The organism is Mucilaginibacter sp., assembly GCF_028288205.1.
Lineage (GTDB): Bacteria > Bacteroidota > Bacteroidia > Sphingobacteriales > Sphingobacteriaceae > Mucilaginibacter.
This window is the reverse complement of sequence record NZ_JAQBOD010000031.1, coordinates 1-115,343: the sequence shown is the minus strand read 5'-3', so window position 1 is coordinate 115,343 and position 115,343 is coordinate 1. Positions and strand designations below refer to the sequence as shown.

Here is a 115,343-nt window from a genome sequence, read left to right as displayed (position 1 = left end):
AGCTCAGTATCAATAACACTTGCTATTTTGCCGTTTTGCACAACTTTGCGTGAGCCTGCTTCTTCCCACGCGGTGAGATATAAGCTATTTGCGTTTAACATCTGAACTATTTTGCGGTAATAATAGGGCCATAAGTCATCCGTACGTTTTATTGTTGTATCTGCTTTCCTTAACCTGAAAAAAGCCGGCGATCTTTCCCAGGCACCGGCGGGTACTTCGTCACCGCCGAAATGTATGGTTTGGAGCGGGGCTCCAGCCGCTGCATACATTTCCTTTATCTCCCTGGTAACTATTTCCATAAAATCATATGTTGATGGTAAGGAAACATCAATTACATTATCGTTCCAGTACTGTACAGAAATATATTTCGAGCTATCGTTTCTGTCATGCAGTAAGTATTGGTTTGCCTGCTCCATTTTACCCTGCCTGACATAGCGATCATATCGCGCATCCATTGCCTTTATAGCAGCACGTGCATGTCCCGGGCTTTCAATTTCAGGAATGATTTTTATATGTCTTTCGGTAGCGTATTTCAACAGCTCAATAAAATCGGCTCTGGTGTAATACCCGCTACCTGAACGGTTATTGGTGAAAGGACCGGATCCGAATGATGGCTGCAAATTTTGGCTATTATCAAGTGTATGGCCTCTTTTAGCTCCAATGGCTGTCAGCTCCGGCAGGGCGGGTATTTCCAACCTCCAGCCTTCGTCATCCGTAAGGTGAAAGTGGAGCACGTTCAATTTATACAAGCCCATCAGGTCAAGCAGTTTTAATAGTTGTTTTTTAGACTGAAAGTTGCGCGCCACATCTATCATAACGGCCCTGTAACCAAAACGCGGTTGATCAGCAACTTTCACCCCCTGTATACGGATTGCTTTTTGGGCGCTGCGGTAGGCTAACGGCGATATCAATGTTTTAAGTGATTGCAACCCATAAAAAATACCCGCACCTGATGAGGCTGCAATAGTTATGCGGTTATTAGTTATTACCAACTCATAAGCCTCTTCCGGCATTTGTTTTTTTACCAGGTTTATGGTATTTTTTGATGGGGTAACCGCAGGTAACAATAGCCGGGCAAGCTCCTTTTTCAAATACAAGGCTTCTGCTTTAAACCAGGCATCGGCAATCACCTTAACGCCTCTGTCCAACTTGAATTTAACAGCAGTTAGCTGATATGTTTGAGGTGTCGGGAATATTTTTACCAAACTATCGGCGGGTATATGGGGGATAGTTTTGTTTTGTTCAAATACCAATTGGGGTGTGCTTACTTCAATTTTATCTAAAGGCGAACGTGAAAATTGTCCTGCCCCGGTAGATGGTTTTAAAATAACAGGCTTTACAACATAATACCTGGTCGGGGCATTGTCCCATATCAAATAAAACCCTCGTGGGGCATCTGTTTTATTAATTAGCCAGTCGGATGCCACGAACTGAATCTTTAGTGAATCATTTTTATTGATTCCTTTAAAATCCGCTGTAGGCGAGAGGTAAAAAAGATCGCCGTTGACAGGAGTAATACTAACATTGCCAGTTGAAGAATGAGGAACAACCTGCGCTCCAAAATTGAAATACAATTTCCAGCCTTTTGCCGGTAATGTAAATTGATGGCGCGTAATCAGGGTCAGTTCTGAAAGAGATTGTGGCTTATTCCCATAATTATTTTCAATTACCCCCCATTTTAAACGCAGATCCACGGTTCCCGGTTGGGCAAACACGTTAACCGTTAACAGCGTAGTCAGTAAAATTAAAAAGCAGATACGGCCCGCACAACCGGCCCCCACCAGGCGATGCGGCCATACTGCTATAATCATTAGCTTAAAATTCATAACGTACAAAGGCCTCCATCGCCTCATACTCGGCCAGGCCCAGCTGATCATAACAATGCGCTGTTTCCCGGTTCCGGTCCCCTGCCCTGACCCAAAACTCACGGGCATCCTCGCCGGGGAAGACCGGCCTGTCTTTTTGCGACTGGTGCTTGAAAATAGCATTGCGCTTGCTGATTACTTGCTGCGGAGATAGAGGCACGGCCATCTCAATTTCATAGGTAGCAAATTCATGCCACGCGCCTCTATACAGCCATAGCCAGCAATCCCTAACCCAATCTTCGGTTTCTTTTAAACGGTTCAATGCAGCAAGCAGAATGTGAAAACATGCCACATGTGTTCCGTGCGGGTCGGCAAAATCGCCGGCTGCAAATATTTGATGCGGTTTTACCTGCTGTAACAGTTCTATCGTTAATTTTATATCTTCCTCACCTGCTGTATCTTTCCTGGTTTTGCCGGTTTCATAAAAAGGCAGCGCCATAAAATGAATATGATCATCCGGTAAGCCTGCATAACGCGCTGCGGATATAGCTTCGCTTTTGCGAATAAATCCTTTAACCTCACGTATTTCGACAGTGTCAATTTCGTTTGGTAACTTACCTGCAAAGAATTGACGCATATCGTTATAAATACCCGTCAGCTTATTATGATCATCCCCTATACTTTTATTAAAATCGATGGCAAACTCCATATAACGCAGTACATCGTCATCCCAAACCGCTGTGTTTCCCGAGGTTTGATAGGCTACATGCACCTCATGCCCCTGGTCAACCAAACGGATAAATGTGCCGCCCATTGATATAACATCATCATCCGGGTGCGGCGAAAATATGATCACTTTTTTAACCGGAGGCTCAGCCCTTTCCGGACGTTGCGAATCATCGGCATCCGGCTTGCCGCCGGGCCAGCCGGTAATGGTATGCTGCACCCGGTTAAAAATATCAATATTAATATTATAAACGGGGCCCTGCTGTACGGCCAGCTGCGCCATGCCATGATTGTTATAATCCTCTTCGGTAAGCTTTAGTATGGGTTTACCAAGCGTATCAGCCAGCCAAATAATTGCTTTCTTTTTAAGCCTGTTTATCCACTCACAATCTTTAACCAGCCAGGGGGTATCAAAACGGGTAAGTGCAGCTGCCGCGCCCTCATCTAAAACAATCTCTACATGGTCTGATAGCTGCAGATAAGTAGCCGGCACCATGCCGGATATCTCGCCTTCAACTGCCTTTTTAATAATATCAGCTTTCTTTTGGCTCCATGCCATCAAAATAATCTCGCGGGCTTTAAATATGGTGCCAATACCCATAGTGATCGCTTTATCGGGCACGTTCTCTTTACCGCCAAAATCCCGTGAAGCGTCGCTTCGGGTAAGGTCATCCAAAGTAACCAGGCGCGTGCCTGAATTGGGGGCAGAGCCCGGCTCATTAAAGCCGATATGCCCGGTACGGCCAATACCCAAAATTTGGATATCAATACCATCCAGGGCAGTAATTTTCTGCTCATACGCCAGGCAAAATTGGGCTATTTCGTTTTGTGGTAAAGTTCCATCCGGAATATGAATATTATCCTTATCAATATCTATATGGTTAAACAAATTCTCGTTCATAAAGGTCACATAGCTTTGCACGGCTGTCGGCTTCATGGGGTAATACTCGTCCAGGTTAAAGGTGATCACATTTTTAAAGCTTAAACCTTCTTCGCGATGCATACGCACTAACTCCGCATAAACACCAACAGGGGTTACCCCGGTAGCAAGACCAAGTACAGCAGGCTCACTATTTTCTTGTTTATTGATGATGATTTTGGCTATACGTTTAGCTACTTGTATAGATGCTGTATGCTGATCAGGATATACCGTTACGGTTAGTTTTTCGTAACGGGTTTCTTCTAATAGATTTAGTTTGGCCATAGTAATATAAGGCAATTAAAAGTTTAATGGTAAAATAACGGAGTTAAAAAAATCCCTGCCAAACGGCAGGGATCCAATCGATCAATCAACTATTGGGCATCCCACCAAACACGGGATGTCAAAAGATCGCCCCCGACTACAGCATTATGCGCTGCATTATAGTTGGCGGTGTTATTTCCGGCCTCGGTTAGCGGATAAGGGAACCGGCGCGGGATAGTACCACTGGTATTATTACCCGGATAATTTACAGGAGTTAAAACAGGAAAACCCGATCTTCTCCAGTTTGACCATGATTCATAAAAATCAAGCATCGTATTGGTAAGCGCCCAGTACTGGGTATTTATCATTTGTAAACCTGTAGCCGGTACATAAGGGTGAGCGGTTACATAAGCTTCAGCGCTTGCCGCAGTAACTGCTGCGGCGGGATCATATTCGCTTAAATAAGTCATCGCTGCTACTACGCCATCATGATAATGGGTTGCAGCGCTGCCGGCTATACCAAAACGTTCTGCAGCATCGGCCAGCAACAATTCAGACTCGGCATAAGTAAGTACGAAAGTTGGACCGTTTCTTTTTATTAAAGCGGGGCTTGGTGAGGAGTAATCTGTAAATGCCGTGTAGCTTGGGTCCTGGCGCACATCCTGGGCGGCTATACCGCTTAGGTCTTTACCATTAGGCATGCCTTTTTGTATTGCAGCGTTTGAGTTAGCGGCAGGATTTTGATCTTTAGTAACATCGGTTACATATAGATTAGTTACGGCCACTTTTGATAAACGCGGATCATTATTGGTCTTTAAATAATCAATAAAAGTTTTTGACCACCTGGTATAATAGTTTTCCTGGCCGCCATCGCCTAAAAGTATCTGGCTGTTACGGTTAACTGTAGTTCTGCCGCCTGTTGCATCACCCAGTAAGAAGGCATCATCTGCATTACTGGTCATGGTATTGCCAATTGCTTTTGCTACATAAGTTTTAGCCGTAGCCGGATCAACTTTGCTTAAACGCATAGCTACACGTAACAATAGAGTATTACCAAATTTTTTCCATTTGATAATGTCGCCATTATAGTATTTATCACCTGTTGGTTTATCAGCAGCAGGATCCAGTTGCGCGGTAGCATCTGCTATCTCCTTTAACAGGTCAGTATAAATAGCCTGTTGCTTATCATACACCGGGAAATAGGTTTTATTATAATAACCTACACCAGCTTGTGTGTATGGCACATCGCCATATAGGTCTGTAATACGTTCAAAAATAAGCGCCTTCATTATCCGGGCCATATTGTGCAGATTTTTATATTGTGCCTTACCTGTTGTTGATTGTACAACATCAACTATTGGCCTTACCTGTTCAGCATAAGCGCCGTCGCCCCCTGTTGGTGTAGTGCCAGAGAACCCCCAGTAAGCTGCAGTATAACCAGAGTTGAGTATATATTTATCGCCGGCCCAGTAACCAATAACAGTCGATAATCCCTGGATCATGGTGGAGCAATAAATTAAATTTGCCCTCCAGGTATCATAACTAAAATCTGTACTGCCTGAATAACCCAACTGGGCACTGGTTAGCAAATAATTAGGATCAAAAGTAGACTGATTATAGGTGGCCGGGTTCGTATTAATTTTTTCAAAATCCTTTCTGCAGCCCGTTGAAAAAATTATGCCCGCCAAAGCTAATAAAGCGTATTTAAATATCTTTTTCATCTTAATAAGATTAGTAGTGGTTAATATTAGAATTTAACATTAAGGTTCAAACCATAGGTCCTGGTTGCAGGTACACCACCCAGTTCAAGGCCTTGCGCGTTATAACTGTAATCAGATTCCGGATCAATGTTATCCGTTCTTTTTAGCAGGTAAAATAAATTACGTGCTACCAGGCTTATTGATGCTGATTTAACAGCGCCATGGAACAAATTTGCTGGTAAGCTATACCCAAGTGTTGCCTGGCGCAGTTTAATAAAGGTGGCATCCTGAACAAATAAGCCGGATACATTATTTGCAAGTGTTTGATAATAAGTAGCTGCCTGTGTCCCCAGTGCATCACGGTTAACCAATGTAGCCTGGTGCAGACCTAAGAAATAACCATAGTAATCTGTTGCAGAGAATAATTTTCCGCCAAACTTACCGTCGATCAGGAATGACAGGGTGAATTTCTTATAGGAGAATTCGTTGCTCCAGCCCGCAACCCATTTAGCATAGGCAGAGCCATAAGCTCTCAGGTCACCCTGTACCGGTACGTTATTTGCATCCTTAAGAATGTTGCCGCCGGCATCGCGCTTGTAATCAAAGGCCATAACCTGATTCACCGGCAGGCCCACAATATCCTGCGTAAAACCGTTGCCTGTACGTGAGGTAGCACCCGGCAATGAAGTTTGGCCGGCTGCTAAAGCAATAACCTTGTTATTATTGATGGATCCGTTAAGTGAGGTTGTCCAATAGATGCTGGTTGATTTAAGCGGCCTGCCGGATATTAACACCTCAATACCCCTGTTTTGTAATTTACCAATGTTTAGTATAGCACCTCCATAACCTGAAGTAATTGATGCCGGGGCAGCAACAATCTCATCTTTTGAATTTTTGTTATACCAGGTAACATCTAAACTTAAACGATCATTAAAGAAACGTAGTTCGGTACCAATTTCAAGCTCTGTCGCCAACGAGGCTACCAAACTGCTGTTGGGAACATTTACATTGGCAATTACACCAAGCGGGCTGCCGTTTAATGCTGAGTTAAAGTTATAACCCAGCTGGGTCTGATAAGGATTAGTAGCTTGCCCCACTTGTGCGAAGCCTGCACGCAGTTTACCAAAGCTTAACCAATCGTTATGTACAAATTCCGTGAATACAAATGATCCATTTACTGATGGGTAAAATTTATTTAAAGGATTACTTACTCCAGGACTTGCCAGCGTGGAATACCAGTCATTCCGTGCCGATGCGGTTAAGTATAAGTAGTTTTTATAAGCAAGCTCCAGGGTGCCATATAAAGATAGTACTTCCAGATCAGAAGGGGTATAAGCGGTAGGATTTACCTGGCCTATATTTGATATAACGTAAACGCCGGGAACAATAAAGTTATTACCGCCCATAAAAAACGACTCAGATTTTGTACGCCGGTAGCTTCCGCCGATATTAGGAGTTAACGTAAAATCCTGTATTTTGAATGTTTTTCCAAGTAACACATCGGTATTCAGATCAGAAAAATTAGTGGTGGTTTCCCCAAGCGTGCCCAATGGGCGATACGCAGTACCGGTAGGTACAACAGCGGTATAGCGGTCATTATAAGCATCTCTGCCGGCGCGTGCCTGTATAAAATAACCACTATCAAAACTATAACGTAAAGTAGCTGATGATATTAATCTTTCGCGATTAGTATTATTAATGAAGTTATTTGCAGCAAACCATGGGTTTGTTGCAAAAGTATTGCCGGAATAACTATACTCACTGCCATCTGCATTAATTGTTTTTTTCAAAACATTCACATCAACGCTGGTTGGCAATAAGGTAACGTTATAATTAGAGTTACCCGCCCCGTCACTTAAAAACGGCCTGTTATGCGCTTGTTCGAGTATATAATTATTACGCACATCAACCGTTAATTGCTTAGTAATATTATAGTTAGCCGTTAAGTTGAATGTTTGCCGGTTTAAGCCGGAATTAGGCGTAATGGCCCTGTTGGTCAGATCACTGGCCGAAAAACGAATCGATCCGCCGTCAAAACTCCTGTTTAAGGCAATGGTGTTTGTTGCCGTTCCGCCGGTGCGGTAAAAATTCTTTATATTATTTCGTTGTGCAATGTATGGCCGTGAAACGCCGTCAAATTGTATAACATTAGTTCCATCTAACCTTCCGCCCCAGCTTGACTGGCCCGATTGAAACGCTGTAGTAACATCGGCGGGTTTAATATTATTCGCACCCTGGCCATACACATATTGCCAGTTGGTTGAATTAATAACAGACTCGGCAACGTAGTTGGAGTTAAACTCAACGCTGTTGCCTTTACCGCTTTTAGTGGTGATCAAAATCACACCTGCTTTACCGCGATAACCATACAATGCAGAGGCTGCAGCTCCTTTTAATACGGATATGGTTTCAATATCGTCCGGGTTAAGATTACCAATGGCATCACCTAAATCGGGCTGGTTATCATATTGTGTACCCATAGCACTGTTTGGATTATTTTCCATAGGCACGCCATTAATTACATATAATGGCTGCGATGTTTGGGTTAAACTTGACACACCACGAATAATAACGTTTGATGATGACCCCGGACCACCGGCTGTACCGCTGACATTCAATCCGGCGACTTTGCCTTCTAAAGAGTTCATCAGGTTTGGCTCCCGTGCCTGGGTAAGCTCATCGCCTTTAAGTTCTGTGATAGAATAGCCTAATGCTTTTCTTTCTTTTTTAATACCTAAGGCGGTCACCACAACTTCGCTAAGTTGTTTAGAATCCTCATCCAGTAATATGCTCATTGGAGCCGGTGAGGTAATGGTAACTTCCTTTGTTATATAGCCAACATAACTAAATGCCAGGACATCACCAATGTTAGCATCTATGGTAAACTGCCCGTTTACATTAGTTAGCGTACCCATTTGTGTGCCTTTTAATAAAACAGTTACCCCAATAATCGGCTGCCCGCTTGCATCACGCACAGCACCACTTATTTTAATGGTGGCTTTTACTTCAGGGTTTGCTAAACTAAGTACAGGCATACTCCCTAAGCTTTGCGCGACACCTATAAAGTTACCAACCAGCTTAAATTGTAAACGGGTTTTTTCCTGCAGCTCGGTTAAAACTTCGGAAAGGGGTTGTTTGGTAATATGCAGGGTGAGTGCAGGTAATTTATTAATTACCTGGGCATCATAAACGAACGTTACATTCGCCTGTTGCTCAATACGTTTAAACACCTGTTTAACACTTGCATTTTCAACATTCAAGTTCATTTCCTGGGCACGTGTGCCCTTTGCTGCCAACATTGCGGTACAACATACTTGAATTCCAATAATAATTGTAGTAATGCGCATGCATTTTCGAAGTATAGGCAATAATTTGCCGTAAAAATTCTTCATATTTGTAATGGTTTAAAATTTAAATATTAAACTGAGCCTATGCTGTTTATGGGTATCAAACATGTTTACAGCCGGCTAATCTATTCCGGGGGCATTTTATGTTCCCGGTTTTTTCTTTCTTAGCTGCTAAGAAAGAAAATGCCTTATCTAACAACTACTGTACTGTCATTGGCCATTTTATAATTAAAGTGTTTAGTAAAACTTAATATTTCCATTATCGTATCAAGGCGCTGGTTGCCCAGTGTTATTGATATGCGCTCTTTTAAAAGGTCCTTATCCGCTACCGTTATTTTGGTATCATACTTTTTTTCTATCGCTTTAAATACACTGCCCAAATCTTCCTGGTCAAACACCAGCACGTTTTTACACCATAGGTTTACAACCGCTTCCCTGGTAACTGCCTTAACCACATGTTTAGTAGCTTTACTTAAAATAATTTCCTCTTTAGCTATCAGCATAATAGCTGGTTTGGCGGGCTCGCCAGGTATGGTAATACCCACTTTACCGGTAACCACGCTGACTTTGGTTGTCCCTTCGCGTTTATAAGCCCGAACATCAAACGAGGTGCCGATAACCGTTACATTTAAATTATTGGTTTTTAGTACAAAGGGATGATTATCAATATGCTTTATATCGAAAAAAGCACGGCCCTCCACCAATTCTACCTCGCGCACTTTGGCAGTAAAAGCTTTGGGATATTTAAATATAGAACCCGCGTTCAGCCAAACTTTTGATCCGTCTGCAAGTATGATTTGGATAACTTTGTTTGATGGTGCCTTAACAATTTGTTTTTCAACAGGCAAAGTTTGCTTATTATCTAACCGTAAAACAAAAAAACTAATTAATAAAATTGCCGCTACGGAAGCTGCCGGCCATAATAAAATGCGCCTTAGAGGATAATCTGGCTTTATTATTTTTGGCTGTGCTTCTTTATCAAACTGTATCTGTTTTTGCAGGTTTTTAAATATACGCTGCTTTACCTGCTCCTCTGTTTCGGGTAAACCGGTATCAACGATTTCCACCCAGCCCTTGCCGGCAGCGTCGTACCATTGATGAAGCCTTTCTTTTTCTGCTACGGATGCGGTACCTGCAAAATATTTTTGCGCCAGGCGCTTTAATTGGTTTGTGCTCATTTCTGACTTTTATAACCCTTATTTTATATTATAGAGTCAAGCCGGAGCAAAATACCCTCGGTACTAAATGATTTTTTTTGAAATTAAAGGAATGGATTTAGGAAAAAGACAAAATTATAGGGAGGTACTTAGAATAGCAGAGCCATGAAATTACTCAGGCTGGTTCTAATTATTTTTAAGGCTTTTGTCAAATGCGCTTCCGCAGTTTTCCGCGACATATTTAATTGCTCAGCGACATCAGCAAGCGACCTGTCCTGTAATTTATTATATTGAAATACCAGGCGGCATTTCTCGGGCAGTTTATTCGATAATCCGGTAATGATCTCCAGTAATATTTTGTTATCGACATTCATCTCGGATGTAGCCCCCACACCGGACATACCGGCTATATTTTCTTGTTTTTTGAGTTTTTTATCTTTGGAGATTAAACGATAGACCGCGTAGCGGGTCATAGCGGCTAAATAAGCCGCCAAAGATTTAATGGCCAGCGTCTCTCTTTTTTTCCACAAAATAAAAAATACGTCCTGAACTATCTCCTCGGCCGCCGCTGTATCTTTTAATAATTTGTGAGCCAGGTAATATAATTTATCCCAATACCGGTTATAAATCTCGGTAAAAGCCAATTCATTTCCATCCCGCAGCTGCCCTGCCAGTTGATCATCATCAAGTAAATGAAAAGCGCTCACAAGTTGTTAATTTTAAACGAATATAACATAAAATTAACGAACACGTATCACCGCTCTGCAAACTATTGGTATAGAAAGCAACTCTTACAATGTCAGTAAGCAGGTTCTTATCCTTTTTATGCTGCGATACGAATGACCACGGGCCGGCCGGGTAACCGCCTGCTCATATGCAGCTTAGGAATCATTGTTTATTGAACTATCGTGAAACTCTCAGATACATTATTAATTTCTCGAATATTTGATCGCTTAACATTTAAGCTACCATGGGCATCATTAGAGATGTATAGGCCATATCTGCCTTTTACACCAATTCCATAGTTTGAAATATTTATATTTTGCAGGGTAGTATTAGTTAATACACCGATTTGCCCATCACCGTTTTTAGCAATTACACTTAATCCGTTCGACAGGCTGTTATCAATATTTAAATTACGCATGTTAATACCGGCAATGCTGCGCTTGTCAACACATATCTCAACAGCGGCACGCCAGTCCCATTCATGATCAAAGCCGCCACTTGTTTTTATATCGCAGTTTTCAACAACCGTAGTACCGCTGAAATTATTATTGATGCTTTTGTCTTTACTTTCGGTTGGAAAGGTAGTGCTGATCAAAACAGCTGAACCCGGCGAAATATCAACAAATAAACAATTGCTTATTTTATTGCTTTCACCCCCGTAAATAGCTGCCCCATTGGCCAAAAATGGCAACTGAGCTGTACAATTGATTATCAGGTTTTGCCCCGGTGAAAAATTTTGTGCCTTAAATGTAGCAGGCCAGATAGCAAAGCAATCATCTCCTGTACCACGTGTGGTGCAGTTTTTTATAGTAGATTGGCTCATACCAACACAAAAATTTATACCATCGGCCATTGTATTCCGCATACGGCAATCGGTAATTTTTAAGTTTTGTGAATTTTCTACCCACATCCCTACTTTCGTATGTTCGATCCAAATTCGTGAAATAGTGGAGTTTGTTCCATAAGATCCCACAATACCATCATTGGGTTCATTGTCTTTTCTATAATTCAGTTTTCCAACAATAGCAAAGTCAGCCAAATGGATGTTACTGCCATCGCCTGTTAATCTTACCCGCCTGTTCATATTGGTATAAAGTGTTTCATCACCAGCCAGTGTGGAGTACCACATACCCGCACCCTGAATGGTTAAATTTGCCGGTAGAACGATGTCACCAGTAATTTTAAACGTTCCGGCAGGGATCCAGACACTCTTGCCGGTTTCTACAGCCTTAGCTATGCAGTTTTTAAGAGCTTGCGTATAGTCCGTTGTAAGGCCATTTTCCATAAAGGCTTTGTCAGTAATTGACAAGGAATTAACGGGCGCCTTTAATGGTGGTGCAATATCTTCAAGATTAACCAAATCAATTATGCTGTAACCAGCATCGTCTCCTTCCTGATCTTCCCGTTTTATGCTAATAAGGTCGCCTTTGCGAACTTTCAAATCCTTTATCCGGACTTCGTCATAAAAATGCCTGGGCACCCCCGCATCCGGGCTATTTGTAAAAGGATATTTTCCATATAGCCAAGCATAATTCGATCTGATTTTACAATTCTTAATAAGTTTTCCATTAGCGTATAGGCAAAGTGTGGAATTTGTACCGTTTCCATTCTTACTGTCAGGAAGACTGAAACGTATCACCATACTGTTAGCATTTGTATTGGATGTAAATTCAACAAATTGTCCTTTTGCGACCAGTTTTACACATTTTTGTCCTGACGATTCCGTTTCAACCTGGTATGGGCCGTATTTGGGGCCCATGATAGTTCCGGTTGTTTTCATATCTTCTGCCTCGTATGTTGTCCAGGGAATAGTAGCGCCACGCTTTTCCTGTGCCAGGCTTATAAATGTATTAAAAACCAAAATAATGATGATGCAATTAAATCTGTTACTCATAATTTTATTTTTTAAGCCGGGGTTATATACCGTTTCACTGTAATTAAACCTGAAAAAACATGCGCATATAACTGATCAGATTTTTTGATTCAACCTGGCCATTAAACGATCTATCAAAGAAAAGTGATAAATAAGGTAACTACTAATTCCAAAATCAAAATATAAATGGAGGCGAAGGGTTGTTTACTGTAACTATTTATAAAACATGAGTTTATATTTAATTCAATGTTGGTATAATATAAACCAAGTATAACCGGAAGTAAAAAATCAAAGCCATAGAGCCACTTTTATAGGTGGGTTGAATCAAAATTGATCAGTGACTTTTTTAAAAATCATGATCTGATCCCGTTAAATTCAATTAAATATTTTTTGAGCGAAAATATTAAGTACTTCCACAAGGATCAGGATAATGATCACTAATTCGAGCCTGTAACTGTTTCGATATTGCAACAGGTCCCTAAAAAGTTCGTAGTTATCTTTTATAATATTTAATCCTTCCTGTATATTCCTAAACCTTTCCTTCAAGTCAAAGGTCCGTTTAAGATCATTGTGGATTTTATTTAGATTTTCATCTTCCCATGTTTCGGGAGGAGAATCAAAAATATAGAGGTTTTCAGCGATCCGGTTTTTTAATATCAGTGTTCTACCTATATATTTTTTCAGGTTTATACCTGATAGATCAAGACGCCCCCTGGTTTCCAGTATCTGAGTATGGTAATTTGTTTCCTCCATCAGTTTGGTCGTTTGCTCGTGATAATAATCAAGTGCGACTGATTGTGAAACATTCAGCATTATTAAACGCAGCACTTCAATGTCTTCTCCTATAATCTCGATTGAATTGAAACCTATTTTGTTTTTAACTGAGTTCGTTTGTATCTTAAATTCCTCTTCAAAACTTTGATCAAATTTGTTTTTGCAATAAGAAGATATTAACCTTAAAAATTCAGAGATCTTGACTGCATCATAGTTTAAAAAACAAACAACTCCATATTTAAAAACATAAATATATTGGCCTTCATCTATTATGTAAAATAATTCATCGGTATCGCTAAAATACAAATCAGACTTAAAGGCAGATTTGAACATTTTTATATCAATACTGTCAGCTATCTGGTATGATAAAACTTGTTGTAACATATTTGGTTATTCTTGACTCATTTAATTACCACTTACAAATTAATAGCATTGAATAGTAAATGGAAAGGATATATAAGTGTTTTTATATTAAAACTACGCAAATACTTTATGATATAAAATACTTTATGATATAATTGTATAGCGGCTTTTATCAAATATACAATCTCAATCCCGGATCGTTATTAAATTAAAAAACCTCTCCAAATTTCTTTGAAGAGGTTTTCCGATTGGTATCACTGGTGTCGGGATGGCAGGATTCGAACCTGCGGCCTCCACATCCCAAATGTGGCGCGATACCGGGCTACGCTACATCCCGATTGGGATTGCAAAGGTAAGCTTTAAAATTACTGTTGCAAATATTTTTTAAAAGAACTTTGTACATGCTTTTTTGCTTGTTTTAAAGCTGTGAATAAACTTTACAGCCCATAAATCGCAATGCATAACCTAACTCATTGTGCAGCAATTATATGATATTTAAGCAACAATTATATGACATTAAAACATTTATTAAACTTCCATGTAAATTCACAGTCAATAACCAATATCCCAAAAACCTAATTATTAAAATAAAATGAAAAAACATCTTCCCCTGGCCATTTTAATGGTGTTTTGTTTTGCAAAAATATTTGCTCAATCAAAATTAAAAGAAGTACAAACTAACAGTTTATGGGCTGCTACTACTGTTAAAGTTGATGGTAACCTTACCGAATGGAAAAATGATTTCCAGGCCTATAATAAAAGCACCAAACTGTATTACACGCTGGCTAACGATGCAAAATACCTTTACCTGGTAATACAATCATCAGATGCTACTAACAACGCTAAAATTGCAGCAGGCGGTATAACCTTTACTATAAACACTGCTGATAAGAAAAAAGATAAAGATGCATTCACGCTTACTTATCCGGTAATAAACAGGGCAAATGGCCGTGGGCAGCGTGGACAAAGAGGCGGTGGATTTGGTGGTGGCAGAAATGGCGGAGTAGCGCTATCAGACTCGGCCATTAAAGCGGCTGCAGATTTACAGCATCAACAATTTATTGCTGCAAGCAAAGAAATAAAAGTTTTTGGATTTAAAGATATTACAGATTCACTTATTTCTATATATAACGAGTACAGCATAAAAGCTTCCATTGGTTATGATGTCCAGGGAAATTTTACTTACGAAATGGCTGTACCGCTTAAGGCATTAGAACTTTCGGCAGATGCGCCAAAGGAATTTGCTTATAATTTAAAGCTTAATGGTATACAAATAGCAGCAAGAAATAATGATGCTACACTTGGCGGCGACCGGGGCAACGCTGGCGGTAATGCAGCCGGCGGATTTGGTGGCGGTGGCGGTGGATTTGGTGGCGGCGGTGGTCGTGGAGGAAATGGTGGTGGTGGTGGCGGCGGTCGTGGAGGAAATGGCGGCGGCGGTAATGGCGGTGGCGGTAATGGCGGCGGTAGAAACAATATTGATTTCCAGGAGTTATCTGCGCCAACCGATTTTTGGGGGAAGTATACCTTAGCTAAACAATAATACAAGCTCCTGTTTACCTAACCTCGCAACTTACCTAAGCCCGCAACATGAAAAAAATATTTACCCTAACCATTTTGATAGCATTGTCATGCCAAATTTTCGGCCAGTCGGGCCAGGGCCGCAGAGCCGGCGGGGCTGGTACGCCAGCGATAGTGCCCCCGCCTGTAGCTTCACGTGAAGTGAGTGGTATTATTAAAGATGAAAGCGGGCAAATAGTTATTGGCGCATTAGTAACCTTGAAATCAAAAATAGATACCATCCGAACATCTACTAATGAGGATGGGATATTTATTATAAAAAATGTAAAATACAATGTTTTTAATATTACTGTATCAAGCATTGGCTCAATAACTTTTATAAAAAAATACAGTTATAGTGATGCCACAAAAAGAGTGGTTTTAGACCCCATAATACTTAAAACTAAGAGTAACGAGCTTAATGAGGTACAGATTAACGGCACACCAAGCATAACCTATAAAACCGATACCGTTGAATACCGTGCCAGTGATTATAAGGTACGTGAAAATGCAACACTTGATGAATTGTTAAAGAAAATGGAAGGGATGGAGGTTGGATCAGATGGAACATTAACCCACCAGGGCCAGCAGGTAATGCGGGCTAAACTTAATGGTAAAGAGTATGCAGGCGGTAATGTAGCACAAGCTATTCAAAACTTACCGGCTGATATAATTGAGAAGGTACAGATTGTTGACGATTATGGCGATCAGGCTGCCCGCACAGGCATAAAAGATGGCGATCCGCAAAAAATATTAAATATTACAACCAAACCAGACAAGTCTGTAGGTACTACCGGGCGCCTAACCGCACAGGCGGGTAATGATGACCGTTATAACGCGCAGCTTTTTGTACAACGCATAAACGCTAACCAGCAATTAGGTGTAATTGGCAACATAAGGAACACTGTAAATGGTGTAGCTTCAACAGGTGTACAGGGTGGCGCCACTAATGGCGGTGGTGGCGGTACGGGAGTTGGCGCAGGTGCCAGAGGTGGCGGCAGCCCGGGTACAACACAGGCAGGCTCGCCAACATTTAATTACCGCGATCAATGGAGCAAAGACATGCAGGTTAATTCCAGCTATGCTTATAATTTCAATAACAATAATTCTATTAATAATAGCTATGGCCAAAGATATACCACCTATGGCCCCAGCAATTTTATTAACCAAAATACCCGTCAAACTAATAGCAAAGGGCATCAGGTACATTTTGAAATGGAAGTTAACCTGGATAGCGCTAACTTTTTACAAATAACACCAAACTTTGGCTACACTAATTCAACATCTTCTTCCAATTCATTAACAGATAATGTAAACAATTACACCACAGGTTTTGAGCATTTGGTAGATAAAGGCATTAGCACTTCATTAAGTACTAATACTAACTATGGCCTTACTGCTTTTTTCCTGCATGTATTTAAAAAACCAAAAAGGAATTTTTCAATACAAGTAAGTGCATCCAATCAAAACTCTCAGTCAAATGGAGGTAGTAATAAAGATTACCGGCACTATGCTGATAGTACACTAAACGTTCTGACAAAAGATTCACTGGTGAATTTATTAACTGACAGAAGCAATAAAAATTCGACCTACCATACCACTGTAACATATGTTGAACCCATAAGCCTGCTTTCGCAAATTGAGTTTAGGGGTGATTTGAACCGGTCTAACAATAATTCACGGTCTGTACAGGATACCGTATTAGCTAATGGCCAGTTAAAGGAGCTTACCGCGTTGAGTAATATATATAATTATTCAACTACCCAGGAGCGGTTAACACTTAATTACAGGTTTAATGGTACTAAAGTTAACCTAACACTTGGTGCAACTGCCATACCTTATAATTTAAGCGGAACAAAGATTGACAATAGTACCAGTCTGAATACGACAACATCCCGCTCCAGTTTCAGGGTGATACCGGCATTTCGTTTTGCCTACACGTGGTCAAGAACAGAAAGGTTTCAATTAACCTATTCTGGTGCTAACAATGAGCCCAGCTTTAATGAAATTCAGCCATTTACTGATAGGTCATCGCCGCTTAACCCTATAGTTGGTAATCCGAATCTTAAACCTTCTTTTAACAATTCTATTAATGCTTCTTATAATAATTATATAGCAAACTCTAAAATTACCATTGCATTAAATTTAAATGCAACTACCATTGATAATGAAATAACTACAAATACGCTCCAGATACGGCAGCTTATTCAAGATAATACTGACCCCGCGAAAAGAGTTTATCAAAATATAAACGAGGTGCATTATGTTAACCTTAATGGGGCACAATCTGTAGTAGGCCGGTATACATTTGCCAAACAATTGGATGACCGCAGGTATAATCTTTCATTAAACGGAAATATAACCTATAGCTATACTCCTGCTATGAGCAATAATTTATTATACCACTCTACAGATTGGAGATTTGATGAACGTTTTGGCCCGAGGATTAACCCTACAGACAATATTGAGATCAACCCATATGTAGCTTATGATGTTGACAGGACATTTACCACAGCCCTTAATTCAAGGCCAACTTATTACAGAACAACCCAGTTAGCTGTTGATGGCAAGATGTATTTTTTAAAGACCTTCCAGATAAATTACAGTGCCCGAAAAATATTTGTTAGCGGTATAAGCAATAGCACAAATCCGTTAGTAATAAATACAGGTTTTCAAAAAGAATTCTTTAAGAAAAAGAACCTGGTATTTACATTTGATGTGTATGACCTGTTACATCAAAACAATTTTATACAGCAAACGGTAACTGCAACCGGGGTAACCAATACAGTATCAAATTCATTAAGCCGGTATTTCCTGGTTGGCCTAAGGCTTAACCTGCAACAATGGAGCGGCAGGCCTATGCGTAAAGGTAAAGAAATGCAGCGCAGAGGAGATGGTAGTTTTATTTATAACTAATAAACTTTTTTTAGGACGGGTCACAAAAAAAAGTGTTTCACATTAGGTGTTTCACCCTAAATTTGCAAAAATCGGTAAAACAGCATAAATTACTCATTGTAAAGTATTTATACTATTTTACCTAAAGCTTTTGTACTGTTTCAAAGTGTTTCACTCATTTTGTCAAACTATTAAATATCAATAAGTTAACCTAAAAGAGTGTTTCATGTGTTTCATTATTTTGTGAAACACTACATCATCTTTTTTAACGTAATAACCGTTGCTGTAAGAGAGGGGTTGGGTTTGATCGTGACGATGGTCTTTTCTAATTATTTCCCATTTCCTACAAGTGTGTTCCCTGCAACCGTGCTTTCTATCGCTTTGCCAATATCAATTCCTTTTTCGGTATTGTATTGGGCAACATTATTAGTAACTGTTATCTTCCTGAAGGCATCCAATAGCGTATCGAATTTAATACCGTTCTCATCATTACCCTCGGTTAAGTTTCCGGTTACTTTTATATTGTTGCTTTCTGTACACCTGATGCCTGATAGCTTATTCCGGGCAGCTTCATTATTGACGATAGCAACATCATTACAAAAAGACACATCAATGCCACTACCAAAAGTAGAGGTATCAAACCGGCTGCCGCTCACATCGATATTGCTTGAATGGGTAAGATGCAGGTTATGCAATAGCCCGCCACCGGGTATAACATTGGCACCGTTATCATTAAAACTGCAATCCTTTACCACTACACCGGCGGCACCACGTACTGATACACCATTCTTAGTACAATTCTGCACCGTTAAATGTTCGAAACGAATGTTATGCATCTGGTTATCATGATCTGCCTGAAACTCAATTCCTGCCCTTGGCGGCGCGCTCATGTACGATCGGTTCCTGCGGCTGGCGTTAGGATCAAACTCTACACCGGTAATTAACCCGCCCTCAAGTACAAGATCACGGATAGTAACATCATGCATATCTTTATCTAAATTCTCAATGGTTTTGCCATTGGTTTTAGGCGAGAGCATTAATATAGTTTCTCTACCCTCACCTGATAGGGTTACGCCACTTGGTATACGCAGTGATGCTTTTAAAACATGTACCCCTTTTGCCAAAACCACCCATTTACCTTTGCTCATACTTGCATTCAATGCCGCCTGTATTGAGTCGCCAGGGGCAACTATAATAGCTTCGGATATTGGTTGTGCAGTAACTGTGTTTAATGCACCTGCCTGTAATATTACATTATCGGGCACTTGTAGCACTATTAAATGATGTGGGGTTATTGCTTTGGATGGAGCCCGTACACTGGTTAATAAAGCAAATGAAGATTTATCCCGTGTTTTCTCTTTAATGATACGAGCCGTATAGGGCATATCTATTCCTTTAACCTGGTAATGCTGATAGATAGCCTCGTAAATATCTCTGAAATTTTGCCCCCGTTCCCTAACTGATATCAGTCCGTAAACCAGTACATCATCGCCCAACATGTATTTGGAGGAATACTCATACCCTAATGCCAGGCGGTTTCCGGCAGCGCCGTAAAAATCAAGGCCTTGTGTCCACGCTATTTGTGCGGCTTTTTCAAATTCGCCTATACCCAGTTGTACATGCCCCCAATCGCGCACAGTTTCCTGTATCTGCCCGCTTGGATAGATGTACTTGGTGATACCCGAATTATTAGGCCCGTGATAAAACCGTTCAACAGCACGGTTAAATATTTCATGATCATCTAAAAAAACGCCCATGCATAGCATGGAGTTGATCATGGAACCATCCCAGTTGCCGTTAGCTTCGGTGAAAAAGTCTTTTATGGTTGAATAATATGGCCCTATTATCATCCGCTTAAACTGCGCTACATCTTTTGGTTTCCAGCCCGAGTTGGTGTTTTTTAATATCTCGGCAGCATTTAAGAAATAGTAAGAGGTTAGACCCACATTTAGCTTGGCGTTGTTATCATCAAAATCCCATAATACTGGCGACCATGCGTTTAATATTTCAATAGCCTTATCAGCATAAGCCTTGTCACCTGTTATATACCATAACAGCGCGCAATTATAAGATATATCGGCACTGCGCGAAAGCTGCCCTCCGCCCTGGCTGTTAGCCCCATATGACCCAACCGAAATATGAGTAAAAGCCTGTGGTTTAAAACTTAGTGAGGTAGCGCTTTTTAGTCGGTCAAAAGCATCTTTATAAGGCTGTTCACCGGCAAGTACCATCTTCTTCATATAATCCAGGTCCTGGCGATTTTGCGCCATACCCGGATGTATAAAGGGTTTTTGCTGCGCATATAAAGCAACGCTTATAAACAGGCCAGCTAAAACAACTCCAAATGTTTTTTTCATAATTATGGACGATTAGCAGCCGACGTTCCAAAATTATAATTAGGCTTACTACCCATCGTCATAATCATTGTACCACCCTGCATCATTTGTTTATGGGTGATATAGCCGTTTTTATAATTCTTACCGTTAAGGGTAATGCTTTGAATATAAATGTTTTTATCGCTGTTATTTACTGCCTGTACAGTAAATGGCTTACCGGAGGTAGTCTGAATAGTTGCTTTGTTAACCACCGGGCTGCCAATAACATATTCGCCTGATGCCGGGAACACGGGGTAAAGCCCCATTGATGAAAACACATACCATGCAGACATTTGACCGCAATCCTCGTTCCCAATAATTCCATCCGGATTATTGGGATAAAAATTCTTCATGATATAACGGGCTTTCTCGGCAGTTTTCCATTGCTGGCCGCTAAAGCTGTACAGGTAACTGATATGGTGACTTGGTTCGTTACCATGGGCGTATTGACCAATTAAACCGGTTAAGTCTGCCAATTTCCCAGCTTCAGATGCGGGCGTTTTGGTTACAAATAAACTGTCGAGTTTATCATTAAATGCATTTTCGCCGCCTAATAATGTTATCAGGCCTTTTACGTCCTGTGGTACCAGCCAAAGATATTGCCAGCCATTACCCTCTGCATAATAATTCAAAGCTTTTGTAGGTGAATAACTTGCCGGAAATTTCCCATCCGCGGTTCTTCCCTTAAAAAACCCATCAGATGGATCATAATATAGTTTATAGTTTTGCGACCTTTTTAGAAAGTAATCATAATCATCCATTTTACCCATCGCTTTTGCCATCAATGCGGTACTTCCGTCGCCAATAGAATATTCCAATGCTTTACCAACAGAACGACTTTCTGATGAAGGGATAAACTCAAAGTTTTTTACATACTTTAAGCCCAACAGATCTAAATTGGCTGTGCTTTTTATATCATCAAATGCTCTTTGCGCGTCAAAACCTTTAATGCCTTTCAGGTATGCTTCGGCTACTACCTGCATGCTGCTTATACCCACCATGGTGCCTGTTTCGTTTCCATCCAGGTGCCATATAGGCAAGCGTCCCTGCTGATCATAAATGGCCAGCATGGAGTTGATCATATCACCGGTTCTTTTAGGTTGCGTTAAAATGTAAAGAGGATTTGCCGCACGATAAGTGTCCCACAAAGAAAATATGGAATAGTTAGTAAAAGGAACGTTGGTATATACTTTTTTATCGGTACCACGATAGTCGCCATTATGGTCATTAAACATAGCCGGGTCAATCATCGTATGAAATAGGGAAGTATAGAATATGCGCTTATCAGATAAACTCCTGGTTTCAACACTCAGGGTTGATAGTTCTTTGTTCCATTTAGCATTTGCTTGTTTTACTACACTTTCAAAATCCCAGCCGGGTATTTCAGCTTTAATATTATCTAACGCGTTCTCCGGGCTAACAGGCGATATGCCAACCTTTAACATCACTGTTGCAGGCGCCTTTTCAAAGCTAATCAAGCCTTTTATTGCATCAGCTGTACCGTCTGTACCGTCCATTAATTGGGTATCACTATATACATTGAACTTAGTGAGCGGCACTGATGATTTGATGGCAAAAAATATCCACCTATCTTTTGCCCAGCCTTTTGATTTGCGGCGGCCCACTAATGTATATGGATCTAACTGTTTAATGTTACAATCGAAAGATTTAGAGTTAATGCCCGTTTTCAAATCAATTATAATATGCCCTTCTTTTCCTGCCGGGAAATGGTAGCGGTGAAAAGCTACCCTTTCGGTTGCAGTAAGTTCCACATCAACGTCGTAATTAAGTAGTTTTACTGAATAATAACCAGGCTTCACTTTTTCATATTTGTGCGAATAGCGTGATGAATAGGAATCATCAGATACCTGCTCCACGCCTGCCGTTCCGTTTACTACTACCGTATTGGCAGTTGCGGGCGTTTTCACTACGTTTATACCTTCGCTCAGCCGTACGCGACCGGTATAAGGCATGATCAGTATATCAGCCAGGTCGCCAATGCCTGTACCACTAAGGTGGGTTTGGGCAAAGCCTATCATCAGGCTATCGGCATAGTTATAACCCGAACACCAATCCCAGCCCTTATAATGATTATCCGGGCCAACCTGCACAGCGCCAAAAGGCACACTTGCACCAACAAACACATGGCCGTGGCCCCCTGCCCCTATCATTGGGTCAACAAATGAAGTTAAACCTGGAACTGCCTTTGCCTTTTTTTGCGCATTTACAATATTTAAATTGATAAATAGCATTATGCAAATACTTAAAATGCTAAAGGCAATTTGTTTTTTTAAAAGTTTCATGTTTGGTTTATTATAATTGGTTATAGTTAGTTTATTTTTTCGTTTGTTTTTTAAGCCATAATGTTAGCTCCTTTGCTGCAATATCGTTTTGATAGATTGCGGTTAACCGTCCGTTCACGTATTCATTATACAACCAGGGATCGCCAACGGCAAATACTACCCCCTTGCCATATTTTACTGTCGCGGCTATTACAGAAGCTCCATCAGCCGATTTGAAAACGGCTTTTGCTGCCGGATCATTTAAACTAATGCTGCATACATCTTTCAAAAATATTTTCGGATTTGATTTAAATATCGCGTTATCAACATACATGGCTTCGCCATCCTTGAAATGATCATCATCAATAACGTGATTTGGCAAATCGTTATTAAAATGAAGGCCGAACTTTGCGGCCAATGTATTAAAATGCGGTAATTCTACATTGGCACTGTCATTCGCCATTAAAACCAACACGCCGCCTGCTTTTACCCAAAGTGCTATTTGCTCTGCATCATTTGCCTTAATATAATTGGGATTGGCGGTTTCCTTTTTAGTGTCAGGATCAACAATAATATAAACGCTGCTGTTACGCAGGTTTGCCAAAGTGGGTGCTTTATCCAGCGTATCCAATATAAGGCCATTTGCTTTAAACATTGCCCCCCATTTAGAAAAGCCTGTATTTTGCTCATCGTCCCATAAGTAATGGAAGCGTTTTATACCATCTTTGGTTTTGTGAGTTTCATGGTTAAAGTAATAATCAAGCGTTACAATTTGCGCGTGTGCAGCCGGTGTAATTTTTAATAAAATTATTAACGCGCAAACAAAAAATCTATTCATAATAATTTTGATTAACTATTATTTAAACGATTAATAAAAGGTTATAAAAATTGGCTGATAACCATGCCGGTTATCTTATTTATCAAAACTATCAGGATTAGTTCATTTTTTACTATTCCACATGATTTTATTTACGAAATCGTTATCGGATATTACCATCAACCAATAAGTAATAACTTATTGATTATTAATAGATTAAACTAAATATTAACGATTATACTATTTTTTTGCGGTAGAATCCCTTAAAAATAGCTGTGTAGGTAACACAATTGTTTCAAAATCAGTAACAGGGCGCTTAGTTTTAATTAAGCTGATAAGCATTTTAGTGGCTTCCTGCCCCATTTCAAAACCGGGCTGGTAAACGGTAGATAATGAAGGATTTAAAACATCGGCAAGTACGGTATTGGTAAAGCCAAGCAGAGCAATATCCTGCGGAATTTTTATTTTTAGCTGATGCAGCAAACCTAAGGTTACAGTTGTTATCCTGTCAAATGCGGTAAATATTGCATCGGGCTTTACAGGGTTAGTTAACAATTCATTCAGTATACCTTTAATTTCGTTTTGATCTCTGCCGCCAAGCACACAATATTTAATAAGTTGCTCATTTATGGCGATACCATTATCTGTTAATGCCTGCGTGTAACCTGATAATCTTTCGCGGGTAACATAGGTATTGGCTGTACTGGTAATGTGCGCGATATTTTTATAACCTGATCTGATTAAATGAACAGTAGCCTCATATGCGCCTTTAAAATTATCTACAATAACCTTGTGCGTATCCATCTCATCACTCACCCTGTCAAAAAACACAATAGGCAGTCCCTGTTCTTGTAGCTTTTGTAAATGCTCAATATTTTGGGTTTCTGTTGATAAGGATATAAGCAAACCATCAACCGACCGGTGTGCCAGGTGGGTTACATTTTTAACCTCCAGATCATAAGATTCATGGGTTTGAGTAAAAATAACATTGTAGCCTTCCTGGTAAGCAATAGATTCGATGCCGTTTATTACTTGCGAAAAAAAGTGATTATCTATATTAGCAACAACAATACCAATGGAATTACTGTGCCCATGTTTTAAACTTTGGGCAATCAGGTTAGGGCGATAATTGTTTGCCTCCGCGTATTCAAGAACCAGCTTTTTTGTTTTTTCGCTAATCTCATAGCTATTACTTAATGCCTTTGATACTGTAGATGCTGAAAGATTCAGCGCCTTTGCAATATCATTCATTGTAATAGCTTTAAAATTCATAGACGATTTGTATTATGCAGTTAACTCCTGCTAAAATACATATTTTAATTTTGATGAGATAAGCTCCGGTATAATTACATTAATGATATTAGCTCAGTTGTACGGGTTTCATTTTTGGTGTGAGGAAATGCATAATTAGCCATGCCAACAGGTAGGCGCAGCCACAGATGCAGAAAATAATATTATACCCTATGGTTATGTTGCCTGCATTTTTATAAAAATCCAATACAAAACCCACCAATAACGGGAAAAGAATATTCCCAACCGAACCGGCCATGCCGCCTATACCTACTATCGAACTTACGGCACGTTTAGGAAACATATCCGAAGCGGTAGTAAATATGGTAGCGCTCCATGCCTGGTGTGCAGCTGCCGCCAAACTAATAAGCGCTACTGCCTGCCAAATATTAGTTGCAAATTGCGCGGTTACTATGGGCACAGTGCAAAATGCAAATATCAGCATGGATGTTTTACGCGCTTTAAATATTGGCCAACCCTTTTTAATTAACCATGATGATAAGTAACCACCTCCAATACTTCCAAAGGTTGTTGTTGTGTAAACTACTACAAGCGGCAAGCTTGGTTTGGTAAGATCAAGCTTAAATGTACTTGAAAAATAAGGGGGCAGCCAAAATAGGAAGAACCACCAGATGGGGTCTGTTAAAAATTTACCAAAAAAGAAGCTCCAGGTTTGGCGTATTTTAAAAAGCTCGATCCATTTTACTTTTTTGGCTTCATTTGCAATTTCTTCAGCATCTCCAATGTCGCTATGGATATAGTCATATTCGGCAGGGGTTATTTTTTTATGCTTTGACGGCACCTCGTAAAATATCAGCCAAAATATTAACCATATAAAACCTATGGCGCCGGTAATTAAAAATGCCATTTGCCAGCCATACCAACCCAATATTAACGGCACCATGATTGGAGCAACTACTGCGCCTATATTAGCACCCGAATTAAATATACCGGTAGCAAATGACCGCCCTCTTTTTGGAAACCACTCGGCAACTGATTTAATGGCGGCAGGAAAATTTCCTGCCTCACCCATTCCTAAACCTATCCTTACAACACCAAAACCAAACGTACTTTTGACAATAGCGTGAAGCATTGCGAAAATGCTCCAAATAATAATAGAAATGGTATAGCCTAATTTAGTACCAATTTTATCAATAAAATTACCAAACAATAACAACCCTAACGCATAAGCTGCCGAAAATGCCATTACAATATGACTATAATCCTTTTCGGTCCAATGAAACTGAAGCGCTAGTGTAGGTTTTAATAACCCAATGATTTGCCTATCCAAATAGTTTATGGTTGTGGCAAAAAACAGCAGGGCCACTACCACCCATCGGTAGTTGCCGGTTTTGGTTTCGTTCATAATTGGATATATAAAATTGGCAGGCTTAAGGGCCGGCACAATATAAGTTTATATTTATAACAGCTATTATACGCCGCTAAAAATAGAAAAACCGCCATCCACACAGATCATTGATCCGGTTACAAATGCCGATGCATCACTTAATAACCATACCAATGCGCCTATCAGTTCATCAGGATTACCAAAGCGTTTAAATGGTGTATTTCTTATCACTTTTTCGCCCCTATCTGTATAGCCACCATCCGGCTTTGTCAATAAATTACGGTTTTGCTCGGTAAGGAAAAATCCCGGAGCCAACGCGTTCATCCTGATAGCATCACCATACCGGTTAGCCAGCTCGACCGCGAACCATTGATTATAGCAATCAACAGCGGCCTTACCCATGTTATAACCCAATACACGGGTTACAGCACTTTTAGAGTTCATGGATGATATATTGACTATGCTGCCCCTGCCGCTTGTTTTAGCAATAGCTTCACCAAATATTTGGGTAGGTATAACTGTACCCCATAAATTAAGTTCGGTTACTTTCTTCATACCGGCCAGGTTCATTTTAAAAATATCCTGGTCAGGCATTAAAACACCTTCTGGCATGTTACCGCCGGCTGCATTTACCAGGCCATCTATTTTGCCATAGGCAGCTAATAGTTTATCTTTTGCCGCTACAAGCGCGTCTTCATCCAAAGCATCGGCAATTAGGGCAATAGCTTTGCCCCCGTTTTTATTGATAGCATTTGCACGCTCTTCGGCAACATCTTTATTTCTTCCTAATATACCTACTGTGCCGCCTGCCTCAACAATACCATTTACAAATGAGTTACCCAAAATACCGGTACCGCCGGTAACTACAATCACTTTTCCTTCTAACGAAAATTTATTTTCCACTTTTAATTATTTAGCCCACCCCTTTCCGGTAGAAAGGAGCTTTCATTTTTTTCATTTATAAAGTCTCCCCTACCGGGGGAGATTATTCACTTATATTTATTTTTAAGGTGTTCATGAAGGCTTCGCCGTTTAGAGGGGGGCTTATCTTATATCCCCAATATCAAAAACATCCATATCGGTATAATCCAGATTCTCGCCGGCCATGCCCCATATAAAACTATAGCTGGCCGTGCCACTACCCGAGTGTATGCTCCATGGCGGCGATACTACGGCTTCGTAATTATCTACCAGTATGTGCCTTGTTTCCTGCCCCTCGCCCATGTAATGGAATACCCGTTGCCCCTTAGGTACATCAAAGTAAAAATAAGCTTCCATGCGCCTGTCATGCACATGCGCCGGCATGGTATTCCAAACACTTCCTTCAGCTAAAATGGTAAGTCCCATTACCAGCTGGCAGCTTTGTATACCCTCTGAATGTATATATTTATTTATAGTACGACGGTTTGCTGTTGAAGCATCGCCGGCATTTACCTTAACTGCTTTTTCATTGGTTAATAAAGTGGTTGGATAAGTGGCATGAGCCGGGCATGACAGCATATAAAATACCGCCGGATTAGCCTTATCCTTACTTGAAAACTTTACGCTTTTTACACCTTTACCAATATAAAGGCAATCCAGTTTATTTACAGCGTATACTTGTCCGTCAGCAATAACTTCACCATTGCCGGCTACGTTAATAATGCCTATCTCGCGGCGTTGTAAAAAGTACTCGGCTTTTAAATTGGGATAGCTTTCCAGTTCCAGTTGTTTATCAATGGGGTTTGCCGCTCCAACAATCATGCGATCATAATGCGTATAAACGCAATTTATCTGGTTTGGTTTAACTATTCCATCAAGCAAAAACCGCTCGCGTATAGCCGCTGTTTGGTATAATTTAAAATCCTCCGGGTGTACGCTATATATAGATTTCAAAATAAATTTAGTTATTGGTTTTACTGATGACAATTTTACAATTTATCGGTCAATTAAAAAGAGTGCTCAGGTATATTTTTACGCAAACGATGTAAAAATGAGTGAATAAGTAATTGAGTGAATGTTAAATTGAAAGATACGATTACATTCACTCATTCAAAACTCACTCATTCACTCATTAAATTAATTACATCGTTTGCGTAAATTTTAATGCTATTGTTATATTTATATAGCCGAATACTTGTAATATTGAAGTTTGAACCAATTATGCCTTCGCTGCTAAGCTGGCACCAAATTATTTATGATATGAAAAAGATATTCAACTACAAATTGATCCTGTTAGTTATGGTTTGTTTTATCAGTAAAACAACTTTGGCTCAAACAACTGCTAACTGGACCGAAAAATCTGCCAAAGAGTGGGCCGATAAAGGAGAATGGAGAAATGGTTTTAAAACAAAGCTATATGCCGGTATTGATTATGTTGAGTTTGCCAAACAATATCATAAAAATAAAGCAGCGTGGGATAAGGCATTCGCTTATATAAATAATACAAAGCTGGATACCGTATCGCCGGGAAAATATTTAATAGATGGCGATAATGTTTTTTCTACTATAACTGATGCTAATACTAAGGAATATGATAAAACGATGTGGGAATCACATCGGAAGTATATCGACCTGCATTTAATGATACGCGGAAAAGAGCGTATAGCTGTGATGAACCCTGCAACGGCTGTGGTTACCGATCAATATGATGAAAATAAAGACGTTGCACATTACGATGCTAACACCAAAGGCAATTATTATATAGCAGACCAGGAAACTTTGATGATATTTTTTCCGCAAAACGCACATCGTCCGGTTATACATGTTGACGGGTATGACAAGGTAAAAAAATTAGTTATAAAAATTAAAGTTGCACAATAGTTATGCGTATTAAACACCAATTACTGCTTACAATTTTTATAAGTTTATTTACTTTAAAAGTGCGTGCCCAAAGTGACGTTGCCGGCGCCTTTACCTTTGCAACCTCACAAACTTCATTAATGTTAATAGAGGTAGCTAAGGCAAAGGCTCAAACTACAAACAACAGTTTAGTAGTTCCGCGCACGTTAGATAAAAACGGTAATCTTGTATTGATTAACTCAAGAGACTGGTGCAGCGGCTTCTTCCCCGGTGAGCTTTGGTATTTATATGAGCATACTAAAGATGCCAAATGGCTAACAGAAGCAAAAACCTATACGGCTTTTATTGAGCAGGAAAAAACCAACACTACCACCCATGATCTGGGTTTCGAGATCTATTGCAGTTTTGGCAATGCTTATCGCCTTACACAGGACCCTGCTTACAAAGCGGTAATTGTACAGGCAGCACAATCCTTAATTAAACGTTTTAACCCGGTAATTGGCGCAATTAAGTCATGGGACAATGTAAAGATTGGTAAATATCCGGTGATAATTGATAATATGATGAACCTGGAACTGTTATTTGAGGCTACCCGCCTATCCGGTGATTCTACTTTTTATAAAATAGCGGTTACCCATGCCAACACAACACTAAAAAATCATTTCAGGGCCGATAACAGCTCTTACCACGTAATTAATTATGATGCCGAAACCGGAAAGGTTGTTAATAAGATAACCGCACAGGGCTATGCCGATGAGTCTGCCTGGGCCCGTGGTCAGGCATGGGGACTATATGGTTATACGCTATGTTATCGGGAAACTAAGGACAAAAAGTATTTACAACAGGCAGAAAACATTGCCAAATTTATTTTGAATGACCCAAATATGCCTAAGGACCTTATACCTTATTGGGACTATAATGTGCCGGATAAGGCTAATCAACCTCATGATGTTTCGGCGGCGGCAATTACAGCATCGGCTTTATATGAGTTGGGTACTTATAGTGTTAATGGCAAATCATACACTTCAACAGCTAATAAGATAGTGAGCAATCTATCCAACTACAGGGCAAAAGAAGGCGAAAGTAAAGGGTTTTTATTATTGCATAGCACCGGCCACCTTCCTGCCCATAGCGAGATAGATGTGCCGATAATTTATGCGGATTATTATTACCTGGAAGCGTTAACACGCAAGCAGCGCCTGCATGATCATCAACCGGTTATTAAACAGTAACAGATTCTGTAATATATATATCAGCTGATAGTAGATTGTTTTATATTTGGCCACCAATTATAACCAATTTACCATGTTAAAAAAGCTACTTACTCTTTTATTGCTGGCATTTGTTGTGTTTCAAAGCCATGCACAATCTTTTCAAAAAACAGATCTTGGACTGCAAACTATTGTTAACGGAAATAACATCGAAATCCAATTTTATAACCCCGATGTAGTACGGATAATAAAATATCCTGTTGGTGCAAAGTTCTATAAGAACAGCTATAGTGTAGTAGAACATCCTGCAAAAACAGAATTTACTGTAACTAAAACCAATAATAATTTAGTGCTTACAAGCAACGCATTAAAAGTACAGGTTGATGTAAATACCGGTAAAATTCAATACCTCACCCAGGCTAATAAACTATTGCTTGCCGAAAAAGATAACGGCGCACAGTTTACATCGGTTGTTGATACCGGTAAAAATTCATATTCAATTTCGCAGAATTTTACATTAGCTAATAATGAGGCGGTATATGGTTTGGGCCAGCATCAAAAGGGCATAATGAATTACCGTAATAAAACCGTAGTGCTAAGAAACCTTAATATGGATATAGCTGTTCCGTTTTTTCAAACATCGGGCGGTTATGGCGTTTTTTGGGATAACTATTCTACTACTACTTTTAAAGATAATGCCGGCACTACTACGCTTCAGTCTGTATTAGGCGATGGCATTGATTATTATTTTATGAACGGCGGCAATGCCGATGGTGTTATTGCAAAAATGCGCACGCTTACCGGCAACGCTCCTATGTTTCCACGCTGGGTGTTTGGCTTTTTTCAAAGTCGCGAACGTTACAAGAGTCAAACAGAAATAGTAGATATTGTAAAAAAATACAGGGCGCTAAATGTGCCGCTTGATGGTATAGTACAGGACTGGCAATATTGGGGAACCAAGGAAACCTCATGGAACTCGACCGAATTTGGCAACCCGCTGTATCCAGAACCTAAAAAAATGATTGATAGTGTTCATGCCTTAAATGCGCATATTATTATTTCTGTATGGCCATCATTTGGGCCCAATACAGCTATTCTTAAAGCGATGGATAATATTAAAGCGTTATTTGATTTTAAAACCTGGCCAACTACACAAGGCGTAAAGGTTTATGATCCGTTTAACCCTATAGCGCGCAATGTTTATTGGGATTTTATGAACAGGAATATATTCTCGCTGGGCATGGACGGCTGGTGGCTTGACGCAACCGAGCCCGAACAGGCTAATACTAATAATACTGATAAAATTAGAACTTATGCAGGCAGTTTTAAATCAGTAAGTAATGCGTTTCCGTTATTAACTACCGGCGGGGTGTATGAGCATCAGCGCAAAACATCTGCGGATAAAAGAGTTTTTATTCTTACCCGCTCGGCTTTTGCAGGGCAACAGCGTGAGGCTACAGCTACGTGGTCTGGCGATATACAGGGTACCTGGCAATCATTCCGTAACCAAATTTCGGGCGGCTTAAATCTTTCTTTAAGTGCTATCCCCTATTGGAACACGGACATAGGCGGCTTTTTCTCGGCTACAAAATATCCAAAAGGTATAAAGGACCCTGCATTTCATGAACTTTATACCCGCTGGTTTGAATTTGCAACGTTTACTCCGTTAATGCGGTCGCATGGTACCAGTACACCGCGGGAAATTTTTCAATTCGGCGCAAAAGGCTCATGGGCTTATGATGCACAGGAAAAATTCATCAACCTGCGTTATCGCTTGCTCCCTTATAACTACTCAACCTCATGGCAAATTACCGCGCACCAATCTACTATGATGCGTGCCTTGGTAATGGATTTCCCTAAGGATGAAAAGGTGTTTGATATCAACAATGAATATATGTTTGGTAAAGCTTTCCTGGTGGCGCCCGTTACAGATTCTTTATACGTTAGCAGGGCAACAGGCAATGCAGTCACTGATTTCGGCATTGTAAAAACTCAGCATGTATACTTACCAAAAGGCAGTACCTGGACGGATTTCTGGACCGGCGAAACCTATGCCGGTGGTAATACTATAGCGAGTAAAGTACCTATAGACCAGATACCACTATTTGTAAAAGCAGGCTCAATTATACCATTCGGGCCTTTCCAGCAATATACTTCTGAGAAAAAAGCAGATAAGCTGGAAATAAGAATATACCCCGGTGCAAACGGAACTTTTACTTTTTATGAGGATGAAAACGACAATTACAACTATGAAAACGGTGTTTATAGTACTATTGATTTTAAATGGAACAATCAAACAAAAACCCTCACTATAGGCAGCATAAAAGGAACGTTTCCAGGTATGCTAAAAAATAGGGTGTTTGAGTTAATACTGGTAAATAAAGCTAACGGAACAGGATTAAAAGAAGGCAAAACAATAAAAACTGTCCCTTATTCCGGCACACAAATTCAAACTAAATTATAAGTTTATAGAAAATATTATTAGGTTTACCTACATTGAAAACCTTTTATACGTTATAAAAGTTAACAATGACCAATTACCTAATATAAACTAATCAATGATGTACATTATCTATTACTCTTTAAGGGGATGGGTAACTTGTGTCCTATAACTAATAAACCAATTATACATTAATACCTATTTTTATGAAAAAATCAAACTTAATAGTGTTATTAGCTGCTGCCGTTTTTACGGTAAGCTGTTCGAAAGGTTCTGGTGGCGGTGGTAGTAATACACCTGTTACACCTGTTACTCCAACAATACCTATTATTCCAACAACGCCCACAAATCCAACAACTTCAGCCGATGGGGACGTGGTTGGCAAAGTGGTTGTTGGCTACCAGGGATGGTTTTCGGCGAAAGGCGATGGTTCTCCATCAAATTCATGGAACCATCAGAATCTTGAAATGTGGCCGGATACCCGTGAGTATACAAAAACTTATTCGGGAAGCCCTTTTCAGCAAAACGGGGGTGTAACGCAGCCGCCATTCACCGGCAATATGGGTAATGGGCAACCAGCGGTAGTGTTTTCCTCGTATGATCAATCTACCGTAAGTACTCATTTTTTATGGATGCAGCAAAATGGAATAGATTGTGCAGCAGTACAAAGATTTGGTTCTGAGTTAAAAAGCACCACGCTTAAAGCACAGCGTGATGGTATAGCCGAACGGGTTAGGATAGCTGCCGAAGCAACGGGACGAAAATTTTATATTATGTATGATATTTCGGGGTGGACATCTTTCCAAACAGACATAAAAACAGATTGGACCAGCTATATGAAGGCGCTTACCTCATCACCTGCCTATGCTGTGCAAAATGGCAAACCGGTAGTGTGTGTTTGGGGACCTGGTTTTGCTAACCGCCCCGGAGATGTTTTTTCATGGACAGATGTATTATCATGGTTTAAAACCCAGGGCTGTTATGTAATTGTTGGCGCACCATCAGATTTTGCTACTAAGATTGCTTACCAGGGTGCTTATAATACAGCTAATATGATTATGCCGTGGATGGTTGGAAGCAATAATAATTTAAGTTATTATCAGGGATTGGATCAGACTAACATTAATTATTGCAATGCCCGTGGCATTGATTATCAAGCCAATGTATTCCCTGGCTTTGCTTTTTTCAATTCAGATCCAACAAAACCCAAAAATGAAGTACCAAGGATGCATGGTGATTTTATGTGGGCACAGTTTGCAGCTGCCAAAAATGCTGCTGTAAAAAGTATTTATATATCCATGTTTGATGAGTTAAATGAAGGAACCGCTATAATGAAGGTTGCAGAAGATGCCTCTATGGCCCCCGCCGGCCAATACTTCCTTAATTTGGATGCAGACGGAACACATGTTTCTGCTGACTTTTACCTGCGTTTGGTAAATAACGGGCAAAAAATGATAAAAGGGACTATTTCATATACGGCTACCAATCCTACATCATTTCAATAAAAAACATTGTTATTAATAAAAAGCGGTGAGTTTAAATACTCATCGCTTTTTTTATAGTACCAGTTGCGAGTGTAATCTGATCAATGTCTGTAACGGATCAACACATAGCCCCGGATGAACTTTCGAGGCCTGTACTACAGTACTGCGTGTAGCTGTAAGCCAACGAAAACGAGAGGCTTCGTCCAATTCGCCTATTGGCCCGCTTTCCGGTCCGCCATGACATATTTGGTCAAATGCATGTAGATTGGTTTTTATTTCTTCAACAGTATCTCTATTTGTAAAACAGCAAAGCCTATCTTCATCAACAGTAATTATTGCCCGTAAAAAATTCAGTTTTTTACAATATAGAACTACACCAACATTCATAAATTCTTCGCGTTCTACCCTGGGCACAACACGAATTACCGCATATTCAAAAACTTGCTTCCCTGGCATTTTGTACTTCTTTTATAAATATATCAGATGCTGCAATACGCAGCAATAAAAATTGAACATATACCTCCCGGCGTTCTGCGGCTGATGATGTTTCGTCAGTGAGCCATTCATCCGGTATTAACCCTACAATATTGCGTATTACCTCTTCATTTAAAATCGACTTAAACTCCGTATCAACCAACTCCAGCTCTGTAGCGCGGGGTACTAATACATGGTCTTTAACCTGTACAAAAGGACGCGTTGCCTGCTCTTTCCAATTATCCCATGAATGATGGAAGTATAGTGCAGCGCCATGATCTATCAGCCACAATTCTTTGTGCCATATCAACATATTGGTATTACGCGGTGTACGGTCAACATTGGTAAGTAAGCAATCCAACCAAACTATCTGCGATGCCAGTTTTGCATCGGTTACCGTAACCGTAGGATCAAACGTTATAGCGCCTGAAAGATAATGCAGTGCCAGGTTAAGCCCCACGCTTGCTTTCAGCAGGTCCTGTATTTCTTCATCAGGTTCGGTGCGGCCAAAGGCTTCGTCTAAATTAGCAAAAACAATTTCGGGTACTTTTAAGCCTAAATAACGTGCCAGCTCACCGCCAACCAGTTCGGCAATTAAGGCTTTTACACCCTGCCCTGCCCCGCGAAATTTTAGTACATATAAAAAGTCATCATCAGCCTCGGCAATAGCGGGCAATGAGCCGCCTTCGCGCAGGGGCGTTACATAGCGTATTACATTTACAGTGCGTAGTTGCGGGTGGATATTCATATTATTTAGCCTTTAAAACTACTCATTTATCCCAAAATTGATGGAGTAATTTCAGTATAAAATAAGGATTTTGTTTCACGCGAAATGTGAAACAAAATGCAACAAGTGAAACAAGATTTTTACTTAACCTATTGAAAATAAACCAACTACGAAAAAGTGATGAAACAAAATATAACAACTTATTCGTCTGTTTTTTTACGAATAATTTTTAATTATATTATTGATTATCAAATAATTACAAAACAGCAGATTTGGCGGTGGTGAAACAAAATGAAACATGATTTTTTATATAATGATTCCTGTTTTATTTGCCATTTTTCTTAGCCGTACCTAACCATAATAACGCATCAATAATAAATTTATCCTGCTCCCGGCTGGCAAAGCTGGACGATAGCGTAGTGGTAAACTTGTTGTATTGGTGCTCATAATCCATATCATTATGCCCCATGTTTACATACACCATTTTGTAGTTTCTATTACGCCAGGCTACAGGGTAATAACCGCTATGCCATATTTCATGCGGCTTAGGGCCGGTACCTAACGGAAAACTGGTTGAATCAATAGCCAGCAATATATCAATATCCGGGTTTTTAGTCAGATCATTTTCCCACCTATACCATTCGTTTGGCGACGATTTAAATGTTTTAGGCAAATGTTTTGTTGCCGGGTGCTTATTATCTTCAACTCTTAAAATTGCAGCTGTTGGGCGCCATGTGTTACTTTTATACTGGCCAGATCCTAAAAATGTGTTGTGATACCAATTCCAATTTTGCGGGATTGCCGAGGGAGTAAGTGCAAATGCCGCAAAATGAAAACCCATCCATCCGCCACCGTTATCCATATAGGTTTTAAAGGCTTCCCGTTGTTCGGGATCTTCAGGACGTGTATCCAAAAACAAAACCACCTGGTACTTCGTCAGGAACTCCGCATTCAAATTTTTCCAGTTACTGGTCGAATCGTATGCAAAATTATATTGCTTAGCCATTTCAGGGAACCAACGATTGGCTTCATGTACATAGCTTATGTGCGCTTCATCATTCTTTGCAGTGTAAAATGCTATTACATTAAACTTTACAGATTTATTGCTTTGCGCATTAACATACAAAAAGCATAGATTTACTATAAAAAGTATTACTAACTTTTTACTTAATGGTCTTTTTTTGATCATAATTAATACAGGTAAATTTATTCTTTAGCCTAACTAAATCATTACAAAGCAAACAATATTAACTTAAAATCAGCTTTGTTTATTCCCTGTTATTTTGCTTTCTTTACTGCCACCTATTTTTGAGAATGATTTTTCAACAAAACTCCTTGTACCGCAAATTACTATTACTGGGCTTATTAGTACAATTAATATCTGCCTGGTTTAGCCTGGGTTATAACCAATGCGACGAGCATTTTCAGGTGTTGGAGTTTTGCAATTATAAACTTGGCTTTTCGCCGGCAACAGATCTGCCGTGGGAATTTGCTGCGCATTGCCGCTCGGCATTACAGCCCTTTGGTGCTTATATTATATGCAAAGCATTATTAGCACTGGGCTGGTATAATCCGTTTTGGGTAAGCTTTATAATGCGGTTAATTATAGGCGTAACTACCTGGTTGCTAACCTGCCGTATAGTAATACTTATGCTGCCCCAATTTACTACCGAAAAAGGCAAACAGGTGTACGTATGGTGCAGTTTCCTGCTATGGTTCATACCCTATATAGGCGTTCGCTTTTCTGCCGAAAACATTGCCGGTTTATTGTTTTTGACAGCAATTACTTTATTACCGGGCTTGCTTGCAGCAAATTCTTCTAAACGCTATCTCAAAATAATAGTAGCAGGTATTTTACTTGGCTTTGCTTTAATGATACGCCTGCAAATGGCTTTTGCTTTTATAGCGCTAATAATATGGATAATATGTTATGCCAAATGGCCCTTTAAAAACTGGCTTGTTGTTATATTGTCGGGCCTGATGGCAATTGGGTTAGCCGTGCTGGCAGATAGGTGGCTATATGGCGCCTGGGTTTTTTCGCCATATAATTATTACCGGGTAAATATTGTTCAGCATGTTGCTGATAATTATGGTACATCCCCATGGTGGTATTATTTAAAATTGTTTTTTGATTATGCTGTACCGCCCATAAGTTATGTTTTATTGCCGCTATTTTTAATAGGCCTGTGGAAAAATTCTCGACATATATTTAGTTGGATATGTATAGTTTTTATACTGGGCCATAGCATAATAGGACATAAAGAAATTAGATTTTTATTACCACTTATATTTCCTTTAATATTCTTGGCTTGTAAAGGCTTTGACCTGTTGCTAAAACAATATCCCACTAAAAAAATATTTCGTTGGGCGTTACCTTTACTGGCCGGATTTAATATTGCTTTGCTCACTGTAAAAATATTAATGCCTGCTCATGAGGCTTTTGCCTACTATAAATTCATGTACAATTTTGCGCAAAAACAGCCTGTTACTTTGGTGAGCTTTGAAACCTCGCCTTACCATATCCTGGGATTGGAGATAAATTTCTATAAGCCAAAAAACATGAACATTGAAGTTGTGTATAGCACACATGAACTTGATACCATTTTAAAGCGTGCAAATGGGCGGGCCGTTATTTTTCTTGACCCTAAAATAGATCCTACACCTTTTATAGCAGGCTATAAGAAAACAAAAGTGTATTGCCTTGTACCAGACTGGATACATTTGTTTAATGTTAATAACTGGATAAGCAGATCATATATATGGTCTGTGTACCGGTTGAAATAATAGCGTTTTTGCTTTTTAGAACGTATTAATTAATTTAGTCATAAATCATAATTTTCATATATAAAATTTGATTCTATCTATGAATAATATTAGCATCCGCCTAACGCAAGTTACGTTAACTAACCTTAAAGCGCTGCACCAAATCAGCAGGAAAACATTTATAGATTCTTTTGCCCATCTCAACACAAAAGAAAATATGGAAGCCTACCTGACTGACCATCTCACTGAGCAAAAACTAAGTGAAGAACTCGATCATTCGGGCTCAGAATTTTATTTTGCCGAGAATAACGGCGAACCAATAGGTTATATAAAGATCAATACCGGGGCAGCACAAACCGAACTACAGGATGAAGATAGTTTAGAGATTGAACGCATTTACGTTATTAAAGAATATCAGGGCCAAAAAATAGGGCAACTTCTTTTCAACAAGGCACTTGAGCTGGCTAAAAAAGCAAACCGACCCTACATCTGGCTTGGTGTATGGGATAAGAATGAAAAAGCCATACAGTTCTATCAAAAAATGGGGTTTATAGCATTTGATAGCCATCCTTTTAAATTGGGCGATGATATGCAAACTGACATTATGATGAAATTGGAATTGATATAAAAGAAAAATAATTTTCTAAATTGCCCCGATGAAAAATAGCATTATTTTACTTTTCCTGTTTGTAACGGTAGCTGCTGAAGCACAAAACCGCGACTGGCCAAACATTAAACGTTTCGAGCAAGCCAACAGCATAATACCATCGCCAGCCAAAGGCGAAAAACGTGTGGTATATATGGGCGATTCTATTACAGACTTTTGGATAAATAATGATTCGACCTTTTTTGCAGGCAAGCCTTATTATGACCGTGGCATAAGCGGACAGACAACAGGGCAAATGCTGTTGCGTTTCCGGGAAGATGTGATCAACTTAAAACCTGCAGTAGTGGTTATATTGGCGGGCATCAATGATATAGCCGAAAATAACGGTCCGTCAAAACTGGAAGATGTTATGGGTAATATTATATCAATGGCCGAATTGGCTAAAATTAATCATATCAAAGTTGTGCTTTCATCGGTTTTGCCTGCAGCGGCGTTCCCTTGGCGGCCAACTATTGATCCTAAACCAAAAGTGAAGGCTTTAAACGATATGATAAAAGAGTATGCTCAAAAAAACAATTTTGTTTACCTGGATTATTTCACTACAATGGTAGATGAGAACCAGGGCTTACCTAAAAATCTTGCAAAAGATGGTGTTCATCCAACGCTTGAAGGTTATAAGGTTATGGAGCCACTGGCTGAAAAAGCGATAGCAGAAGCTTTGAAAGCGAAACAATAGGGCTCTTTTTCGCTCGTGGTGGGTTTATAAAATAAAGAGAATAAGCTATTATAGTATTTTCTTTATCAGCAATATTTTTTGCCGAAGAATGCAAGTATTAATGTCATAATCACACTTTCAAATTAGTTACCTCATTCATAGAGAATTTGACTTAAACACAAAAGCCTGCAATCAAATGATTACAGGCTTTTGTATTTAGATGTTAATATCAGCAGTGAGAAAGGGTTGTATGCCCTCTAAACCAAATTGAATTTCAATATATTATGTGGCTGTTCAATAAGGGAAAATCAGTTGCGGAACCGTGATAGTCGGCATATGTAATTTAGTATCATAACCACCTAATATTTCTTCGATATGGAAATGATGATTCACAAAAACCAGCATATCATTTTGCATTCCGTTTATCATTACGTCAACAGCTGTTGTAAAATCTTTTTCTTTTATCTTGTTAAAAAAAAGTCGGTCATAATTCACATTTCGGCATATATCTTCGGTAAATATGTTTAATGCATATTCTTCGCTCATATCGGGCAGGCCCTTCGCGGTTAAGTGTGCAACTGACAGGTCGGCCTTGCACACCCGGGCCAATTTGACCAGATAGCGAATTATCTCCATACGGAAATAACGCAGGTCGGATATATATATCATTCGATCAATGATCTTTACCGGACAATGCTCAGGGATGAGTAATAAAGGACAAGCGATCTTGTTCAATACAATATGAACCTTTAGCTTTTGCACCTCATCCGCCTCTGTTACAGGTGCCGATGTACCTTTAACTATCATCCATACTTTATTTCTGTTTATCAGTTCGGCTAACTTACATTCATTTGCATTTGAAATATCTGTCTCTTTAATTCCGGGTCTGAAACCAGATTCGCTCACATTAATTCCTAACAAATGATCAGCTATAATAGAAAATCTTTGCTCTTCTAATATCTCTTCATCATTAAAACTTGCCGGGGATATTGCAACGGCGCTTTCCTTGCTAGCCATTGTATTGGCCAATACAATATTTGCATTAACATTTTGCGCCAGCAAAAAAGCATATTCGGCAGCATGTATAGCTGCTGTCGAATTATCGTTGATAACCAGGATTGTTTTTTTATCATACATAAGCTATTAGCTTTATAAAATTACATTGCAGATAAACAGTTAATGCCTTCTTAATTAGCGTTGCTTTTTCAAACAATTGTAAAGGGTTGTTGCTTATAACGATGATCTTCATGGCCCATCCTTTTTAGTGATATCCTGAAATATGCCGCGTATTTTTTCGCACTTTCCATTAATAAATTCGGGGAAGCCAATAGATCTAACCCTAATAGGGTTGCCTTTTCCGGTTATTATATCTATTTCAATATCAAAAGGGGTACCATTTTCAATTGCGTCTTTGCGTAATTTTATAATCATATCTGAGGGGGCATTGTCTTTAAAAAATACTAAAGTATCATCCAGAGCCGGATCAAAATCTTCCGGAACTTCTAATATTTCTTTCAATATTTTACTCCAGGTACCTGTATTATTTTTAAAATCACGCTCCCATGTCCCTATCCGTGTTATTTTATTCGTTTTGATCACTGTCGATATTTGCTTATACTCTTCTTCTTTAAATTTAGTGTTCGTAAGCTCTTCGGTATATATTAGTAAGCCGCCAATAATGGTATCGCTTTTATACCATGGCCTTATGTCCCAACGTGCCCAGCCAAATGATCCGTCGATTTTTTCTATAAGATCCCCTTCCGAATGATCTATATTTCCTTTTAAACATGCGTTAAGTTTGTGTTGGTATTTTTCTTTTATTCGTGGCCACAGATCATATAAACATTTGCCTATGTAATCTTTATTTTGCAGCTTATATTCGATAACAAATTTCCGGGAAGCAGTTAAAAAACACAAGTCATTATCAACCATAGCGATAGCGAATGGTGCTTGCTCAATGAAAGTTCTGTATCTTCCGTCATTTTCTGATTGAAGCTTATTTATCAGTTTTTTAGCCGATAGATCATCAATATATTTATGATAGCAGGCTGAGAAATTTGAGGGGTTGGAAAAATTAAGAATGAGAGCCATCTGCCCTTTGTTTGCTCTTTTTGAGGTGATATAATCATGAGCCAGTTCCATTTGCAAAGTGCGGTAATACGCAAAAATGGTTTCGCCATACCGTTCTTTAAAATCTCTTTTCAATTTAGATTCGGAGATATAATGTTTTTTGGCAAGTAATTCAATACCGGGAAATCCGTCAAAAAGGTGTGATTTTAAATTTTCTACAACATCATCCAATACATCTTTTATAGGTTTTAAATCTTTGATCCTGTGATCAAAAACGTGCTGTGGATCAGTAATTGGTTTTGGGTTTAAATCACTAACATCCAAAACATTTACATAAAACCCTTTAACTTCGCCGTCTTCAATATCCGGGAAGTAAATTGCCCTGGCTATTTTTGTTTGGCCATTTGGTAAATCAATATGGCGGTCAAAAACACTCATTTTTCCACCTAATGCGGCATTAACATACTCTAAGTTTTGTTGATACAAAGGGCCCAATAATTCCCGTATATGTTTTTTATCGATTGGCCCTTTGTGTTCAATACCAAACCAGTACATATAAGCTTTATTGGCATACTTGCAAACAAGATCCTTGCCCCAATAAGCCAGCATGGTATTTGTGTTTTCGGCCGCATTCAATCTTAACTCAATAAAAGTTTTATCGGTCTCAAATGACATAGTAATCCTTTACGTCTAAAAATTTGGGTATTCTTAAAACTTGTATCGGCTTTCTAAACTTGTATCTGCTTTAACTTAGCAAAGCTGCTAAATTAATATTAAAAAAATGTGATACAAGTCATATTTTTAAAAGGTAAAGAACATATCTCTTATTGCCTGTGTACGAATGAGCAAAATTATCCTCTCATAGCATAGCCAGAACAGCTTTTTGTGGCTGTTAAATTAGCATTATTTTTTATTTAAGCAGTAATTTCGCCACTGTTTTTTTGTTCGTGGCTTAGTAGTTCATTAAATTTTTCCAATAATTTAATGTACCTGTCCATCCAATAATAAATGGGATCTTTAGGTTTATCGCCGGGCTCGAGCAAATCGGCCATGATCTCGCCGCTCAATAGGTTTGTTTTTTTAGCAAACTCTTCCGGAAAGTCCCTGGCAAAATCGTGTCCTATTATAAAGCCTATCTTACAAATGATGTCGAGGCCTAATTCTTTTGTTTCAAACCAGTTGTACAGGGTTCGCCGACTAACATGTAGTCTCCTGGCTATCTCACTAATGCCCATTCGGTCACAGCGTACCACACGCTCCAAAATACGTCCCTGGTGCAATTCCGGTTTTTCTGCGGCATTTTTTGCAGACATTGTTTCAAACGCCGAATAATTTGCAGGATAATCGATATGGTTATGCATATTATTATAAATTAATTTGTGAAACTATTTTAATATTTACTACTAAATTGTTTACTCATTAAAACCAACCCAATAGCTTAAAAATCAACCATTGTTGATTCATTTAACCACAGCCCATAGAAATATGATCAACTTTATAATTTAATGGTCTTAACTATTTTAATATAAATTTCGCTCGTATTACGGCATGAAACAACCTATTAGCGACCAATTAATACCTGAAAAAGGTACTAATTTAACAGATCAGCATCTGTTTTGTTTCTTTTTTTACCAAAAAATTACATAAATATTGTAGAAGTTTGAAGCCAGATTGGAGTAAAATTAACGAATATGGTATTGATTTACACAAGATATTATGTTTATTAATTGAAAGTAAATAATAAGTATATTTTAATAACTTCCTATATCATGAAATACTCCGGATATTTTTTCGCATTTGTCATTTTGAAATTCTGAATAGCAAATTAACCTTATCCGTTTTAAATTTTTCTTAGCTGTAATTAATTCCACCTCTATATCAAAAGACCCTCTTTTTTTGAATACTTTATTTAATGAGCTTTTAACCAGGTCGCGACTTTTACCTTCCTTGTAAAACTTTAACGATGCTTCCAGGTCGGATATAACATAATCATCATCAACCTCTAATATTTCTCTTGTAATTTTACTCCAGGCAGCTGTATTTGTTATTAAATTTTGGTACCATGTACCTATACGTTCAATTTCATTGGTTTTATTTAATATCTCAAAAAACTGTTTATCTTTTTCTTCCATCTGCTTTAAAGCTGTTATGTCCTTTGTAAATATCAATACACCACCAACTTCATCAATATTTTTGTACCATGGCTGTATATCTAATCTTATCCATCCCGGCGTCCCCTCTTTTTGTATAACAGCAAGGTCAGTATAGTTATTAACTATTCCCTTTAACGAGTCGAGCTGAAGCGCTCTAAACTTTTCTTCAATGTTGGGCAAAACCGCGTTAAGACTTTTACCAGCCAATTCTGTATCGCTTAAATTGTACTCCTTAAGCCATTTTTTTGAAGTTGTTATAAAATGCATGTTTATATCAAACATAGCTACTGCAGCAGCGGACTGTTCAACAAAATCCTTATACTTTGCAAGGTTATGATTATTAATCTCAACACTTAGTTGCCTGTGTTTTAAGTACTTTTTATAGCACAATGAAAAGTTTGATGGATTTGAAAAATTGAACATCAAAGCCATTTGGTTTTTGTTGTACTTTTTGGAGCTTAGATACTTGTTTGCCAATTCCATCTGCAAATTGCGATAGTACGCAAATATGGTTACCCCATATTTTTCTTTAAAATCTCTTTTTAGTTTTGATTCTGATACATAATACTTCTTTGCAAGATTTGATATTCCCGGAAATCCTGTCAATACACTTGCTGATAAAGCTTGTTGTATATCTTCAAGACTTTGCTGATTGTGAGGCAAGGTCTTTTTGAGGTTATCATTAAAAGTTGGTTTATCAAGGTGGCTCACATCAGCTACATGCACAAATATTCCTTTAACATCGTTTTCATCAAAGTCGGGCACATAGGTTATTCTCGCATTTAATACCTTACCCGATGGAGTCGGGATCATACTGTTAAAAACCTGTGTTTTACCATCAAATGCGGCTTTTATAAACGGGCGATTTTGTTCATAAACCTGTCCTAAAAAATCACGAAGGTTAATTTTATTTATCATCTGTTCAGGCAGGGTTCCAAACCAATTAAAAACAGCATTATTAACAAAACGACAAACCTGGTCTTTATCCCAATAGGTCAGAATTGTATTTTTATTCATATCAAATACTGACACGGAAGGGCTTTTGTTGCTATTTAATGGCATTGTTTTTTTCATGGGAGAGTATTGGTAAATCCCCGGAAGGCGGCAGTAATGGGTACAAGCTGATCGATTCCGTAAGTTTATACAATCTCTGCAGGAATAGAATTTTTATCCAGTTTTTGATATTGAGAATTGTTGCTGATAAAATCGGGTAGGATGGCTTTCATTTTACCAACCATTCCGTCTACGTTATTAAGGAGGTTAATATCCAGTAACTCTTTAATTACATTATTTATCTCGACATAACAGTTGGGTATGGTTTTAGATATTTTAATATCCTTGTTATAGGTGGGGATAACGGTCTCGTCATCATTCAACAATTCTTCGTAAAGTTTTTCCCCGGGCCTAAGGCCGGTAAAAAGTATTTTGATATCCACATCGGGAACAAACCCTGCAAGTTTAATCATGTTAACGGCCAGGTCGGTTATTTTCACGGGTTTTCCCATATCAAAAATAAATATCTCGCCACCGTTACCCATAACCGAAGCTTCAAGTACAAGATGCACGGCTTCAGGAATGGTCATAAAATAGCGGGTAATATCAGGATGCGTAACAGTTATTGGTCCCCCGCGTTCTATCTGTGCTTTAAACCTGGGAATAACAGAGCCGTTAGAGCCAAGCACGTTTCCAAAGCGTGTAGTGATAAATTTAGTTTTACATCTTAAGCTGTCAATACTTTGAGTATAGTTAAGCTGGTTGTATATAACCGAATTATTTAAGGCCTGAATATACATTTCGGCAATACGTTTTGATGCCCCCATAACATTGGTAGGCCGTACAGCTTTATCAGTAGATATCATGATGAATTTCTCTACGCCATGGTCGACCGATATATCTGCCAGGTTTTTTGTACCCCAAATATTTGTCAGTACTGCTTCGGTAGGATGATTTTCCATCATTGGCACATGCTTGTATGCTGCTGCATGAAAAACGATCTGCGGCTTATAAAGATTGAAGAGTGTTTTTATCCGGTTTGAGTTTTGAATATCCGAAACAAATATTCGGCTTTTATGTGCATAAATACCATCCTCAAGTTCCAGTTGAATATCATGCAATGGTGTTTCGGCCCGGTCGCATAACACAACAAACTCCGGATTATATCCCATAATTTGCCGCACTATCTCAGCACCTATTGAGCCTGCCGCACCGGTAACCAAAATCCTCTTGCCTTTAACTTCACTGCATATATGCTCTTTACATAACTCAATAGGCGCACGTTCTAACAGATCTTCTATCTTCAGATCTTTAAATTGATGTGAAGTTGGCATACCATTTAGCCATTGATTTGATGGAGCCACAGTGATCACCTTGATCCCGTACTCAATACATTTTTCTACAGCATTTCTTTTACTATCTGTATTAAGGTCCTCTGCTGTAATAAACATTGTTGATATAGAGAACTTTTGCTTCAAATTTTGGATAGACTTTACAGGATAAACCTGGGTTTGCTCAATATATTTATAAAGCTTATCTAAACCTGTATCAATAAAACCCTGCACGTTGATCAGCAGACCTTTTTGGGTTTCCAGTGCTCTTTTCACCAGTATGGAATGGTTTCCCGCTCCATATATTAAAACATTATCTCTCTTTATTGAATAACCCGGTTCGTCAATGTATTTAAAAAGGTCTTTTATAATAATGCGCATGCCCATAAGCAAAGAGGACGAAATGAAAAAATTGACGAATAAAATTGCCCCAAGCCCTGACACACTGAAATAGGTACCAAAGAATGACAAACACAGAAAAATAAATGACATACTGCTTAGCAATACAGTAAACAAAACGCGCAGCATATCTCTGGTGTTCGAGTATCTTACAATACGGGTGTGTACGCGCATTAATGTAAAAATTAAAAGCGCATTGCCACAATACAATGCCATATAAAATAGGTTATCATGTTTTAGATTCAGTTTTCCCTTTAATGAAAACGAAAGACAAATTGATGATATAACTATCAGCATATCTGTAAAAAGCACCAACCACTTGGAATGGAACTTATCTTGAAATAGTAAGTTTCTGATGTAGATCATAATCAAGAGAATTAGGATGTTTGAAGAGCCAGGGTGTACCTGTATAATGGGAAAAAGTCTACTTCGGTATTTTTATCAATACCCTTTTGATCAAGTAATTGCTGGTATATGACCGGATTTGCTATATAACGCCAGCTTTTATAGTCAAACAGCAAATCGGAGAATGCGTTTTTCCAATAAAAAAGTGAGTCTTTTTGAAATCCAAGCCCCCCGCCAAGATTATAATAACGCATCCCCAATTCACAGCCAATTTGCATTACTCCATCAATTAAAAATTTTGCCGGGCTATCCTGTAGGTATTCGGTCCTTGTGCCAATTAAATGCAATTGAATTATTTCATTGGTAAATACTGCAATTGTGCTGCTGGCAACAACATCACCTTTATATGCCATAAATATCCGTGCGTTGTATTCAGTATTGCTAAGCATTTCTAAATAATAGTCATTATCAAATAAGTACGAGTCGGCAGCCCTTACCCTATTCATATTCTGGTTATAAATTTCGCTGAAAATTTTAACGGCTTCCGGCCCTTTCTCTTCTTTAATATTGTAACCATTTTTTAATGATTTTCTAATACTGTCCCAGGTTGTCTGCCTATAATCCTTTCGGTGCTGTTCAATGCTTTTATTGAGGTCAATAACTACTACCTGGCCATTGTCGTAAATACCGCCAAATTCCTTAAGCAGCAATTGTTGGTTATAAAAGGGATTCAACCTCAAAAACACCGAAACATAATTCCCATCTGATAAGAATTTAAGAAAAGCGCTTTTAAAATTGCTTACCAATGTTGAATCAATTCCATCCATTTTTTGGTTTGATAGCGGTCCGGAATACCCATATACACAGGTCAAGTCATAGTAATTTGATTCCGGTATCTTTCGTTGAATAAGCGGTATCGCAATAAAATCAGATTGTTCGCTATAAACAAATAAAATTGGCGAGCCGGTATTATCAAGCGAATGGTAATGCCATGTATGATAAAAATCAGTTTCTACTGATTGATTTACATAGGTTACCCATTCTGCTTTATCCTTAATAGTTAATATTTTGATCATAAACGGATTTATTTAGATGCTTATCAATTTAAATGAAGGCTCAATTTCGATAAAACGATCCCTTGAAATACTCATCGTAATGTTGCCGTCATCTTTACCTGTAATTTCAAAGCCGGCCTTTTCATAAATTGATATGGCCGCAATATTTGCGGGGTGCACTTTCAGATAAATAACTTCAAGTTTTCTTTCAAAAAAACCATACCTAAGCATCAACACAGTAGCCTGGAAACCTATCCCCTTACCCCAGTAAAGCTTGTTGCCGATAAACAGATGGAGCTCCGCACTCTTTCCATGAAAATCAAGCAATTGAACATTGCCTATGTAGGTATCAAGCTCTTTAACGCATATGGCAAAGCGGCTTTGGTCGGGCTTATTCAAATTATTTCTTAGCCAATCAAGTTCCATTTCTTTGGTGACAACTCTATTTGGTTTAAACCCGGTATAAGTCCACACCGATGCGTCGTTTCGCCATGAATAAGATACTTCAGCATCTTCAAGAACCAGTGGCCTTATGTATATTGAAATGATCATAAAAAAGTGCGTAAAGTATTTAAAATATAAAGCATATCATGCAGGCTATACCTATGGTCGATAGGTAAGGGAACAATACAGCGTGCCAGGTAATTTTCATACATCCGGGCATCAGTCCACTTAAAAACATTTGGCCAATAGGTAGCCACATAAATATTTCGTTGTATCAAATGCAATTTAAGCTGCTTGTTATTTGATAAAAACGGGTAAACCATTGGTGAGTACTCTTCCGGAAAATTAAACTTGAATAAATTATGATCTTTCAAATGTTTGTGAAGAAAATTAAAGTTCCGTTTTCTAATCCTGGCGCATTCTGTATAATTAACACCTGCAAGAATCTTCCGCGTTAGGGGAGACATGATCCGAATCGGATTATTCTCCAGGTCTTTATTGTTTTTTACAAAATCACTATAGCCTTGTTGTACACCCAGATCAATACTCTTAATAAGATGCGAGAAGCGATTTACAGAACTGTCAACAGCATATTTTTTAGTTGATTTTTTTTTAATTTGCAGATATGCCCCATCAGAAACACCAAAGAATTTCCTGCATGAGTAAAAGGTATCAATGCCGGGCAATGGTTCTGAAAAAAAAGCCTGAGAATTATCGATTATAAGATTAGTTATTTTAGTGCTTAGGCACTTAACAGCTTGCTGTTTAATACCAAAGTAGTTGGTATACAAAAAAACGGCATCAGACTCTATCTCAAAATCAATAATTGGTTCCAGGTGCTCATCAATTGAGTAAAATTGGTATGCAATATCCAATTTTTGGATAGGCTCCAGCAATACATCGCAGGTAAAATATGGGATATATATTTTCTTATATCCTTTTTCTCTCAAAATATATTCTAATGCATTTCTCCCTGTATTCAACCGAATAAGATGCGTGTAATACTCATTCCCCGGAGGAAGTTCCAAACCGAAATACCCACCAATTGTTAATTGTGAAGTTTCTATTTTTTGCATGATATAAAATGAAAGGTGAAAGGATAATTTAAGTTCAGCCTTGATCGTGCTTGTACATTCTTAAATGAGGTGGCTGGTAATAGTCGTTTAAATTAGCCGGTATACATGCATTGTAGCCAATGATCTGTCGAAGTTCAGGCTTTAAACCGGCAACAAAATCGTAGCCTAAAAATCTTGAATAATCCATCTGCTGTTTTAAAAACGGCCTGGTAAAACCCAGCGTTAACGCCCTTCGGGGCTCCGGTGTAAAATTCTCTCCGGCAGCATACCATAAATTCGGGTCGAAAAGTATAATGCTTCCTTTTGGTGTAATGACTCTGTCTATATTGCTATAAAAACACGCTTCATCCGGCCTCAAGTCGGTTTTATGTGATCCTGAAAAAAAATGTGGTGCCCCATTTTGCAGGGTAAAGTCGTCGAGTGTAATGATCATTTCCAGCAATAATTTTTCTTCGCTGATAAATGTTTCTACATCCCGTTGCATGTTACTCAGATAAGGATGCTCTTGTTTTGAATGTATTACGCCATTCATACCATTCAAAATATACTTACCTCCAAAATACCTGGTTATCTCATCATTGCAATACATTCTTTCAAGGAGTGGTATACTAAAATTATCGCGCTCAAGAAGATGAAGAAGTGTACCATCCATATTTGCATTTATGTCATTTCTTTCCTGTATGCTTCTGTGATATACATAACCATCTTTTATATCATCATTGATCCTGTCGATAAAATCTGATTCTATAGCATTTTCGTAAACAACCCATCCATAAGTATCAAGTGATACTTTAAAATCGTTTAGCGCTTTTTCGGGGTAATTAAACTTATTTTTCATAAATGCAAGCAGGTTTTAATGTTGTGAGGATCAGTTTAATTGCATGATCTTTAACATTTGCGCATTAACCAGGTGAACATCAAATTTTTTTCTGGCAAGTTTCAGCCCGTTCAATCCATATTTAAGAACTTCGAGCCTGTTATTTAAATAAAATTCCATTTTTGAAATCAGTTGGGGTACGTTTTTAATTGGAACCATAAAACCGTTCACAGCCGAATGAGAGTCAATCGTTTCCCTGCATCCAACGGAATCACAGGTTATAATGGCTCGTCCCATAGCCATACTTTCTAAAAGACATCGCGGCACCCCCTCGCCATAATAGGAAGGTAATACCACCACCGATGAATTCATTATGTGCGGGCGCACATCTTCAACCTGGCCAACATAATGAATGGTTTTACCATATCGTATTTTATTATACAGATCCGGGCTTATGGCATCAATGTTTTTCTCATAGGCTCCAATGAGTTTAAATTTAACATCAGGGTAACGTGAACGAATGTCTCTTGCAGCTTCATAATATTCATAAATGCCTTTAGCATTTATTAAACGGGCAACCATAATAAAGTTTATTGGTTCCAGGTCTGGCGGAGTATATGCATAATGTTCCAAGTCTACCCCCGATCCATTCACAAAAAACACCTGATGCTGGTTGGTTAATATTCTATTCTGAACCAGAGTGTGGTAATCATCTCTGTTTTGAAAAATAATTTTTAAGTTCCTGTTTGGCCTTAAACTAAATTTTAGTAATAACCGTGTAATAGTGCTAACCCAATTATTACTTTTTTTGTTGGTGAAATTATATCCCAATCCGGTTAACATAGGTATGATACGCTCAACGCCACATATCTTGGCCAGTAATGTGCCGTAAATAACAGGTTTAAAGGTGTAAGGAAAAAAAACATCGGGCCGCACTCTTTTTATCAATATATATAATTGAAAAATGAACCTTATATCCGACAAAACGGAAACGTGGCTGCCTTCCAAATGGCTTTCATGAATCACTACGCCAAGCGATGTTAATTTTTTTCGTACACTTTGCTGTATTATTTTCGGAGTAAAAACATCCACGCTGTGCTTTTTAAGGAGCTCTTCCATCAGTTTTCCCCTAAAATCAATTAATGATTTCGACGAATCGCATACAATGAGGATCTTTTGCCCTGGTTTATTCATATCGGTTTAAATTGTGGCTAACTGTATACCATCGGACAAATCCGGACGGCACGCAAAAGCATGTTTAAAAACTGTACAGAAGAAAAAGCAGTAGTAATAATGATCAGCAAAAAGGTGTAAGCCGATCTTTTAGATGATATGCCGGATCAGGATCGATCCAACAATATTTGAGAAGATGTAGTTAGGCGCAAACGCCTTTAATGGAAAATTGAAGTTCTTATTATATCAGGAACTTCTATCTAAAAAATTCCAAACCGCCATTTAATGACGGTTTGGAATAAGAAATTAATTAAAAAAAGCCTAAAATATTAATTGGTTAGTATAGCACCAGAACCTTTTTGAATAATAGAAGGTACATTTGCCGCCGGATCAAGAACAGCGCTATATGAATATCCTGGCACCCACGATGAAATTGATGTTGTAATATCATTAGCACCGCAATTTGAATAAATGTTGGTAGTTACACCACTGAAATAACCCGGAGGGTCACCGGCAAGATTAGTGGTGAGTGGTTTAGCACATCCTGAAAAATACTCATTATCAGTACGTACATTACCCCCGGCTCTTGCTCCTAATGAGTAACCACCGTTGTTTAAGTGATAATTGTTGAATACATGCACGCTACCGTAATTCATATCAGGTTCGCGTTCGCTAACATTATACCAGAAATTGTGGTGCAATGTTACATGCAAATGGCCTATATCTTCCTCATTACCTGCAATTCCACCGCTAATCAGGAAAGATAAGTTTGTATCGTGGAACCTGCTCCATGATACAGTTATATAATCTGACGCCCGTGTAATAGACATATCCTTGCCCCAATAAGTCCATCCATGATTACGGTCTGTAGCAAAATCGCAGTGATCTACCCAAACATGATGAGTTGCAAATTTCATCATTACAGCAGCATCGGTCACATAGTTTCTAAATGTTATATTTTGAATAATGATATTGCTAACAGTAAAAATATAAAGTGATACCCCTTCAATTATTGCACCCGGTTTTCCAATGATAGATTTATTGGATGATACATAAATCGGAACATCGCCAGAGCCCAGGATATGCCCGCTTACATAGATAATTTTAGGCGTGCTACCTGAAACCGCTGTTTTCAGATCGGCTAATGTAGAAACCGTTACGGTTTGGCCACCGGCACCGCCAGTTGTTGTTCCGTTTACCATGGCGTAACCCATAAGTGCATTACTTACTCCGGTAGTGGTTAATGTTCCTGTTGTACCGGTGGTGGTTGTTCCGGTACCGCTGGTAGTTGGAGTGCCACCCATGGTATAAGTGTACTTTCTGCCATTTGTTGCCGGGTTTGTATTGTCCGAAGCTGAGAAATACAATGTTGTACCCCAATGACTGAAACGCCCTTTACCATAATCACGAATGTCCTGGTGGACAGAATGAGCAGGGCCCAATTCAACACCGTTTTCAAAAAGCCGTAAGGTTGACACGCTTGGTGAGGTGTTTGAGTCGCCGTTTTGAGGCAAAGGATAACCTATTTTGTAAGCATATCCGCCATCAGATTTTAACCCGTCTAAACTTATGTTGTAGACAGTAGACGTGGAGGTCGATGCATAACTGGTGCTATCCGATAGTGTCGACCCACTTAATGTTGCCGGGGATGTTTCCCCATTTTTTTTACAACTACCAAACAGGATAATTGCACTGAAGACCATGCTGAGAACAGCCATTTTGTTGTAGAACTTTGTTTTTCTTTTCATACTATTTTAATTTTAGGACTTCCAAACGCAATGGTATTTGGAAAAGTACGCCCTAAAACTTGTAGAAAAGAATAGACTAAAATCAAAAACAGTTCAAAAAACAGCTCAATTATACGTGAGCAAAGATATGTGTAAAGTAAATGTGTAAAGTAGTTGTATAAAATTGCACACTTCGTGACATTAATATGACAATTCTATAAATGCATAGCTAACTTTTTTCGGGATAAATATACCTTTTTTATCTTATAATACGCGTTAAACCAATCAGTAAATTTAGCAACCCCGACATGAACAGACGTTGACGGTTTATAATTTACTGCCTGATCAAGGTTCGATACATCAGCACAAGTTTCGGCAACATCACCTTCCTGCATTGGACGAAATATCTTTTTTGCTTTTATATTTATCCGGCCCTCGATTTCGGTAACAAAATCTAAAAGACTAATAGGTTCCCCCCTGCCAATATTAAATATACGGTATGGTGCATTTGATGTAGCCGGATCAGGATTTAAAGCATCCCAATCTTTGTTATTTTCGGCAGGATTATCAATAACCTGCACAATACCTTCAACAATATCATCAATGTATGTAAAATCACGTTTCATGTTCCCGTTATTGAAAATTTCGATAGGTTTACCGGTAAGCATAGCTTTTGTAAAAATAAACAAAGCCATATCAGGCCTGCCCCATGGCCCGTAAACAGTAAAAAAACGCAGGCCGGTTGTTCGTAAGTTAAATAAATGGCTGTAAGTATGTGCCATCATTTCGTTGGCTTTTTTTGAAGCGGCATACAAAGAAACAGGATGGTCGGCAATATCATGTTCATTAAATGGCATTTTTTTGTTTAATCCATAAACACTTGATGAACTGGCATAAACCAAATGATCTATTTTATTGTGCCTGCAACATTCAAGAATGTTTAAAAATCCTTTTATATTAGAATCTACATAAACTTCCGGATTAGTTAAACTATAACGCACCCCAGCCTGGGCGGCAAGGTTACAAACCGCATCGAACTTATGGACTAAAAAAATATGCTCCAACTCTACTTTATCCAATAAATTAACTTTGATAAAGGTATAATTTGGATATTTCTGACTATTAACAGCTTTTCCATATTTCAATTTGGCGGGCGGTATACCCGTTTCGGCCAGCCTTGCATGTTTTAATGTCACATCGTAATAATCATTTATATTATCAATACCAACAACGGTGTCTCCTCTTTCAAGCAAGCGCTTTGCCAAATGAAAGCCTATAAAACCGGCTGTACCAGTGATTAAAATTTTCATAAAATTCAAGAATTAATGGTGAAGTGAAAGATTTTTAAATGAGTAGTAGGGAGTGGACATTACTTATAAATGTCAAATAGTTGATTACAACGTTCGATAACGCAATCCGAGTGTTAAATAAGCAGCACTTATGGTGATTAATAATTACTAACTAATAAAATAATTATGTTTTTTTGCTTTAAATTTTTTGTAGTCAGTGCATCATATAGGTGTATTTTCTTCCATTTATAAGCGGATTTGAATTATCAGAAGTAGAAAAATAAAGCTCTGTTCCCCAATGACTAAACTGACCCAATCCATAATTACGGATGTCGTTATGATATGCATGAGCGGGGCCTAATTCAACTCCGTTTTCAAAAAGCCGCAGTGTTGACGCCTTTCGCGACGTATTTGAATCACCGGTTTGCGGAAGATTATAACCAATTTTATAGGCATATCCGCTATCAACTTTTAAGCCGATTAGATTTATGGCTATCGGACCTGTGTCAGTTGTTGTTGTGGTGGTGGTTGTGGTTGTGGTTGTGGTTGTTGCCGGCTCTGGTATTGGATTATTTGTGCCTTTACCACAACTAAAGAAAATGATGCTAAGCAAAGCTAACATGCTCATTTTTTTAAAGTTGGTTACAATGTGTTTCATGATATTAAATTTAAAGAGTGAAAAAAATGGTTAATTGTATTTTTTATTTAAGAGACTCTAAAATGGAATTGACGTAAGTTTGGGGGTCACGACCCTGAAGATATTTCTCAATTAAACTACAACAAGGTTTTCCCTTACTTAACATGGCCAGTTTTAGCGCATCTGCAAGTTCATCGGCGTTATTTACCTCGACTTTAAAAATGCCTGGTATATCATTAATGCCACCAGCGCATAAGGTTGAAACCACTGCAGTATTTATGGTTAACATTTGCAGCAATACGTTGGGGAAACCCTCCTTTATTGAGGAGACCACACAAACTTTTGCTAATTTAAAATAGGGCAAAGGATTGCTTACCCATCCTTTAAAAACTATACGATCTTCCAATCCGAAGGTGGTAGCTAATCTTTTTAATTTTTTTTTTTCAGGCCCATCGCCAAGCAGTAATAAATTTAATCCGGGATATTTTTCTGCTATTCGGCTAAATGCGTTAATTAAGACCGAAAATCCTTTTTCGGGTATTAATCTGCCTGCTGCACATATATAATCTGTTGTTAGGTATGGGTCAGAATCAGTAAGCTGCGACATGTGAATAGTCTGGCTGATATCCAAAGGATTGCCAAGCACAATTACTTTTCGCGAGTCAATAAACGGTATGTTCTGCAAAAACTGCGTTTTCATTTGATCTGTTTGGCAAACAACCAGATTAACTGCAGGATAGCCCAATTGATACGCGACCCTGTAACTCAACTTTTTTAATCCGGAATATCTGCTAAAAACAGAAGTGCATTCGCGTACAACGAGTTGTGATTTTAGATAACCAATTCCTTTTAAAACGCCCAAATAAGCATTTAAATAAGGATGAGTACTCATTAAAATGTAGCCTTTGCGATACGGGATAAGCAATTTTATAAGTTTTAAAAAACCTGCAACCATACTTTTTTGCGAGGCATATTTACACACCGTATTTTCCGGGATTTGCAATGCGCCATTATCAGATTTTTTTAAAAATAATATTGGGGCCTTACTTGCTTTGGCCGCCATTAATAAAACATTTTCGGCTCCGTTAGCCTCATCAGACATAGAGATAAACAACATTTTATGTATGGGGCCAGACATTTTATTCGACAGTATTAAAGTTTCGTATCTTTCGTACCAGCTTCTTTAGCGGGCTTACTATGCTGTATATTTTACGCTTACCATCAACTATTAATAAGCCATTACAAAAATTAATAGTGTGCAACCCCTGGTTATAGGGAGATTGCGGTAAAAGCTCAAAAACGGGTTGATATTTAAATTCGGTTTCGTCAAGTAGCGTTATCTCATTTATCACTACCGAGCCCCCGTAGCATTTTTGATGGTTTTGGCTGGGCATATACAATTTTTTATTTGCAAAAAACAAACGCCCAGCCGACCTGCTCATATTTGAAGTAACTTTTATAGGATTTTGCTCATGTGCCTTAAACCTGCCCGATAAACTGTCCGCGTAAAAAATATAAAGCAGGTCATTCTTCTTTGATTTACTGGTGAATAACCAATAATTTTTATTGTGATATATAATGGAGCTATCTACAAATGCTCTTCCTTTTAGTAATACATTTAGTTTTTTAAGTTTCTGTGGCTCATTATTATCCATCTCGTATAAAACAACTTCATTTGCTTCAGCCGATTCGGGTATACAATATGTTTTATTTTTAATAGAAAAAACATACGGATAAGAAAGGTGAACGCGATAATTATATAGAGCTGATATCTTTTTCTTACTTTTAAAACTCATGCTATCAAGCATCATTAATTCACCTTTTCCTTTCCAAAAATCCAACTCCTCGTAATACAAATGCATACGGCCATTAATCAGTACGGGGAAAGGGTCGGCAGCATAATCTACCTTGTCTTCGGGCAACCATGTTATTTTATCAACCAGCTTTCCAGATCGTATAAAATCTTCGGGTGTTTGGCTTAAATAACCTATGTTCCACTTGTCATAAGCAAACAATTTGTTAAATAGCCCGATAAATGTTTTTAAAGATTTCATGCCTTAAAAATTCTATTAAAAAAGGCATGTACCTTTGCGGTTACAGGTAAATAATCACTTTCCTGAACCAGTTTTCCGCCAAAGCTGTCTTTAAATTGATTGATCTTTAAAAGCGTTTCATCTTTTGTGCCGATGGCATAACCTCCTAAATCATAAGCTTGATAACCCTGTTGCTTAAAAAGGCACATATCATTAAAATGCAGTAACCGATTTGCTCTGCCCGCAATCGCTTTTGCCCGTGTATCCTTTTCAGTCCGAAAAAGAGATGCAGAATGTAATAACCTTACTCTTTTTAAACCATCATCAATCAGGTAAGCGTGCATCACAATATCCTCGTCGTTATATGTGGCCTTAGTAATAATAATACGAGACCCGTATTTATAAATAGTTGAATTAAGTTTGGCAAGCTGTTTTGTTTGGGCAAACAAATTGTAAAACTCAATAAAATATGCCAGGTTAGTTTCAACCGAAGTTATAACGCCGTCTTTTAAGGCCCGTCTTATTTCATAAACTGTATCCCGGTCAAACGCTGCTACGAAAGTTGGTATTTCGGTATTTATATCTATGATCTTTGTAAAAAAAGACTCTCTGCGGTACCCTGTTACAGGGCCACAATAATTGCTCTGTTTATAGTAGTTAAGTATACAATTCCATGTACTGGGCCTCCCGGCAAACCATATCACATTAAAGGGCATAAAATTTAATACCCTGGTTTTTATCTGTATCATGATTGATGTATTTTATATTATACCATTTGGTATATAGTAGTTGTATTTATCTTTTGATTTTCGAGCCACTGGGAAAGTACCAGTAATTTCCATATTTGCGGAAACCTGTTCCATTTACCATTCATGTGTTCATTTATCATCAGTAATGCTTTAGGTGCGTCAACCCCCGGTATGTTCTTTAGGTTGTTAAAGGATAAATGATCCAGAACATAATCTTTTAATTCGTGCCTGAACCAATGGCGCAGTGGAATTGTAAAACCGGCCTTTGGCCTGTTAAAAAGTTGCCTTGGAACATGTTCATAAAGGATATCTTTCAAAATGCGTTTTTGAACCCCTTTATTAAATTTATAACTATCAGGCAGGTGTTGTGCAAATGATACAACCCTATAATCCATCAATGGTGCCCTTGCTTCTAAGGAAAATGTCATAGAGGCTCGGTCAACTTTGGTGTTTATATCGCCATTAAGATATGTTTTAACATCAAAGGCCGACATTCTTTGTAAAAAACTCCCGTCCGGTGATGAAAAAGTATTCATAAAAGGGACATCCAATCCAAGCTCTGGTTGCTTTAACCATGAATACTCCAAACCACCAAGCATAAGCGCGTACAAGGATTCTATATTATCGCTGCGCATTCCCATGGCTATCAATTTATGGCGATAATTGGGTGATATTTGCAAAAGAGTACTTAGCAACTTGCGCACCTCAATCGGGTATTTAAACAGTTTATTGGCTGTATTTAACCACTTATACCTGGAATACCCTAAAAAACATTCGTCTCCACCGTCACCACTTAAGGCTACTGTTACGTACTTTTTTGTGTGTTTACTTAAAAGTAAAGTTGGTATGGCGCTTGAGTCTGCAAAAGGCTCGTCATAATAAGTAGCAAATTTTTCAATTAACGATATCCCCTCTTCAGCCCTGCATTCTATAGTATGATGATCTGTTTGTAAATGGCGGGCAATTTTTGCCGCAAAACCACTTTCATCGTAGTCTTTTTCTTCAAATCTGATACAAAACGTTTTTACCTGGTTTGAATTTTTAGCAGCAAGCGAAGCAATAAGTGATGAATCGATCCCACCTGACAGAAAAACACCCAGGTCCACATCAGCATGCATCCTGATATTAACAGCATCGGTTAACAACTCTTTAAGCGCTGTTTTGGCCTCTAAATATGTTCCGGTATAATCTTTCTCAAAGTTTGGATCGAGGTCCCAATACTTTTCTGTTTTAAAGCTGCGGGTAGTTAAATTATAGGTAAACCTATATCCTGCCGGTAATTTTTTGATCTCGTTCCATGCAGAGCGTGGTTCAGGCACGTATCCCCATATAAAGTATTCGTTTATTGCCTGCTCATCAAGACTTAGATGCCTGCCAATAGATATCTGTGCAGGCTGGCTGGCAAATTCAAATCCTGCAGAACTTAACGCATAATAAAAAGGTTTTTTTCCTAACCTGTCGCGCGCTCCAAAAAGCCGGTCTGTAGCAGCATCGTAAATCACAAAAGCAAACATGCCATTAAAATGTTTAATACATTGCTCGCCGTAATGAATGTAAGCAGCTGCGAGTACTTCGGTATCCGAATCGGTATAAAATGCGTACCCCAATGTTTTTAAATACGCTCTGATAGCTCTGTAATTATATATCTCGCCATTAAAAACCACTTTGATATGTTCATATGAAAACGGTTGATCAGAGCGATGATCAAGATCTATAATAGCAAGCCGGTTATGGCCCAGCGTTACCGGTCCCGAGCGCTCAAACCCGGAATGATCAGGGCCCCTGAAATTTACCCGGGCTAATTTTTCCCGAACAATATCATCAGTATAATAAACTGTAGATCCGTATATACCGCACATTTGTATTGGTTTTATTTTATAGACAACAAGCTTTCGTAGGCCTTGCCTATTGTTTTTAAATTGAACCTGTAATTTGTATCTTCTTTAATAAGCTGATGCAACCACGACCGGTTGCAGGCATTTTCAATGTATTCGCGCAGTTGTGTATTGTCGCCTTGCTCTGCAATGAAGCCATTAAAGCTATCGCGTATAACCTGATGAATACCGCCAACCCGAAATGCAACCACAGGTACACCTACCGAAATTGCCTCAAGCACTACATTTGGAAAACCTTCGGTAAACGAGCAATGAACAAGGAGATCATGTTTTATAATTTGTGAAGAAACATCACTTATTTCGCCTAAGAATGTTACGCGTGTTTCAAGACTATTTGCGGTAACATAATTTTTAAGTGGTTGCATTAAAGGCCCATCGCCAACAATGGTTAATTCATAATTTCCCGGTAATTGTTTTACGATATCTAATAACCTGAACCACCCTTTTTCTTTTATCAGCCGTCCTACGCCAATTAGCTGCTTTCTCCCTTTAGCGCTCTGCCCATTTCTGACCAAATCATTAGGGAGCACGGGGTTTGATATAACTTTAAGCTTTTTCAAACTTATACCATATAACTTTGAAATTGATCGTTGCATCTCTTCAGACTGGCAAACGACAAAATCAAACCTGAAGAAAAACAACCTGGTGAAGAAATTGTAAAACCTGTTCTTGAAACCGACAAACTCTCGCATTTGGCGCGGATCATTTGATGCCCGTGCGATCAGATGGGGTACCTTTAGAAAAAAAGCCACCATACCTGTCAAAATATTAATATGATCGTTAGTTGAAAAAACTGCAAAAGGTTTTTCGTCCCTTAAGATCTTGTATAGTTTAAAAAATGACTTTGACGCTTTCACTGTTTTAAGATCGATATAACGAATACCTTTAATGTTAGTGGAGAAGCATTGTTCATTACTATTGAGTACAATTACAGATACTTCATATTTATTGCTATTAAAGTATTGAGAAAGAAGCCAGTATACACGCTCAGACCCACCAGCACCTAATGAACTGACGATCATAAATATCTTTTTTTTCATAAGACAGGTTGTAAGAACATCCTGATCATTGGGGTTTCAAAGCCAGATCAAAAGTGTGAATATCCTGGTTGCGGGGGATATATATTTTAGCACATTGCAACGTTCCGAAGTATAAAAAAACAGTAGGACCATCAGCACTTAATAACCACCCGTTATGCGATAAGGCGTTTATAGATACTGCGATAAATGCAAATAAAAAGCATAAAAGCAAAGCATGATTTTTTAAGCGGATATGCTTAACTGTTAGATAAAATAATGCTGCGATCCGGTAATATAGTGCACCCAACAAAGCAAAGCCCAAAAATGGCCCCAGGTATGTAATAAACATCAAATACGCATTATGTGATGTTATGCCGAATTGGAAATAATAGTTTTTATAACTCACATCGTTCCAATCTTTACCATAAAATATTAGGCCAAAAGGATAATCAGCATAAATTTTAAGGTTTTCGAGCGACAGGTCAATCCGGTTATAATCATTAGCTTCTTTAGCCTGATTTTTGGCGAGAATATTGTTTTTATCGTCCAGGTTATCTTTTATAACATAAGTGTAGGCTAAAAAACCAATAAACAAGGTCATTACAACTAAAACCACCCCTTTAAAACGGTAATAAACAAACAGAAACAAAGCTGCAACAACAATAAAACTGATGAAAGCAGATCTGTTCATGCCCAGATAAATACATGCCGTACAACCAAAAAGAGCTATAGCTTTCAATATTATGGACCCTTTAAGTTTGTAGGTTAAAACAAAAATAAATGCAGTGAAGGCCGCTACCTGGTACCCAAAAGTAAACTGTGTTATTGCTAATCCGGCCGGGCTTTGTTTAACCTCTTCACCAAGTATTACGCTTCTTATAGGGTCAATTACGCTTTGATAACTATGATCTAAAACCATTAATATCATTGATAAAAAGAGCAGCCCTAAAAATACAGTAACCGATAAATTAAACCGCTGCTTACTTAAACCTACAAAATAGTTAAAAAAAATTGCGCAGGTTAATATAGTGGTAACAGCAATTACAAAAGCTTTGTAGTCGCGCATACCAATGTTATCATATATAAACAGAGCAATTGTAAATAAGCCCATTTCGTAATAATAGGCAAATGGTTGTGCAGACTGCTCAATGAACAGCATCATAACAATACCCAAAATAATTGGAGCAGGTATTCTCCAAAAATCAGTCTTGAAAATACCAAATGTAAGCGTGTACAGGTAAATCACTATTAAGCAAAAACCCATTAATTTTTTAAGTGTCATAAACTAATTTTTAAGTGATTAACTACTTATTATAATTTTTTTCAAGGTTTGGTGTATAATTTTCATATCGATCCAAAAACTATGATGATCGATATAATCAAGATTTTTTACAATTTTAGAAGGAATGATCTCACTGACATAAAGCTTTTCCGGATCTGCTGACTTTGATAAAAGTTCGTTTTCATTGCAATACTGAATAGATGCCCAATCGGTAATACCCGGTTTAATGCTCAAAACTCTTTGTTGCTCGGGTGTATAAAGTTTTACATACTTATTTACCTCTGGCCTCGGGCCAACAAAACTCATATCCCCTAAAAGAATATTAAACAGCTGGGGTAATTCGTCCAGCTTTTTTCTCCGGAGCCAGCAACCATTCGGGGTGATCCTGCTATCATTATTACCAATTGTTAACAGGCCTTTTTTGTCAGAATCAACATACATTGTTCTGAACTTGATTAGCTTAAAGTTTACGTGATTTAATCCAACCCTGTCCTGCAAATAAAAAACCCCACCTCTTGAGTTAATCATTATCCAGATCGATATCAGAATAAACAAAGGGCCTAAAACAATAATTCCAATTATTGCAAAGCACACATCAAAAGCTCGTTTCATTGCAACAGGATAGATATTTAAAAAACCACCACTTCTGTGGTTTCAAATTTTCCGATCTTTTTGTTTAATACTTTCTCAACAGCATATATCACCGCTCTAACAATGTATTCGATCTTGGTATCTGAGAGTTGGGGATAAATCGGCAATGATATTTCTCTTGAATACTGATCGTACGCCATCGGAAAATCATCAATTTTATAGCCCAGGCGTTTGAAATAAGTAAGCATGGGTAATGGTATAAAGTGAACGTTTACTGTAATTTCCTTACTTGTTATCTCATCAATTATCCGGTCGCGTTGCTGTTCGGTTATATTTTTTATACGAAGAGGAAAAAGATGGTATGATGATTCGTGTCCATGATCAAATAAAGGCGGCAATTCAAATTCTTCAAACTCTTTAAATCTTTTCTGATATTTAAATGCAATGGCTTTCCGCGATGGCAGCAACAGCGTTTCATACTTCCTTATCTGGGCAAGCCCTATAGCCGCGCAAATATCAGGCATGTTAATTTTAAGACCCTGAAAGAGTATATCGTATCGCCACCCTCCGCCATTTGATTTTTCGAAAGCATTTTTATTTTGCCCGTTCAACGTATACATTTTCAGGTATTTATACTCTGCTTCAATATCAAAATTACCAGGCAGGTTAAGGCAAATACAGCCACCTTCGGCAGTGGTTACATTTTTAACCGCGTGGAACGAGAATATTGTCACATCGCTTTCTAATGCGGCGGCATGACCATTAGTTTTGGCACCAAGCGAATGCGCGGCGTCAGCAATTAATAATATCCTGTTTAAAATCGCTTGTTTTAATGATTCCGCTCTAAACAGTTTTTTTATTTCCTTTTTATTGATAATTTCGGTCAACTTTGAATAATCACACGGCCAACCCGCTATATCAACTGCTATAATTACCTTGGTTTTTGATGTAATTGCCTTACGAACAGCTTCCGTATCAATACAGAAATCGCTGGTAATGTCAACCATTATAGGCGTGGCACCGCAATGCAATACACTCAAGGCGGTTGCACAATAGGTATAAGCCGGAATAATCACCTCGTCGCCGGCTTTAACGCCAAACCATTTTAACATCAAAATAGCTCCTGACGTCCATGAGTTAACACAAATTGCCGCTTTGGTAGAAGTTAATTTTACCACTTCCCGCTCCATGGCAATTACTTTTGGGCCGGTAGTGATCCAGTTTGTTTTTAATGTATCTACAACTTCGTTAACTACACTTTGATCAATATATGGAGGTGAGAAAGGAATTTTCATGATTATTAATAATTTAAATTGTGAATAGGGATTTCAAGAATATATTATTGATGGCGCGACCGGTAGTTTATAGAAATACAATTTTAATAGCCATTTAAGCCTGATTTTATTGTCACTTAAAAAAGACCGCGCAGTAAACGGGTGTAAATGTGATACGTTTCATAGCAATTATCCCAAAAGGAATATGGCCTGAATGTTAGCTGAGCCGGCGATACAAAATTTTTATGATGTTTATATATAAATGCTTTTAATTTTATAAAACCTTTTTCAGAGCAGGTTTCGGGGTGATAATTAAAGGTCCAGGTTTTATTGGGCTTAGGTGTTACTTCCGACAGCTGTACCGGTATCCATTTAAAGCCAAACCTTTTATATGGTGACGTTAATAAGCCGTCGCTGATGATGCTGATATTAGAATGTTTTTTAAGTGCTTTTAAAGTGTTATGATCAAAAGAATGTGCCGGGGCAACAAAAATATCCGACTTGATATTTTCACGGTCAAAAATCTCTACCGCTTCTATTATTTTTCTTTCCTGCAGATAAAGTGGTAATCCGGCAAATTCTGAACGCCTGTTTTGCTTTAAGATACCCGAATTACTATTCAAATAGCTATGTTCAAACCCGTGCATAGCTATGGCATATTCATTTTTTTGAAGATCACGTAGAAGTTGCCAATAATTATGGTTAAAACTTCCGCACCGGGTCAATTTTGGGTCTTTATTATCTGGTATTGCAGCAATAACAGGTTTTATTCCGTAACGATCGAACAGGTTAAAAAAACGCTCCCATTTATATAAATTGCTGGTTTGACACAGATCATCTAACCTGATTAAATATTGTACCATAAATATGCCGATTGTTTGCGCCTTTAAGGCTTGGTTATGTTAATTCAGTAACAATTTGGTCTGGGGCTAAAACCAATTGCGCCCATTTTTTTAATATGCTTTTAGCGTTATTAGTTTGTTTGATACGTTTTGCATTATTACCTAATTTGCTTTTCAATTCGGTATTATTATCCAAACGGATGATCGCGTCAGCAAATGCTGTAATATTTCCGGCTTCAACTAACAGGCCATTATGTTCATGTTTTATAATTTCGGCAGGGCCAAAATCACAATCCATAGCAACGCACGGACAACCAAAACTCATTGCTTCAATAAGTGCGTTTGGGTAACCCTCATTTCTGGATGGTAACACAAACAATTCTGCCTGGTTGTAATAATCCTGAAGGTTAGTTTTTGTGCCTGGCATAAACACCCTGCTTCCTAAACCTAAGTTTTCGACCTGAGAAAGTAGAGTAGCCCGCTCTTCTCCTTCTCCGATTATTAACAGATCTGTGTTGTCGAGCTTTGCTGATCCATAGGCAGAAATAAGCTGATCGAAACCCTTTACATAAGCGAGCCTGCCTACCCCGAGTATAAATTTTCGGGAATGAACTTTGTTTAATGAGAGTCTGTCGAATTGCGATACCGCATTCTCGATCAGGTGTATATTGTTAAGCTTTTTAAAAGCTTTGTTCTCTTTGAGGCACCCTCCAATTCCCCGGGCACTTACCACAACCGCCGCCGCTCGTTTATATATCAATGCGGCCAGATTTCGACTAAAGTTATTTAGTTGATTGATGCTGCGATCGGGCGATGTTCTTTCAGACACGATATATGGTGTATTTGCAATATTACAGGTAACACCCGTCCATAAGTTTGCCGATGTGATAAAAGAGATTACACAAACGGGCTTTTCTTTAAGGATGATAAACAGTAATTTGAAAAATGTTTGAATTATGTAATAAAGCCTGTAAAGTATAAGATCGCTTTTCCTATCAAGCAGGTGATACACTTTCAACTCTTTATTAATGGAATATGCCGGCAAACTCTTATTTAACGAAATAATTACAGGTTTACAAACCAATTTACCAAATTGATTTGCCAGATTGATCAGTACCTTTTCGGCTCCTCCGCCGTTTAGTGAAGGGATGACAAAACATATTTTTGGCTTATTGTTAGAAGCGGAAGTCATTTTCATTAATGATCAGGTATGATTTAAAGGCTTAAACATTTCCCTTAATGGGTCTTATTTATAGCGAGCCGTTAACTTTAACTATTTTTGACCTCATGCGCGATATTGATTGGGATGGCTCAAGTTTACTTGTGCAGCGAATTTCAGGAGCCTTATTTATTTCGAAATTTTGCCCTCTTAATAATAACCGGCATATCATATCCAGATCAGACACTGTTAAGGTGTGATATAAAGGGAGACACAATATCCTGCTTGCTACTAATTCACAAACAGGCATTTCTACATTTTCAACGTATGGCAATTTCGCCAATGAAGGATAAAAATATCGCCGGCAATATATCTGGGCCATTTCCAGGTTAGCTTTGGCTTGTTGCATTAAGCTTTCGCTTTTAAATAATATAGGGAAGTAAGCGTAATTATAATCCTCATTGTTCTGGATTTTTTGAAATTTCACATCAAGATTGACCAGCCGATTTAAATATTGCTCTGATAAATATTTACGCATTTTTAGTATATCATTCACATGGTTCAGGTTACACAAACCCATTGCGGCATGAAATTCACAGTTTTTGGCATTTATACCCTGCTCAGAAAAAGTATCAACTCCCGAATAACCAAAATTACGCATCAGGGCCATTTTCTTTAACAGATCGGGATCTTTGGTAAAAACTGCCCCTCCCTCAATTGTATGAAACAGTTTTGTAGAGTGAAAGCTTGTTGTACTGATATCACCATATTCAAATATCGATCTGTTTTTATATTGTGTGCCAAAACAATGTGCTGCATCATATATAATCTTCAAATTGTATTTATCAGCAATTTGCTGTATAGTATCAATAGCGCAGGGATTCCCATAAACATGAGTCGCCAATATAGCCGATGTTTTTGGGGTAATAGCATATTCAATTTTATACGGGTCAATATTAAACGACTCAGGATCAATATCAACAAATACCGGTTTGCACCCCTGCCAAACAATACTGCTTGTAGTAGCAACAAACGAGAATGGTGTTGTAATTATTTCGCCTGATAAATTCAGGGCCTTAATTGCCAGTTGCAGGGCCACCGTTCCGTTCGAAACAAATAGTAAATGATTTATTCCAAGGTATTCCTTTAACTTTAGTTCGAGAGTGTTTACCAATGGGCCATTATTAGTTAGCCATTGCCGCTGCCAAATACTTTTAACATAACTTTTAAATTCTTTTTCGGCGGGGAGAAAGGGTTTGGTTACAGGTATCATCTTTTTAAAATTAATTGGTTAAAATCGCTCAGTGCCTGTAGTTTAATAATTAAGCCGGATGCAAAGTAAAGCACTGCGTAACTTGCACCTGTTAGTATAATCAGCGGCAGATCGGGTATTAACAAGTTGGTTAGAATAAGGTTGAACAAGAAGCATAAAGCACCTATTGCACCGGCCAATAATAGTATTGGCAAAATATCTGCAATTTGTTCTTTGATTGGATAAGAAATAAGCTTGCCGCTGTATATTGAATTAATATAATATGCAACAAAATTGAAGGCCAATTGAAAATAGAGCAATCCGTAAATACCAAATTGTATAAAGCTTAAAATACCTATTACACTAAGAATTTTTTTAACTACCTCTAACCTGAGGAATAAAGCACTTTTACCCAGTACCTTTAACACATTCAGATTATATGAGTGTAAAGGATACATGATGCCACTTATACACAAAATTTGAAAGTATGGAACAGCCGGCAGCCACTTATCAGTTAATAAAAGGTGAAACAAGGGCCTGGCAATTACACATAAAAATATAAGTGAAGGTGCATTCCAGAAAAGCACTTGTTGCATCAATTTTTTATATACGCTTTTTAGTTTAACAACGTCGTCCGAAATCTCGGCAAACATGGGATATGTAGCTTTATTAATTGCTGCAGAGATATTGCCTATAGGTAACTGGCTTACGGCATCGGCGCGAGAATAAAAACCAAGCTGCGATGCAGAAAAATATTTGCCTATAATAATGAGGTATAGGTTTTGATAAACAGTATCCAGTATACCGGATAATGTCATTTTGTAGCCGAAATTAAGGTGATTTTTAAAACATTTTTTATCAAATATCAAAGCAGGCCTCCAATCTGATGTTATCCAATGCATTGCTGTTGATAAGAACGATGTACACAAACCCATCCATACCAGGCTCCAAACCCCATAACCCATTTTTGCAAGTACTATTCCTAATAAACCACCACCAATAGCCGCAGGTATCTGCATATTGGTTTGCTTTTTAAATTTCATTTCCTTTATAAGCAGCGTACTTTGCACACCAAAAAACGCATTGATAATCAGGATTATCCCATATACCCGAACAATGTTTTTTAATAGCGGCTGATTATAAAAATCAGCTATAAGGGGTGCTGTTAAAAACAGCAAAGCATATATCAGTGTGCTTCCGGCAAGGTTGAAATAAAATATGGTTGAATAATCGCGTTGATCAGCATCTGTTGTGCGTATAAGTGATGTGGTTAATCCGCTATCTAATAATGTATTGCCGATAGCGATAAAAAGCGATAACATCGCAATCAGGCCAAACTCGGCCGGATCAAGTATCCGGGCCAAAAAAATAGAGATGCAAAAACTAACAAGCTTTGAACTAACCTGCTGCCATAACGACCATAATAAGCCAGAAACAGCTTTTTCTTTTAAACTCATTTAATCGTTTATAGACGGGCATCAACAATGCTATCGGGTAAAAATGCCTTAAGGTCGTATAAAACCGTATTAGGTTTGCACAAACCCTTTAGGTCCATCTCTTTAAATTCGTTATGTGCAACGGCAAGCAAAATACCATCGTATGTGCGGGTTTTCGATTCGCCATTTTCGCAAATAATGCCGTAAGCTTTTTTTGCATGATCGGCATTGGCCCAAGGATCGTGGATATGGACTTTTACATTATATTCTTCTAACCTGCGTACAATATCAATTACACGGGTATTGCGTACATCGGGGCAATTTTCTTTGAATGTAAAACCAAGTACAAGCACCTCTGCATTAACAAGTGACGTACCTTTACAAGTCATTTTCTTAATAAACTGGTCGGCAACGTATGCGCCCATCGCATCGTTTATGCGCCGACCAGCCAGGATTATCTCGGGATGATAACCAACTTCCTGTGCTTTTTGAGCAAGATAATATGGGTCTACACCAATACAATGTCCGCCAACCAAGCCTGGTTTAAAATCAAGAAAATTCCATTTTGTTCCGGCGGCTTCCAGTACCTTATGCGTATCAATACCCATCTTATTAAATATCATAGCCAACTCGTTTACAAAAGCAATGTTTATATCCCGCTGGGCATTCTCAATTACTTTGGCTGCCTCAGCAACCTTTATCGAATCAGCTTTAAATGTCCCGGCGGTAATAACAGATCCATATAGCTGATCTACTATTTCGGCGGTTTCAGCGGTTGACCCAGATGTGATCTTACGTATATTGGCCACAGTATGCGTTTTATCGCCGGGATTTATTCTTTCAGGCGAGTAGCCAGCAAAAAAATCAATATTAAACCGCAGCTTAGATGCTCTTTCCAAAACAGGCATGCATTCATCCTCGGTAACTCCCGGATAAACGGTCGATTCATAGATCACGATATCGCCCTTTTTTAGAATCTTACCGATCAGTAAACTTGCATCGATTAACGGGCTCAGGTCCGGGCGATTATTTTTATCAACCGGTGTTGGTACAGTGATAATATAAATTGAACATTGCTTTAACGACTCAATCTCGGTTGTAAAAAAAAGCCCTTTAGTAGTTGTGCACACATACGTAATAACGTCCATCAATTCCGGCTCACTTATTTCCTTTGTATGGTCAAAACCATCTTTAAGCTGGTCTATCCTTTTGGGGTTGATGTCGTAACCAAATACTTTATATTTTTTCGCAAATTCTACCGCAAGTGGCAGACCAACATACCCCAGGCCTACAATTCCGATCTTTTGATTATAGTTTAACTTTTTCATTTTCTTGATTTACAGATTGAAGCATAACTTGTTGAAATGGGATACGGGTTACCAGGGCACAGTTGATCTTGTCTAAAATCATTAGTACGTTTTTACCGTTAACCTGTACCACCTGGCCTTTTTGATTAACAAAAACCCCGGCTTTTATTAATACATGATCTCCTACCGCTATATTTTGCAGATTAACCGCCTCAACATCTTTATAAAGGGCCAGGTTTATTTTTATATCTTCAATGGCTTTATCAGGTACTACAGCGGGCCTACCCATGAAGTACACATAATTAAGTACACCTAATGTGTACAATACAATAGCTTCTTCGCGTAAGCTAACCCTTACAAATACGTACGAGTTAAATAATGGCAGGCTTACACTTTTTTTCCGGTCGGCCCATTGATTTTGTACTTGCCGTAATGGGCAATAAGCCTCAATACCCCGCTCATTTAGCTGTTTTTCAACTTTCTTTTCCCATCTGGGTCTGGTGTATATTACCAGCCATTTTTTTTCATTAAAATTAATAACTGACCTTTTAATGGCATTCAATTGTGTTTCCATAAAATATTGGGTATTAGTAATGACGACGTTTGATTAAGACAATAGCTTCGCCATATCACTTACGTGATAATTTTAGCTACATTTTAAAAAATTGATCAAAAAAATGGCGGAGCCTGATGAAGAAAAATATTATTTAAGCTTTTTTATTCGGGAATTATAATTGGTAAGTATGGCCTTTTTATTCCTATTCAATTTATTGCATTGTTAAAGGATGTATCAACAGGAAATAATACTGAAAGCTTACTTTTTTATTAATTGGTACTATAAATTATTAACAGATCCGTTGGTTATTAAACACCAGAGGTGACTGAATAACCATACCTTCCATAAGTATATCCTGGGCGGTTCTCACTTTTTGCATCATTAAGAACAACCATCAGATTTTTTAATTTTTCATTCTCATGAATATCTCTAAGTATATCCAGTTGTTCGGTATTTGTATAATTGTAACGCACCAGATAAATGCTTAAGTCGGCATTTTTTGCCAGGCTAAAGGCATCTGCTACAGTGCCAATCGGCGACGTATCAACAATTATATAATCAAACTTCGGCCTTAATACGTCAAAGAGCTGATCTACCCTCTTGCTGGTAAGCAATTCTGCAGGATTTTCAGGCATTGAGCCGCAACCCATAACATATAGATTGTGTGCATTATCATAAGGTTGAATATTTAACTCTTCGGTATTGCCTTCCAAATAACTACTAATACCCTTTTGTTGAGAAAGCCCCATTTTTTTAAGCAGATCCGGGTTTCTCAGATCAAATTCCATAATTAATACTCTTTTATTAAGTAATGCAAGTGTTAGCCCCAGGTTTATGCTGAAGAATGTTTTTCCCTCACCTTTCATACACGAGGTTACAAGCATCACCTTATTTTGCAAATGATCATTTAAAAAACTAAGGTTTGTACGTATATACCTAAAAAGCTCTGTTATAGTTGACGTACCGCCATTTTGAATAGCGATGGGTTTTTTAAGGTCGCAATGAGTTAATTCGCCAAGTATTCTTATGCCATTAAGTTCTTTAAGGCCTGTTGTATCTTTAACTTTCGAATTAAATTTTTCGCCACCATATATCAGAAAGCCAGGTAAAATAAGTCCTAAAATACTTCCATATAAGTACATTAATGGTTGTTTTGGATATTCAGGATTAGTACTGTAAGCCGGCTTATCTACCAGTTGTGAGGTTGGTATTGTTGCAGATAAAGAAAGTGCAGTTTCCTCGCGTTTTTGCAAAAAGTATTGATAAAGATTTGTTTTAACGATCTGTTCTCTACTATGTTGCAACAACCCTCTTTCGAGTGCAGGTACCGATTGTATTCTGGATATATACCGGGCTGAGTTCTTTCTCAGTTGATTATTTTCAATTACGAAACCTTTTTTAATATTTTCAAGGTTCTCCATAATATTTAAACGTAACCCGGATATTTGGTCGCTAAGATTTTGAACAAGCGGATTACTCAAATTCGCGCTGTGCAACATCCTGTTTCTTTCAATCTGTAAATCATTAAACCGGCCTATTAATGTATTTAATACCGGATCTTTCAGCCCCATTGTACTTGGTACAACACTAAACTGATTATTGGTATTACTTAAATATGTCGAAATGGAATTTGCTATACCCAATTGAACTTCGGATGTCTCAAGTAGCTGACCATATTCAGCAGACTTAGTTAGATTGATCTGTGTACCGGCAGTTGCGTCAATAGTATAGTTTTGTTGCTTGTAGTTTTCCATGGCGCCTTCGGCTGCGGACAGATCCTGCTCCATGGCTTTCAAACGTTTATCTATAAATATGATGGTGTTAACGGCCATTATATTCTTTTTTTGAACGTTCTCAATATTGTAAGTATTGATAATGTTTGTCAGGATATCCACCCCCCGTGCAGGTACAGCATCATTTAAACTTAAAGTTATCGTATTAGATTCCTTTATAACCGGGTTGACTTTTAACAGGCCCGCGCTATATGACGCCGCCATTTTATTGAGATCGTTAAATCGAATATAAACGGGTTCATTATTGTTTGAAAAGGCCGACCCTTTATTTACAATAAATTTGTAGTCGGCATGCTGTATTGGATATCCATATTTGCATACCCATGTCTGGCTACCCTCTTTTAAAAGAAAAGTGCTATCAGACAAACTTACCAAGCTTAACTCTTTTAAATATGCAGTTTTTTTCAGCTGGTTTATAGAAAGCAAAAATGGAACTTCTTTGTTATATAACTCGCTGGTTTTAAGACCATTCTTCTTAAAATAACTGGTTTCCAGGTTTAACTTGCTCAAGGCATTATATATTAAATCTTTTGATCTCAGTATCTCTATTTCATTATCAGCGGTTTTAGTTTCCTGGAACATATTAAGGTCGCTAAATGCAGTCGATTTAAGGATACCATCACCTTTTTTGTCATCAAGTATGAGTAATGTACTGCTCACCTTGTATATTGGCGTAGCATTATCCAAATAAAACCATACTCCGGCCAGGCACAGAACAAGTGCTATTAAAAACCAATACCATTTTTTTAAGTATGGCATAATTTTTTCTTTAAAATTATCAGGGCGTGTTGCCGGATTTAAAACAAATTTGGTATTCATGGCTTTTAGTTTTAACATTTGTCAATAATTTGATTACTTAATTATTATCGTTTTAACACTACTGCTGCCAAAACTGCCAAGGCAGATATTGAGGCTATAATCAACGGCATTAATCGTGTATTCTGGCTATACTCAACAGCTTTCGACTTATCAGGCTCAACGTATACAATGTCATTTTGCTTCAGATAGAAATAAGGCGAATCAAATGAATCTTTGTTGTTAAGATTCAACCTTTTCAATGTTTTAGTACCTCCATCATTACGTATAACCAATACGTTATCTCTTTTGCCATATACGGTCATATCACCGGCCATACCAAGCGCTTCAAGTACATTTACTTTTTCATTTGTTATAATAAAGGTTGAAGGCTTATTTACTTCGCCTATTACCGTAATCTTAAAATTCACTATTTGAACATCCACTAATGGGTCCTTTACTTTTTTACTCAATTCGACGGTGATCGCTTTCTGAGCCTCTTCAATATTCATTCCTCCAATTTTAAAACCACCAATTATTGGGAGGTCTATCAAACCATCTTTATTTACCCTGTACCCATCAATTTTTGATGGTGCATATAGTGCATATAGTGCAGCGTTTTTATTTAAAAACAAATTATCAGATTCAGGATTAAGGCTGTGCATGGTAATATTAACCATGTCATTTGGCGCTATATGAACCTCCTGGTTTTTAGGATTAGCAACTGCCCCTACATTTGTCAGGTTACTAAAATATACAAGGTCTCTTCTTGATGCGCACCCGCTTGCAAACAATAGGGCCAAAGCGCAGCTGCAATAAAATGTTTTAATATTCATTGGTTTAAGGATAAAAGATGAGTGACTAAACATATTCATATGTCAAATGTATATGTTTGATTATCAATAAAATACAATTTGTGTAGATTGGAATTAAAATGTAAAAAGGGGGAATTTATTTACACTTAATGTAAAACAGGAAATCGGGGATTTTACAAATACTGTAAAAAACAATGTGCATAATAAAACTTTTGATTGCAAAAACAATAACGAAACAGGCAGAAGAAACAACCAGAAAAGCAGGCGAATACTTATTCAACCGTAACCGATTTGGCCAGGTTACGTGGCTGATCAACATTACAACCCCGCATTACAGCTATATGATATGCCAGCAATTGTAATGGTACCGTGGCTATCAATGGCAAAAAGGCCTCATCGGTATCAGGTATCTCAATATAATAGTCGGCCATTTCTTTCAGCTGTGTATCGCCTTCGGTAACGATAGCGATTATTTTTCCTTTACGGGCTTTAACCTCCTGGATATTACTGACTACTTTTTCGTACGACGAATTTTTAGTTGCAATAAAAACAACCGGCATTTCTTCATCAATTAGTGCAATGGGGCCGTGTTTCATTTCGGCAGCGGGATAGCCCTCTGCATGGATATAAGAAATCTCCTTTAATTTTAACGCGCCCTCGAGCGCTACCGGGAATCCGCTTCCCCGCCCTAAGAATAGGCAGTTTTTGGCATCTTTGATCTGAAAAGCAATATCCTTTATCAGCTCGTTTTTTGCCAAAACCCTTTGTATTTTATCCGGAATATTATTCAACTCAGTTAAAAGACCAGTTAATTCTGTTGGCTTGAGAATCCCTTTTTGCTGAGCAATATAAAAAGCAATAAGGGTTAAGACCGTTACTTGTGCGGTAAAGGCTTTTGTTGATGCTACACCGATCTCTGGCCCCACATGTGTATACACTCCGGCATGAGTGATCCTCGGAATTGATGCACCTACAACATTGCAAATACCAAAAATTGTTGCTCCCTTTTCTTTTGCGATTTCAATAGCAGCCATGGTGTCGGCTGTTTCGCCCGATTGCGAAATGGCAATAATCAGATCGCCTTTATTAATAATCGGATGACGGTATCTAAACTCAGAAGCGTATTCAACTTCAACCGGAACCTGTGCAAATTCTTCAATTAAATACTCCCCCGCTAAACCTGCATGCCACGAAGTGCCACAGGCAACAATAATGATCCGATCTATGTTTTTTAACTTTTCGGCATATTGTTTAATTCCACCCAATTCAACTTTTCCTTCTTTGGGATAGAGCCGGCCTCGCATGCAATCTGTTAAAGAGCGGGGTTGCTCAAATATTTCCTTTAGCATAAAGTGCTCAAAACCACCTTTTTCAAGCTCCTCCAGCTTTAGTTCAAGCTCTTGTATTAAAGGTGTTTGCACCACGTTATCGAGGTGTTTTATTAAAAGCCGGCTTCTTGTTATTAATGCTATTTCATTATCTTTTAAATAAATAACTTTTTTAACATACTCTACAATAGGTGTTGCATCCGAGGCTATGAAGTATTCGCCTACGCCAACACCTATAACCAGTGGGCTGCCCTTTCGTGCTGCAATTAACTGGTTGGGGTTTTCCCGGTCTAAAATCACAATGGCGTAAGCACCTATAACTTCGTTTAGCGCAAGCCTAACGGCCTCGACGAGGTCGGTTTGCGCAATGTTTTGTATCTCTTCTATTAAATGAATCAATACCTCTGTATCGGTATCACTATCAAACTGATGCCCACGACTTAAAAGATCTTCTTTTATTGTGGCATAATTCTCAACTATGCCATTGTGAATAATGTGCAGACGTTTGTCGTTCGAAGAATGCGGATGCGAATTATAGTCGGATGGTTGGCCATGCGTTGCCCATCGGGTATGTCCTATTGCTATTTTACCACTTTTGTCTTTACCCTCGGCGAAGTGTTCAAGTGCTGTAACCTTTCCGGCTTTTTTATAAACGTTAAAACCGAAATTGTTTATAATTGCAATACCGGCGCTGTCATAGCCTCTGTATTCCAGCCGGTTCAGTCCCTTAATTACTATTGGCCATGCATCGCGATAACCAATATAACCTACAATTCCACACATAAAATCTGATTCAATAATTAATTAAAAAACCTAAAATCATTTAGCATGATAAAAAAGATTACCATTTGATTTTTAAAACCAAGCGATTGCTACTGTTAAAATTTACTTGAATAAGGAGCAGTTTTAATTAGGCTTGTAAAAACGCTGCTGCTCTCATAACTGATGTGGATGAGTTTACTTTGAATTAACCTTGCCCGGGCAGGTACATCCTTTTTTCAATCGGCTGATAATATTCATTCAGATTTTCAGGTATCCTGGCATTATAACCTAAAACTTGCCTCAAATTCTCATCCAACCCCTCACCAAAAGCATAGCCCAGGGCCCTTGGATAATCAAGTTGTGGTTTAAAAAACGGCCGGGTAAAGGCCATGGTTAAAGCTCGTCTTGGACTTTCCGTATTGTTCTTGCCTGCTGCATGCCATAAATTCGCATCAAAGGCTATAATACTGCCTTTTTTAACTACAGCACGATCTGCATTGTTGTAAAAGAAATCATCATCCGGCTTTTCTTCTTGCGTATGTGAGCCCGACAAAAAATGAGTAGCACCGTTATCAAGTGTAAAATCGTCAAGAATAATCATGAGTTGAATCATTAACTTAAAATCGCCTGTAAAGCTCCTGATATCGCGGTGTACATTTTGAACATATCTGCCTGTATTTTTTACGTTTATTACTGCGCCCAGCGAATTTAAAATATAGTTACCCTTTAAAAAATGCCTGATCTGATCTGCACAATACCTTTGTTTAAGAAACTTCAAGGTAAATGTATCCTTTTCAACCAGGTGATGAAGAGTCCCATCCATATTGGCAGCTATTCCGTTATTTATTTGAATTTTGCGCCTTACTTCATAAAGTTTCGCCAACGAATCGGTTATTTCCTTCAAAAAATCAGCATCAACAGCATCTTCATAAATGATCCAGCCATGATCGCTAATAACCTGCTCAAAAGTGGCCAGGTCAGCCTCCGAATAGTTAAATTTATTTTCCATGTTACTGAATTTTATTAGCGTGGTTAATTGACTACTGTTTCGATGTTTGAAATGTATGGCTGTGTATTTCTTTTTGGTTGCCGATATAAAGGGAAATATGCGGATTCCGGGTCTATCTCAATTCCAGCTTTTGCAACCATATTATTATAAGCTGCATGGTCATTAATGTAACACCAGATGCGGTCTTTCACCTGTAAATCTGAAAAATATCTTTTGAACGTAAAGAGTGAATCCTGTTTACCACCTACTCCACCTCCGAGATGAAATATCTTCTTACCCAGCCTTCTGCCAATCATGCTTATCTCATCTGTTAGCAGTTTACTTGGCGACTCTTTTAAATAGTCGGGAGATGTTGCTGAAAGATGATTTCTGATAATATTGCCAGACGACAGAACAATGGCTCCGCAAATAAGCTCTGTTCCGTTATAGATAAGAAGCAGCTTATTATCATACCCTTCCAGATCAAGTATATCCGTAAAGTATTGTTCACTAAGGTAATAGCGTGAAGAGGCATTTAAACGATCCATATTTTTGTGATAGATATCAATAAAAGCTTTAATCTCATTCAAATCAGTGGCCTCTTTAATTACATATCCTTGCTCCCGCAATTTTCTTATTTGCCTGAAAAGCCTTTTATCATACTTTTTTTGTTGATCTTCAACAGAAACAGTAAGGTCCATATACAGTGTTGTGCCATTTTCCTGCACACCACCTAAGCTTTCCAATAGGTGGTGCTGTCCAATAAAGGGATGAAGCCTTGAAAATATACAAACAGCATTCTCATCTTTCATAAATTTCATAAACGCGGCTTTAAAATTGGCCATTGTTCGTTTTGACACATTGACAAGATCCATATTTGATATTGGACCACAGTAACCATATACTGAGGTCATATCACAATATGCAGACTTTTCAATTTTCCTTTTTATAACCGGCAAAGCAATAAACAGATCATTTTCCTGATGTACGAATAATAGCGACTCGCCCTCGTCATTTAAAGAATGATACATCCATGAATGAAATATATCGTGAAAAACTGACTTGCTTACATAACTATCCCACTCTTTTCTGTTTTTAATTGCAAAATTATGATAACCCATAAAGTTTAGTTTAAATAGTATTTAATAACGCGTTTAGTAATTAAATTTGATATAAAAATTAGTTCATCCGGAAGTAAACAAGTTCTGGTTATTACTGTACTGTACCATGCACACGTTGGTACACCCTGGTACACCCAAAATTGCCTTTACGAAAATTAAGATGCTGACAGAGGGTTAAAAAGGTATTTAAGTGTATTATAAGCCTTGCGTATCCTAAATCGGCGCAGTTCAAATAAAATATCTCTTTTCAGGTAGAGTAATAATAATTTTCTTTTTTGGGGCCATTTGTAGCTAAAATGTCTGATGATAAGATTAAAATCACTTATCACCATCTCTTTCCGCGCATCAGTTTTAACCATGCTCCATATACCGCCAACATGATTCCGGTAACAGCTCATCACTTCGGGCATCACATATATTTTAAGACCGGTACTGTATGTCGCAAATATCTTCAACAGTTTATCTACAGCAAAGACATTAAAGTACCACGGCTTATAAAACACCTGATTCACCTCCGGAATATTACGATATACTACTGTAGCTGTTTTTGTTTCTGTTTGTTTGCCTGTTAATAAATCGTGATAGGTGTGTACCAATGGTACAGGGTTGGGGTCAACATGCAAAGTATTATAATCTGTATCAATTACCCGTGTATAGTGGCAGCATATAACATACCCAGGGTTTTGTTCTAAAAAATCAACTTGTTTTTGTAGTTTGTATGGGTCTGTCCAGAAGTCGTCACCATCGCAAAGCGCAATATATTTCCCTACACAAGCTTCAACTATATTCCGCATATTCTCATGAGCGCCAACATTCTTATTTCCTGAAGTCAACTTTATCTTATCCGGATATTTTTCTTTATACTCCTTTATCACGTCTGCCGCTCCATCGGTAGAGCAATCATCGCCAATAACAATTTCGAACGGAAAATTTGTTTTCTGCATTAAAAAGCCTTCAATTGATTGGGCTATAAATTGTTTATGATTATATGTGATACAACATACACTTACTATCACATCATTCTTTGTTACCATACTTTTTTTAGTTTTTGTGATTTCGGGTTCAATTTCATAAAATGAGTACCTTATATTCAACTCCGACGGTTGTTAGGGCTTAAACCAATAACCTTATTTTTAACAGTTTGCAGCAGGTTGTTTTTGTCGGGAGGGGGCAATTATTAAAATAAAAATACGATGCCGGTCATTAGGGAATGGCCGAACGTAGCTTCGCTCCCCCAGTTACATTGTTGTGTTTTCTTACTGTTGACAGATGAACATTTGTGGTACTGATATTTATCGTTGTTCATCATATCAAAAACAAATTGATGATATTGCTTTTGACATATCAAATATAATATCTTGATACACAATATATCAAAACATTATGCGAGTTGCACTTAACTTGTAATGCACCGTTGATTCTTTACGTTTATTGTGCATATATATTTACAAAAGCTGTAAAAAAAAGTTTTATTATAACACAAACCCGAATAATATTTCCTGAAAGTTGGCAAAAAAACCGGCAATTATTTGATCTGCCGGCTCGGTTATGATTTTAATGTTGATAAATCGGTAAGGAATAAACCTATTTAATTTGATCAATAAAGTGGAGGGTAGCTTAACTATACCAGGGTCTTTAATTAACGCTAATTATCTAATGATAAATGGGGATTTGACTAAAAGTTAAAAGCCTGTAAACTATTAATTTACAGGCTTTTGCTTGTTTTTTATGACTTTAGTTGGAAGATCATTATTAACAACAAATATTACCACGGACTTTCCTTATCAACCGTATCCATATCATTACTAAAGTATTTACCGGTTGGGCCATCGGCACCAATAGTTGCGTATTTGACAATTATAGCTGCTGCATCATTAACATTGCCGGTGCCGCGGTGTTGGTTAAAGTCGGTTGCTGTAAAGCCCGGGTCAACTACATTTATTTTAAATGCGGTATCCTTTAGTTCAAAAGCTAACGCGATAGTATAAGCATTTAATGCAGTTTTTGAAGGCCCGTATGCCCCACCTTTAAAATTATAATACTTCCATGATGGATCGCTATGTAAGGTTAACGAAGCCAGACCGGAGGTTACATTTACAATCCGCGGGCTATCAGATTTTTTCAACAGATCAAGAAAAACCTGCGTAACTTCTATAGTCCCGAAAAAGTTGGTATCGAATACTTTCTTAATAGTTGTAGTATCCAAACTGCTTGGCGGTTGTGGGAAACCACCACTTATGCCGGCGTTATTAATAAGCACATCTAATGAATTTAGCTTCTTCCCTATTTCTTCGCGCGCTTGCTTAACAGATGCCGGGTTGCTGATATCTATTTGTATAGCTTCTATATTGTCCAACCCTTCAGCTTTAAGTTTTGCTACTGCCTGTTCACCATTTTCTATATCACGGCTGCCTAAATAAACATAATAACCGGCTTTCGCCAATTGTCGCGCGGTTTCAAAACCTATGCTTTTGTTGGCTCCTGTAATTAATACTGTTTTCATAATAGTTGATGTAATGTCTTAAAAGCTTTAACAACTTTAAAAGTTGTTAAAGCTAACAATAAGTGCTATGTCGTCACAGACAACGGGAAAAAATCCTATTTTTGCACCTTTAATAAAATATCGTTACACAACATGAGTATTGCACTATCCGAACAGGAAATTATACGCCGCGAATCTTTACAACAATTACGTGCTTTAGGCATTAACCCCTATCCTGCCGAAGAGTTTAAAGTTACCGCGCAGGCACAAGATATTACCGATAATTTTGAAGCACATCCTGATACTTATAAAAATGTAACTATTGCAGGCCGTATCATGAACCGCCGCATAATGGGCAGCGCATCATTTGCCGAATTGCAGGATAGTACCGGCCGTATACAGATATACTTAAAACGTGATGATATTTGTCCTGATGAGGACAAAACCCTATATAATACGGTATTTAAAAAACTATTAGATATTGGCGATTACGTAGGCGTTAAAGGCTACGTTTTTTTAACCCAAACCGGCGAAATATCTGTACACGTACAGGAATTAACCATCCTGGCTAAATCACTAAAACCACTACCTGTTGTTAAACGTGATGAAGAAGGAAACATTCACGATGGCTTTACCGATCCGGAAACACGTTACCGCCAGCGGTATGTAGATTTAACAGTTAACCCGGAGTTTAAACAGATATTTATTAAACGCTCTAAAGTGATAAGCGCTATGCGCAATTACTTTAATAAACAGGGATGGCTGGAGGTAGAAACACCCATACTGCAACCTGTACATGGTGGCGCGGCGGCGCGGCCTTTTGCTACACATCATAATACGCTGGATATGCCATTGTTTTTGCGCATAGCTAACGAACTTTATTTAAAGCGCTTAATTGTAGCCGGGTTTGATGGTGTTTATGAATTTGGTAAAATGTTCCGTAACGAGGGCATGGACCGCACGCATAACCCCGAGTTTACCGCTATGGAAATATATGTAGCCTATAAAGATTATATATGGATGATGGAGATGGTAGAGAATTGCCTGGAGGAAGTAACCCGTGCAGTACACGGTATTGCAGCAGTACAGGTTGGCCCCAATGAAATAAACTTTGCAGGGCCATATACCCGATTATCCATGTACGATTCTATTCTGAAATACACAGGTATCGATGTATCGGCAATGGATGAAGCAGGCTTACGCGAAACTTGTGCCAACCTGAAAATTGAGGTTGATGCTTCAATGGGTAAAGGCAAGTTAATAGACGAGATATTTAGCGCGAAAGTGGAAGCTAATCTGATACAACCAACCTATATAACCGACTACCCTATAGAGATGACCCCGCTTGCCAAAAAGCACCGCACAAAGGATGGCCTGGTTGAGCGTTTTGAACTGTTTGTAAATGGCAAGGAAATAGCCAATGCCTATTCTGAGTTAAATGACCCTATAGATCAGCGCGAGCGTTTAGAGGAGCAGTTAGTTTTAGCCGGCCGTGGTGATGATGAAGCAATGGCGATGGATGATGATTTTTTACGCGCGTTGGAGTACGGGATGCCGCCAACATCAGGTTTGGGCATTGGTATAGACCGTTTAGTAATGCTATTAACCAACCAAAGCACTATACAGGAAGTGCTGTTCTTCCCGCAAATGCGGCCGGAGAAAAAAGTTAAAGTTGCTACTGCCGATGACTTTATAAATATAGGCGTACCCGCCGAATGGGTACAAGTACTAAATAAAATGGGCTTTAATACGGTTGAGGAATTGAAAGCTGCAAACCCCAACAAGGTGTTTAATGATTTGGGCGGAATGCGTAAAAAATTAAAGCTGGAAATTACTATGCCTGATAAGGAATTAGTGATGGGCTGGTTTGAATAAGAGGTACATAACACCGGTTTATAGGTATTGTAACATTATCAACACCTGTTATTAACAATTCTTTAATATAATAATAAAACTGCGGAAACTTTGGCACTGAATGTGTTAGTTACATTTACATACACATTTTTATGCAAAAAGTTATGACTAATTCCATATTAGAAATCACAGACAGCGAATACTTAATTAAGCTAAACAGATCAAGTTTTAACTTGTCTTTTATCAGGAGCTTATTAAAGATGGTTGAAGTGGCTGATCCGTACGAAGAAAACACCGGAACCCCCGACAGGAATATTTCCTACAATCAAAATCACTTGTCTGAACCTGATTATTTCAGTTCGATAGAAGATAAATAGCCTTTAAAAGTTATTTATTTAAATTAAAACTGCTGGCGATACCCGCCCTTAATTACCTGTTTATCCATCTGCGCCATTTGCTGTTTCATCATTTTTATCTGGTCTGTCAGCAATTTATTCTTATCATCTTTACCAGCTTCCGATAGATACATCTGTGCCTCGCGCTTATTGCGCTTAGCCATCGCTATGCCTGCAAGGCTCAGTTTAGCTAAAGCTGTATTGTGCGACATGCTCATACCTAAAGACAGCGCCTTTTTAAAATATTTTTCTGATTTTAATGGTGACTTGCGCGATTCTATTAAGCCTATCAGCAGGTTATAATATCCATGCTGGTTTTTATGCAATTGCTTTTCGTAGTTGGTTATTTTCAATAACCACGCTTCAGATTTTTCTGACTTTTCTTTCCGCAAAAAATACTGGGCAATGATCATGTTCTCGTTAAAGAAAAAAGACAGCAGGAATATCCCACCCAGTAGTAACACTAATATTCCCCACCCCCAAAAACCAAAGACACAAAGTGCAACCGCGGCACCAAAAAAAACACAGGCTACGATAAGCCGAACTATATTTGACATAATTTTTTTATCCAATAAAATTAAAGTGCAAATATCCGTTTATTTGTACTCTTAATCAACACTTCATAAATATTTATGGCAATTGAATTAGAAGCTTCCTGGCTGAAAGTTTTAGATGATGAATTTAACAAAGATTACATGCTTAAGCTTAAAGAGTTTTTAAAAAATGAGAAACAAGCGGGCAAAACCATCTATCCAAAAGGCAGCGATATTTTTAACGCATTCCGGCACACCCCATTCAATGAGGTTAAGGTAGTTATACTTGGCCAGGACCCATATCACGGGGCTCAACAGGCGCATGGTTTGTCTTTTTCTGTACAAAAAGGTGTTGCTGTACCGCCATCATTACAAAATATATATAAAGAATTAGCAACAGATATCCCCGGCTTTACCATCCCTAAAACCGGCGACCTTACCCAATGGGCAAAACAAGGCGTACTATTACTAAACGCTACATTAACTGTACAGGCAGCAGAGGCCGGATCGCATCAAAAAAAAGGGTGGGAAAAATTTACAGATAGCGTTATAAAAACCATATCCGACAAAAAAGAGGGGGTTGTATTTATCCTTTGGGGAAATTATGCACAGTCAAAAAGTGTGCTGATAGATGAAAATAAGCATTTAATTATAAAGTCTACACACCCATCGCCATTGGCAGTTAGCCGCGGCGGTTTTTTTGGCTCAAAACCTTTTTCAAAAACAAATGCTTATTTAGAAAAGCAGGGTGAAAAGCCGATTGATTGGAGTATAAGAGATTAGTGATTGGCTAATTAGAGATTAGTTCTTATCTATTGCTATGTAATTAGTTATGATATAACTCTAAGCTTTTACATGCCTAATCTCTAATTAACTAATCTCTAATCACAGCCACAGGCTTAGTATTCCAACGGCACTATCGGTTCCTTTTTACTGGTAGACATGATCATCATGGTTTGGAAAGTTTTAACCACACTTATGCGGCTTATTTTTTCCATTATCAATTGCTCATATGATTTGATGTCGCGCACGTATACTTTCAGCAGAAAATCGCACTGCCCGGTTACATGATGGCACTCGGTAACTTCTTTTATGCTTTGTATTTCATCAATAAAGGTTTGTATGGTATTTTTTTGATGAAAATCAAGCGATATCTGTATAAATGTTTTAATGCCAAGGCCCAGTTTTTCTTCATCAACCAATGCATGGTAGCTCTTTATATATTCGGCATTTTCCAGTTTACGAACACGCTCTAAAGTAGGGGCCGGCGAAAGTCCTATCTCGTTAGAAAGTTGGAGATTTGTTATTCTTCCGTTCTCCTGTAATATTCTAAGTATTTGCAGATCTATCCTGTCTAATTCAGCAGCCATAATTTTATTTATCTATAATTAACAACAAATTACAAAATTATATTTTTCATTATCAAAAATTATAAAATATAATTCTACAATTAAATTTTTTAGACAAGTCTAAATTTTTTATTAGATTTGCTTAAATGAATACTTTAGCCGAAGAAAACTATTTAAAATCTATTTATCATTTATCGCTTAATGATGTAAATGTCAGCACAAACCAAATCGCGGCGGCATTAAATACAAAAGCAGCTTCGGTAACAGATATGCTAAAAAAACTGGCAGATAAGGCACTGATAAATTATGCCAAATACCAGGGAGTAACGTTAACAGCTGCAGGTGAAAAAATCGCACTGCATATTATTCGGAAACATAGGTTATGGGAATATTTTTTGGTGGAGAAACTGCATTTTAAGTGGGATGAGGTACATGAAATGGCCGAGGAAATGGAGCACATATCATCAATTGAATTAATAGACCGATTGGATAAGTTTATGGACTACCCCAAGCATGACCCACATGGCGACCCAATACCCGACCGTAACGGTAATTTTAAGAAATACGAATTGAAACCAATAGCGGCCCTTAACGTTAATGAAAACGGTATTATATCAGGTGTGCGCGATCATTCGCCTGCGTTTTTGCAATACCTGGGAAAACAGCAGCTCACTATCGGCAAAAAAATAAAGGTTACAGAAATTATTGATTACGACCTTTCTATGATACTACAAGTTGAACAAACAGAGATACATATCAGCAGGGAAGTGGCAAAAAATTTATTGATCGCGATATGAAGAAACCATATAATGAATCATTAAGCAATGTCCACAGCTCTGTCGCTACCGAAGACAAAATCGGCTGGAAAAAGATAATGGCTTTTATAGGGCCGGCTTACCTGGTTAGCGTTGGCTATATGGACCCCGGCAACTGGGCTACTGATATAGCCGGCGGCAGCGCTTTTGGGTATAAGTTGATATGGGTGTTGTTCGCGTCAAATTTAATTGCTTTACTGCTTCAATCATTAAGCGCGCGCCTTGGTATTGTACGCGGGCTTGACCTGGCACAGGCATCAAAAATAACCTATCCACGTTTTATTAATTTTTGCCTTTATATATTAGCGCAGATAGCCATTATAGCCTGCGATCTGGCCGAGATAATAGGCATGGCAATAGGGTTAAACCTGTTATTCGACTTGCCGCTTATTTGGGGTGTTTCGCTAACTATAACAGATACATTGCTCATGCTTTTTCTGATGAACAAAGGCATGCGTAAACTGGAAGGCTTCATTGTATCGATGATTTTGATTGTCGGGCTTTCTTTTTTAATAGAGATGTTTATTGTAACGCCCGATGTTAAGGAAGTTGCAAAAGGCTTTATCCCCGCTAATTTAACAGGTAGCGCTTTATATATAGCCATTGGTATTATAGGCGCTACAGTAATGCCTCATAACTTATACCTGCATTCATCATTAGTGCAAACCCGGCAAATAACCCGTACTAATGCAGGTATTAAAACCGCTATAAAATTTAACCTGTTTGATACGGTAATTGCACTAAACCTGGCGTTTTTAGTAAATGCGGCCATATTGATATTGGCAGCCAGCGCGTTTTTTAAGAACGGCTATTTTCATATTGCCGAAATACAGGACGCCTATAAACTACTTGAACATATTTTTGGCAGGATAGCGCCTGTATTATTTGCCATAGCATTAATAGCAGCCGGGCAAAGCTCAACCATAACTGGTACGCTTGCAGGGCAGATTATTATGGAGGGCCATATTAACCTGCGTGTTGAGCCCTGGTTGCGTAGGCTGTTAACACGTGTATTAGCTATTGTGCCTGCTGTATTTACTATCATTTATTTTGGCGAAAATGGCCTGGGCAACCTCATTATATTAAGCCAGGTGGTGCTGAGCCTGCAATTGGGCTTCGCGGTTATCCCGCTTATCCATTTTACATCTGACCGTAAAAAGATGGGGAATTTTGTAATCAGCTTAAAAGTTAAAATTGCAGCATGGGCCAGCGCTGTATTAATAGTAGGTTTAAATGCCAAGTTAGTTTACCAGCAGATAAATAGCTGGGCAACAGAATCGCCATCAACTGCATTTTGGATGTATACATTAGTAATACCTATTGTGATTGGAATAGCATTATTATTGCTTTATGTATTTTTAAGGCCATTACTATTTAAACATAAGGATACACCAATTTATGTACCACACGGCATTGCCGCTGACATTGATAATTTAGAGGCTATTGATTATCATCATATTGGCGTAAGTATTGATTTTTCTAAAAATGATGCTAATTCTATACGTCACGCCATAATGCAGGGGGGCAAAAAAGCTACCTACACATTAATACATGTGGTTGAAACTGCCGGCGCACGTTATTATGGCGACCAGGCATTAGATCACGAAACGCAAAGTGATGTAGATAACCTGGACCACTATGTTACCACGTTAAAAAAATCAGGTTATAAAGCAGAGGCGAAAATTGGCTATGGCATTGCGGCAAGCGCTATAGCCAGTATAGTAACAGAGCAAAAAATTGATTTTATTGTAATGGGATCGCACGGACATAAAGCATTTAAGGACCTGATATTTGGCACAACCGTAAATAAGGTAAGGCACATGGTTGATGTACCTGTGCTGGTTGTTAAGCCGCATAAATAGTGATTAGAGATTGGTTAATTAGAGATTAGGCAAGATTACGTTTCAACTAATCTCTAATCACTAATTAACTAATCTCTAAATTCGTAAGTTTGCAGCGAAAGTTATGAGTGAGGATAATATATATATAAAAAACAAGAAAGCTTATTTTGAATACCATATACTGGATAAATACATAGCTGGTATAAAATTGTTAGGTACCGAAATAAAATCTATCCGTGAAGGTAAAGCAAACATTAATGATGCGTTTTGCACATTCATTAATGAACAACTGTACGTACGTAATCTGCATATAGCCGAATATTCATTCGGCTCATTCTACAACCACGAAGCCAAGCGCGACCGTATACTATTACTCAATAAGAAAGAACTAAAAAAGCTGCAAACCCGCGGCGAAGAAAAAGGATTAACCATAGTACCACTGGCACTATTCATCAGCGAACGCGGCTTTGCAAAACTTGAAATAGGCCTCGCCCAGGGTAAAAAGACATTCGACAAACGCGAAACCTTAAAAGAACGTGATACAAAGGTTGAAATGGATAGAGCGATGAAAAGATAGTTTGCAGTGGGCGGTTTTCAGTTAGCAGTACCAACTGCAAACCGCACTGAAAACTACAAACTGAACTTACCACGCCCGCTCTCCTACCAGCGGCACAAATCTAAAGGTATCCAGTTCGTGCTTTTCGTAATCATTCGCACCGGTTTTTAATATAGTTACCATTTTTTGCGATTCTTCATCACCAACCGGGATAACCAGTATACCACCTATGTTTAATTGGCTTAATAAAATCTCTGGTACGGTAGGTGCGCCTGCGGTAACAATTATTTTATCGTAAGGCGCATGGCTGGCAATGCCCTTAGAGCCATCGCCTAAAAAGAACCTTGGTTTATAGCCCATGCGTGGTAAAACCTGCCGCGTACGCTCATATAGTTTCTCCTGCCTTTCAATTGTATATACCTTAGCGCCAAGCTCTAATAATATACAGGCCTGGTAGCCCGATCCGGTACCTATTTCAAGCACCTTATCGCCTTTTTTAATATGCAGTAACTCCGTTTGATAGGCAACCGTATAGGGTTGCGATATAGTTTGCCCCTCGCCTATCGGAAAAGCGATATCCTTATAAGCCTGGTTCCAGAAAGTTTCATCGAAAAAGTAATGGCGCGTAACCTTACCAATGGCTTTAAGTACGTTTTCATCCTCAATGCCTTTTTTTCTTAATTCCTCTACCAGTTTTTTCCTGGCTCCTTGCTCACGGTAATTGTCTATATATTTGTATGCCATCAGTACACAAAGTTAATACGATTTGCGGCATTTTTACAGGGAGATTTAATAGGGATCCACATCAGGCTGTACCACACTGCCCTTACTCAATTTAGTAGTTTGAAACTGGGTGATCACATCCCGGATTGTAGCCTTCACTTTATTAATAGATATACCATCCTTTTCAAATTTCAGCATAATGGATTGTATATAATAATTACGAATACGGCTAACTAACGGAACCTGCGGACCCATTACCCGCGCTTCTCCAAAGTGCTTGCGTAATTCTGTACCGAGGTAAGTTGCCTGGTTATGTAATATCTCCGGATTTTTATGTTTTATATCTAAATTAATGATGCGATAGAAGGGCGGATAATGAAAACTTTTGCGCTCTTCCATCTCTGTAAAATACAGGTCGCGGTAATCGTTCTCTATTACCTGTTTTATTACCCTATGGCCGGGATCATACGTTTGTATCACCACTTTGCCTTGCTTGCCCCTGCGGCCCGCTCTGCCACTTACCTGAGCCAGCATTTGATAGCTACGCTCGTTGGCGCGATAATCCGGGAATTTTAACAAGCTATCGGCATTAATAATACCTATAACGGTTACATCAGCAAAATCAAGCCCTTTGGCTACCATTTGTGTGCCTACCAGTATATCTATTTTTTTCTCCTCCAGATCATTCAATATGTTTTGCAGGGAATTACGCGACCGGGTAGTATCCAGATCCATACGGGTTATACGTGCTTCAGGAAGTATCAGGCTCAATTCATCCTCTACCTTCTCGGTACCAAAACCTTTATATTCTAAATGGGTCGACCCGCAGGCCGGGCAAATAGCTGGTGTATCCTCTTTATAACCACAATAATGGCAGTGCAGTTTACCGCTATGTTTATGATAAGTAAGGCTTACATCGCAATTAATACATTTAGGGGTATACGCACATATTTTACAAAGCAAAACCGGAGCATATCCCCTACGGTTCTGGAACAATATAACCTGTTCTTTATTAGTAAGCGCTTGCTGTATATCCAGCATCAGCACACTGGTAAAATGTGATTGGATGGTTTTCTTCTTCGTCTCTTCGGCAATGCTAACCACTTCAATAGTAGGCAACTCTACACCGCCATAACGCTCTGTTAATTCGGCAAAGCCGTACTTGTGGGTGCGTGCATTAAAATAGCTTTCGAATGATGGCGTTGCCGAACCCAGTAACACCTTACCCTCATGCATATTGGCTAAAAAAATAGCCGCGTCGCGGGCATTGTAGCGGGGAGCAGGATCAAACTGTTTGTAGGATGTTTCGTGTTCTTCATCAACAATAATTAAACCCAGATCGGCAAAAGGCAAGAACACAGATGAACGCGCGCCCAACACCACTTTATATTCATTGTTTAGCACCTTTTGCCAAACCTCTACCCGTTCATTATCATTAAACCGGGAATGGTAAACACCAATACTGGCACCAAAATACTGGCGAAGTCGCTCTATAATATGTGTGGTAAGCGCAATTTCAGGCAACAGGTAAAGCACTTGTTTGCCTTGTGCTATCATTTCCTCTATCAGCCGAATGTATATCTGTGTTTTGCCTGATGAGGTTACGCCATGCAATAGTACTACATCCTTTTGTTCAAACTGTTGTTTTATATGGGTAAGCGCGTCTTGTTGCTGTGCACTTAGTTCAAACTTGCTGAATATATCCTCATCCTCAAAATACAAGCGACTTACATTCTTTTCTTCAGCAATAAATATCTCTTTTTCAATTAACGAAGCAATGCTTGCAGCGCCTGCCCCGCTCTCTTCTATCAACTCGTTTTTTGATATAGTTTTTTGGTGACGGGCCAGCTTAATATAAGCCAGTACCGCGTCGGCTTGTTTGGGCGCACGTTTCTCTAATATACCAAACAGCTCTTTTAAACTATCCTGCCCCTGGTATACAGGATTTAATGTAAGAAAAGTACGTTTACGGGGCTTATATTTATCACTTACCTCTTCGGATATATTGATAATGTTTTTTTCGAACAGCAAGTTCAATATTGGCATTACTGTTTTTTGCCCTAATAATTTTGCAATATCACTAACCGTTAACTCTGGTTGAATATCGAGCGCTTCAACTATCAAAAATTCTTTATCGTTAAGTGCGGCTTTATCGTATTCAAACCCTTTATTAAGCACTATCTTAGTTTCGCTGGCCAGTTTTAATGCTGATGGTAAAGCGGCATTCATTACTTCGCCCTCATTACACATATAATATTCGGCAAGCCATTTCCAGAATTGAAGCTGGCGTGTAGTTACAACAGGGCGTTCATCCAAAATATCCAGTAGATATTTTGCTTCATATTTTTCGGGAGCCTGCTCTGTAATGGCAGCAATAACAGCGGTATAAAGCTTGCTTTTGCCAAATTGCACCACTACTCTTTTGCCAGGCGCAACTGCATCGTTAAGCTCAAAAGGCACCCTATAGGTATAGTTTTTTGATATAGCTAATGGTAAAATTACCTCAACAAAAAATGTTTTACGATTAATGTATGGTGCCTCTGCAAACTCTAACATAATTTATTTGCCCCTCATCGCGGCCAATGCAAGCGTTACCCAGCCTGCCATAAATAGTAGCCCGCCAACAGGGGTTATTGGCCCCACTATCCATAACCAGCTCATATTTAAAAGGTCGCGGCAGGCCAACAGGTATAATGAGCCCGAAAAAAATATAATGCCGAATGTAAACAGGTAATAACTTACACTGATAAACTTATTTTTATTTTGACTGAATGTTGAAAGAAACAATAAGGCAAAAACATGGTAAAAATTATACTCAACAGCTGTGTGCCATACCGCTAATTGCTGTGGCTCTATCAATGTTTTTAACCTATGTGCGCCAAAGGCGCCGGCTATAACGGCCAACACACCAAAAACAGAAGCTGTAATGATTATTTTCTTATTCATGAGTATTTAAAATGCTAAGTTAACCAATTGAAAGTATTACTTGAATGCCTCGCTGTAAAAATCTAACTTGCAGGCATAAACAATTATGAGACGACTAATTATTATTACAATAATGCTGCTTATGGCCACCGCGGCAATAACGGTTGTCTATTTTAAAAATTTAAATACACCCGGGCTGCATGCCGGCCAAACCATGCGCTCCATCCCCGATAATGCTGCCATTGTTTTTGAATTTAATAACGATGATGGGTTTTATGATATTTTTAAGGGCAACAAACTATTTGCGTCGATAATTGGCGGGCAGCAACTTAACGATTTAGATGTATTACACAAACAATTGTTGGCAAATCCGTTGATCCAAAAGTTCTTTACTGGTCAAAATGCATTTATTTCATGCCATCCATCAAAAAATCATACTATAGATTTACTGCTTACCATAGCTGCCACAAAGGAGCTTAAGCCAAGTTACATAGATCAATTAACCAAACAAACAAATAAAGGCTTATTGGTTACTCCTGTTTTATATGATGGAAAAAAGGGATATATTATTTATTCTACCACAATTAAAAAACGATTTTACCTGCTAACTAAGGAAGATGGTATTTATTCGGGTAGTTTTTCTAAGGACCTGATAGATCAGTGCGCGAAGTATATCCCGCAAAAGGATAAACAAATTTTCTTAGAATTACCAGAGCAGCAAAATTCTACTTCGCTGGCTAACCTATATATAAATTACAGCCAGTTAAACCCATTATTTGAGCAGGTTTTTAAAAATAAGAATACGGATATTTTTAAAAGCTTCTGTTTACTGCCTGCCCTGGCCGCTCTTAATTTAAATTTCAAAAGCGATGCTTTGTTATTTACCGGATTTTCAAACATACAGCATAATCAGGCCGCCGACTATTTAAGCCTATTTGCCGGTCAACAACCTGTTTCTAATCAGCTAAAAGATATTTTTCCTTCTACTACTGCCTATAGCATATGCTTTGCCGTTTCTAACCCTAAAAAGTTTAAGGCTGACCTATCCGACTGGTATATGAAAGCCAGGCTTCAGCATGAAAAGGATTCAATATTTAATAAAGTAAAGGCAGAGACAGGTATTAATTTAATAACCGAATTTAATCAGGTACTTAGTAATGAATTTGCAGTAGTTACAACACGATATATGGAAAAATTTGCCATAATAACATTAACTGATGGATCTGCGTTTAGGCCGGTAATGCAAAATATCAGTAAAATGACCAGTGATGGTATAGGACAATTGAATTATAACAAACTGCCATTTTTTTTATTGGGCAATGCTTTTAGCCAGTTTAATCATCCCTGGTTTATGATCATTGATAACTATTTAATTTTAGCCAATAGCGAAACCGAGCTAAAGAGCTATTACGATACATACATTAACCGAAAGTTTCAAAGCAAAATGCTACAATATGATCAGTTTGATAACCTTGTAGCCGAAAGAAGTAATGTAGCCTGGTACATTAATTTTAAAAATGCTCTACCCATTTTAAAAAGGGACCTTAATGATGAGTTTTATGCCGCATTTGAATATAATGAACCGGGATGGAAAAGCTTTTATGCTGCGTCATACCAGTTAATTGCCGCCGATAAAAATTTTTATACCAGTTTTTGTATAAATCTTAACCAGGTTGATAGTACAACAGTTAAAAACAACCATAGATAATACCCACCTAACTAACAGGTTAACATTAACTAAAATACAATTAATTGCATTTATTATTGCGGATAATTGATTTTGAGTTTTATCTTTAGAGAGTTATTATTTTTTCCCTGATTGATTATAAATTGATTATTAATGAAAAAAGGTTTATTAATTTGGTGTTTCTTTTTACTTACAGTTAAAGTTTTTGGTCAGCAATATTCTCAATATAACACCGGATCATTATATGAGTCTTTTGAAAATCCATCAGTAAGAACGTTTATACCGGATACAAGCAAAAATTTCTCATTCAATTTTTTAATACCAAATTTTAGTGCAAATTTTTATTTAACCGGCAATGCACAGGAAGCATTAAAAACAAGGGCATTCTCTTCTTATTATAACACAGCTGGCTTACAAATAGATAAAGGCCAAAACAATCATTTAAATTTTAATGCCAATCTTTATTCGGTAATGTTTAAAATGTTTTCTAATGCAAATGGCAATCAAGAGGTAGGCTTTTTTGTAAATACCAAAACAGAGCTGCGTGGTTTGGCAAGTGATGAGTCTGTTGCACTTTTTAATGGCTATTCTAATTTCCCTAACAATACTTATAATAATATTTTTAACGATAATTTTTATTACCAGGTTTACCATCAAATTGGGGTAACTTATCGTGAACAGGTTAGTAAACAATTTGCATTTGGTATAAAACTTAGTGCGTTGTCTGGTATAATGTACAAAAAATATACTATCGATAAATCAAGTATAACTTTTGATAAGGCGAATGACGCAGCAACACTTTCTTTGCAGGGAACCAGTTATGAAAACGGAGCGGCGGGCCAATCGGATATAAAAAAAATCATGCCTACTTTTTTAAATCCGGGTGCTGCAATAACCTTAGGTGCTTCGTATGTTGATGAAAGCGGTTATACCTGGCAGGGAAATATAAAAGATGTCGGATTTATTCATTGGAACAGTACCTCATCAATTTCTTCTTTTAACAGCAGCAAACTAATTACAGGCTTATCAACCCCCGATCGGGAAAACAATATTAAAACCGCGGTAGACAGTTTTCCAAGTTCCAGCCAGCTAAAAAAAGGTTTCACTTCAAAAACAAATGGCTTGCTGGAGTTAAGCATAAATAAAACATATTGGGTAGATGGCGAACAGCAAATTAAATTTTCTCCCACGCTTATTGCATCAAAAGAAATGTTTTATCCGGGCTTTACAGCCGCGTTGGTAACACCTGTACAAATTGGTCATAACATAATAAGCCTTACCTCATCATATAATGATTTAAAGTTGTTTAATTTAGGTGGTCAGTTTATGATAAAAAAGTATGATTCGGAATTTTTTATAGGTACCGAACGCCTTTTTCAAACAGTTAGTTTAATAAAAAATGCAACACAAAGCAACGCATTAACTACACAGCAGCAATTTGTAACCAGCCAAGGTGCTTTTTCGGGAATGGACTTTTATATAGGTGTTTCCTTTAAATTTGGATCAATAATTGAAAGCCGGATGAACGAAAGTTCAACTCCAAATGGCGACAAAGGGTTTATAGGAAAAATTTGGGAGAAGTGGTTTCATAAAGATAAAAACTACTAAGCCTTTTTTTTGGTCACCAAAAAATCTTTAAGATAATATGGTTCAAAATAAGCCACATCCACAAAATCGTTTTTAGCAAACTTTTCGGCAGCTTTTTGGGTTAAATAGGTTGCCGAATTAACAAAGCCCGATACAAATTGCGCATTAGGATTTGGGCTTAAAGCCTCCCGGCATTTTTCTGCACCGTCACCAAAAAACAAAATCTTATTATTTTTTAATTGCCCGTTAAAGCTATGTTCATCAATAATTTCGGCGGCAGTTGGCTTTATAACATTACCCGCGGCATCAAACAAGGCAGTATAAACTTCCATTCGCCTGGCATCAATCATTGGGCAAAGCAGTATTTGTTTATCAATATTATCCCCCGCAATAATGCCGTAAGCCATAGACGCTAACGTTTCAATAGCAATAAGAGGCTTATCCAAGGCAAAACACAAACCCTTGGCTGTTGATACACCTATACGCAAACCTGTATATGAACCAGGCCCGCTGCTTACAGCAACCGCGTCAATATCAGTATAGCTCATATCTGCTGCTACAAGCAACTCTTCAATAAATAAGGTAATTATTTCTGCGTGAATATTGCGTTCATCCAACTGCTTATAACCCAAAACCACCCCATCTTTTGCCAAAGCAACAGAACATACGGTAGTAGCAGTTTCAATTTGAAGTATAGTCATTGGTCAATTGTCATTAGTATTTTTAAACGCTTGTCAGGTCCAATGACAATTGACCAATGACAAGTGACAAAAATTAAGGTACCGGATCATGGCCATGCCCTCCCCACGGGTTACAGCTGGCAATACGTTTTAAAGTTAACCATCCCCCTTTAAAAGCACCATATTTTTTTATTGCTTCAATACCGTATTGAGAACAGGTAGGCGTATAACGACAGGAAGCACCTGTAAGCGGAGAAATAAAGTATTGATATATCTTTATCAGCAACACAAATAAAGCGCCTGCTATAGCTTTAAACAAGTTTAATACCGCTCTCATTTTACAAGTTCGGTACTAAGTTGTGTTAAAAGCTTCTGCATTTTCTTTTCTATAAACTCATAGGCAGTTATTTCCTTACCTATGTATCCTACAGAAAATACAATTTTTTTATCGGCCGCATTAAGCACCTCATACAATTGCTGTTGCTTATTTAGCCGGTAAGCTTCGCGCATACGCCTTTTAATTAAATTACGGTCGACAGCACGTTTATAACGCTTTTTTGAAACCGAAAATAAAATTTGCGCGGGAACCACTTGTGCCCCATCAACAATTAACCACGAAGCTTTAAAAGGATAACATAAAAAAGAAGAACCGTTATGATAAAGCTCATCAATAAGCTTTTTATTACCTAACCGTTCTTCTTTTTTAAAAGTATGCATAGTTACTATATAATGAACCGAAATTTAATATAACCGGTTCATGCCCCCTTTAACGGAGGAAGTAACCGAAGATTTATGCTTTATGACGACCTTCGCTTGATACTGACAGTTTTTTTCTGCCTTTAGCTCTTCTTGCTGCTAATATTCTTCTACCATTAGCAGTTGACATACGCTCACGGAATCCGTGCTTATTTCTTCTTTTTCTTTGAGAAGGCTGAAACGTTCTTTTCATGACTTTTTTATTCTATTTGTTTTTTAAAACAAGAGCGCAAATGTACTGTAAATATTTAAATTTTCAAATACATTATACACATATTTGCTAACGAGCCTATCTTAATGTAATTTACCAGAAAATATCCTTTTTATGAAACCAATTATCCTAAGTGTGCTTTTAATTCTCCCGTTATATGTTTTAAGTCAGGATGCTCAAAATCAGCATTACAAAATATATAGCACCTTACTGCAAAAGCAAATTAGCTTAGACGATATTGTTAATAACATGAATAAGGCCGACGTACTATTTTTTGGCGAAGAGCACAATGATTCCATCGGCCATGTGGTGGAATACACTTTATTTAAAAAATTATCAGAAAAATATCCCGGTAAAACCGCGCTTTCTATGGAAATGTTTGAAACCGATTGTCAATCTGTCTTAAATGAATACCTGGAAGGGTTTATACGCGAAAAAGATTTAATAACAAGCGGGCGCGCATGGCCTGCTTATAAAAATAATTATCGCCCAATGGTAGAGCTGGCAAAAGCCAATGGCATACCTGTTGTAGCGGCAAACTCGCCTGTACGTTACACGCACATAGTAACAGATGGCGGCCTTAAAAATCTTCAACAATTAGATAAAGCGGCTTTAACCAATTTACCACCCCTGCCTATTGACACGGCTACTGGATATTATTATGAAAAATTTCTAAAAATAATGGGCGGGCATAGCGCCATGGGTGGTATGCAAATTTACCAGTCGCAAAATTTATGGGACGCAACTATGGGCTGGTCGGTAGCTAAATTTTTCAAAGCGCATCGCAGCTATAAGATCATGCAAGTTAATGGCGGTTTTCATAGCGAAGAAAAACTAGGAGCCGTTGCGCAGTTAAAAAAGTATGCATCAAAAGCACGCGTACTAAATATTGCAGCCTATGCAGATGACAACTTTAACAATCCCGACTGGAGCAAATACACCCAAATGGCCGATTATATTGTTTTAACAGACACTAAATAGTTATAAACCAATCTACTTCTGTTTCGCTAAAATATCGCGTATATCTGTAAGTAATACTTCTTCTTTTGTTGGCGCGGCTGGTGCGGCTTTCTCTTGCTTTTTTAAGGAATTAATACCTTTTACCATTAAAAAAATACAAAATGCTACAATTAAAAAATCAATAACATTATTAATAAATAAACCATAATTAATAGCAGTTTCGGGGGTTTTTCCTATTGCCGGCTTTATAATATATTTTAGGTCTTTAAAATCAATGCGCCCTACCACAAATCCTAAGGGCGGCATAATAATATCAGTTACCAGCGAGGCAACAATTTTGCCAAAAGCGGCGCCAATAATAACGCCCACCGCAAGGTCAACTACGTTGCCGCGCATGGCAAATTCCTTAAATTCTTTTACAATAGCCATAATTTTAAGTCATTTTATTTAAAGTTATTAATTAAATTACAGATGGATACAAACAAATATTATTTTTTGGCATTTACTTGTTAAATGTTTTCCTTTTTAACTAAGTTTTAAAGTTATAGGTAATTGATGTAGATTTGCCTTGATCTAAATTATGCTTAAACAGAACCTCCAACAAAAACTTTTACAGAAGCTGTCGCCTCAACAAATACAATTTATTAAATTGTTGCAGGTGCCAACAGTATCGTTAGATACCCGTATAAAAGAGGAACTGGAAGAGAATCCTGCACTTGAAGATCTGAGTTTAACTAACTTAAATGAACCCGAAGAACAGTATCCGGACCGCGACCCTGACGAAGACAATTACAATAGTGATGAAGAAAGAGGCGAAACGGACGAATTTAATATTGACGATTACCTGCAGGAAGATAACGTAAATGAATACGGATCGCGCTATGACCAAAATGGCGATGATGATGACGACCATAAAGAAATACCTATAGCTGTGCAAAGCTCGTTCTTTGAGCTTTTGCAATCGCAGCTGGATATGCTCCCATTGTCTGATAAAGACTTTAAAATAGCTAATCAGATCATCGGTAGTTTGGATGATGATGGTTATCTGCGCAGGCCCATAACCTCGCTTACGGATGATCTTGCCTTTTCTCAAAACGTGATGGCCGAGGATGAAGAAGTGGAAGATATGCTGAAACTGATACAAACTTTTGACCCTCCGGGAGTTGGTGCCCGTAGTTTGCAGGAATGTTTGTTAATACAATTGCGTAAAAAAGATATTAATGATCCTATCATAAAAAAAGCCATTAATGTAGTTGAGCATTACCTGGATGAGTTTACCCGCAAGCATTATGATAAGCTGGAAAAATCATTGAATATGGATTCGGTAGAATTGCGCGGGGTTGTAAATGAAATTTTAAAGCTCAACCCTAAACCGGGCGACTCGAACGAGGTTAATAGCAAGCAAATGCAGGTTATTCCTGATTTCCATATCAAGAATAGCGATGGTGTATTGATACTTACATTAAACTCAAAAAATGCTCCCGAATTAAGAGTGAGCCGCTCTTATCAGGAAATGTTTCAACATTATGATAAGGCATCGCAAAAAGATAAAAAACTAAAGGAAGCGGTACAGTTTGTAAAGCAAAAACTCGACTCGGCAAAATGGTTTATTGATGCTATTAAACAAAGGCAGCAAACCCTGTTAAAAACCATGAACGCCATAATGCAATACCAATATGAGTTCTTTTTAACAGGTGATGATAAGAACCTTAAACCAATGATCCTGAAAGATATTGCCGACCGGATAGGCATGGATATCTCAACCGTATCGCGTGTTGCCAACTCTAAATACGTACAAACAGAACATGGTACCTATTTATTAAAATCATTCTTCTCTGAAGCTATTCAAACAGAAAGCGGCGAAGAAGTTTCAAACAAGGAAGTTAAAAAGATACTTGAAGAACATATAGGCAAAGAAGATAAGCACCATCCGCTTGCTGATGAAAAACTAACCGATATACTTAAAGATGCCGGCTACAATATTGCCCGCCGTACCGTTGCCAAATATCGTGAGCAAATGAATATTCCTGTCGCAAGATTGAGAAAGGAGTTGTAATAGTCTTTAGTGATTAGTGAGAATTGACTAATGACTAATTTAATGTTGGGGGCAGGTTACTTTATAACGGTTGTTTAGCAATAAACCTATTACAATTTCATGCGTGCCGTTACTTACCGTATTTAATGAAGATGTGGTAATATCATAAGAATAGCCAACATTAATAAATGAGCTTAAATTAAAGCCGGCCAGTATACCAAATGAATCGCCATGACGGTAAGAACCACCTAACCAAAATTTATCCTGAAAAGACGCTTTTACATTAATATCATAAGTTAACGGAACAGGCTGTATCTCTTTAACTAAAAAAGATGGCAACAACGTAATATCATCTGACAGATATAGTTTTGTACCTGCTGTTAAAAAATAATGTGGTACGGTTTTACTAACATTTATCCCGGTATTTGAAGTGCTGAAATATAAATTTTGCGGTAATAATTGCTGTATGGACGCGCCTACATAGTAAGCGCCGGAATACAACCACAATCCGGCACCCAGATCAGGTTTCCATTGGCTATTATTACCATTGGTTATAGCCGGATCAAGCGGTGTTGCTAACGTAATTTGCGAAGTATTTAAACTAATATGGTTAACGCCTGCCAATACACCCACAGCTAAATTTAATTGTGGGGCCAAACCAATATGATAAGCATAAGTAGCGTCTATATTTGTTTGTGTAATAGGTCCGGCCTTATCAGTTACTACCATAATACCAATACCATGATGAGGTTCAGAAGCCCGGTAATCCTGTGTATATGATCTGCTTGATGGGTTTGTACCCCCTCCGCCTGGAAAAGCGGTAGCATCTCCGTTCAAAAAACTGTTCCCTATTGGCAAATTAACCGTAAGATAGCTGGTCACAGGGGCGCCGTCCAAGCCCGTCCACTGGCTGCGATAACCCAATTTAGCATCAGTATAATTTTCAATACCCGATACCGCGGGATTTAAGAGGTAATTGTTAAATACATATTGAGTATACTGCGGTAACTGCTGCGCTGCCGCCATTTTAATACTGAAAATAACAAAAATCAATAAGTATAAAATCCTCTTCATTAATAATTTATGCTACGTACTTGCTCGCACAGCTTGCTTTAGTTTATAATTGGTATTTGTTGCAAATAAATTAGAACAAATTTGTTTTAATTTATTTGCAACAAATATTAATTTGACGAATATAGCTTTTCTAAAATTATCTTAACGTACTCAGTTACATATTTTAACAAGCACAAATCCTTCATTTCTACCGAATAATAGTTACATAACCAGAAATTGGTTTATTGCCGCTACCTATATTAATTAGATAATAATAGGTACCAACAGGTAAATTTGCATTTTTATATCTTCCATCCCAGGAAATTGTATAGCCGTTTGAAAAATAAACCTTCTCGCCATACCTGTTCAATACTTCAACCGTACAATGAGGGTATGATGAGCTCAAATAATTAATATCCCAGGTATCATTTATCCCATCGCCATTGGGGGTAAAGGTATTTGGTATATTAATTTGCTGAACAATGGGAGTAATAGTAAGAATCCCGGCTACATAATTAAAAGTGTAATTTGCAGATGCCGCGTTGTTTACTGTTATTGGATAGTTGCCCGGTAATGAAGTACTACCTGCCGCTGTATTTACCATCGGTTGACTTGCCAATTGCGCCGCGCCCTCGTTATTTACAAAGCCACTGTAAGTAACCGTAAGTAAAGGATTAATAGCAGCGAAGGGCCTGCTTTGATTATCGGCTTTTATAGTTAGCGGCGCCGGTGTAACTATAATATCCGCGGCAAAGCAATTGATATTATAATTGCCGGCTATAAACGTACCACCTGTTGCCGCCGAAGCGACTACAGCGCTTGTATAAGTACCTACAGGTGCGGTAGCCAAATCGCCCGGGCCATAGGTTATGGTTACACTGCCAATAGATTCTGAATTTTTTAAACCAGATGAAGTGAAGCCTGTCGAAGCCGCCGTGCTTAATAAAGATATGCCATATGTTTTAGTTTTATTGGTTACGGAAATGTTTAACTGTGCCCTTGCTACGGTACTAATTGCGGTAGGCACATTAGCATTTGCCGCGCCTGCACTACTTAACACCACATTGCCCGAATAATTACCCGCTGCTGTGGTTAATTTTAACCTGACAAAAATCTGTATAGGAGCAACTGTGCCTGCAGCACCAACTGGTATTGTTATGGTATTGCTGAAAGTAATATTGTTTATACTTACTTCAAAACCTGGAGGCGGTGTTACCAAAATACCTGCGGTTAAATTAGTGCCTGACACCTTAAATACCGCCGACGTTGATGGCGTACCGTAAACTGTATTTAAAGCTGCTAAAAAGCCGGTGATAGTTATAGTTGGAGTTGCTTGTGCGTTTACCTTATAAGAGAAAAAAAAGAGAAACAATACTGTAACAATACAAAGCAAACAGTTTGTTATATAACTGGGTTTATTACGGGTTACTGTAAAATTCAAAGTTTAGCTGCTGACTTCGAATTTATTAAATTCAATTGAATTGTTCAGAAAGTAATTGAGGAATATTTATGTGGGATATAAATTAAATTTACCTAATAATAGTTAGGTAACCCGTAATTGGTTTACGGCCGCTATTAGGGTTAATAATATAGTAATAGGTACCAACCGGCAAATCTGCCCCTTTATATCGACCGTCCCAGGCTACCGGGTAATTATTAGAGAAATAAACCCGCTCGCCATATCGGTTTAAAACTTCAATGGTACAGTGTGGGTATGAGCTTAGATATTTAATGTCCCAGGTATCATTTATTCCATCGCCGTTAGGGGTAAAAGTATTTGGCACCACCGGCGATTTTAAAACAGTTACCAGGGTTTGTGCAGCTGCACTGCAGCCTTTATCAGAACTAACCATAAGTGTATATTTTGTATCTGCAGATGGGCTTGCAATGGGCCCGGCTATATCATCACGGCTTAAACCTGCAGAAGGTGTCCATTTATATGTTAAAGTACCATTGCTAATTGTAGCAACGGGTGCCAAAGTAACCTCGCCCCCATCCAGCACAGTATATTCTGCAGGAATTGTAACAGCAGGAGTTGTGTTAACAGTAACCTGAAAAGTTGTACCATAAGTACACGCTGTTGTTGTGGCTGTAAACAGGTAATTAATAGTAAAGGTACCAATGCCCGATACTTTAGGATCAAACAACCCTGTGGATGATATACCGGGACCGCTAAATACGCCTGTGCCATTATAAATACCTTTATTCTCTGCAATTTGTATGGCCGCGTCTGCCTGGCAAAATGTTAAAGAAGTACCAACCGGGTTATTATTGGCCATTAATGTAACCGAAGGATTAGCATTGATAACAATATTTTTAGAAATTGTATTAGTACAAATTCCGCCCGAGTAAACTTCCATACGTATATTATAAGTTTGCTGCGCGGGGGTATAAAATATTGGGTAATGGTGGGTATATTTTTTATTGGCAGGCATGGTAGCCATTGTGTAGGTTTCAGCCGTTCCGGGGTTACCGTTATAATCAAAATACCACACTATTTTAGTGATATTGCCAAAATCTACTGTTGACAGATCATCAAAAATAATATCATCGCCACTGCAATTATTTTCGACTCTAAAATCTGCTTTAGGTGTTGAACCATTAACAGTAAAGGATTGTTGCTTTGAGGCAACACAGCCATTTTGTGAGGTAACTGTTAACTTTACTGTGTAAATACTGGCCTGACTGTATATATGCTGCGGGTTTTTCAATGTCGACGTTTGGTTTGCCAGTATAGAATTGGCATCACCAAAATCCCACAAATAAGTAAAACCAGATTCGGAATGGTCTGCTATGCTGCTGGCATCGGTAAACTGGGCAAAAGCATCATTAAGGCAAACATCAGGTAATATAAAATCAACAACGGGTAGCGGATTAACAACTATAGTTTTTTGCAAAACGTCGCTACTGCAACCCAGGTCGGTAGTAATTGTTAGTTTAATTATATAGGTGCCCGCTGTGGTATAGCTATGTACAAATGGCAGGCCGGTGGTTAAATCGCTGTTTGTGCCATCGCCAAAGTCCCATGACCATTTATTAATAATGCCTTCGGCAGTGGTTGATGTGTTGCTGAACGTGATGTTTTGCCCGGCACAGTCAGGTGTAGAATTTGTGAATGCGGCAATGGGCCTGTCAATTATATGCACGCTTTTTGCAGCCGAAACTGTTGAGCAGCCATTAATATCAGTAACCGCTAAATGTGTGCTATAAGTTCCGCCAGCAGTATAAGTATGCACCGGGTTTTGCAATGTGGATGTTGTGTTATCGCCAAAATCCCACAGCCACGTTTTAGCGCTATTGCCGGCCAAAAAGGCTGTAGCATCTGTAAAGGTTGTTATATCACCTAAACAATTACTGGCACCAACTGTAAAGCTGCTCACCGCAGGGTCTGTTATGGTTAAATCATCCTCTATATCACTATACGATCCGCATACATCAGCAACCGGGTTAAATACCGTTGCTATAACCGCATGAATGCCGGCTGTAAAATTTACCACGTTAGTTTTTTCATACACATATAGTGTTGTATTGCCTTTTATTAGCGTTGACGTATACACCGGGGCATTGTCTACAAAGGTAGTTGCACCGTCTACCTTCCAGGAAATATTAGTGGTTTGATAAGGTATGATAACCTGCAATTTATAAGATACATTACTGCATCCGGCAGTTAACGTTGTGGTTGGGTTTTGCGGATCCTGAATGGCAACATACTCATTCAGATCCTGCAGATTAGCGCCTGCTGCATAACCGTAGGATTCTGTATTACCAAAACCATAAGCTATCGCATTAAACGGAACCGATGCTTTAATAGTATGCGTACCTGAGGTAACTGTGCCACCTGCCCCACTTGCTCGGGGACCCGAGGTAACAGGTATTTGCGCATACGAATAAATACTATTTGTGATAGCGATAAAGTTTGTATAAGCAACACCATCTAACATAAATGATGATACAGCAGTTGTAGGTATAACTACATTTATATAACTCTGTAAAATATTATAGTAGCCTGTTGAGTATAAAGTAACCTGATCAAGGCCTTGTTCAATCGGGCTTAGATATATCATTTCGGGGTCGCCAACATCACCTTTATTGCTGGCGCAATTTATAGTTTGATTCTGCGTGGCTGAATATTGCACAACCTGTATTGGCTTATCAGCCGATATGACATTAGTGGTTGTAGAGGGGAATTCATAATATAAACCGTTGGTAAATTGTGCTGCATTAAGGATGGCGCCATTAAGGGTTACTGTGGTATTAGAGCTGCTTAAAACAATGCGATATACATCATACGGCCTGTTTTTTAAAGGTGCCGCAATATAATTTTTACCCCAGGTAGATGTAGGATATACTTGCTGAAATAGATTGTCTGAACTACCTGTTTGTACGCAGCCTATACCTATTTTACTGCTACCCGAAAAAACTGCTATTTTTTTACACGTCCCGATAGTTGTGCTGATGGATTGAATTTTTGTTCCCGTAAGATCTGTTAACGAAAGTCCCTGGTAAACCTGTCCTTTGTTTAAAGTTTTAGTAAAGGCTGTGCCCGCGGGCGTACCGTCCAGGAGCGTGGCAGAGGGGGTTATAGATACTGTCGTATTATCCTCGGTAGCAATTACAGCAAAGGTAGAATAAGACGGATTTGCATTAGATATCTGCGTATAATTAAGTGACAAATAATCTTTACCCATAGCGTTAACCGGCAATAATAAAGTGGCTCCGGATACTGCCGACGCGTAAATATGTGCGTAAACAGCAATTGGCTTTACAGAAGTTATATGAATGCCTTTGTTGAGTACGCCATTCGTATTTCCTAAAAAAGCGCTTGCCGGTATAGTTACAAAAGTTACCGTGTTTGCTGTTACGGTAAATGCTTGTGAGAAACTTCTGTCAGCAAGGTCAACACTTCCGGTAGTCGATATATCCGAGGTGATATAAAGAACCATGCTGCTGGCACCAGTACCGGTTACACCGGCAATATGATCCATATAGCAGGTCCAGAATTCAGTTCCTTTATTACTTTGCGAATAAGCGTTAATACTACTTACAATTAGTAACAGGGGGATTACCAGGGTGTAAAATGCTTTCTTCAACTTATCAATAGTCAATAACGTAACTTATATATTACAAAATTAAGCAACCAATATACATAGCATTAAATGAAAGACCTATGAAATTTAAAATTAAATACGGGATTTCCCTATCGCATCTAATTCGGCATAAGCAATTTGCAGTTTGTGGGCCAGGTCTTTATTTTCTTTTCTTAAATGATATATTTCAAGCGCGTTTTCAATATACATTTTCAACTCGTCATTCTGCCAGGGCTTAACCAGGTACTTATAAACCTGGCCACGGTTTATGGCATCCATAACCGCGTTTATATCAGAAAAACCGGTCAATAATATTCTTATGGTATCCGGATATATGGATAAGATCGACTCCAAAAACTCAATACCCGTCATACCGGGCATACGTTGGTCTGTAATAATAACTCCAATCTCCTGGCTATCCAATATTTTCCGGCCCTCTTTTGCAGAAATTGCAGTAAACACTTCAAAATCACGTCTGAAAGCAGCTTTAAAACTATTCAGATTATTTATTTCATCATCAATGTATAATACGCCTATTGCCATAGTAAAATTTTAACGGTTTGGGCAGCTATATATTTTAAAAATTAAAAAATGCACTAAATTTTAATTTTCTGTGCACTTTTATAATATCTTCTTTATGAAAGCTGTTTGGTAAAAATGAAAAAAATATTGCTAATACTGTATGTTATTATACAAATTTCCGGAGCATTTGCTGCACAAACAGATACTTTAAAGATTAATGTAAAGGAAACTAAGTATTTAACACATCAATATTTTCTTGAATTAGAAGATCCGGATAATGTTTTCACCGCAAAGGATATTATTCACAACAATAATTTTCATAGCATTAGCTCTTCTTTTCCGCTTTTAAAATATTCCAAATCAGTAACCTGGTTAAAATTTACTTTAAAAAACAATACCGACCAGCCCCTTGTACCTATAACTATTGGTAAAAGTATAATTGATGATTTTGACATTTTTTTTGATGAAATTATTAGTCGTAATAATGGACATGTTAATCATCACATAAAACATTTATCATCTAAAGACCCGCAGTATAATTCTAATTTGCTAACCCAGGGCGTTACACTTATTAATATACCTATTTTGCCCGATTCATCTAATACATTTTACGCCCGTATAAAAAGTAATGCTTCAACAGTTATACCTATAGAAGTACATAGTTCTGCTCAGTTTTTACAAAAACGCGGTATTGATAATATGATAAGCGGCGCTATTGTGGGTATGTTTTTAGTAATGGCACTTTATAACCTCATGCTGTTTATTATTGTAGGCGATAAAAGCTACCTGTATTATGTTATCTATATTGTGTTTTTAGGTTTAACACAATCATTATTATTAGGCTTTGGCGGTGCTTTATTCCCAAATAATCTTAAAGTTATAAACAATTATGTTACTCCACTTTTAAGATCATGTTTTGGTTATTCACTGTTATTATTTGCAGGGGAGTTTTTACAATTAAAACAAAACATAAAACAATATTACCGTATTTATCTATTTCTATATGTATTATACTTATTACCACTTATAGCAACACTTACAGGCCATACACATATAGCTTATACACTTATTACCGTAGCCGCGTTAACCACTTCATTAACATTATTATTTATAGTTACTGTTCTTTACATCAAAGGATTTAAACCCGCCAAATTTTTCATGATAGGCTGGGGGCTGTTTTTACTGGCTGTGTTAATTACCATTGGTCGTAATAACGGCCTGGTACCTTACAATTATTTTACACTTAATGTAATTATATACAGCGCATTAATTGAATTGATATTATTCTCGGTCGCGTTAGCAGATAAAATAAATTTTTACCGGCGCCAAAACATGCAATCGCAACAGGCCGCGCTTACTATTGCTAAAGAAAACGAGCGATTGATAACCGAACAAAATATTTTTTTGGAAAACAAAGTAAAGGAGCGAACGCAAGAGCTTATACAAACCAATCAAAATTTATCAATGACAATTGATAATCTAAAATCGGCACAAATGCAGTTAATTGAAACAGAAAAGATGGCATTATTAGGCCAACTTACTGCCGGTGTAGCCCATGAAATTAATAACCCCATAAACTTTGTAAGCTCGAACGTTAAACCCTTGCGTGTTGATTTTGATGAGATATTTTTATTGCTTAATAAATATGATGAAGCTGCAAATAATCCCGGTAAACGCAAGTTGCTAAATGACGCCAATAATTACAAACAAACTATAGATGCTGATTTTGTTAAAAGCGAGATAAAGACTTTATTAGATGGCGTAGAAGAAGGAGCCGCCCGTACAGCAGAGATAGTACAAAGCCTGCGCACCTTTAGCCGTATGGATGAGTTAGTTATAATGCCTGTTAATATAAACTCGGCTATATTGAGTACCCTGATTATATTAAGAAGCTCCATCCCCTATTATATCGAAATAAAACCTTTATTAGATAAACTTGAACCCTTAAACTGCTATTCGGGTAAAATTAACCAGGCGCTTATAAACCTCATTAATAACAGCATACAAGCTATAAAAGCAAAAGAGGAATATGAAAATGAGAGTATAATTATTAAAACCCATGATCACCCCGATCATATATCAATAGAAATTACTGATACCGGAATAGGAATGACCGCAGCCGTTAAACAACGGATATTTGAGCCTTTTTTTACAACAAAAAACATTGGCGATGGCACAGGGTTGGGCCTCTCTATTGTATTTGGAATTATTGAAAAACACAATGGCACCATTCTGGTAGAATCTATGCCGGGGCAGGGTTCAACATTTACGGTAACATTGCCTAAAAGTTTAAAAAGCGATATCCAAGAACCAACCTTCTAACTCACCCTTTTACCTTTAAGCAGCATATTCATTGCATCATCTAACGAGCCCGCCCTTGTAACCTCGCCCGAGTTAACGAAGTATATCTCATCAGCGTTTTCTATTGTATTTAAACGGTGGGCTATAATTACACGGGTAGTATGCCGCGGTAAATTGTTTAAAATTTCGCTTAATAGTTTTTCGGTTATGGTATCAATATTCGCGGTGGCTTCATCTAATATTAACAGGTCGGGGTTACGTAATACTGCCCGCATAAAAGCTATTAATTGCTTTTGGCCCAAACTAATACTATCCCCGCCTGATGATACTTTTGTGTCCAATCCGCTCTCAAAGATGGCTAACAAGCTACCCAGGTTAGCATCGGTTATAACCTGCTCCATCTGTTCGCTGGTATGATCTTTATAAAGCTCATTTCCATATAAAATATTCTCCCTTACTGTTCCGGTAAATAAAAACGGCTCTTGTAAAATAAAGCCTATTTGTTGTGAGCGCTCATTGGCGTCATAACTTCTTATATCCTTGCCATTAAGTAATACCATCCCCTTGTTAGGGTCATATAAACGGGCAATTAATGATGCGGTTGTAGTTTTGCCGCCTCCCGTAGGGCCAACTAATGCATAGGTTTTACCGGGTTCAAGTTTAAAGCTTACATTGTGTAAAATTTCATTGTCATCCGTATACCCAAAGTGCACATTTCTAAATTCCAACAGCGCGGTTGTAGGTTCTGTTAATACATTATCAATATTAACCAGGTTGGTTTCTAATCCTAATATTTGCGATATCCTGTCCCATGCGGCCATAGCCGTTTGAAAATTGGCCCATAGCGCTGCCAATTGCCTTAAGGGGTTATAAAACAGCGTTACGTATGATAAGTAAGCAATTAGCAATCCTATCGAAAAATCGGTACCAATCAGGTAGATACCGTAAACCAATACCGTTAATTGCGCTATGCCAGAAAACAAGCTATATACCGGCATAAAAATATTGTTTGCCAGACCGGCACTTATAGCCGTTTTATAATTTTGCTGATTAGCGCCATCAAAACGTTTCCTGAAATAATCACGGCGATTAAAGGCAATGATAACTTTAAAATTGTTTAGGCTCTCCTGTATCTCGGCGCTCATTCCCCCTACGCTTTTCAGGTTTTTAGCATTTGTTCTTTTTACCCATGGCGATACAATAGTAGTAAATACCAATATCAGCAACATAGGAGCAACTGCAGCCACACCAAGCTGAATATGGATCGCCAATAAAAACACGCCGGCGCCAGCCATGGTGGCAATGCTGCCAATAAACTGTACTAATGATTGCGAGAAAAACTGGTTCAGTTTATCCGTATCATTATTAACTCGCGATATCAGGTCGCCAGCTTTATTCTGATTAAAAAAATCAACAGGCAGCAATTGCAGTTTATTAAATATGGCATTGCGCAACGTAAATAACATACGCTGCCCTACCCCGCCCATTAATTTGGTTTGCAAATAGCTGGTTATTAACCCCACCAAATACATAGCCAGCAATATGCCCGAGAACATCAATACACCATGATACTGCTTGGTTTGCACATATTTATCAATAGTGTGCCCTACTATAAATGGGCCCAGCAGGTTTAAGGTTGAATTAACCAGGATAGTAATGGTTGCCAGTATCAGCGTTTGCTTTTCGTGCGCTATTAATTGCAACAGCTTTTTAAGCGCGGCAAGCGTCGACGTTTTTTGTGCCTGTTCTGACAGGTTGTTCAAATTATAATTCATAATTGCTGGTGCTTTGTTGTGAATTAAAAATCTGAACATATTCGGGGCAAATATCCATCAATTCATCATGAGTGCCGCCTGCAATAATTTCGCCTTGCATCAACAGGATGATCTGGTCATAATGCTCAATGGCGGCTATTTTTTGTGTTACGGATAGCAAAGTAATTTCGGGGTAGTTTTTTTGTACATTGGCTAATATCTTTCGCTCGGTATTGGCATCAACCCTGGCGGTAAAATCATCCAGCAATAATATTTTTGGATTAACCGCTAAGGCACGGGCCAGCATAATACGCTGCTTTTGCCCCCCTGATAGGCTCGAGCCGCGTTCAGAAACTATTGTGTTTAATCCATCGGGTAAACTTTCAATAAACCCCTTAAGTTCGGCCGTATCTATTGCTTTTTGTAATGATTCGTTGGTAACTGTATCACTAAACGCGATGTTTTCGCGAATGCTCATATTAAATATGATACTATCCTGGAAAACAAACCCCACCTGGCTATGAAAAGCTTCACTGTTGTAACTATCTATGCTTTTGCCGTCAAACTCAATTTCGCCCGAATTGGCTGGTATCAACCCGGTAAGGAGATATAATAGCTGCGTTTTACCCGCAGCCGTGGGGCCAATTATGGCAATTTTCGACCCTGCTTTTATAGATAAGGATATATTTTTAAGCGCGGGTTTTTGTCCGTAAATAACTGAGACATCTTTTAGCTCAATATTACCTTGTAAACTGGTGGTAACAGTACCGTTATCTACCAGATCGGGTGCATTCAATACCGTGCTGATACGTTGATATGACGCTGTTGCCTGCGCAATTATATTGCTCATAAACCCTATTACCAGTATCGGGAATATCAGCATAGCTAAATAACTGTTAAAAGCAGCAAAATTACCCAGGCTCATGGTTCCGTTTATTACATAATGCCCGCCCAGTGCCAGTATGGTTAAGGCCGATAGGTTGGCCGTAAATGTAATTACCGGGATAAGGCCGGCAAACATGCGCAAAATAGAAAGGCCAAAATCTCTTGCCTTGGTATTTGCCTCTAAAAACTTAGCGGTTTCCAGGTTTTGCGAATTAATAACCCGTATAAGGGCCGAGCCCAATATACTTTCATTAATGATCTTGTTCAACCAGTCTATAACCTCGCGGCTTTGTTTAAATAACACCCTTACTTTGCGCAGCACGTAATAGAATGTACCGCCAATTATAGGGATTATAGCAATAACGGTTAAAGCCAGCCGCCAGTTAATGGTTAATAACAAAACACTGGCCCCTACAATTATTACCAGCGATGATATAATGGATACAATGGCTTGCGATACAAATAGTTTTATAGAGTCGGTATCGGCGGTTAAATTGGTAAGCAGTTTTGATGGATTTGCCTGCTCAATAAAGGCATGGCTTTGTTTTGATATTTTGTCAGAAAGCCGGGTGCGCAAATCTCTTGCAACACGTTCAGAAGCATACGTCTGGATAATACTTTGCAGGTAACTAAATATGAATATCAGCAGTACCGCTATACCAAATTGCGTAATAATATGCTTAACATCAAAATGCCCTTGTGTATAGGCATCTATCCCGGTGGCTATTATTTTAGGCAGTAGTAAGTTAATACCATTGCTAAAAAGCGCGAACAATAGCAACATGGTAACCATACCGCCGTAAGGTTTAAGCAGGCTGAATATCCCCGGCGGCTTTTTTTGATCTAAATTCTGTTTTTCTGGCGGCATGTATGTTTATTTGTCAAATATTATGCAATTGTTTGGAATCTCAATAACAAAGTAGACGATTGTGTAATTATAATATTTTAAAATGTACAAATAAATTAAAAATGGCTACAAAATTCGATAGCAACGCAGAATACATACTGGAAGATGAGCAAGTGTTATTACGTCCGCTAAAAGAAACAGATCTGCAATTTTTGCTGCCCTTTGCACTAAACGAAACCGATACCTGGAAATTCTCTCTTAAAAATGCTGCAGGCGAAGATGGTATGCGCGCTTATATCCATGACGCCCTTGCTGCACGCGAAGCAGGTAAGGAATATGCTTTTATTGTGTACGATAAACAAACCCAACAATATGCAGGCTGCACCCGTTTTTATGATATCCAGCAGGATCATCAGACCTTGCAATTGGGCTATACCTGGTATGGAGAGAATTTTAGGGGAACAGGTTTAAACAAGCATTGCAAATTTTTGCTGCTGCAGTTTGCGTTTGAAACTTTGGGCATAGCACGTGTAGAGTTTAGGGCCGATGCCAGGAATGAACGCAGCATAGCAGCCATGAAAAGTATTGGCTGTACGGTTGAGGGCATTTTAAGGGATCACCTGGCGCTGCATACCGGTGCCCGAAGGGATTCTATTATATTAAGCATATTGAAAGACGAATGGTTCGCTACTATTAAAGAGCGTATTGGCAGCAAACTAAAATAGGTTCTGAATAGTATTTAATCAATAAAAGCCACCGCATTAAATTATATTTGCCAAAACATACTTTTATATATGAGCACTAAACTTACTATTAATAACAACGGATCTGTAAAAATTGAAGGCGATTTTGAAATTGTAGATATGCAGGGCAACAACTACGGCTTGCAGGGACGCACCGTTGTTTCTATTTGCCGTTGCGGCATGTCTGCCAATAAGCCGTTTTGCGATGGCTCACATAAAGGCCATTTTGAACATAATGCAGTAGCATTTGACCTGCCTCCAAAGAAAGTGTAAACAAATAAAATTGTCATTGCGAGCGTAGCGTGGCAATCGCGAAGATGCAATGCGGATAATAATATTCGCGATTGCTTCGTCGTTCCTCGTCGCAATGACAAATAATCCCCATATGCGTTATTTCATCCATATAGGTTATCATGGCACTAAATATAGTGGCTGGCAAAAGCATCCGGGTGTATTAAATGTGCAGGAGGTGTTAGAGGCCGCGCTTAGCGGTCTTTTAAAAACACCCATTACCATCATAGGCTGCGGCCGCACTGATGCGCAGGTACATGCCAGCCAGTTTTTCTTCCACATGGATGTAGAGAAAGAATGGAAATTTGATCTGTTCTTTCGTTTGAATAAAATCCTGCCGGATGATATTGCCGTATTTGATATTATACCGATGGATGGCTTACCCCATGCCCGTTTTGATGCTGTGCTACGATCATACGATTATTTTATACATACTTATAAGGACCCTTTCTTAGGCGAATTCAGCGCGCTGTATTTAGAAAAGAACTTGGACCTGGATAAAATGAAAGCCGCAGTTGCCCTGCTCCCATTATATAACGATTATCGTGGTTTCTGTAAAAGTCCGGACAGGAATGAGCATACCATCTGTAATGTTTCTTCTGCCGCCTTATTTGCTGACGCGAGTGGCGACAAGCTGCGTTTTCAAATATCTGCCAATCGTTTTTTAAGTAAGATGATACGGATAATAGTTGGGCGGCTGCTTGATATTAGTCGTGGTAAAATGAGTGTGGATGAGTTTGAATCCTATCTCATCAGCAAAGAAACCCCTGCTATCATCATCCCCGCCTATCCGCAGGGATTATATCTTTCCAAAGTTACTTACCCCTATTTGGATTTGGCACCAAGGAGTACTTTTTCAAGCATTTTGCAGAATAGTGGTTGGCTGCCCATATAACCACCACGTCATTGCGAGGAACGAAGCAATCTCTACGTAGGAAATTCAACGAAACGGGTTCTCATTTTTTAGGAGTAACAGACAAATTGCTATTTTGCATTATGGTTTTTCAACAAGGTGGTTGTGTTTACATCATGACAAATAAACTCAATAAGGTTTTATACGTTGGTGTATCTTCCGATCTAACAGGCCGGGTATGGGATCATAAAAACAAAACTTACCCTAAAAGTTTTACTGCCAGGTATAATTGTAATAAACTGGTTTATTACATATTTTACCCTCGTATTGAAGAAGCCATTGCTGCTGAAAAAGCATTGAAAGGAAGCAATCGAAAACATAAACAGCAATTGATTAACGACCTAAATCCAGGCTGGAACGATTTATATGATTCGTTACTTGACTGAGATTTATCATAGCTGATTAGCTTACGTAGAGATTGCTTCGTTCCTCGCAATGACGCGGTTGTAGTATCTAAATAATTTGTCTGATACGCTGAAAAATGAGATTCCGTTTCGTTTGAATGTCCTATGTAGAGATTGCTTCGTTCTTCGCAATGACGCGGTGGATGGTGAATGACATATGTCTTATTTCCCCTTCAAATACAACTCTTCCACCTTTTTCCTGGCCCAATCGGTTTTGCGCAGAAATTTAAGGCTTGACTTTATACTGGGATCCTCCAAAAAACAATTAATGCGGATGCGATAACCCAGTTCGGGCCAGCCGTATTTGGCTACCAACTCGTTGAGTATGGTTTCTAATGTTATACCATGAAGCTTGTTGTTGGGTTGTTCCTGCATGGTTTTTTATTTTAACTGAATAATAAAAGAGGGTGTCATCCTGAGCCCGTCGAAGGATGGCGGGCAGGCCCTCGCACATGGTTCGACTAAGCTCACCATGACACCCTCTTTTTATCTTCGTTAACAGAAAATTATCTGCTCGCGTTTACTATGGCAATAGCTTCTTTAGTAGCTTCGGTTAGCTCGGCATATTTTTTGCCTTCCATAACGCCGGCGCTAATTAACTGGCTACCCATACCAACCGCGCAAACACCTGCCTTGAACCAGCCGCCAATGCTTTCTTTGGTTAGCTCAACACCGCCGGTAGGCATAAATAACAGGTTAGGGAACAATGTTTTTATGCCTGATAGAAATGAGGGGCCCAACATATTGCCCGGGAATAATTTAACCACCTTAGCACCCAAATTTTCGGCCCTGATTATTTCAGATGGGGTCATACAGCCAGGTACCCAAAGCAAATTATGTTTCTCGGCTACAGGTATTACTTCTTCAACCAATCCTGGGCTGATGATATAATCTGCACCGGCATCAACAAAAGCCTGTGCATCTTTAGCATTTTTTATGGTACCAACACCTAAATACATTCCGCCTAATTCTTTATCACAAACTTCGCGCAGTTTGGCAAAGTTCTTTAATGCAGCTTCGCCGCGGTTAGTGTATTCAATAGTTTTAATGCCTGCTTTATAAAGAGCGCGCAATATTTCAATGCTTACCTCTTCGTCTTTGTTAAAATATAATGGCAAAATACCCTGCTCAGGTATAAGCTTTAATATGGTTTCTTTCTTATCCATTTTAGTAAATTAATTGATGGGTAAATGTAGAAAGAAATATTAAAATACGGGGAATTTGA

The 115,343-nt window shown here is 38.3% G+C and carries 95 protein-coding genes and 1 tRNA gene (1 of these 96 running past the window's edge); 24 read left to right on the top strand and 72 right to left on the bottom strand.

Features of this window, described 5'->3' with window-relative positions:
• From JWR23_RS06680 to JWR23_RS06640, 9 genes are all read right to left on the bottom strand, one after another.
• On the bottom strand, nucleotides 1-1,811 hold the 5' portion of the coding sequence (locus JWR23_RS06680) for a family 20 glycosylhydrolase (RefSeq protein WP_299514547.1). Its footprint begins 775 nt before the window's first position; only the first 1,811 of its 2,586 coding nucleotides appear in the window; it begins with the start codon at nucleotides 1,809-1,811; its stop codon lies off the left edge, out of view.
• Between the two features lie 4 nt (nucleotides 1,812-1,815).
• A complete protein-coding gene (gene nagB / locus JWR23_RS06675) occupies nucleotides 1,816-3,735 on the bottom strand; it encodes a glucosamine-6-phosphate deaminase (RefSeq protein ID WP_299514546.1) in 1,920 nt (639 codons plus the stop codon).
• Between the two features lie 89 nt (nucleotides 3,736-3,824).
• The gene (locus tag JWR23_RS06670; protein ID WP_299514543.1) at nucleotides 3,825-5,435 is read right to left on the bottom strand and encodes a SusD/RagB family nutrient-binding outer membrane lipoprotein; all 1,611 of its coding nucleotides are present in this window, start codon (nucleotides 5,433-5,435) and stop codon (nucleotides 3,825-3,827) included.
• Nucleotides 5,436-5,461: 26 nt separating this feature from the next.
• Entirely contained in the window at nucleotides 5,462-8,806 is a 3,345-nt protein-coding gene (locus JWR23_RS06665; protein ID WP_299514540.1) for a SusC/RagA family TonB-linked outer membrane protein, read from the bottom strand.
• A gap of 143 nt (nucleotides 8,807-8,949) precedes the next feature.
• Entirely contained in the window at nucleotides 8,950-9,939 is a 990-nt protein-coding gene (locus JWR23_RS06660) for a FecR family protein (protein ID WP_299514538.1), read from the bottom strand.
• Nucleotides 9,940-10,067: 128 nt separating this feature from the next.
• Complete coding sequence (locus JWR23_RS06655; protein ID WP_299514535.1) at nucleotides 10,068-10,625, bottom strand: sigma-70 family RNA polymerase sigma factor; 558 nt, start codon at nucleotides 10,623-10,625, stop codon at nucleotides 10,068-10,070.
• Nucleotides 10,626-10,813: 188 nt separating this feature from the next.
• Nucleotides 10,814-12,538, bottom strand: a complete 1,725-nt coding sequence (locus JWR23_RS06650; RefSeq protein WP_299514532.1) for a glycosyl hydrolase family 28-related protein — start codon at nucleotides 12,536-12,538, stop codon at nucleotides 10,814-10,816.
• 354 nt (nucleotides 12,539-12,892) lie between these two features.
• Nucleotides 12,893-13,675: an RMD1 family protein gene (locus tag JWR23_RS06645; protein ID WP_299514529.1), complete on the bottom strand. Its 783-nt coding sequence runs from the start codon at nucleotides 13,673-13,675 to the stop codon at nucleotides 12,893-12,895.
• Nucleotides 13,676-13,917: 242 nt separating this feature from the next.
• Nucleotides 13,918-13,991 (bottom strand) — tRNA-Pro (locus JWR23_RS06640).
• A 255-nt stretch (nucleotides 13,992-14,246) separates the two neighbouring features.
• Here JWR23_RS06640 and JWR23_RS06635 point away from each other — a divergent pair.
• On the top strand, nucleotides 14,247-15,197 hold the full coding sequence (locus JWR23_RS06635) for a hypothetical protein (RefSeq protein WP_299514526.1): 951 nt from the start codon (nucleotides 14,247-14,249) through the stop codon (nucleotides 15,195-15,197).
• Nucleotides 15,198-15,244: 47 nt separating this feature from the next.
• Nucleotides 15,245-18,130 (top strand): outer membrane beta-barrel protein, encoded by a 2,886-nt coding sequence (locus tag JWR23_RS06630; RefSeq protein WP_299514523.1) that lies wholly within the window; start codon nucleotides 15,245-15,247, stop codon nucleotides 18,128-18,130.
• Between the two features lie 308 nt (nucleotides 18,131-18,438).
• Here the strand turns inward: JWR23_RS06630 and JWR23_RS06625 are convergent, their stop codons facing one another.
• From JWR23_RS06625 to kduI, 7 genes are all read right to left on the bottom strand, one after another.
• Nucleotides 18,439-20,466 carry an alginate lyase family protein gene (locus tag JWR23_RS06625; RefSeq protein WP_299514521.1) on the bottom strand — a complete coding sequence of 676 codons (2,028 nt, stop codon included), beginning with the start codon at nucleotides 20,464-20,466 and terminating at the stop codon, nucleotides 18,439-18,441.
• A 2-nt stretch (nucleotides 20,467-20,468) separates the two neighbouring features.
• Entirely contained in the window at nucleotides 20,469-22,787 is a 2,319-nt protein-coding gene (locus tag JWR23_RS06620; protein WP_299514519.1) for a GH92 family glycosyl hydrolase, read from the bottom strand.
• 31 nt (nucleotides 22,788-22,818) lie between these two features.
• Nucleotides 22,819-23,604: a hypothetical protein gene (locus JWR23_RS06615; protein WP_299514517.1), complete on the bottom strand. Its 786-nt coding sequence runs from the start codon at nucleotides 23,602-23,604 to the stop codon at nucleotides 22,819-22,821.
• A 219-nt stretch (nucleotides 23,605-23,823) separates the two neighbouring features.
• Nucleotides 23,824-24,834, bottom strand: a complete 1,011-nt coding sequence (locus JWR23_RS06610; protein ID WP_299514514.1) for a LacI family DNA-binding transcriptional regulator — start codon at nucleotides 24,832-24,834, stop codon at nucleotides 23,824-23,826.
• Nucleotides 24,835-24,943: 109 nt separating this feature from the next.
• Nucleotides 24,944-26,239, bottom strand: a complete 1,296-nt coding sequence (locus tag JWR23_RS06605) for an MFS transporter (protein ID WP_299514511.1) — start codon at nucleotides 26,237-26,239, stop codon at nucleotides 24,944-24,946.
• 66 nt (nucleotides 26,240-26,305) lie between these two features.
• Nucleotides 26,306-27,124 carry an SDR family oxidoreductase gene (locus JWR23_RS06600; RefSeq protein WP_299514508.1) on the bottom strand — a complete coding sequence of 273 codons (819 nt, stop codon included), beginning with the start codon at nucleotides 27,122-27,124 and terminating at the stop codon, nucleotides 26,306-26,308.
• 141 nt (nucleotides 27,125-27,265) lie between these two features.
• Entirely contained in the window at nucleotides 27,266-28,096 is an 831-nt protein-coding gene (gene kduI, locus JWR23_RS06595) for a 5-dehydro-4-deoxy-D-glucuronate isomerase (protein ID WP_299514505.1), read from the bottom strand.
• A 306-nt stretch (nucleotides 28,097-28,402) separates the two neighbouring features.
• On the opposite strand from kduI, the gene JWR23_RS06590 reads away from it, so the two are divergent.
• From JWR23_RS06590 to JWR23_RS06575, 4 genes are all read left to right on the top strand, one after another.
• Complete coding sequence (locus tag JWR23_RS06590) at nucleotides 28,403-29,023, top strand: YhcH/YjgK/YiaL family protein (RefSeq protein ID WP_299514503.1); 621 nt, start codon at nucleotides 28,403-28,405, stop codon at nucleotides 29,021-29,023.
• A gap of 2 nt (nucleotides 29,024-29,025) precedes the next feature.
• Complete coding sequence (locus JWR23_RS06585) at nucleotides 29,026-30,234, top strand: glycoside hydrolase family 88 protein (RefSeq protein ID WP_299514500.1); 1,209 nt, start codon at nucleotides 29,026-29,028, stop codon at nucleotides 30,232-30,234.
• 73 nt (nucleotides 30,235-30,307) lie between these two features.
• Nucleotides 30,308-32,677 carry a TIM-barrel domain-containing protein gene (locus JWR23_RS06580; RefSeq protein WP_299514497.1) on the top strand — a complete coding sequence of 790 codons (2,370 nt, stop codon included), beginning with the start codon at nucleotides 30,308-30,310 and terminating at the stop codon, nucleotides 32,675-32,677.
• Nucleotides 32,678-32,859: 182 nt separating this feature from the next.
• A complete protein-coding gene (locus JWR23_RS06575) occupies nucleotides 32,860-34,158 on the top strand; it encodes a glycoside hydrolase family 71/99-like protein (protein ID WP_299514494.1) in 1,299 nt (432 codons plus the stop codon).
• A gap of 51 nt (nucleotides 34,159-34,209) precedes the next feature.
• Here the strand turns inward: JWR23_RS06575 and JWR23_RS06570 are convergent, their stop codons facing one another.
• From JWR23_RS06570 to JWR23_RS06560, 3 genes are all read right to left on the bottom strand, one after another.
• Complete coding sequence (locus JWR23_RS06570) at nucleotides 34,210-34,593, bottom strand: DUF3037 domain-containing protein (protein WP_299514491.1); 384 nt, start codon at nucleotides 34,591-34,593, stop codon at nucleotides 34,210-34,212.
• Nucleotides 34,571-35,359: a HipA family kinase gene (locus JWR23_RS06565; RefSeq protein WP_299514488.1), complete on the bottom strand. Its 789-nt coding sequence runs from the start codon at nucleotides 35,357-35,359 to the stop codon at nucleotides 34,571-34,573. Before JWR23_RS06565 ends, JWR23_RS06570 begins: the two co-directional genes overlap by 23 nt.
• A 304-nt stretch (nucleotides 35,360-35,663) precedes the next feature.
• Nucleotides 35,664-36,527, bottom strand: a complete 864-nt coding sequence (locus tag JWR23_RS06560; RefSeq protein WP_299514486.1) for a ThuA domain-containing protein — start codon at nucleotides 36,525-36,527, stop codon at nucleotides 35,664-35,666.
• Between the two features lie 125 nt (nucleotides 36,528-36,652).
• On the opposite strand from JWR23_RS06560, the gene JWR23_RS06555 reads away from it, so the two are divergent.
• The 3 genes from JWR23_RS06555 (at nucleotide 36,653) to JWR23_RS06545 (ending at nucleotide 39,444) form a co-directional block, all read left to right on the top strand.
• Nucleotides 36,653-38,122, top strand: a complete 1,470-nt coding sequence (locus tag JWR23_RS06555; RefSeq protein WP_299514483.1) for a hypothetical protein — start codon at nucleotides 36,653-36,655, stop codon at nucleotides 38,120-38,122.
• A gap of 79 nt (nucleotides 38,123-38,201) precedes the next feature.
• Nucleotides 38,202-38,729: a GNAT family N-acetyltransferase gene (locus JWR23_RS06550; RefSeq protein ID WP_299514480.1), complete on the top strand. Its 528-nt coding sequence runs from the start codon at nucleotides 38,202-38,204 to the stop codon at nucleotides 38,727-38,729.
• A 28-nt stretch (nucleotides 38,730-38,757) separates the two neighbouring features.
• Complete coding sequence (locus JWR23_RS06545) at nucleotides 38,758-39,444, top strand: SGNH/GDSL hydrolase family protein (RefSeq protein ID WP_299514474.1); 687 nt, start codon at nucleotides 38,758-38,760, stop codon at nucleotides 39,442-39,444.
• A gap of 273 nt (nucleotides 39,445-39,717) precedes the next feature.
• Here JWR23_RS06545 and JWR23_RS06540 read toward each other — a convergent pair whose 3' ends face one another.
• The 35 genes from JWR23_RS06540 to JWR23_RS06375 form a co-directional block, all read right to left on the bottom strand.
• The gene (locus JWR23_RS06540) at nucleotides 39,718-40,560 is read right to left on the bottom strand and encodes a hypothetical protein (protein WP_299514467.1); all 843 of its coding nucleotides are present in this window, start codon (nucleotides 40,558-40,560) and stop codon (nucleotides 39,718-39,720) included.
• 108 nt (nucleotides 40,561-40,668) lie between these two features.
• Nucleotides 40,669-42,168, bottom strand: coding sequence for a PAS domain-containing protein (locus JWR23_RS06535; protein ID WP_299514464.1), 1,500 nt, complete (start codon nucleotides 42,166-42,168; stop codon nucleotides 40,669-40,671).
• 239 nt (nucleotides 42,169-42,407) lie between these two features.
• Nucleotides 42,408-42,854 carry a helix-turn-helix domain-containing protein gene (locus tag JWR23_RS06530; RefSeq protein ID WP_299514461.1) on the bottom strand — a complete coding sequence of 149 codons (447 nt, stop codon included), beginning with the start codon at nucleotides 42,852-42,854 and terminating at the stop codon, nucleotides 42,408-42,410.
• Nucleotides 42,855-43,244: 390 nt separating this feature from the next.
• Complete coding sequence (locus tag JWR23_RS06525) at nucleotides 43,245-44,663, bottom strand: PAS domain S-box protein (protein ID WP_299514459.1); 1,419 nt, start codon at nucleotides 44,661-44,663, stop codon at nucleotides 43,245-43,247.
• A 122-nt stretch (nucleotides 44,664-44,785) separates the two neighbouring features.
• Entirely contained in the window at nucleotides 44,786-46,351 is a 1,566-nt protein-coding gene (locus JWR23_RS06520) for a nucleoside-diphosphate sugar epimerase/dehydratase (RefSeq protein WP_299514456.1), read from the bottom strand.
• Nucleotides 46,352-46,746: 395 nt separating this feature from the next.
• Nucleotides 46,747-47,790: a GNAT family N-acetyltransferase gene (locus JWR23_RS06515; protein WP_299514454.1), complete on the bottom strand. Its 1,044-nt coding sequence runs from the start codon at nucleotides 47,788-47,790 to the stop codon at nucleotides 46,747-46,749.
• Nucleotides 47,791-47,802: 12 nt separating this feature from the next.
• Nucleotides 47,803-48,321 carry a GNAT family N-acetyltransferase gene (locus tag JWR23_RS06510; RefSeq protein ID WP_299514452.1) on the bottom strand — a complete coding sequence of 173 codons (519 nt, stop codon included), beginning with the start codon at nucleotides 48,319-48,321 and terminating at the stop codon, nucleotides 47,803-47,805.
• Nucleotides 48,318-49,289: a hypothetical protein gene (locus tag JWR23_RS06505; protein WP_299514449.1), complete on the bottom strand. Its 972-nt coding sequence runs from the start codon at nucleotides 49,287-49,289 to the stop codon at nucleotides 48,318-48,320. Before JWR23_RS06505 ends, JWR23_RS06510 begins: the two co-directional genes overlap by 4 nt.
• A gap of 34 nt (nucleotides 49,290-49,323) precedes the next feature.
• On the bottom strand, nucleotides 49,324-50,127 hold the full coding sequence (locus JWR23_RS06500) for a phytanoyl-CoA dioxygenase family protein (protein WP_299514446.1): 804 nt from the start codon (nucleotides 50,125-50,127) through the stop codon (nucleotides 49,324-49,326).
• Between the two features lie 30 nt (nucleotides 50,128-50,157).
• Nucleotides 50,158-51,300, bottom strand: coding sequence for a glycosyltransferase family 4 protein (locus tag JWR23_RS06495; RefSeq protein ID WP_299514443.1), 1,143 nt, complete (start codon nucleotides 51,298-51,300; stop codon nucleotides 50,158-50,160).
• 308 nt (nucleotides 51,301-51,608) lie between these two features.
• Nucleotides 51,609-53,027 carry a pectate lyase gene (locus JWR23_RS06490; protein WP_299514440.1) on the bottom strand — a complete coding sequence of 473 codons (1,419 nt, stop codon included), beginning with the start codon at nucleotides 53,025-53,027 and terminating at the stop codon, nucleotides 51,609-51,611.
• Nucleotides 53,028-53,221: 194 nt separating this feature from the next.
• Complete coding sequence (locus JWR23_RS06485; protein WP_299514437.1) at nucleotides 53,222-54,316, bottom strand: NAD-dependent epimerase; 1,095 nt, start codon at nucleotides 54,314-54,316, stop codon at nucleotides 53,222-53,224.
• Nucleotides 54,317-54,509: 193 nt separating this feature from the next.
• Nucleotides 54,510-54,953, bottom strand: a complete 444-nt coding sequence (locus JWR23_RS06480; RefSeq protein ID WP_299514434.1) for a hypothetical protein — start codon at nucleotides 54,951-54,953, stop codon at nucleotides 54,510-54,512.
• Between the two features lie 43 nt (nucleotides 54,954-54,996).
• On the bottom strand, nucleotides 54,997-56,070 hold the full coding sequence (locus tag JWR23_RS06475) for a glycosyltransferase (RefSeq protein WP_299514432.1): 1,074 nt from the start codon (nucleotides 56,068-56,070) through the stop codon (nucleotides 54,997-54,999).
• A 1-nt stretch (nucleotide 56,071) separates the two neighbouring features.
• Nucleotides 56,072-56,986 (bottom strand): hypothetical protein, encoded by a 915-nt coding sequence (locus tag JWR23_RS06470; RefSeq protein WP_299514430.1) that lies wholly within the window; start codon nucleotides 56,984-56,986, stop codon nucleotides 56,072-56,074.
• Nucleotides 56,983-57,714 carry a hypothetical protein gene (locus tag JWR23_RS06465; protein WP_299514428.1) on the bottom strand — a complete coding sequence of 244 codons (732 nt, stop codon included), beginning with the start codon at nucleotides 57,712-57,714 and terminating at the stop codon, nucleotides 56,983-56,985. The genes JWR23_RS06470 and JWR23_RS06465 overlap by 4 nt, the downstream gene beginning before the upstream one ends.
• Nucleotides 57,715-57,731: 17 nt before the next feature.
• Complete coding sequence (gene asnB, locus JWR23_RS06460) at nucleotides 57,732-59,573, bottom strand: asparagine synthase (glutamine-hydrolyzing) (protein WP_299514425.1); 1,842 nt, start codon at nucleotides 59,571-59,573, stop codon at nucleotides 57,732-57,734.
• Between the two features lie 11 nt (nucleotides 59,574-59,584).
• Entirely contained in the window at nucleotides 59,585-60,649 is a 1,065-nt protein-coding gene (locus JWR23_RS06455) for a glycosyltransferase (protein ID WP_299514422.1), read from the bottom strand.
• Between the two features lie 25 nt (nucleotides 60,650-60,674).
• A complete protein-coding gene (locus JWR23_RS06450; RefSeq protein ID WP_299514419.1) occupies nucleotides 60,675-61,910 on the bottom strand; it encodes a hypothetical protein in 1,236 nt (411 codons plus the stop codon).
• Between the two features lie 18 nt (nucleotides 61,911-61,928).
• Entirely contained in the window at nucleotides 61,929-62,522 is a 594-nt protein-coding gene (locus tag JWR23_RS06445) for a sugar transferase (protein WP_299514416.1), read from the bottom strand.
• 17 nt (nucleotides 62,523-62,539) lie between these two features.
• Complete coding sequence (locus JWR23_RS06440; protein WP_299514415.1) at nucleotides 62,540-63,796, bottom strand: DegT/DnrJ/EryC1/StrS aminotransferase family protein; 1,257 nt, start codon at nucleotides 63,794-63,796, stop codon at nucleotides 62,540-62,542.
• Nucleotides 63,797-63,912: 116 nt separating this feature from the next.
• Nucleotides 63,913-64,638 carry a DUF2334 domain-containing protein gene (locus JWR23_RS06435; protein WP_299514412.1) on the bottom strand — a complete coding sequence of 242 codons (726 nt, stop codon included), beginning with the start codon at nucleotides 64,636-64,638 and terminating at the stop codon, nucleotides 63,913-63,915.
• A gap of 34 nt (nucleotides 64,639-64,672) precedes the next feature.
• Nucleotides 64,673-65,815 carry a glycosyltransferase gene (locus tag JWR23_RS06430; protein ID WP_299514409.1) on the bottom strand — a complete coding sequence of 381 codons (1,143 nt, stop codon included), beginning with the start codon at nucleotides 65,813-65,815 and terminating at the stop codon, nucleotides 64,673-64,675.
• A gap of 52 nt (nucleotides 65,816-65,867) precedes the next feature.
• Nucleotides 65,868-67,049 carry a DegT/DnrJ/EryC1/StrS aminotransferase family protein gene (locus tag JWR23_RS06425; protein WP_299514406.1) on the bottom strand — a complete coding sequence of 394 codons (1,182 nt, stop codon included), beginning with the start codon at nucleotides 67,047-67,049 and terminating at the stop codon, nucleotides 65,868-65,870.
• Nucleotides 67,046-68,485: a lipopolysaccharide biosynthesis protein gene (locus JWR23_RS06420; protein ID WP_299514403.1), complete on the bottom strand. Its 1,440-nt coding sequence runs from the start codon at nucleotides 68,483-68,485 to the stop codon at nucleotides 67,046-67,048. The genes JWR23_RS06425 and JWR23_RS06420 overlap by 4 nt, the downstream gene beginning before the upstream one ends.
• Before the next feature lie 8 nt (nucleotides 68,486-68,493).
• Nucleotides 68,494-69,792, bottom strand: coding sequence for a nucleotide sugar dehydrogenase (locus tag JWR23_RS06415; protein WP_299514400.1), 1,299 nt, complete (start codon nucleotides 69,790-69,792; stop codon nucleotides 68,494-68,496).
• On the bottom strand, nucleotides 69,773-70,345 hold the full coding sequence (locus JWR23_RS06410; RefSeq protein WP_299514397.1) for a UpxY family transcription antiterminator: 573 nt from the start codon (nucleotides 70,343-70,345) through the stop codon (nucleotides 69,773-69,775). Before JWR23_RS06410 ends, JWR23_RS06415 begins: the two co-directional genes overlap by 20 nt.
• Before the next feature lie 290 nt (nucleotides 70,346-70,635).
• On the bottom strand, nucleotides 70,636-72,939 hold the full coding sequence (locus tag JWR23_RS06405; protein WP_299514394.1) for a polysaccharide biosynthesis tyrosine autokinase: 2,304 nt from the start codon (nucleotides 72,937-72,939) through the stop codon (nucleotides 70,636-70,638).
• A 44-nt stretch (nucleotides 72,940-72,983) separates the two neighbouring features.
• A complete protein-coding gene (locus tag JWR23_RS06400; protein ID WP_299514391.1) occupies nucleotides 72,984-73,751 on the bottom strand; it encodes a polysaccharide biosynthesis/export family protein in 768 nt (255 codons plus the stop codon).
• 115 nt (nucleotides 73,752-73,866) lie between these two features.
• Nucleotides 73,867-74,049, bottom strand: coding sequence for a hypothetical protein (locus tag JWR23_RS17745; protein WP_367277519.1), 183 nt, complete (start codon nucleotides 74,047-74,049; stop codon nucleotides 73,867-73,869).
• Nucleotides 74,003-75,841 carry a glutamine--fructose-6-phosphate transaminase (isomerizing) gene (glmS, locus tag JWR23_RS06395; RefSeq protein WP_299514388.1) on the bottom strand — a complete coding sequence of 613 codons (1,839 nt, stop codon included), beginning with the start codon at nucleotides 75,839-75,841 and terminating at the stop codon, nucleotides 74,003-74,005. The genes JWR23_RS17745 and glmS overlap by 47 nt, the downstream gene beginning before the upstream one ends.
• Before the next feature lie 184 nt (nucleotides 75,842-76,025).
• Entirely contained in the window at nucleotides 76,026-76,829 is an 804-nt protein-coding gene (locus JWR23_RS06390) for a phytanoyl-CoA dioxygenase family protein (RefSeq protein WP_299514385.1), read from the bottom strand.
• 23 nt (nucleotides 76,830-76,852) lie between these two features.
• Complete coding sequence (locus JWR23_RS06385; RefSeq protein ID WP_299514382.1) at nucleotides 76,853-77,929, bottom strand: GNAT family N-acetyltransferase; 1,077 nt, start codon at nucleotides 77,927-77,929, stop codon at nucleotides 76,853-76,855.
• A 155-nt stretch (nucleotides 77,930-78,084) separates the two neighbouring features.
• Nucleotides 78,085-78,963 carry a glycosyltransferase family 2 protein gene (locus JWR23_RS06380; RefSeq protein WP_299514379.1) on the bottom strand — a complete coding sequence of 293 codons (879 nt, stop codon included), beginning with the start codon at nucleotides 78,961-78,963 and terminating at the stop codon, nucleotides 78,085-78,087.
• Between the two features lie 731 nt (nucleotides 78,964-79,694).
• Nucleotides 79,695-80,432, bottom strand: a complete 738-nt coding sequence (locus JWR23_RS06375) for an SDR family oxidoreductase (protein ID WP_299514377.1) — start codon at nucleotides 80,430-80,432, stop codon at nucleotides 79,695-79,697.
• Between the two features lie 132 nt (nucleotides 80,433-80,564).
• On the opposite strand from JWR23_RS06375, the gene lysS reads away from it, so the two are divergent.
• Nucleotides 80,565-82,286, top strand: a complete 1,722-nt coding sequence (gene lysS, locus JWR23_RS06370; protein ID WP_299514374.1) for a lysine--tRNA ligase — start codon at nucleotides 80,565-80,567, stop codon at nucleotides 82,284-82,286.
• Between the two features lie 143 nt (nucleotides 82,287-82,429).
• Complete coding sequence (locus JWR23_RS06365) at nucleotides 82,430-82,642, top strand: hypothetical protein (RefSeq protein WP_299514371.1); 213 nt, start codon at nucleotides 82,430-82,432, stop codon at nucleotides 82,640-82,642.
• 23 nt (nucleotides 82,643-82,665) lie between these two features.
• Here JWR23_RS06365 and JWR23_RS06360 read toward each other — a convergent pair whose 3' ends face one another.
• Nucleotides 82,666-83,217 carry a DUF2892 domain-containing protein gene (locus JWR23_RS06360; protein WP_299514369.1) on the bottom strand — a complete coding sequence of 184 codons (552 nt, stop codon included), beginning with the start codon at nucleotides 83,215-83,217 and terminating at the stop codon, nucleotides 82,666-82,668.
• Nucleotides 83,218-83,292: 75 nt separating this feature from the next.
• On the opposite strand from JWR23_RS06360, the gene ung reads away from it, so the two are divergent.
• Nucleotides 83,293-83,976, top strand: coding sequence for a uracil-DNA glycosylase (ung, locus tag JWR23_RS06355; RefSeq protein WP_299514366.1), 684 nt, complete (start codon nucleotides 83,293-83,295; stop codon nucleotides 83,974-83,976).
• A gap of 116 nt (nucleotides 83,977-84,092) precedes the next feature.
• Here the strand turns inward: ung and JWR23_RS06350 are convergent, their stop codons facing one another.
• Nucleotides 84,093-84,563: an Lrp/AsnC family transcriptional regulator gene (locus JWR23_RS06350; protein WP_299514363.1), complete on the bottom strand. Its 471-nt coding sequence runs from the start codon at nucleotides 84,561-84,563 to the stop codon at nucleotides 84,093-84,095.
• A gap of 125 nt (nucleotides 84,564-84,688) precedes the next feature.
• On the opposite strand from JWR23_RS06350, the gene JWR23_RS06345 reads away from it, so the two are divergent.
• The 3 genes from JWR23_RS06345 (at nucleotide 84,689) to smpB (ending at nucleotide 87,775) form a co-directional block, all read left to right on the top strand.
• On the top strand, nucleotides 84,689-85,339 hold the full coding sequence (locus JWR23_RS06345; protein ID WP_299514360.1) for a metal-dependent transcriptional regulator: 651 nt from the start codon (nucleotides 84,689-84,691) through the stop codon (nucleotides 85,337-85,339).
• Complete coding sequence (locus JWR23_RS06340) at nucleotides 85,336-87,219, top strand: Nramp family divalent metal transporter (RefSeq protein ID WP_299514357.1); 1,884 nt, start codon at nucleotides 85,336-85,338, stop codon at nucleotides 87,217-87,219. The genes JWR23_RS06345 and JWR23_RS06340 overlap by 4 nt, the downstream gene beginning before the upstream one ends.
• A gap of 103 nt (nucleotides 87,220-87,322) precedes the next feature.
• Nucleotides 87,323-87,775, top strand: coding sequence for an SsrA-binding protein SmpB (smpB, locus tag JWR23_RS06335; protein ID WP_299514354.1), 453 nt, complete (start codon nucleotides 87,323-87,325; stop codon nucleotides 87,773-87,775).
• A gap of 66 nt (nucleotides 87,776-87,841) precedes the next feature.
• Here the strand turns inward: smpB and JWR23_RS06330 are convergent, their stop codons facing one another.
• The 3 genes from JWR23_RS06330 to JWR23_RS06320 are packed head-to-tail and all read right to left on the bottom strand — an operon-like array spanning nucleotide 87,842 to nucleotide 91,423.
• Entirely contained in the window at nucleotides 87,842-88,498 is a 657-nt protein-coding gene (locus JWR23_RS06330) for a protein-L-isoaspartate(D-aspartate) O-methyltransferase (RefSeq protein WP_299514352.1), read from the bottom strand.
• A gap of 45 nt (nucleotides 88,499-88,543) precedes the next feature.
• Entirely contained in the window at nucleotides 88,544-91,033 is a 2,490-nt protein-coding gene (gene priA, locus JWR23_RS06325) for a primosomal protein N' (RefSeq protein ID WP_299514350.1), read from the bottom strand.
• Nucleotides 91,034-91,036: 3 nt separating this feature from the next.
• A complete protein-coding gene (locus tag JWR23_RS06320; protein ID WP_299514348.1) occupies nucleotides 91,037-91,423 on the bottom strand; it encodes a DUF423 domain-containing protein in 387 nt (128 codons plus the stop codon).
• A gap of 85 nt (nucleotides 91,424-91,508) precedes the next feature.
• Between JWR23_RS06320 and JWR23_RS06315 the strand changes: the two genes are divergently transcribed.
• Together JWR23_RS06315 and JWR23_RS06310 are read left to right on the top strand one after the other, a co-directional pair.
• On the top strand, nucleotides 91,509-93,110 hold the full coding sequence (locus JWR23_RS06315) for a hypothetical protein (RefSeq protein ID WP_299514346.1): 1,602 nt from the start codon (nucleotides 91,509-91,511) through the stop codon (nucleotides 93,108-93,110).
• Between the two features lie 132 nt (nucleotides 93,111-93,242).
• Nucleotides 93,243-94,697, top strand: a complete 1,455-nt coding sequence (locus tag JWR23_RS06310; RefSeq protein ID WP_299514343.1) for a DUF5723 family protein — start codon at nucleotides 93,243-93,245, stop codon at nucleotides 94,695-94,697.
• Here the strand turns inward: JWR23_RS06310 and tsaB are convergent.
• The 4 genes from tsaB to rpmH form a co-directional block, all read right to left on the bottom strand.
• A complete protein-coding gene (gene tsaB, locus JWR23_RS06305) occupies nucleotides 94,694-95,377 on the bottom strand; it encodes a tRNA (adenosine(37)-N6)-threonylcarbamoyltransferase complex dimerization subunit type 1 TsaB (protein WP_299514341.1) in 684 nt (227 codons plus the stop codon). The genes JWR23_RS06310 and tsaB overlap by 4 nt on opposite strands.
• Nucleotides 95,378-95,450: 73 nt before the next feature.
• On the bottom strand, nucleotides 95,451-95,693 hold the full coding sequence (gene yidD / locus JWR23_RS06300) for a membrane protein insertion efficiency factor YidD (RefSeq protein WP_299514339.1): 243 nt from the start codon (nucleotides 95,691-95,693) through the stop codon (nucleotides 95,451-95,453).
• On the bottom strand, nucleotides 95,690-96,073 hold the full coding sequence (gene rnpA, locus JWR23_RS06295; protein WP_299514337.1) for a ribonuclease P protein component: 384 nt from the start codon (nucleotides 96,071-96,073) through the stop codon (nucleotides 95,690-95,692). The genes yidD and rnpA overlap by 4 nt, the downstream gene beginning before the upstream one ends.
• 73 nt (nucleotides 96,074-96,146) lie before the next feature.
• Complete coding sequence (rpmH, locus tag JWR23_RS06290) at nucleotides 96,147-96,305, bottom strand: 50S ribosomal protein L34 (protein ID WP_175268754.1); 159 nt, start codon at nucleotides 96,303-96,305, stop codon at nucleotides 96,147-96,149.
• 132 nt (nucleotides 96,306-96,437) lie between these two features.
• Between rpmH and JWR23_RS06285 the strand changes: the two genes are divergently transcribed.
• The gene (locus JWR23_RS06285) at nucleotides 96,438-97,304 is read left to right on the top strand and encodes a ChaN family lipoprotein (protein WP_299514334.1); all 867 of its coding nucleotides are present in this window, start codon (nucleotides 96,438-96,440) and stop codon (nucleotides 97,302-97,304) included.
• Nucleotides 97,305-97,316: 12 nt separating this feature from the next.
• On the opposite strand, the gene mscL is transcribed toward JWR23_RS06285, so the two are convergent.
• Complete coding sequence (gene mscL, locus JWR23_RS06280) at nucleotides 97,317-97,712, bottom strand: large-conductance mechanosensitive channel protein MscL (protein WP_299514331.1); 396 nt, start codon at nucleotides 97,710-97,712, stop codon at nucleotides 97,317-97,319.
• Between the two features lie 151 nt (nucleotides 97,713-97,863).
• On the opposite strand from mscL, the gene rpoN reads away from it, so the two are divergent.
• Entirely contained in the window at nucleotides 97,864-99,339 is a 1,476-nt protein-coding gene (rpoN, locus tag JWR23_RS06275) for an RNA polymerase factor sigma-54 (RefSeq protein WP_299514328.1), read from the top strand.
• Nucleotides 99,340-99,378: 39 nt separating this feature from the next.
• On the opposite strand, the gene JWR23_RS06270 is transcribed toward rpoN, so the two are convergent.
• The 4 genes from JWR23_RS06270 to JWR23_RS06255 form a co-directional block, all read right to left on the bottom strand.
• On the bottom strand, nucleotides 99,379-100,392 hold the full coding sequence (locus JWR23_RS06270; RefSeq protein ID WP_299514326.1) for a type IX secretion system membrane protein PorP/SprF: 1,014 nt from the start codon (nucleotides 100,390-100,392) through the stop codon (nucleotides 99,379-99,381).
• A gap of 187 nt (nucleotides 100,393-100,579) precedes the next feature.
• On the bottom strand, nucleotides 100,580-101,812 hold the full coding sequence (locus JWR23_RS06265; RefSeq protein ID WP_299514324.1) for a gliding motility-associated C-terminal domain-containing protein: 1,233 nt from the start codon (nucleotides 101,810-101,812) through the stop codon (nucleotides 100,580-100,582).
• Between the two features lie 88 nt (nucleotides 101,813-101,900).
• Nucleotides 101,901-105,461, bottom strand: coding sequence for a PKD domain-containing protein (locus JWR23_RS06260; RefSeq protein ID WP_299514321.1), 3,561 nt, complete (start codon nucleotides 105,459-105,461; stop codon nucleotides 101,901-101,903).
• A 90-nt stretch (nucleotides 105,462-105,551) separates the two neighbouring features.
• Entirely contained in the window at nucleotides 105,552-106,001 is a 450-nt protein-coding gene (locus JWR23_RS06255; protein ID WP_299514318.1) for a response regulator, read from the bottom strand.
• Between the two features lie 114 nt (nucleotides 106,002-106,115).
• On the opposite strand from JWR23_RS06255, the gene JWR23_RS06250 reads away from it, so the two are divergent.
• Nucleotides 106,116-108,302 (top strand): 7TM diverse intracellular signaling domain-containing protein, encoded by a 2,187-nt coding sequence (locus JWR23_RS06250; protein WP_299514316.1) that lies wholly within the window; start codon nucleotides 106,116-106,118, stop codon nucleotides 108,300-108,302.
• On the opposite strand, the gene JWR23_RS06245 is transcribed toward JWR23_RS06250, so the two are convergent.
• Together JWR23_RS06245 and JWR23_RS06240 are read right to left on the bottom strand one after the other, a co-directional pair.
• A complete protein-coding gene (locus JWR23_RS06245) occupies nucleotides 108,299-110,056 on the bottom strand; it encodes an ABC transporter ATP-binding protein (protein WP_299514313.1) in 1,758 nt (585 codons plus the stop codon). The two genes, JWR23_RS06250 and JWR23_RS06245, sit on opposite strands and share 4 nt — an antisense overlap.
• The gene (locus JWR23_RS06240) at nucleotides 110,046-111,788 is read right to left on the bottom strand and encodes an ABC transporter ATP-binding protein (RefSeq protein WP_299514310.1); all 1,743 of its coding nucleotides are present in this window, start codon (nucleotides 111,786-111,788) and stop codon (nucleotides 110,046-110,048) included. The genes JWR23_RS06245 and JWR23_RS06240 overlap by 11 nt, the downstream gene beginning before the upstream one ends.
• 101 nt (nucleotides 111,789-111,889) lie before the next feature.
• Here JWR23_RS06240 and JWR23_RS06235 point away from each other — a divergent pair, with 101 nt between their 5' ends.
• The 4 genes from JWR23_RS06235 to JWR23_RS06220 all read left to right on the top strand — a co-directional run bounded on the left by JWR23_RS06235 (nucleotide 111,890) and on the right by JWR23_RS06220 (nucleotide 114,100).
• Nucleotides 111,890-112,492, top strand: coding sequence for a GNAT family protein (locus JWR23_RS06235; protein ID WP_299514307.1), 603 nt, complete (start codon nucleotides 111,890-111,892; stop codon nucleotides 112,490-112,492).
• Nucleotides 112,493-112,561: 69 nt separating this feature from the next.
• A complete protein-coding gene (locus JWR23_RS06230) occupies nucleotides 112,562-112,783 on the top strand; it encodes a CDGSH iron-sulfur domain-containing protein (protein ID WP_299514305.1) in 222 nt (73 codons plus the stop codon).
• Between the two features lie 112 nt (nucleotides 112,784-112,895).
• The gene (locus tag JWR23_RS06225; RefSeq protein ID WP_299514302.1) at nucleotides 112,896-113,696 is read left to right on the top strand and encodes a tRNA pseudouridine(38-40) synthase TruA; all 801 of its coding nucleotides are present in this window, start codon (nucleotides 112,896-112,898) and stop codon (nucleotides 113,694-113,696) included.
• Nucleotides 113,697-113,797: 101 nt separating this feature from the next.
• Nucleotides 113,798-114,100 (top strand): GIY-YIG nuclease family protein, encoded by a 303-nt coding sequence (locus JWR23_RS06220; protein WP_299514299.1) that lies wholly within the window; start codon nucleotides 113,798-113,800, stop codon nucleotides 114,098-114,100.
• A gap of 180 nt (nucleotides 114,101-114,280) precedes the next feature.
• Here JWR23_RS06220 and JWR23_RS06215 read toward each other — a convergent pair whose 3' ends face one another.
• Both JWR23_RS06215 and JWR23_RS06210 read right to left on the bottom strand, forming a co-directional pair.
• On the bottom strand, nucleotides 114,281-114,493 hold the full coding sequence (locus JWR23_RS06215) for a VF530 family protein (protein ID WP_299514297.1): 213 nt from the start codon (nucleotides 114,491-114,493) through the stop codon (nucleotides 114,281-114,283).
• A 131-nt stretch (nucleotides 114,494-114,624) separates the two neighbouring features.
• Nucleotides 114,625-115,284, bottom strand: coding sequence for a bifunctional 4-hydroxy-2-oxoglutarate aldolase/2-dehydro-3-deoxy-phosphogluconate aldolase (locus JWR23_RS06210; RefSeq protein ID WP_299514295.1), 660 nt, complete (start codon nucleotides 115,282-115,284; stop codon nucleotides 114,625-114,627).
• Between the last annotated feature and the right edge of the window lie 59 nt (nucleotides 115,285-115,343).

Excerpts from the sequence above, each read along its gene's own strand:
- rnpA (WP_299514337.1), bottom strand. The coding sequence starts at position 96,073 with ATGCATACTTTTAAAAAAGAAGAACGGTTAGGTAATAAAAAGCTTATT.
- JWR23_RS06590 (WP_299514503.1), top strand. The coding sequence starts at position 28,403 with ATGAAAAAGATATTCAACTACAAATTGATCCTGTTAGTTATGGTTTGT.
- JWR23_RS06585 (WP_299514500.1), top strand. The coding sequence starts at position 29,026 with ATGCGTATTAAACACCAATTACTGCTTACAATTTTTATAAGTTTATTT.
- JWR23_RS06425 (WP_299514406.1), bottom strand. The coding sequence starts at position 67,049 with ATGATACCTGTAACCAAACCCTTTCTCCCCGCCGAAAAAGAATTTAAA.
- JWR23_RS06480 (WP_299514434.1), bottom strand. The coding sequence starts at position 54,953 with ATGAAACACATTGTAACCAACTTTAAAAAAATGAGCATGTTAGCTTTG.
- JWR23_RS06330 (WP_299514352.1), bottom strand. The coding sequence starts at position 88,498 with ATGGCATACAAATATATAGACAATTACCGTGAGCAAGGAGCCAGGAAA.
- JWR23_RS06535 (WP_299514464.1), bottom strand. The coding sequence starts at position 42,168 with ATGTCATTTGAGACCGATAAAACTTTTATTGAGTTAAGATTGAATGCG.
- JWR23_RS06520 (WP_299514456.1), bottom strand. The coding sequence starts at position 46,351 with ATGCGCATTATTATAAAAGACCTTTTTAAATACATTGACGAACCGGGT.
- JWR23_RS06485 (WP_299514437.1), bottom strand. The coding sequence starts at position 54,316 with ATGAAAATTTTAATCACTGGTACAGCCGGTTTTATAGGCTTTCATTTG.
- JWR23_RS06340 (WP_299514357.1), top strand. The coding sequence starts at position 85,336 with ATGAAGAAACCATATAATGAATCATTAAGCAATGTCCACAGCTCTGTC.
- JWR23_RS06515 (WP_299514454.1), bottom strand. The coding sequence starts at position 47,790 with ATGATCAAAATATTAACTATTAAGGATAAAGCAGAATGGGTAACCTAT.
- JWR23_RS06500 (WP_299514446.1), bottom strand. The coding sequence starts at position 50,127 with ATGAAAAATAAGTTTAATTACCCCGAAAAAGCGCTAAACGATTTTAAA.
- ung (WP_299514366.1), top strand. The coding sequence starts at position 83,293 with ATGGCAATTGAATTAGAAGCTTCCTGGCTGAAAGTTTTAGATGATGAA.
- JWR23_RS06400 (WP_299514391.1), bottom strand. The coding sequence starts at position 73,751 with ATGAATATTAAAACATTTTATTGCAGCTGCGCTTTGGCCCTATTGTTT.
- rpoN (WP_299514328.1), top strand. The coding sequence starts at position 97,864 with ATGCTTAAACAGAACCTCCAACAAAAACTTTTACAGAAGCTGTCGCCT.
- JWR23_RS06575 (WP_299514494.1), top strand. The coding sequence starts at position 32,860 with ATGAAAAAATCAAACTTAATAGTGTTATTAGCTGCTGCCGTTTTTACG.
- JWR23_RS06250 (WP_299514316.1), top strand. The coding sequence starts at position 106,116 with ATGAAAAAAATATTGCTAATACTGTATGTTATTATACAAATTTCCGGA.
- JWR23_RS06270 (WP_299514326.1), bottom strand. The coding sequence starts at position 100,392 with ATGAAGAGGATTTTATACTTATTGATTTTTGTTATTTTCAGTATTAAA.
- JWR23_RS06660 (WP_299514538.1), bottom strand. The coding sequence starts at position 9,939 with ATGAGCACAAACCAATTAAAGCGCCTGGCGCAAAAATATTTTGCAGGT.
- mscL (WP_299514331.1), bottom strand. The coding sequence starts at position 97,712 with ATGGCTATTGTAAAAGAATTTAAGGAATTTGCCATGCGCGGCAACGTA.
- JWR23_RS06625 (WP_299514521.1), bottom strand. The coding sequence starts at position 20,466 with ATGAAAAAAACATTTGGAGTTGTTTTAGCTGGCCTGTTTATAAGCGTT.
- JWR23_RS06315 (WP_299514346.1), top strand. The coding sequence starts at position 91,509 with ATGAGACGACTAATTATTATTACAATAATGCTGCTTATGGCCACCGCG.
- JWR23_RS06225 (WP_299514302.1), top strand. The coding sequence starts at position 112,896 with ATGCGTTATTTCATCCATATAGGTTATCATGGCACTAAATATAGTGGC.
- JWR23_RS06470 (WP_299514430.1), bottom strand. The coding sequence starts at position 56,986 with ATGAAATCTTTAAAAACATTTATCGGGCTATTTAACAAATTGTTTGCT.
- JWR23_RS06605 (WP_299514511.1), bottom strand. The coding sequence starts at position 26,239 with ATGAACGAAACCAAAACCGGCAACTACCGATGGGTGGTAGTGGCCCTG.
- JWR23_RS06540 (WP_299514467.1), bottom strand. The coding sequence starts at position 40,560 with ATGTATGATAAAAAAACAATCCTGGTTATCAACGATAATTCGACAGCA.
- JWR23_RS06650 (WP_299514532.1), bottom strand. The coding sequence starts at position 12,538 with ATGAGTAACAGATTTAATTGCATCATCATTATTTTGGTTTTTAATACA.
- JWR23_RS06475 (WP_299514432.1), bottom strand. The coding sequence starts at position 56,070 with ATGTCTGGCCCCATACATAAAATGTTGTTTATCTCTATGTCTGATGAG.
- JWR23_RS06580 (WP_299514497.1), top strand. The coding sequence starts at position 30,308 with ATGTTAAAAAAGCTACTTACTCTTTTATTGCTGGCATTTGTTGTGTTT.
- JWR23_RS06565 (WP_299514488.1), bottom strand. The coding sequence starts at position 35,359 with ATGAATATCCACCCGCAACTACGCACTGTAAATGTAATACGCTATGTA.
- JWR23_RS06285 (WP_299514334.1), top strand. The coding sequence starts at position 96,438 with ATGAAACCAATTATCCTAAGTGTGCTTTTAATTCTCCCGTTATATGTT.
- JWR23_RS06430 (WP_299514409.1), bottom strand. The coding sequence starts at position 65,815 with ATGAAAATGACTTCCGCTTCTAACAATAAGCCAAAAATATGTTTTGTC.
- JWR23_RS06230 (WP_299514305.1), top strand. The coding sequence starts at position 112,562 with ATGAGCACTAAACTTACTATTAATAACAACGGATCTGTAAAAATTGAA.
- lysS (WP_299514374.1), top strand. The coding sequence starts at position 80,565 with ATGAGTATTGCACTATCCGAACAGGAAATTATACGCCGCGAATCTTTA.
- JWR23_RS06610 (WP_299514514.1), bottom strand. The coding sequence starts at position 24,834 with ATGAATGATATTGCAAAGGCGCTGAATCTTTCAGCATCTACAGTATCA.
- JWR23_RS06505 (WP_299514449.1), bottom strand. The coding sequence starts at position 49,289 with ATGCAAAAAATAGAAACTTCACAATTAACAATTGGTGGGTATTTCGGT.
- priA (WP_299514350.1), bottom strand. The coding sequence starts at position 91,033 with ATGTTAGAGTTTGCAGAGGCACCATACATTAATCGTAAAACATTTTTT.
- JWR23_RS06530 (WP_299514461.1), bottom strand. The coding sequence starts at position 42,854 with ATGCATAACCATATCGATTATCCTGCAAATTATTCGGCGTTTGAAACA.
- JWR23_RS06415 (WP_299514400.1), bottom strand. The coding sequence starts at position 69,792 with ATGAAAAAGTTAAACTATAATCAAAAGATCGGAATTGTAGGCCTGGGG.
- JWR23_RS06350 (WP_299514363.1), bottom strand. The coding sequence starts at position 84,563 with ATGGCTGCTGAATTAGACAGGATAGATCTGCAAATACTTAGAATATTA.
- asnB (WP_299514425.1), bottom strand. The coding sequence starts at position 59,573 with ATGTGCGGTATATACGGATCTACAGTTTATTATACTGATGATATTGTT.
- JWR23_RS06620 (WP_299514519.1), bottom strand. The coding sequence starts at position 22,787 with ATGAAACTTTTAAAAAAACAAATTGCCTTTAGCATTTTAAGTATTTGC.
- JWR23_RS06390 (WP_299514385.1), bottom strand. The coding sequence starts at position 76,829 with ATGGAAAATAAATTTAACTATTCGGAGGCTGACCTGGCCACTTTTGAG.
- JWR23_RS06545 (WP_299514474.1), top strand. The coding sequence starts at position 38,758 with ATGAAAAATAGCATTATTTTACTTTTCCTGTTTGTAACGGTAGCTGCT.
- JWR23_RS06635 (WP_299514526.1), top strand. The coding sequence starts at position 14,247 with ATGAAAAAACATCTTCCCCTGGCCATTTTAATGGTGTTTTGTTTTGCA.
- JWR23_RS06570 (WP_299514491.1), bottom strand. The coding sequence starts at position 34,593 with ATGCCAGGGAAGCAAGTTTTTGAATATGCGGTAATTCGTGTTGTGCCC.
- JWR23_RS17745 (WP_367277519.1), bottom strand. The coding sequence starts at position 74,049 with ATGTTGATCAGCCACGTAACCTGGCCAAATCGGTTACGGTTGAATAAG.
- JWR23_RS06210 (WP_299514295.1), bottom strand. The coding sequence starts at position 115,284 with ATGGATAAGAAAGAAACCATATTAAAGCTTATACCTGAGCAGGGTATT.
- JWR23_RS06510 (WP_299514452.1), bottom strand. The coding sequence starts at position 48,321 with ATGATCATTTCAATATACATAAGGCCACTGGTTCTTGAAGATGCTGAA.
- JWR23_RS06255 (WP_299514318.1), bottom strand. The coding sequence starts at position 106,001 with ATGGCAATAGGCGTATTATACATTGATGATGAAATAAATAATCTGAAT.
- JWR23_RS06360 (WP_299514369.1), bottom strand. The coding sequence starts at position 83,217 with ATGTCAAATATAGTTCGGCTTATCGTAGCCTGTGTTTTTTTTGGTGCC.
- JWR23_RS06380 (WP_299514379.1), bottom strand. The coding sequence starts at position 78,963 with ATGGTAACAAAGAATGATGTGATAGTAAGTGTATGTTGTATCACATAT.
- glmS (WP_299514388.1), bottom strand. The coding sequence starts at position 75,841 with ATGTGTGGAATTGTAGGTTATATTGGTTATCGCGATGCATGGCCAATA.
- JWR23_RS06375 (WP_299514377.1), bottom strand. The coding sequence starts at position 80,432 with ATGAAAACAGTATTAATTACAGGAGCCAACAAAAGCATAGGTTTTGAA.
- JWR23_RS06385 (WP_299514382.1), bottom strand. The coding sequence starts at position 77,929 with ATGGGTTATCATAATTTTGCAATTAAAAACAGAAAAGAGTGGGATAGT.
- JWR23_RS06310 (WP_299514343.1), top strand. The coding sequence starts at position 93,243 with ATGAAAAAAGGTTTATTAATTTGGTGTTTCTTTTTACTTACAGTTAAA.
- JWR23_RS06220 (WP_299514299.1), top strand. The coding sequence starts at position 113,798 with ATGGTTTTTCAACAAGGTGGTTGTGTTTACATCATGACAAATAAACTC.
- JWR23_RS06645 (WP_299514529.1), bottom strand. The coding sequence starts at position 13,675 with ATGTTACAACAAGTTTTATCATACCAGATAGCTGACAGTATTGATATA.
- JWR23_RS06670 (WP_299514543.1), bottom strand. The coding sequence starts at position 5,435 with ATGAAAAAGATATTTAAATACGCTTTATTAGCTTTGGCGGGCATAATT.
- JWR23_RS06235 (WP_299514307.1), top strand. The coding sequence starts at position 111,890 with ATGGCTACAAAATTCGATAGCAACGCAGAATACATACTGGAAGATGAG.
- smpB (WP_299514354.1), top strand. The coding sequence starts at position 87,323 with ATGAGTGAGGATAATATATATATAAAAAACAAGAAAGCTTATTTTGAA.
- JWR23_RS06365 (WP_299514371.1), top strand. The coding sequence starts at position 82,430 with ATGACTAATTCCATATTAGAAATCACAGACAGCGAATACTTAATTAAG.
- JWR23_RS06490 (WP_299514440.1), bottom strand. The coding sequence starts at position 53,027 with ATGAAAAGAAAAACAAAGTTCTACAACAAAATGGCTGTTCTCAGCATG.
- JWR23_RS06465 (WP_299514428.1), bottom strand. The coding sequence starts at position 57,714 with ATGATACAGATAAAAACCAGGGTATTAAATTTTATGCCCTTTAATGTG.
- JWR23_RS06525 (WP_299514459.1), bottom strand. The coding sequence starts at position 44,663 with ATGAATAAAAATACAATTCTGACCTATTGGGATAAAGACCAGGTTTGT.
- JWR23_RS06320 (WP_299514348.1), bottom strand. The coding sequence starts at position 91,423 with ATGAATAAGAAAATAATCATTACAGCTTCTGTTTTTGGTGTGTTGGCC.
- JWR23_RS06630 (WP_299514523.1), top strand. The coding sequence starts at position 15,245 with ATGAAAAAAATATTTACCCTAACCATTTTGATAGCATTGTCATGCCAA.
- JWR23_RS06455 (WP_299514422.1), bottom strand. The coding sequence starts at position 60,649 with ATGAAAAAAAAGATATTTATGATCGTCAGTTCATTAGGTGCTGGTGGG.
- JWR23_RS06615 (WP_299514517.1), bottom strand. The coding sequence starts at position 23,604 with ATGAATAGATTTTTTGTTTGCGCGTTAATAATTTTATTAAAAATTACA.
- JWR23_RS06420 (WP_299514403.1), bottom strand. The coding sequence starts at position 68,485 with ATGAGTTTAAAAGAAAAAGCTGTTTCTGGCTTATTATGGTCGTTATGG.
- JWR23_RS06445 (WP_299514416.1), bottom strand. The coding sequence starts at position 62,522 with ATGAAACGAGCTTTTGATGTGTGCTTTGCAATAATTGGAATTATTGTT.
- JWR23_RS06215 (WP_299514297.1), bottom strand. The coding sequence starts at position 114,493 with ATGCAGGAACAACCCAACAACAAGCTTCATGGTATAACATTAGAAACC.
- JWR23_RS06560 (WP_299514486.1), bottom strand. The coding sequence starts at position 36,527 with ATGATCAAAAAAAGACCATTAAGTAAAAAGTTAGTAATACTTTTTATA.
- JWR23_RS06240 (WP_299514310.1), bottom strand. The coding sequence starts at position 111,788 with ATGCCGCCAGAAAAACAGAATTTAGATCAAAAAAAGCCGCCGGGGATA.
- JWR23_RS06665 (WP_299514540.1), bottom strand. The coding sequence starts at position 8,806 with ATGAAGAATTTTTACGGCAAATTATTGCCTATACTTCGAAAATGCATG.
- JWR23_RS06345 (WP_299514360.1), top strand. The coding sequence starts at position 84,689 with ATGAATACTTTAGCCGAAGAAAACTATTTAAAATCTATTTATCATTTA.
- yidD (WP_299514339.1), bottom strand. The coding sequence starts at position 95,693 with ATGAGAGCGGTATTAAACTTGTTTAAAGCTATAGCAGGCGCTTTATTT.
- JWR23_RS06550 (WP_299514480.1), top strand. The coding sequence starts at position 38,202 with ATGAATAATATTAGCATCCGCCTAACGCAAGTTACGTTAACTAACCTT.
- JWR23_RS06405 (WP_299514394.1), bottom strand. The coding sequence starts at position 72,939 with ATGAATACCAAATTTGTTTTAAATCCGGCAACACGCCCTGATAATTTT.
- JWR23_RS06495 (WP_299514443.1), bottom strand. The coding sequence starts at position 51,300 with ATGAATAAACCAGGGCAAAAGATCCTCATTGTATGCGATTCGTCGAAA.
- JWR23_RS06435 (WP_299514412.1), bottom strand. The coding sequence starts at position 64,638 with ATGGTACAATATTTAATCAGGTTAGATGATCTGTGTCAAACCAGCAAT.
- rpmH (WP_175268754.1), bottom strand. The coding sequence starts at position 96,305 with ATGAAAAGAACGTTTCAGCCTTCTCAAAGAAAAAGAAGAAATAAGCAC.
- JWR23_RS06245 (WP_299514313.1), bottom strand. The coding sequence starts at position 110,056 with ATGAATTATAATTTGAACAACCTGTCAGAACAGGCACAAAAAACGTCG.
- JWR23_RS06440 (WP_299514415.1), bottom strand. The coding sequence starts at position 63,796 with ATGAAAATTCCTTTCTCACCTCCATATATTGATCAAAGTGTAGTTAAC.
- JWR23_RS06450 (WP_299514419.1), bottom strand. The coding sequence starts at position 61,910 with ATGACACTTAAAAAATTAATGGGTTTTTGCTTAATAGTGATTTACCTG.
- JWR23_RS06555 (WP_299514483.1), top strand. The coding sequence starts at position 36,653 with ATGATTTTTCAACAAAACTCCTTGTACCGCAAATTACTATTACTGGGC.
- nagB (WP_299514546.1), bottom strand. The coding sequence starts at position 3,735 with ATGGCCAAACTAAATCTATTAGAAGAAACCCGTTACGAAAAACTAACC.
- JWR23_RS06410 (WP_299514397.1), bottom strand. The coding sequence starts at position 70,345 with ATGGAAACACAATTGAATGCCATTAAAAGGTCAGTTATTAATTTTAAT.
- tsaB (WP_299514341.1), bottom strand. The coding sequence starts at position 95,377 with ATGACTATACTTCAAATTGAAACTGCTACTACCGTATGTTCTGTTGCT.